We start from the raw sequence: 112,071 nt of genomic DNA on the forward strand, positions 1-112,071 counted from the left end.
GCGTTAGGCTTGATTGAAACAAAAGGCCTGGTCGGTGCAATTGAAGCCGCAGATGCCATGGTGAAAGCTGCCAATGTGGAAATCTGCGGGTACGAAAAGGTAGGATTCGGTCTGGTGACCGTCATGGTAAGAGGGGACGTTGGTGCGGTAAAGGCGGCTACAGAGGCGGGGGCAAGTGCTGCGAGCCGTGTGGGAGAATTGGTATCTGTACATGTCATTCCACGCCCCCACAGTGAAATTGAAAGAGCGCTGCTGTCTAAAGGAGAATAAGAGTGTATGGCGCCAGGCAGAGTACGGTCGTAAAAAATACCCTGCTTGAACTGCTTTTTTCGGAGAATAAGGAAGTTCCGCGTGTCCTTTCACTCTTAACCTATCACTTCACAGGGATGGAGCAAGGTTGGACACTGCTCAGGGAAGCGGGGAAAAAGAGAATCCGGATGGAAATCGTTGCAGAAGGAACGCTGCTGCAGCATATTACGATTGCCAGTCTGGCCGCAGAGTGCCGTCACGACGCCCTGTATCCGGAATCCTTTTTAACAGGGGATGTTCTTCGGAGAACCGACTATGTCCTCATACCGGTTCTATCATTTTCTTTAGTTTCCGACCTTTTGCGGTTTAATGACCAAAGAACCTTGGTACGCTTTATTTTGCAGGCATTGCTTAACGGTAAAAAAGTAGTTGCACTGTCGTGCGGTGCAAATCCTTTTCATCCGGTGTTTGCCAATAAAAATTTGAACCTCGGAACAGATCACTTAAACGATAAGCTTTACAGCCAAATGACTCAGCTTAAAAAGATGGGCATCAAAGTAGAGGGCTCAGATAACAGCGTGCTGTCCTGGCTGGAAGAAAAGAAAAAAAACGCCTTGATTACAGAAGCGGATGTGCTGCAGGCTTTAAAAAAGGGCCGGAAATTCATTACTGCAGAGAAGCATGAAATCATTACACCGTTGGCAAGGGATGCGGCAAAACAACACAAAATTTCGATTGCCAGAAAGTAAGGGGAAGCGAATATGTACATGGGCGTGGTGATTGGAAGAGTAACAGCTACACGAAAGGATGATAAATTGATAGGCACAAAACTGCTGATTACACAGCCGATCGGCATGGGTGAATCCCAAAGCGGCATGCCGATCATTGCTGTAGATACGGTAGGTGCGGGTGTAGGAGAGAAGGTTCTTTATGTTACGGGAAGCATGGCGTCCCGGGCGGCGGCCAATAAGGATGCACCCATTGATGCAGCCATTGTGGGCATCATTGACAGTCTCGATTGGGAAAGGCAGGGAGGTTAGGAATATGGACACAAAAGGTATTAAAGAAGCCATTCAATGGAGGAAACTCATTGATGTGCTGCTTGATGCCAACCAGTATGCAGACACCATTTTAAAGGGCGGCCAGTTTATTAATGTCATCACACGTGAAATTTATCCAGCCGATGTGGCCATAAAAGGAGAATATATTTTATTGGTTGGGGATTGCACAGACCTGGAAGGACCTTCAACCAAAGTGGAAGATGTGGAAGGTAAGTATATCTGCCCTGGTTTTATTGATTCTCATATGCATTTTGAAAGCGCAATGCTTACAGTTACTGAATTTTCCAGGCTGTCTATCCCCACCGGAACGACCACGATTGTTGCTGATCCACATGAAATTGGTAATGTGCTCGGAGTGCATGGCATACAGGAAATGATTAAAGAGGCAAGGAGACTGCCCAACACGGTCTATTTTACCGTTCCCTGTTTAACGCCGGATGCTCCCGGACTGGAGACAGCAGGAAGGGACATTGGATCAGGGGACATGGCAGAACTGCTAAATGATCCTCTCGTACAGGGGATTGGTGAGATTCAGGGTTTCAGCAATGTCAGACCGGTCTACCAGCATGCTCCTGAACTCATTGATGATCTTATAGCGTCTGTTTCCTACGCAAAAAGCATCAACAAGACGGTGGAGGGAAATGCACCAGCTTTGTTCGGAAAAGAGCTCGCGGCCCATATTATTAGCGGAGGAAACCACATTTCCTGCCATGAGACGACGACCAAAGAAGAAATGATGGAAAAGCTGCGCAACGGTGTCAGTGTGTTCATGAGAGAAGGATCATCCCAGCGGAATATGGCAGAATGCATCCGGGCAATCACGGAAGAAGGAATGGATTCCCGGCGTGCGATCCTCGTTTCAGATGATGTGGTACCGGAAGACCTTATGGAGATGGGCCATATGAATGACATTGTCAAAAGAACCATTGCACAGGGAATCGATCCGGTCGAGGCGATCCAGATGGTGACCATCAATGCCGCTGCCCATTTTGGGTTTAAAGAAAGTGGTGTGCTTACTCCAGGAAAAAAGGCCGATATTGCTGTCATAAATGATCTGATGAACATGACGATTGATTCAGTCTATCTTAAAGGGAAAAAAGCTGCACAGCAAAAGGAACTAATCATCGATCTTCCTGCTTACAAATACCCTGAAATTGTCAAATGCTCTGTCAAACGCAAATCGGTAAAAATAGATGATTTGGCCATTGAAGCTTCTGGATCCAGGGCACATGTCCGGGCCATTAAGGTGATCCCGGATCAAAATCTAACTGGTTCGGCACAATTCCAGTTATCGGTTCGTGATGGAAAGATCCAGCCTTGCCTCCAGCAGGATGTATTGCCCCTATTGGTTCTCGAACGGCACGGCCGATCAGGTCGTATCGGAAAAACCTTTCTTCACGGGTTTCAGTTGAAACGAGGCGCGATTGCCGAAAGCGTGGCGCATGACACGCACAATATCATCGTTTGCGGCACCAATTACGAAGATATGGTAACAGCGGTGAACAGGGTAATTGCGATGAATGGCGGAATTGCACTGATTCATAACGGACGAGTCGTCGGCGATCTGCCACTGAACATCGGAGGATTGATGACCGACGAGATGACAGGGCAGGAAGTCAGTACACGAATTGCTGAACTTCACCGGCTGGCAGAGGAGGAATTAGGGTGCGCAATCCATGTTCCTTTTATGCATCTCTCTTTCTTGTCGCTGGTAACCAGCCCGGAATGGAAAATAACTGATATGGGATTGATCGACGTGGATTCCTTTACGGTTATTCCTACTGTATTGAAGGAGGAAGGCTGATGGGGGTGAAACTTGTTGATTTGTCGCAGGAGATTTACCAGGGCATGCCCGTCTTTCCTCTTCATCAAAAAACAATGATTTTTCCCAATCTTTCTCATGAGGAAAGCATTAAAAAGATCGGTTTCCCCTTTGCCACAAACAACCTTCTCATCAATGAGCACGGACCGACACACAGCGACGCCACTTACGAGTATGATCCCGGCGGGAAGTATATTGACGAAATGCCGCTTGACTATTTTTACGGACCAGCCGTTTGTCTTGATCTCTCCCACATTCAGCCGGAAGACTATATCACACCAGTTGAACTGGAAAATGCTCTGGACCGTTCGGGACAGCTCCTCCAAAAGGGAGATATATGCCTTCTGTATACAGGGCATTATAACCGTGCCTATGGAACAGAGGAATGGCTGAACAGGTATTCCGGCCTGGATTATGAAGGTGCCCGATGGCTTGCTGAAAAAGGGGTGGTAAACATCGGAATTGATGCGCCTGCTATTGACAATCCGCTGGATTTGGACTACTCGGGACACCTGATCTGCAAGGAATACGGCATCACCAATACGGAAAACCTCTGTAATCTTGATCAGGTCGCAAATATGCGGTTCCTCTATTTTGGCCTCCCACTAAGAATCCGGAATGGAACGGGGTCGCCAGTGCGGGCTGTAGCTGTTTTTATTGAATAGGAGGAGTAGCCATGTCCATTCACGATACCTACCGAATTAAGGAGGAAATCTTGATTCCGGCTTATGAGGGCAGAAGCACCCTCATAAAAGCAGGGGAGGAGCTTATCATTATTGATGTGGATGGAAAGCAGGTTGGGGACTTTGTCTGCTTTTCACTGCAAGATCCGGATGAATATGTTTCGCCTGTTCATATGAGGGCCAGCTTAGGCAGTATTTCACTGAAGGCAGGCGATCTGCTGTACAGCAACCGCCGGCGGCCGCTCATGCAGCTGGTTCAGGATACGGTGGGCAAGCATGATTTTTTCTTTCCAGCCTGCGACTATTACCGGTACAAAGTAGACTTTGGACTCGAAGACCATCCGAACTGCCATGATAATTTAAACAAAGCGCTAGCCTATTATTCACTCGGTCATCTTCCGGTACCTGATCCGATCAACTGGTTTATGAATAATATTCTTGATGAAAATGGAGATTACGTTATCAGTGAACCGCTTTCCAAGCCAGGAGATTTTGTACGGTTAAAAGCACTGGATGATGTCATCGTTGCCTGCTCCACTTGTTCCCAGGATCTTGCACCGGTGAACGGCTTTAAAGTAACGGAACTAAAACTTCAGATTTTAAATAAAGCACGTATTTAACATTAGGGTTTTTAGAAGTAAACCCATATCGATTTCATATAGTTTCGATAATACGGATCGAAAGTATCTACTGGAGTACCTTAAATATTCCATGCTATGAAATCATTCTTTTCTTTTTGCCCCGATAAGGAGGAAAAGCATGTCTTCATTGATCATAAAAAACGCTGAAATCATCACAATGAACGAAAAGGAAGAAATCGTACATGGCGACCTTTACGTTGAGGACAACCGAATTAAAGAGATCGGGCCGGGGCTCGACCGCCATGCGGATGTCATCATTAATGCGAAACATAAAACGGTTATTCCCGGTTTTGTCCAAACGCATATTCACCTGTGCCAGACCTTATTCAGGGGACAGGCAGATGATCTCGAATTGATGGACTGGCTCCGGCAAAAAATATGGCCGCTTGAAGCTTCCCATGATGAAGAATCGATCTATTATTCGGCATTGCTGGGAACGGGTGAACTGATACAGAGCGGCACAACCACCATCGTGGATATGGAAACCGTCAATCATACGGACGCTGCATTTCAAGCGATCGCACAAAGCGGCATACGGGCTCTGTCGGGAAAAGTAATGATGGATAAGGGAACGGATGTTCCAAGCCCCTTGAGGGAAAGTACGTCAAAGTCGCTGCAGCAGAGCGCTGACCTGCTGGAAAAGTGGCATGGGAGGGAAAATGGCCGTATTCAATATGCTTTTTGCCCACGTTTTGTTGTTTCCTGCAGTGAGGAGCTGCTCACCGAAGTGCGTAATCTTTCAAAGCAGCATGGCGTGTTTGTACATACCCATGCGGCAGAAAACAAGGGTGAGATCGCCATTGTCGAACAGGAAACGGGAATGCGAAATGTGATGTATCTCGATCATATCGGACTTGCAAACGAAAAATTAATTCTCGCTCATTGTGTGTGGCTCAATGAGGAGGAAAAAAGCATCATCAAAAAACGCAAAGTGAAGGTAAGCCATTGTCCGGGCTCCAACTTGAAACTTTCTTCCGGCATTGCAGAGGTGCCGCAAATGCTGAGGGAGGATATTTTCATCAGCCTGGGTGCAGATGGAGCCCCGTGTAACAACAATCTGGACATGCTAAATGAAATGAGGCTTGCTGCTCTCATCCAAAAACCGATTCACGGTCCAACCTCGATGAATGCAAAAACCGTGTTTAAAATGGCCACCATCGGCGGAGCAAGAGCAGTCGGCATGGAACATGAGATTGGAAGTCTTGAAGTGGGAAAAAAAGCGGACATGGCCATTCTGAATCTTAATGATTTTCATATGTATCCATCCTATGGAACGGACCCCATTTCCCGTATCGTTTATTCAGCTACGCGGGCGGATGTCGAGACGGTGATTATTGATGGAAACATCGCGATGGAAAATCGCATGATGAAAAGGATGGATAAACATACGGTTCTCCATGAATCGAACAAATGTATCCGGCGGCTGCTGAAACGAAGTGAAGGAGTTTATTGATAAGGACTAGTCGATTACACCTGTGCGAAGCAGTTTAAAATCCACATCGACATTCACTTTTATGCTGGAAACGTCTTTGTGCCATTGATCTCTTGTCAAATTTGAGTTTCTGACAGAGCTTCGGTAGCTTTCACCAAACCCAAACGGATCTGTTTCTTTGGAAAGGGCATATTTAATCACATCGTCTGCTTGTTTTTTTATTTTATTTTGTATCACGTTCTGAACAAAGACCATGTTTTTCGGAACATCCAGATTTACCGGGACACGGATCTCGAGCAACCGGGCCCTGATCTTTAATGATACGTTAAATTTCTTTTCCTTTGCATTGATTAAGTCTATTTTGCTGCTGCTTTGCAAGGTATCGATGGCAACAGGAATCCCCTTATTCTCTTTTTTGGGCAAAATGGGATCCAATGACCCCTTAGGAAGAAGAAATTCCATATTGCCGCCTTTATATCTCCCATTGATCAGCTTTATATAGTAGCCTTCCTTGGTGTTTAATTTTCCGACCATTTTATCATTTTTCATAAGAGCAATGCCGTTGATTTTTACACTCTCTCCTTTTCTCTTCAGAATGGGAGCGACCGGATCAAAGCCGGCTGCATAGTGGCCCTTCATAAATTCATGAATGGTAGGTGAAGGAATTTCCTCGTTCTTGATATTTTGGTCCAGGAGCCTGTACAGGTATTCTCCAATATCGGGGATATTTTCATACTGGTGATTAAGAATGTCAGCCGAAGTCGGTTCAGTAATGCACATGTAAACGATTTCACTGATTGAGGGATCTCGAGCGAGTGAGTCAGCAAAATTAATCAGTCCTTTTTTGGCAAGTCTGTCACTGAACAGTGCGACCCGCAGCTGGCCGGATCGGATTTTCCTTGATGACCGTAAATTTTCCAGGTTGACGATGCCTTTGCTCGTGTATCCTTCGTCCGTCATTATATCAACGTTTTGCAGCGCATCAGGATCAACCTGAAGGACCGCCGTTGTTCCTTTTATTTTCCCGCTTCCATCTTCCGCATCATCATAGCCAACAGCAGTGATCAAGCCGACACGTTCAAGGATTTTTGGTTCCGTGCACCCGGAAAGAATCAATGAAAATATCAGTAATACAATAAGGGGAAACGTCTTCATATGGATTTCCTCCTTTTCCTCTCTTTATATGTTTTCTTGATCCATGTAACAGCAAACAACAGGAATGGGTAGCAGAAGACTACCCCAAAAGCAATTTTTGCAAAAAAGCCATTGAGCGTATTTACATCATTTCTGGTTTTCACAAAACAGACTGGAATAATGATCAGCAAGGAAAACCAATAGATGTAGCTCTTCTCATTGCGATGGAATACACGGCTCATGCCCCGGACTGCACACCACAAGTACATCCCCAAGTTCGGAAGAATGATAAGCATCCAGAAGGTAATCGCCAGATATTCGAACCGTTCAACAAAGGGAAAATGAATGATTTTAAAAAGAGTCAGGGTCGCCCAGATTGTGTTTTCCAATTGAGCCCCGCTAAAATAAACGAGTGAAACAATCATCACCGATAAGTAAACAAAAAGCGTATACGCCAGACCGAGCGCAGAAAACTTCAGTGTCTTTTCTTTTTCTTTGATATACGGGTTGATAAAGTACAATACTTCAAATCCAATGATGGTAAAGGTCATATCATAAGCACCCCTCATCAAATGAGTTATGTTCGCTTCCATGACAGGGAGCAAGGAACGCCAATCCGCATATTCAATGGGAAAGATTAAAAGCAGGATCATCCATGCACTGAACAACACACTGAAAAAACAAAGCCCGACCAATACCCTGATACCGCCTGACACCGTATAGATGGCCATCACCACAAGGGTAAGAGCCACAAACCAGGCATCAAGCTGCGGAAACAGCCAGGCCTGGATGACTTCAACATAATTGCGAATGATGATGAAAAAGGCAAACAGGCAATAAAGCATATAAAGAGCACTGAACAGACCCCCAATCCATTTACCGAACACATCAAAATGGATGCCATAAAGATCTGTATTTTCATAAAAGGATAGGGTTTTCACCATAATCAAAAGAACAATAACTGACCAGATACCAGAAATTAAAACCGAAATCCAGGCATCATGGCCCGCACTTTTGAAAACGATTCTTTGAAATCCCTGCAGACCCACTCCTACCTGCACGGAGTGAAGAATAAAAAATAAAAGGAGTGCACTAATCGAATGCTGGGGGCGTTCTGCCAGGTTAATTTTCATGGCCGTCACCTAACCTTCTCCATCTGATGGAGGAAATTTGTATGAGTCTTGGGGACGGGTAGCATCGGGACGTTTATATAAAAATTGTGCGGGAAAGCGAATGATACTGTCTTTCCAGTCTTTGTACCGTGGAGGATAAAAGGGTGCAAGGTATGGAACACCAAGGGTGGACTGGCGAAGCAGATGAATCAAAATAAAACAGAATCCCAGCATGATACCGTAAAACCCCCAAAGGCCTGCCAGAATGATGATTGGAAAGCGAAGCAGGCGAATAACGTTTCCCAGCATGTAGCTTGGGCTTGTAAATGAAGCAAGGGCACTGAGCGCAATGATAATGATGAGGATATTGCTTGTAAATCCGGCTTCAACAGCTGCAGTGCCGATGACGATACCTCCAACGATACCCATGGTCTGCCCTACCTTGGTAGGCAGTCTTGCTCCAGCTTCCCTCAAAAGTTCAATCACGATTTCCAGCAGCAACGTTTCAAAAACAGGCGGAAAAGGAACTCTGGACCGGGATTCCCCCAGTGGAACAAGCAGGGGTTGGGGTAGCACCTCATAATGATAAGTCAACGCTGCAACATAAAAAGAAGTTGCAAATATAGAAAAGACCATAGAACCAATACGAAGCAGTCGTAAAAAAGTAGCAATCTGCCATCGGATATTCTGGTCTTCTTTGCTTTGAAAGAATTCAATCAGCGGATTTGGAAGAAGAAGAGCATGGGAACTCCCATCAATCAAAATCGCTATTTTTCCATTCGTCAGCTGAGAGGCTACCCTGTCCGGCCGCTCGGTCAGAATGCTTTGTGGAAAGATGGACAGCGAATTATCCTCGATGAGTTCTGCAAGCACTGGAGTATCTATGAGCGCGTCAATGGACAGCTTTTGGATTCGTTCCTTAACGGTAGTTACCAGCTCCTCCGATGCAATTTCTTTCAGATAAACAATAGAAGCTCGTGATTTGCTTTGATGACCGATCACAAGCTGATCATGACAAAATGAAGTACTTGAGATAAGTTTGCGAAGCAGGCCAATATTAGTGGAAAGACATTCATTAAATGCCACCTGCATGCCGATGACCTGAGACTCAAGCTCTGGTGTGCTTAATGACCGTGTAATGGATTGCGGGGTGGACGCGAGAAGTACTCTTGGCGTACCATCTAAATGAAGCAATGTACTGCCATTAAGAAGAGATTCTACGGCTTTCTCGGGGTCTTTCTCATTGTTCACATCGCCAACAGAAAGAATTGAATACAATTCTTCTAAAGAATGGATCTTTTTATTTTGAACGGGCTGCAGGATTTGTTCACGAAGGATTTGGCCATCTATCAGCGGTTCCAAATAAAGCACAGTCAGATGAGGACAGACTTCTTTAATGACAAGATCGGCGGCCGAATGAAACTGCTGGCGGAAAAAAGAGATCACCTCTTCTTTGGAAGCAGGGAAACTCTCAATGGTCTTCTCTTTCTCGGAAGGCCCCTGTTTTTTTATTCCTTTTTTAAAAAACATGGACAAAGCCTCCTTTGGTTTCTCTTAACAGAGTGGGCTAAACAGGAGGTAATTATACGGTCAATTTTTGTGCAAAGAAAAAACACGGGCCTTTTCACAAAAGGAAAAGGCTCGTGCTTCGATTCGTTTAATTTTCTGGAAGATAGCGTCTTGCTCCCGCATATTCTTGAGCATAGATTCCTTCAATTTTATCGATTCTTACAGTGGTACTGGAGTTTGGTGAATGAATCATCATGCCATTTCCTGCATACATGCCGACATGGTGGACACTGCCCGTTCCGTTGTTATAGGCAAAGAATAGCAGGTCTCCAGGCTGCAGGTCTTCTTTTGCAACAGGTGTGCCTGAGCGGGACTGAGGTCCTGAGTCCCTTGGGATCGTAATGCCTGCGGCTTTATAAAGCGTATGAGTAAATCCGGAACAGTCAAATCCGAATCCGGAGGTTCCCGCCCAAAGATACGGCAGTCCGAGGAATTTCTTGCCTTCATTCACCAGGTCCTCGCCTGTAGGGGTGGGAATGGATTCATCCGTCAGGTAAACTCGTACGTCCTTGCGGTCAAGGTAACGCGTTTTTCCTTCTGGTGTCACTACCCCAATTGATGTGCTTTTTACTTTAGAGACCGGAAGTCTCGTATTATAGCTGATTTCAATTTGTTTTGTTTTTAAAGAAGCGTTCTTATACAGCCAGGTGGTAGGGCTTTTAACGAGCGCGAAAGGCTTTGTTGCTTCTTTCATTTTAGCGAACTTTTTGTTGTACACGAGCTGTGATTTCGGCATCCAGCCGGGATAGCCGGCTTCCAGTCTTGGTGTTGGCTGCCCGTCGACTGCTACTTTTACCCAATCTCCCTGCTGATCGGTAATGGTGACTTTGTTCCCGTACAAAGCCTGCGTTTCGAGTGGACCCACAAGCCATAGTTTATCCTCGTACGTCATGCTCGTTGTCCATTTTCTCAGATCAACGGGATTGCTCAGTGAAGGTGCGTCCAGTGGCCTGGTTTGTGCAGGCTTTGTCCAAAGCGTTGCTGCAGCTACATCCACATAAGCCGTCGTAGGAGATAGGTCCTTTGTCTGCGGGGTATCTGCACCTTTTGCTGTTCCCGTAAACATTGAGAAAATTAATCCTGCTGCAAAAAGTGTTCCTGTCCATTTTTTTATGTACTTCATGTTGAGCCTCCTTTTTCTGTAGATAATAAAAAATTCCGTTAAAGGAGAACCGTTTCCTTTTTATCAGAAATTTTTCGTTCGAAAGTCATGGATCGGAAGAAGGGGATAGTAAAAAAGTAAGTGCTTTCCTTCAACGAAAAATCCTTGCAGGATCTTTTCAGACAGCAAGGATTATTTTTGATATGAAAGTTGGATGTTCAGGGAATGTGCGAGATTTTTAAATGTATAGGGACCAAAAAAAAGTGTTTCATTGGTTGATTTATTTACACTTAGTATGGTTTCTCCTACAACGGAAGTGGCCGTACGGTAGGCCAATATATCATCGAAATATTCTATTTTTACCGCTAACCCTGCCTCTGACGCGGAGTGCAGCAGATTAAGGACGGCAGGAAGATCATCGGGGTGGACATAGGTTTTTCCTGCTTTATTAAGCAGGGATATTTTAAGATGAAAATTTTCTTTCTTCATACATTTTCCTTTCATGGAATCTGTTCTATACTAAGTATACTGGTACATTGGAAATTTAAATAGTATGTACTTTTTTGATAGGTAGTTACTTTTTGGATACCATGGATCACTAAATAATCAGGGGGATTGGATTCATGAAGGAAAGAAAAAAGCAGTATTTTCACCCAATAGAAGTGACATTGGATGTGGTCTGTGGGAAGTGGAAGGGAGTCATCCTTTGTTTACTGCAGGAAAAGGATTATCGCTTTGGGGAGTTGAAGGATCAGCTCTTTTCTGTTACTCCAAAGGTTTTGACGCAACAGCTGCGGGAACTTGAGGAAGACGGCCTCATTACCCGGACCGTATATCCTCAAGTGCCTCCCAAAGTGGTCTATTCACTTACACCATACGGAAAGGATCTTGAAGATACACTGCGGATGATGGAGAAATGGGGACAGTCGCACCAGCAAAAAGTAGGGGACAACTTCAACGAGGAAGTAAGCGAAGCAGAGCTGTCTTAAAGAAGCAGATTAACTCCTAAGAGCAAAAAGGTTACAAGACTAGCCTTTATAAAGATGGGAGGTACCTGAGTGAAGATAAAAGAAGTGATCCTCCGCACCTGTTGTATGGAAGATCAAAAAAACTTTTACCATGATGTGCTGGGTTTGCCTCTGCTGAAGAGCCGTTTACCCGGTTCTTTAAGAATCGCCGCAGGTGATTCGGTGCTCACTTTTCTTGAAGGGACAGAGGAATCGTATTACCATTTTGCGTTTACCGTTCCTGATAACCAATTTTCGCAGGCGAAGAAATGGGCAAGTGCCCTTGTCCCTTTAAATACGGTTGATGATAAGGATGAAATATATTTTACCAATTGGGATGCGCATGCCTGTTATTTTTACGACCCTGCAGGCAACATTGTCGAGCTGATTGCCCGGCATACGCTGAACAATGGCACTGAGCATCCATTTACTAGCCGGGATATCTTGAATATCAGCGAGATCGGCATGCCGGTGGATAATGTAAAACAAGCAGCAGATCATTTGAAAAAGGAATTAAACCTGAATATATACCATAATGACAGTGCATCGTTTGCCCCGCTTGGGGACGCAGACGGCTTGCTGATCCTGTCCGATAAAAAAAGAAATTGGCTCGGTTCAGGCAAGAAAGCAAACATTTATCCGGCAGAAATCATTTTGGAAGAGGGCCGGATGAAAACAAGCCTGAATGGGTATCCATATACTTTGATGAGTTAAAAAGAGCCGGCACATGTAAAATGATGTGCCGGCTTTTCTTTATTCCACAATACCGCCCTGTGTCACTTCTATATTGGCTTTCACATGAACAGGGATGTTCGGGTACTTCTGATTCCATTCTTTAAAATTAAAACGCCTTGCGCTGCTTCTGGCTCTATCGCCCAGGCCAAGGGGATCGATTCCCTTTTTTTGAAAACGGTCCACCATCTTTTCCGCGTCATGTTCTGTTTGTTTTTTGATGGTTTTTTCAATCATTTCAATCGTTTTCCCTTGATACAGCGGGGTTCCAGCCGCATCATTAACCTTACCTCTCACATGGATGGTGATATTAATTTTTGGGTTGGTATTAGCATTGTAAATATCATAATTGACGTGTGATGACAAATTTTCAAGCGTCAGGTAATTGTCTTTTCCGAGCTTAAATTCATGAGATCCCTGCCGGAAGCTTTGGTACATCAGTTTAAAAATAAAAGAATCTTCAAAGCTGATATGGTCAACGTATTTGGAATGGTCAAAGAGGGCTACACCGACAATGCGGATATGGCCATGCTTTGTATCAAGGAGCGGCATAAATGAATCGCTTCCTTTTCCATAATAGCTGTAATTGAAATGATGGAAATTGGCTCTTGGAAAGGTAAGCTTCATGTTTTGCTCAATCATCTGTTTCAGGTAGGCAGGAACTATCTCACCTACTGGATAATCTTTTGATAACATGTCCTTTGTCGACCCTTTGGCCACTGCGAGGTAGATGTTTCTTCCGACAGATGGGTCCCGTTGCAGGGAATCGATGATCTTGGTGATTCCGCGGCTCGCAAGTTCTTCGTTAAATATGATCACAGAAACCCTACCGGACGCAAAAGGCTTGGGCGACTCCGCCTGCAGGACCTGCCGGATATTTTTGCTTGTATGGGATCGGGCCGAATAAGTGGTGCTCGATAAGACCGCCTGATCGCTCCCGCCTTCGGTTGTCGGTACGGAAACAGTGGCTTGAATTTTATTTCCGTCGACATAATCGTAGCCAACCACACCGATAAGCTGAATATCTTCTAGTACTTGCTTTTGCGGAGTGCACCCAGCAAGGAAAAGTAAAATGGCGGCCGTCATCAGATTTGATTTAGGCATTTTGTTTCCTCCTGACTTTCAGAACGAGCCAATGCAGTACAAATAAAAGAGGAATATAAAAAAAGATAATATAATAGCCTGCTTTAGAAACCAGGCTGTTTAGAAGGTCAATTTCCTGCCGGTCTTTGAAAAAGAGGGTCCCCGCAAATATCAGAATCAGCACGGGAATGAGCGTATGTTTTTGTTTGATCGAATAGACGCGTTTAAATCCTCTCGTGACACACCAGACGGCGATACAGATATTGGGAAGCACGACAAACAGCCATATGGAGATCCCAATGTATTCAAATCGTTCAACAAAAGGCAACTCAACAATTTTCCAGAGCGTAAGTGTCGCCCAGATGGTATGCTTCAACTGGCCCTGGCTGTAATAGGCAAACGATTCAACCGCTGTGATGAGATACAGTAAAATGCTGAAAAACACACCCCATTGCGACCATTTCTCCGACTTTTCGGGATGTTTGATAAATGGATAGTACAGCAAAAGCATTTCGAAGCCAAGGTAGTTCAAGGTCATCGTTTTTGTTGCAACAAAATAATCGGTTACGGAATGGTCGAATAAAGGCAGGATGTTATAAATATGAGAATCTTTGACGGCAAAGTATTTTAAAAAGATAAGCGGTGTCCCAAGAATAAAGCTAAAAAACCCAATTGCAGTAACAATACGGAAGCCGCCGCTGACAAAATAATAGACAACGCCCAATAGAATCAGGGAAATTCCCCATGTATTGATGTGCGGAAACATCCATACCTGGATGACTTCAATGTATGTTCTTAGAACGGTAAGGGCCAAGAAGCCCGAATACACAGTGAATAAGGTGCTTAATACACCGCCGATGGCTTTGCCGGCAATGTCCTCATGTACGGCCACAAGGTCACCATCACTGTTTTTCAACATGCGGTAGCTCATCCATACAAGCAGGTGAATAAGAATTCCACCGGTGATGACTGCCATCCATGCATCATGTCCGGCCGATTTGGCAATATATCGTTGAAATCCCAGTACGCCTACCCCAACCTGCATCGTATGAATCAGGTAAAATGCAAAATAAGGGGAAACTAATCTATTTTCTTTTGGCTGCAGATTCATGGTCCCACCCTCTTTTGTATGTTTCGTGAAGCGGATTACTCTTCAATGTCATTTTTCTGTTTGCCGCGTTGGGAATTAAAACGTACCGGATCCGCTGGCCGCATCTGCATCGGACGGAGACTTTGGCGGTTAAATGGGAGCCGGAATAACGCATCCTTTAAATCGGTGATCCTTAAAGGGAACAGCGGAGCGAGATATGGCCGTCCAAGGGATGTAAGACGTAACATATGCCCTAAAATAAAGGCAGAACAAATGGCCACACCAAGCATTCCCCAAAATTGGGCAAAAATTAAAAAAGGAAAACGGATCAAACGAATGGTATTACTCATCTGGTAAACGGGTGTCGTAAAGGATGCCAGAGCAGCGAGTGCTACGATGATCAGCAGGACGTTGCTCGTTAACCCTGCCTGTACGGCGGCTGTTCCGATAACGATACCTCCAACAATCCCGATCGTTTGTCCGACCTTTGATGGCAGACGAGCACCAGCTTCCCTTAAAAGCTCAATCGACAATTCGAGAATAATGGCTTCCACGATCGGGGGAAAGGGGATGCCAGAACGTGAGGCGATCAAGGTGCCCAGAAGGTCGGTCGGTATCATCTCATAATGAAAGGTTAGAACAGCAACATAAAGTGGTGTGGACAGAACGGAAAAGAGAACGCCAAAAAGGCGGATCATCCTGAAAACAGAGGCAATATGCCAGGATAAAAAATAGTCTTCAAATGCGGAAAAGAATTCAACTAGCGTTGTTGGCCCAGTCAGGGCGCTTGGGGAACCATCGACGAGAACGGCTACTTTCCCTTCTGACAAAACGGCAGCTACCCGGTCCGGGCGTTCCGTATTGATAAGCTGTGGAAACGGGGAGTATTGGTCGTCCGATATCATTTGAAGAATGTAAGTACTATCCAGAATATGGTCGTATTCAATGTCTGAAATCCGCTGTTTCAGTGTATTGACGTTTTCCATATTCACAATCCCGTCAATATAAAGAATGACCACGCGCGTTTTTGACAGCTTGCCAACTGTTACTTCCTTTACGTGAAGTTCAGGTATCGGCAATCTTTTACGAACCATATTGATGTTGACTTCGAGAGTTTCGATAAACGCCTCTTTTGGTCCCACAACGCTGAATTCTGTTTCGGGTACAGAGATCTGCCGTTTTTCAGCGGTAGCAGCCGGGATTAGCAGGCAATCTTTTTTTCCTGGACGAGACTGAACAATGACTGAGCCAGTCAGCACGCTGTCCATTATAGTCTGGACATCGCTTGTATGTTCAATGTTTTCCACAGGAATTTCCTGAGAGAGCTCTTTCAACGATAAGGAAGAACAACTGGTTAAATAAGGGATGAGATCCTTATGAACCAGTTCAGGATTTACCATACTTTTATAATAAGAAATCGTAAATGGATGCTTATCGCTTTTTGTAAATGAAACAAAATCCTTTGAGGCCCTGCATTTTTCCATCAGCTGTTCGAAGGTAAGCTGGGTTTTAGCTTGCCCGGAAGACTGGTTTTGTGAACGATCCTGTTTTTTTTGCCGTCGTTTCCCGAACATAAAAAGACTCATTCCCTCGTTTTAAGTATGTCTATTTGTATATCATTCCAATTGTGCAGCTCTCTATTCAACCAAAAAAACAAGGGCAAATCCATTGATCTTTTATTATACTTGTAATAAGAAGTAAGCGCTTGGGGGTTATGAGAATGGAATGGAAAAAAGAGAATTATGCGATTTCTACCGATAAAACATTGCTGGATCTTCCCATGATTCATGAGTTTTTGTCACAACAGTCATATTGGGCAAAGGGGATTACGAAGGAAAGGGTAGAGAAGGCCATCAAAAATACACTTTGTTTTGGGGTGTACGAGATGAAAGATGGGAAGCTTGTTCAAGCCGGTTTCGCGCGGATTTTAACAGACTACGTTACAACTGCCTATTTATGTGATGTGTTTATTGACAGAAGGCATCGGGGGAAAGGGCTTTCCAAATGGCTGGTCCAAACAATCATTTCTTTTGATGAACTGAAGGAAGTAAGAGGGATGCTGCTGGCCACAGAGGATGCGCATGGACTCTACAGCCAATATGGATTTGAAGTGGTGGATCCTGGACGATACATGAAAAAGAAAATAAAAGAAGAACAGCAGAACTGATATCTGCTGTTCTTTTTTACGAGAGCTTTAATATATACAGCATGAGTATAAAATGAGAAGCACTGCCGGCAAGGACAAACAGATGCCAAACTGCATGGTTATAGGGAAACTTGCGCCAAACGTAGAAAAAGGCACCCACGGTATACAAAATTCCTCCGGCAAACAGCCAGGCAAGAGCTTCTTGTGAAAGGTTGAGGATCACACGGTTAAAGGCAAATACAATCAGCCACCCCATCAGTACGTAACCAATGGTGGAAAGAATCACAAACCGTTTGGTAAAAAAGATTTTAAAGGCGACTCCGGCAAGGGCGATTCCCCAGACCGTTCCAAACAATGACCAGCCCAAGGCTCCTTTAACGACAAGCAGAAGGATAGGGGTGTAGGAACCCGCTATAAACAGATAGATGGCGGAATGGTCCATGATCTCAAAAATATCTTTGACTTTGCCTTCAGGAAAGCTGTGGACAAGGGTGGACGCTGTATATAAAAGCAGCATCGTTACCCCGAAAATGGCAAAACAGGTGATAGCAAGCGGTGTTCCCTGTGCACTGGCAAATACAATAAGAAGAATCAGCGCGATGATGCTAAAAACCGCTCCGATTCCATGGGTGATGGCATTGATGATTTCTTCACGCTTCGTATAGGTGAAAGCCTCCATTTTTTCACTTCCTTTATTCCGGACTAAAATGATGTTTCAATCATTCTAACACAGAAAAAGAGCTCAAGTGAATTTGAGCTCTTGTCTTTACATCATTTCTCCGGTCTGCTGTTTGGCAGGCAATACTTTCCCTGTCGATTTCCGGTTGGTGCGCTCTTTCATTTCAAGGCGTCTTGCAACCAAAGACAAGGAATAGTTAACAAGAAAATACATCACGGCGATCAGAAGAAAAATGGGGATAACATAATTAACATTCTTTCCATTTACAATCTGAGCATTGTGAAGCAGCTCTGGCAAGGAGATTACAACTGCCAGTGATGTATCCTTCAACAAGGAAATAAACTGGCTGACAATCGGGGGAACCATACGGCGCAGAGCTTGTGGGAGAATAATATGCTGCATGGTCTGCATATACGTGAGACCCGACGACCGTGCGGCTTCAATCTGCCCTTTTTCAATGGAATTCAGTCCGCTTCGAACAATCTCGGAAAGCATGGCGGATTCAAAAATGATAAGAGCTGTGATGGCAGCCATTGTTACGCTTAATTTAATTCCGACCTCAGGAAGGGCGAAAAACGTGAAGAAAATGATCAGCAAGAGAGGAAGGTTTCTGATCACTTCCACGCAGACCGCAACAATTCTTGATAGAACAGGAATCTTGGCATAACGCAGGATGCCAAGGATGCTTCCAATGAGAAAGCTGAAAATAATAGCGATAAAAGCGACGAGCAGCGTTGTACCCAGACCTTTCAACAAAAAGAGCAGATTCCCTGAGGAATAAGCACCGATAAAATCCATAGAGCTCCTCCCCCTTATCCGCTTACAGCCAGGCGCCGTTCAAGGTATCCGACGAACAAGCTGAGCGGAATCGTTAAAATGAGATAGAATACGGCGACAAAGATATACACGTCGAACACGACATAGGTGGCTGATGAGATGGAATCGCCAAAATACATAAGATCCAATCCGGCCACAACTCCCAGAATCGATGAATTCTTTACAAGATTAATAAACTGATTGCCCAGGGGCGGAATAACTATCTTAATTGCCTGCGGCAAAATGATGTATCTCATCGTCTGAATATAGGTGAGGCCCGACGACCGGCCGGCTTCCATCTGGCCCTTGTCCACCGAAAGGATGCCAGCGCGAATGGCTTCGGCAATAAATGCCGCTGTATAGATGGAAAGGGCAATGGTCCCAGCCTGAAATCCGGAAAGTTCCATCCCCAGGGTCGGCAATCCATAGTAAAAAATAAACAGAATAAGAATAAGGGGAATATTACGGACAAATTCAACATATGCAGTTCCAGCACCCTGTAGCACTTTCATGGGGGAAATTCGCATTACCGCAATGATAACACCGAGAATAAAACTGAAAATTAAAGCGAGGAGGCTTGCTTTCAGTGTATTTCCGAACCCTTGCAAATACGTGTCAAGGTTATTTGTGAGAATTGTAAAATCAAGCATGTTTTCCCTCCTTTATGAAAGAAGAAGAGATGGACACAGGGGTCCATCCATCTTCACCGGACTTTATTGTTCTTTAATCCATTTGCTTTTGATTTTGTCATATTCTCCGCTGTCCTGAATTTCCTTAATAAAGTCATTTACATATTTAGTGAATTTGTCATCGCCTTTATTCAGGGCGATTCCATATGGTTCATCGGTAAATGGCTCACCTACCAGTGTATAGCTGGGATCCTGGTCTGCCATGCCGTACAGGATAGAGTTGTCGGTGGTCAATGCATCACCTTTGCCGGCTTTCAGAGCGGTGAATGCTTCCGCGTAGTTTTCAAATTCCAAAACCTGTGCTTCAGGAGCCTTGTCTTTAATGTTCTGAACAGAAGTGGAGCCTTTTACTGCAAGGACTTTTGTACCTTTTTTAATATCGTCGATGCCTTTGATCTTACTTCCTTTTTTCACGAGAAGGGACTGGCCGGCTTTAAAATAAACGTCAGAGAAATTCACTTCTTTTTTACGTTCAGGGGTGATGGTCATGGTTGCAATGATAGCATCGATATCACCGTTTTTAAGCATTTGCACACGTGTTTTTGAAGTGACTTCCTTGAGCTCCAGTTTTTTCTCATCACCAAAGATCTTTTTTGCAAGTGCTTTGGCGATATCAATATCAAAGCCTTCCACTTTGCCGCTAGACGGATCTTTGTAGCCGAACAGGTTGGTATCATATTTGACCCCGACGACCAGTTTTCCACGTTTCTTTATTGCGGAAAGCGTATCCTTGGATTCTTTTCCTCCTGTTTTATCAGAACTGCCGCATGCGGAAAGCATGCTGATGATCAGTACAAGAATAAGTGCAATCAGCCAGTTTTTTTTTGTTTTCAAATGGTTCAGCTCCTTTAATGGTTTAATACTCTGCTTAAGAATAAGCGGGCCCGGTCTTCTCTGGGATTGGAAAAGAAGGCAGCAGGCTCGCTGTCTTCAAGAATCCGGCCATGGTCCATAAATACGACACGGTTCGCTACTTCTCGGGCAAAACCCATCTCATGCGTAACCACGACCATCGTCATGCCGTCTTTCGCAAGTGTTTTCATCACATCGAGTACCTCGCCGATCATTTCGGGATCAAGAGCAGAGGTTGGTTCATCAAAAAGCATGATATGAGGTTTTAAGGCAAGACCTCTGGCAATGGCCACGCGTTGCTGCTGCCCCCCGGAAAGCTGGGATGGGAAGGAATCTGCCTTGTCCGGAATTCCCACTTTATTCAAGTAGAACATTGCGGTTTCATTTGCTTTTGCTGTGGAAATACCTAGAGCTTTTCTTGGAGCGAGGGTAATGTTTTCAAGCACAGTCATATGAGGATACAAATTAAAATGCTGAAAAACCATGCCGATTTCTTTACGAAGGTCGTTAATGTTTGTATCTTTGCTTTTTAACACTTTTTTGTTAACAATGAGTTCACCGTCCGTAATGGTCTCAAGACGGTTGATGCAGCGAAGCAGGGTGCTTTTCCCTGACCCCGACGGGCCAACGACAACAACAACTTCTCCTTCTTTAATCTCCAGGTTAATATCAGTGAGAACCTGAAAATCGCCGAAATGTTTATTCACATGCTTAAATGAAATCAATCCAATCCCCCTTTTTATGTATTAAAACTCAGGTAGTTGTATTCCTGAAGTTTTTCTCAGGTTTTTATTTCAAGAATCTTTTGAATATATTTCGACCATCAGTTACAAAATTCCTTTTTTTTCTTCTTATTATTTTTGGAAGGGATTTTTTTGGAAGGAATTTTTACATAGGAAAAAAGGGGGGAAAGAAGCACAAAAAAACTGGTCCCCTTTACGGGAACCAGTGTTGAATGATTAAACTGCCTTTATTTCAACGTCGATATTTCCGCGTGTTGCCTTGGAATATGGACAAACCTGATGGGCTTCATCGGCCAGCTTTTGTACATTGGCTTGTTCCTGTCCCGGTATGGCGACTTCTAAAACTACCGCAAGTTTGAATCCGCCATTCGGCTGGTCTTTGCCAATCGTTACATTGGCTGTCACCTTACTGTCGGAAACATCCACTTTCTGCTTTTTGGCTACCAGCTGAAGTGCACTTTGGTAACAAGCCGCATATCCGCAGGCGAAAAGCTGTTCTGGATTGGTTCCTTCTCCTCCTGAGCCCTGCAGCTCTTTTGGCATGCTGAGTTTAAGATCCAGTTTGCCGTCCTCGCTGGAAACATTTCCTTCACGTCCGCCCTGTGCTGTTGCTCTGGCTGTATATAAACCTTGATCCATGCTTCATCACTCCTTGTATTCGGTGGCAGCAAACTGCCCCAATTTGTTCTACACACCTAAACATTATCTTTTTTCTATCTTTTTAAACCTCTAATTTGAAACCGCATCTTAGCTGCAGTGGGAGTTTATGAATTCATAATTTGGGAAAATATGAACTAAAGAACTGTTGGAGGGAAAGGCATGGAAATTAATGAACATATACGCAGCTTAATGGAAAATCCGGAAAAAGAATTTGAGTTTCTTCAGGAAACCAACCTGCCTGGAGCAAAAAACGATCTTGTGCGAATAAGGTATGTCCCACAGGGAGACAATGGCTTTTTTCAGGCCACCTTTTATGATGATGAGAGAGAAATTGTGGGATCAAGGGTTTTTGACGAAGTGGAGGATGCGATCGTTTTTATCGAGAAAAATAAAATCTAACTTCTAATACTCTTGGTTCAAGCACACCAAAAACAAATTTAAGAGGCTCCCCAGCAAAGGGAGCCGCTTAAAATAGTTGTTTATAGCATACAGGTTTAAAGGGCTGCCGCTAACGGGAATTACATCTAAAAGAAGCCAAGGAGGGAGCCTTTGCGATGGATGAAAGGAAATTAACATTCTATGTTAACCCTAAAGGGGATATAAACACTGTTCCTGCCGATGAAAGCATTCACCTTTTTGAGGTTCATGCAAATGAAGGGGAAATTGAACAGCTGCGCGGCCTCTTTCAAAAATTGCATGAACACAACAAAAAAGAAGGGAAAGATCTCTTTTCTTCGAGTACACATTTTAATGAATTTTACGGCGATCTCGACCGAAGAGAAGATAATGAGCTCATGTTTGAAATTTACCGCCAGATCTATATGCTTGGTACCGAAAAGACGAAGGCAGAAGTGGAAGAAATGGGTGTTATTCCAAAGCTGAATGAATTGCGATAGACGTTCATCTTACGGAGATGGACGTTTTTTATACAAAATTTACTATTTTTTTTATAAGATACCCCTTATAATATAAGAATGATTCGAAGACTATGAGAAAAATATCTTTTTATGTGTTTAAAGCAGTTTTTCATGGGGTATTTTCATACATTTATCCATCACTATACACAAAATGGGGTAAGGGAAGAGTAAAATGAAAACGGTTAAACAAGAAGATATTCAACAATGGGTCGAAAACCATCTTGAAGATTATAAAAATTTTACTCCTTATTTATTTACACAGGAGTATATTCACTTTTTTTGTGAATCCAGGCAAAATGAAAAAGAATTTGAAATAAAGTATGATAAGAGCGGCCAGAAACTGTATATGCGTTATCTGGAGCCTTCTGAAATTGAAGATGACTGGGTATGTGTAGGAAATGTTTGCATATAAAATAAAGGGGTTAACAGCATGAAAATCAATGGCATTCAAAGGGTGGATCAGCCGTATAAAGCCACCGAAGTAATGAAACCTCAAAAAGTTTCAAAGCCATCTTTACAAGATTCCGTGGAAATCTCGCGGGAAGGGCTGCTATTAAATCAAACAACGGCCGGAATGCCAAGTGAACGGCTGGCAAAGGTAGAGGAACTTAAACAAAAAATCAATGCAGGGGAATATCAAATCGATCCGGAGAAAATTGCGGCTAAGATTGCTTCTTATTATCAGAAATAAAACCAGATTCATACCGAAAAACAGATTGGCAGAGAGCTAGTCTGTTTTTTTTTCTTTCTCCTCTTCCTTTTGTTTTAAAACCAGGAACGCTTTTCTGATCACAGGGGGCAGGGGAATGTTTGTCCGGCCCGCATTTTCAATGATGGACAGCAATTCATTGGATAAATAAAAAAATATCGTGGCATCACGAATGTAATGACCGCCAAAAAGAGTATCGAGTGAGTGGGCAACAGCTACAATGCAAAAAATAGCGATTTTCTTTAAAATTCCTTTGAATCCGGACGAACTGGAAAGTTTTCCTTCATAGGCAGAAGCAATAATACCTGTCAGATAATCAAGTATAGCTAAAATTACAAGAGCATTGATCAATGGCGACATCGGACCAAAAAAATAACCTGCATAAGCGCCTGCCAGTGCAGAGCAGGATTTAAACAGCATTTGAACTCTACTCATGTAGATCCACCTCATAGTTTCCAAAATAAAAATCTAGTATTGACTATTAGAATATGATAGAACGTAATAATTGGTTCCTTTGCTGAAAATTTGTGCCTGATAGTAACTTTTTTGTCGTTTATGTAACAACATTTGAGGGTAGGTAAAGTTTATTGAAAAGTAAATATAATATTTAAAAAATTTTAAAAAATCAAAGAAAAGACACGCGCATTTCTGTTACAATGAAGAAAATCTTTAAATGAGAAAATCTTTATAGGAGGTTTTTAATGTGAACAAAATTACCCTTGGTCTTCCTCCACATTGTCACAAAGTTTCTTTTGACGGAAAGGTTTTTAAAATTAAAGGATTTAACAATGAAAAAATGGTCGTTCCGGTGTCAGGTACGGAAAGTGCAGAAGTGAGACAGGTCAATGAGGAAACCGGAATGTTAAATATAGTTGGAAAAGACAGGATATTAATTTCGATGGAAATGCCTTTACGCTTTTGCGAAATCGGCAAAGGCTGGCTCCTTGATAAATTGCCGAAACGCAAAAAGAAAAAATAGGAAAAGGGCACGTGAGTCGTCTCTCAGGCGGCGAATCACGTGTCCTTTTTGTTTGGCTTGCTGATCCCCGCTTTGCTTTGCCCGATGTCCTTCTAAATTCCCGGTACAGGCCATACATATTAACGAAGAGGACGTGCGGAGCTGGAGGAGATTATGCAAAAAAGAAAAAAACAGGTTATTCAAATCGGTGCAACCTATATCGGCACTATCGTAGGGGCAGGTTTCGCGACGGGAAGAGAGATTGTTGAATTCTTTACCATACATGGTTCGGCGGGCTTTGCCGGCATTTTGATCAGCGGTTTTTTATTTATCTTCCTTGGTACAAAAATCATGCTCCTTGCCCGAAAGATCGGAGCGGAAACGTATGAGTCGTTAAACACGTATCTTTTTGGAGAAAGATTTGCCGCAGGGATTAATTTGCTTATGTTTGTGATGTTGTTTGGTGTAACAGCTGTCATGCTGTCTGGTACTGGAGCATTATTTACTGAACAGCTTCATTTGCCGTTTCATGCCGGAATACTGCTCACCGTTTTATTATGCTTCATCGTTATGCAACGGGGGATGGAAGGTATTTTATGGACTAATTCGGTCATTGTCCCCATTATGATTCTTTTTTCCATTATTATATCGGTGTCCATGCTTTTTTCACCGATTGAGGCACCTCTGATCCGGACCGAGGATTTTACCGGGAATTGGAGATGGCTGTTCAGCCCGTTTACTTATGCTGCGTTTAATTTGACTTTGGCACAAGCGGTTCTTGTGCCACTTAGCCGGGAAGCTGAGGATGAATCAATCATCCGGTGGGGTGGTTTCTTAGGAGGGCTTGGATTGACCTTCATCCTGTTAAACAGCCACTTTGCCCTTTATCTGGTGCCGCAATCCGTTCAATATGAAATCCCTGTTGCCGAGATTATCAGCCGGCTCGGAATCTTTGTGCATTTGTTGTTTTTGCTCGTCGTATATGGTGAAATCTTCACTACGCTGATTGGAAACCTGTTCGGGCTTGTCGCTCCTTTGAAAAAATCATTCAAGCTTTCATCCAATTTCATTTTGCTGTTGTTAATGAGTGGGGGGTACTTAATCAGTTTGTTTGGCTATTCTTCACTTCTTCACTATCTTTATCCGTTGTTTGGATTGGTTGGGCTCGCTTATATGCTGGTGATCACGTTAAAAAAGGATTTTAAATAAAGAGATTTTTTTGAATAGAATTACTATTTTTGGTTATAGTGACAGGACTTAAACGCTGTGATAAAGTTTTAAAAAAGAAAGTCCTTCTAGAGTAGACAAAAATAGTTTGGGAGTGGACAGCAGCGTGAATACAGAAGCAGATCTGAAAAAAGATATCGGCCTTTCCGTAGCGATGTCTATTGTTATTGGTACAGTAATCGGTTCCGGGATCTTCATGAAACCGGGAAAAGTCATTGAATATGCAGGAGGATCAAGCATGGCACTCCTGGCCTGGCTGCTCGGTGGACTTATCACTCTGGCAGGAGGCCTGACCATTGCTGAAGTAGCCACGCAGATTCCAAAGACAGGCGGACTGTATGTTTATTTGGAAGAGGTGTATGGAAAGATTTGGGGCTATCTGAGCGGCTGGATGCAAACGGTGATTTACGGTCCCGCCATCATAGGAGGTCTCGGTCTATATTTTGGCTCTTTGCTTGCCCACTTGTTTGGATGGAACGATAAAACAGGACCGTGGATTGGTATTATTACGGTTGTTTTTCTAGCTGTGGTCAACAGCTTTGGCACTAAGTATGGTGGCATTGTACAAAACATAGCAACGATCGGAAAATTGCTCCCGATCGTGTTAATCGTTGTGTTTGGCATTTGGAAGGGAAATGAACAGGTTTTGAATGCAGGAAGCGGCTTTACAGGAGAAATCAGCATGGGAGCGGCCATTCTGGCAACATTGTTTGCTTATGATGGGTGGCTGATGGTCGGGTTTGTGGCTGGGGAAATGAAAAATCCTGCTAAAATACTACCTAAAGCGATCATTGGCGGGATTCTTTTTGTAACAGTCGCTTATCTGCTGGTAAATGTGGCCATGCTTCATGTACTACCAGCAAGCCGTATTGTTGAATTGGGAGAGAATTCAGCCGGAACTGCCGCTTCCCTATTGTTCGGTGAGATGGGCGGAAAATTGATTGCTGTGGGTATTGCTGTTTCCATTTTCGGTTGTTTGAACGGAAAGATCTTAACGTTTCCGCGTGTAACCTACGCAATGGCACTTCGCAAGCAGCTGCCGGCATCCCGCCTCTTTGCTTCTGTTTCTGAAAAATTTGGAACACCGATTCCGGCTACCGGGCTGCAGGTGGTTTTAGCTGTTGGCCTCATGCTGGTATCGAATCCGGATTACCTGTCCGCCATGGCGATATTTGCCATTTATATTTTTTATATATTTGCGTTTTATGCTTTGTTTGTTTTGAGAAAACGAAACAAAGGGAAGAAAAGGTCATACAGTGTACCTCTGTTTCCAATCGTTCCGGCGTTTGCCATCATCGGCGCCAGTTATATTGTGATAGCTACGATAATTGATAATCCTGCTGACAGCCTAACGGCAATTGCTGTCACACTGGCAGGATTGCCCTTGTACTGGTACCTTAACAAAAGAAACCAGACGGAACACGAACCGCAACTGCAAAAGAAAGCGTAATATATTCCCGTAAAAAGCTCTGCTGATTTTCAGCAGAGCTTTTTCATTAGGTGCAAAAATTGAAACAGTCAACCAGCAAAAAAACCGAAAATATTAAGACCCTTTTTTGGCTAATCTCTCTGTAATATACGTTCAACGACTTGCGAAAGAAAAACAAACCAGCAGAAAGTTAAAAGAACCTGCCATTGGCAGGTTCTCTTATTGAATGATATTTTTCAGCTGCCGATATTTGGCGGATAGACTGGAGGCTGAAATATCATAATAGGCAGCTGTTTCAGCCTGTGATGTGCCTTCTTCCAAAAGATGCTTGCTGACAAAATAATGCAGTGCTGCAGCGAAAAGCTGTTCTTTTCGAACGGTCAGCTTTTGGCTGTTGTTCCATTGATCCCAAAGGGGAATGGCCTTTTCATAAATTTCGGAAGAAGCTGTGTTTTTCAGTATAGCTAAAACCGAATCATTGACCGGAACAGCAGACTTTTTGGACAAAAGAATGTGAAGAACATTTGGAAAATCGTCCTTCATTGTTAATTGTTCAGACTGAATGGTTTGCAGTTTCTTTGATAGATCCGAAGCGGAAACCGGAATTTTTGCATAATCAATGTAAAATTCTTGATGTTCCCCTGTAGCGATCAGCGAACCTGCAACAAGTAATTCCACTTCAGGAAGGGATTCTGAATGGATTTCAACCGTATGTTCCTGATGAGTGAAATAATCTCTCAGCTTATAAACGTTCCGGGTTAGCTGTTCCTGAACGGTATACAGTGAAGGGGTGGTGTTCTTCCATTCTTTCACTACTTCGTAGACCTGACGCTCTTCTTTTTCTTTTTGTTCCATAAGGTACAGTTCTACGGGTGTTTTACCGTCCTGAACCGCTGAATGAAAAATGAGCCAGCATACCATCAAGTTTGCGTATGTTTCCACCTGCTCATTATCAACATTAAATTGTTGGATAAAATTCCGTGTTTTTTTTCCCATGTCTTCATGAAAGTTGTCAAAAGCAAACTTTGCCAGCCCTTCCAGGTGACGGCTGATTTCAACCATTTGTTTCATCTTTGTTGTTGTCAGCGACCGTTGACAGCAATGTTTATATTTTTTCCCGCTTCCGCAAGGACAAGGATCGTTTCGTCTTACTTTACTCATGTTACCCTCCGTACATACTGCTCATGTTGTAAATAATCACCTTGTAAATACTAGCATAAACGCATGATAATGCAACTTTTTGCACTGCCGCACAACTGGGTGAGGGCAAAAAAAAGAAATCAAACCAAAAAGGTTTGATTTCTTACCCCAGGAAGCGAAGGTATTCATCAGTCAATTTCATGAAACTTGCTTCATCTCGTTTCTCAAGGGCTTCATCTATTTTTTCTTTATAACGTTTAATTTGATGGGCGTGCAAGGACTCATCAAGGATCATCTGAGCAACCATATTAAAAGCGAACGGTTCATTTTTCTTCTGAAGTTTGTATTTCACAAGATCGTTCATATCTTTATTATACGACGTATTATCTTTCATGCTCTATTCCTCCTTGAATATTTTTGCAAAAGCTTGGGTGATTAAAGCTAATGCTTTTAGTGGGTTTTTACTAGTATACTTATCCTATGAAATAATAGCAACTATTTAATTCTGAAAATTTAGATTTATTTTATTCATTTTCCAGATTTAAATCAGCCAGCACCTCGTCAACAGAGTGGAAAGTTTTACTTTCCAGCTGCTCACCGCCTTCCATGTCAAAAACTCGCAATTCATAAACTTCTTCTGTAGGGTTATATTTGACTTCGACTGGATTGGTGTAATTTCTTGAGAAGGTTTCTTCTGACTGAGCGTGACTATAAACATCTTCTGGGTTGTTTTTTAAATTTTGCAGTTTCTCTCTTATATTCATAATTTCTCTCCCTCCAGAGTTTCTATCGGGTGTTGTATAAAATATGCCCGTAACTCGCTCTTTTTAAACGCTGTTAACTAACTTTTCGACATATTTCATATTTCCAATTTGACGCTTTTAAATTTGTCCGATACGATAGAGGGTAAATAATATTTATAGTACTAACCACTAGGGGAGCTTATGGAAGCTGAGAAAAGAGTGAACTTTGACCCTTTGAACCTGATACGGATCATACCGTCGTAGGGAAGTGGCTTAAACCGACGACCAGCTGAATGATGATGTTTAAGCCGCCTTCTTTTTGAGGGCGGCTTTTTATATGAAGTAAAGAAAAAAGGAGTTTTTCTAATGTCCAATACACCAAAAGCATTAACGATAGCAGGATCGGATTCTGGGGGAGGAGCAGGTATACAGGCCGACTTGAAAACTTTTCAAGAATTAGGCGCATATGGCATGTCAGTTATTACCGCTGTCACCGCACAAAATACCAAGGGTGTCCAAAATATCCATGCTATACCGGTTGAAATGGTGGTAGACCAACTGAAAAGTATTGCAGACGACCTCAGGCCAGAAGCGCTGAAGACAGGCATGCTTTTCAGTGCCGAAATTATTGAGGCGGTATCCTCACTTATTCAGGAATATAAATGGGCCAACGTGGTAGTTGATCCGGTGATGATCGCGAAGGGAGGGGCAGAACTGCTTAAGAAGGATGCAATTGAAGCTCTAAAGAAACACCTTCTTCCCCTCGCAGATATACTGACTCCAAACATTCCAGAAGCCGAGCAACTGACCGGAAGAAAGATTGAGGACAAACAGGGCAGAGAAGACGCAGCCAAGTTTCTGCATGGTTTGGGAGCAAAGCAAATCGTCATCAAGGGCGGTCACCTTCCCTATGAAAATGAACCAGTGGATCTGTATTATGATGGGGAACAATTGATTGAATTTGAAGGGAAACGCATTGAAACATCACAAACCCATGGAACAGGCTGTACATTTGCTGCTGCAATAACAGCCGAACTGGCTGTTGGAAAATCTCCGATTGAAGCCGTTGAAACCGCCAAAGCCTTTATACAGGAAGCCATCAGCGTACCCCTTCATCTGGGAAGCGGCCATGGACCGACCAACCACTGGGCCTACAGGAGGAAATACCAATGACAAAATTACCAAATCTTTTAAAAGATATTCGCTTGAAAAAACCGCTGATTCATCATATGACCAATCAAGTAACAATGAATTTCCTGGCTAATGGAATTCTCGCTGCAGGAGGAAGCCCAATGATGGCCCACCATTATGAAGAAGCTGAAGAAGCTGTAATGGCTGCCGATGCTCTTATATTGAATATCGGAACGGTTGAGCCGGATTTGGTGAAAGGGATGATCCTAGCCGGGAAAAAAGCCAAATCCAGTGAAATTCCGGTTGTACTTGATCCGGTCGGTGCGGGATTATCATCGTTAAGAAAAACGGCTGTTTCAGAAATTATTGATGAAGTCTCTCCAAATGTGATCTGCGGCAATGCGGCAGAGATCGCCTTTTTAAGTGGAGAACAATGGAGTGGAAAAGGCGTAGACGGGAGCCTGGCAGAGGACAGTTCGGAACTGGCCCGCTTTGCGGCCAATCAGTTGAATTGCTTGGTCTCCATTACAGGCAAAGAGGATATCTTGAGTGATGGGACAGAAACCATGGTAATAAGAGGAGGGCATGAGATGCTTTCCTATGTGACGGGGACGGGCTGCCTCTCCACCTCTTTGATAGGGTTGTTTCTAGCCAAATCGGTAACGACTGATTTGACTTCATTCGAACGGATGGCCGGAGCGCTTACTTACCTGGGTCTTTGTGCTGAACGTGCGGTTTCCGCTGCGCGCGGGCCTGGGAGTTTTCAAACGGCTTTTTTGGATGAGCTATATCTATTAAGTGCTGAAGAACTTGACGAGACAGGAAGATGGGAAACGGTTCACGGAGGGAAGAGCAATGAACAAAGCTGAGCTTCAAGATCGTATGAAGGTATATTTTATTATGGGAAGCACTAATTGTTCAGCAGATGCCGAAGAAGTTCTGGAGAAGGCGCTCATTGGTGGAGCAACAATTTTCCAATTCCGTGAAAAAGGGGAGGGTTGTCTGGAAGGAAACGACCGGATAGAACTTGCCATGGCCCTTCAACAAATATGCGGCCGATTTAACGTTCCATTTATCATTAACGATGATATTCATTTAATGAAGAAGTTGAATGCAGACGGACTGCATGTCGGACAGGAAGACGGAGATCTCAAGGAAATCCGTAACGCCGTTCCGGGAAAACTATTGGGTGTTTCGGTCCACAATCTGAATGAAGCGTGGCTTGCGCTTGAAATTGGTGCCGATTACCTCGGAGTCGGTCCGGTTTATCCGACCGGAACAAAAACGGATACAAGGCCGGTGATGGGGTATTCGGTGATTCGTGAGCTTCGGGACAATGGAATAGATGCCCCTATCGTCGGAATTGGCGGTATCAATAAGGACAACGCATCAGGAGTCGTTCAGGCAGGCGCAGATGGGGTAGCTGTAATAACGGCCATCAGTAACCATCTAAAACCTGCGGAAGCTGCTGGGGAACTTCTAAAAGCGGTAGAGAATGCCAAACAGAATAACTCTTTAAACAAAATTATCAAATAGGAAGGGCACTGTTTTCACGCGTGTTCCGTACAATAAATGGACGATGCATGAAAGAGGTGTCTCTATGAAAAAACGGAGCAAAGCCTGGTCATATGCGGAGATGGTGCTTTTACTGTTGAGCTTTTTAAGTGCACTCTGGAATGGCATTTATGTAAACAGCCCTTCCGTCCTTTTTGCCATCCTCGCTGTTGTTTTTTTGTTCAGGGCAGTGGAACGTTATTATTTTAAACTGAAAATAGAATTCTATTTTAATTCAGGCATGGTGCTGGTTTTTATTATTCTGGCGGCTCTGCCGTTCATCAATTGACAGAAGCCTTTCGCTTCTGTTTTTTTTTGTTTAAAACTTGAAAGGTTTGACAAAAATAAGCCTAACGTAATAAAATAATTTTACGTAATACATTTATTTTAAGTGAGGTGAAGCTGTGAACCAGAAGGCCCGAATAGAAGAAACGTATTTGGTCACATTGCCGGAGCAAGCTGCAGCCCTTTTGCATCCCATTCGTTCGGAGATTGTAGCTGCCTTGAAAGTCCCCGCTTCAGCCACCGAAATTGCCAAAATGCTAAACGAAACACCGCAAAAAATAAATTATCACTTGAAAGCACTTGAAAAAGTAGGGCTGGTGCAAAAGGTGGGCACAAGGAATGTCAGAAATTTGGTAGAAGTACTATATCAGGCAGTGGCAAAAACCCTGATTTTGTCTGAATCACTTGGCTTGTCACCGGAGACTTCACAAAAGTTGCAGGATCAGCATGCCCTGGCTCATGTATTATCATTGACTGAAGCAATAAAAAAAGATGCCCTGCAGCTCATGGAACAGGCAGAAATAGCACAAATTCCAAGTGCCGTTCTTCAGGCTTCCGTCAGTTTATGCGGAGAAAAACAGCGGAATGAATTCATGAACGAATATTTCTCACTGCTTCATCAGTTAATTGAAAAATATCAATCAGGAGAAAAGGAAAACGGCGAGGAGTACCAGGTGTCTATTGCTATTTATCCAAAACCTGAAGGAGGAAAACAGGGATGAGCGACGTGAAGAAGCAGACTTCTCTTGTATGGGAAAAGAACCGGAAACAAAAACTGCGGGATGAAAAAGTGATCAACCTTCATGAAAGAAAAAATGAGCAAGAAGAGAAGAACAGGGAAGAGCTGCGAACGGAGATCATGATTGAAACAGAGGGAAAAATGCCATCAAAGGTTGTCTACATTACATCCGGATTTGGAAAAATCGCTGCTGGCAGCACGGGATCTTCGCCGTACTGCATGGCAGCGTAAGAAACGTACAGGAGGAAAAAGATCATGAACTTAGTGCCAATGGTTGTTGAAACCACGAACAGAGGCGAACGCTCGTATGATATTTATTCAAGGCTTTTAAAAGACCGAATTGTCATTATTGGCAGCCCAATTGATGACAATGTTGCCAATTCTGTAGTCGCTCAGCTGCTATTTCTGGCAGCAGAAGATCCCGAAAAAGATATATCCATCTATATTAACTCTCCTGGGGGATCTGTTACTGCTGGTTTGGCGATTTATGACACGATGCAATTTATTAAACCAGACGTGTCAACGATATGTATCGGGATGGCGGCATCCATGGGCGCTATCCTGCTGATCGCCGGAGCAGAAGGAAAACGGTATGCGTTGCCGAATGCAGAAGTCATGATTCACCAGCCGATGGGCGGGACAGAAGGTCAGGCGGCAGACATGATTATCCACGCCAAACGAATTATTCAAACGCGGGAGATTTTAAATAAAATTATCTCCGACCGCTCAGGTCAGCCGATGGAACGGGTGGAAAAGGATACAGACAGAGACTTCTTTATGACAGCGCAGCAAGCACTGGACTACGGCATTATTAACAAAGTGATTGAAAAACTATAGGTGTAACAGAAAGAGCTTATGAGCTCTTTCTTTTTTATTTCACCCTGGCAGGTATTGCCCTATCCAAAGAGAAAAGAATAGAGCTGTCCATTAATTAATGACAAGGAGAAAGAATGTATGGTAAATCAACAAAGAAGCAAAAAGTTTGTGGTCGCGGGCCTTTTGCTGGGAATTTTGATGTCAGCTATGGATAATACCATTGTGGCTACGGCGATTGGAACGATTGTTGCGGAATTAGGGGATTTTGAGAAATTTATCTGGGTAACGTCCGCATACATGATTGCTTCTGTGGCAAGCATGCTGATTTTTGGAAAGCTGTCTGATATGTATGGCAGGAAAAAGTTTTATATTACCGGACTGGCTCTTTTTATTCTCGGATCGGTTCTTTGCGGAATGGCAGACACCATGACACAGCTGAGTCTTTACCGGGCGATTCAGGGAGTTGGAGGCGGTGCGCTGATGCCGATTGCCTTCACCATTATTTTTGATATTTTTCCTGTTGAACAGCGTGGAAAGATGACCGGGCTGTTTGGAGCGGTCTTTGGCATGTCCAGTGTTTTTGGTCCGCTTCTTGGTGCGTATTTGACAGATTATCTGGACTGGCGCTGGATTTTCTATGTGAATTTACCGCTTGGACTTCTATCCCTCTTTTTCATTATCAAGTTCTATTTTGAATCTCTGGAACACCGTGAACAGAAAATTGATTATCTTGGTGCGGTTTTGCTCGTTGCTTCGCTTGTCAGTCTGATGTTTGCCTTGGAATTTGGCGGAAAGGAGTATGCCTGGGATTCGGCGCTAATTTTTTCCCTGCTGGCCGGGTTTGTCGTTCTTTTCGTTCTGTTTATTCTGGCTGAACGCCGGGCGGCTGATCCAATTGTTTCCCTGGCCCTTTTTAAAAAGAGGCTCTTTCTCTCCAGCCAGGCGATCGCTTTCTTCTATGGTTCTGTGTTTATTTTGGCAACGATGTATATTCCCATTTATATTCAAGGTGTTTTTGGCGGGTCAGCGACGAATGCGGGTCTGATATTGATGCCAATGATGATCGGGGTGGTAGTGGGAAGCCAGACCGGAGGACGAACGGTGATCCGCTCTTCCTATCGCAAGGTCATGATGTTCTCGGGTGTTATTTTTCTGATTGGCGTTTATTTGCTCAGTACGATGGATGCGGGCACTTCAAGAATGCTGGTTACGCTGTATATGGTGCTTGCCGGAATCGGAGTAGGCTTTTCCTTTCCTGTGCTCAGCATGGCTTCGGTTCATAAGCTGGACGCCAGACAGAGAGGCTCCGCCAATTCCCAGAATGCATTTTTCCGCCTCATCGGCATGACGCTGGGCATCACGATTTTTGGAACCATTCAAAACAATCTGTTAAGTGATCGGCTGAAGGATGCCCTGCCTCAATTTGGTCAGTTTCAAAAGTCAGTGGACTCAAGGGCGTTATTGCAGCCGGAAGTGCGGAAACAAATCCCGCCTGAGGTTTTGGACAAGATGACGGATGTTTTGGCAAACTCTATTGCCGACACGTTTAGCTATTCGCTGATTTGTGTTGTTGCTGCGCTGCTGTTTATCTTTTTTATGGGGCAGGCCCGCGTCAAGGAATCGGATGAATCAATGAGTAACGGAAGAGTATCAGAGGGGTAACCTCTGATGCTTTTTTACTGTTAAAAAGGAGTAAACCATGCTAATCTTTTACAATATAAATAGTTTACAGAAAGAAGGAAGAAAGAATGGCAATGGCTTCCGTTAAAAAAGAAGCTTCCGCAACGGAAACGATTTACAAGGTTTTATTTGCGATTAGTTTTGTCCATTTACTGAATGATGCGATGCAATCGGTGATTCCAGCCATTTTTCCGATACTGGAACAGTCTATGAATCTGTCGTTTGCACAGCTCGGATGGATCGCGTTTACACTAAATATGACCTCATCCATTATGCAGCCCGTTGTCGGGTGGTACACCGATAAAAAAACATCACCTTTTTTGCTTCCACTGGGCATGGCTTGCAGTCTGGCTGGGATGGTGGGGATTGTTTTTTCCAGCCATTTTTCATACATACTGCTCTCCGTTGTTTTTATCGGACTTGGTTCTGCAGTATTTCACCCGGAGGGGTCACGAGTGGCCTATATGGCAGCAGGAAAACGGAGAGGGCTTGCCCAATCCATTTATCAGGTGGGAGGGAATACCGGTCAATCGCTGGCACCGGTTATGACCGCGCTGGTTTTTGTACCGTTTGGCCAATTTGGCGCCATCTGGTTTACGCTGGTCGCTGCTTTGGCGATCGCAGTGCTCATTTTTGTGTCTGGCTGGTACCGTTCAAGGCTGGTTGCTTTTCCGCGTATTGGCAACAAAAACAGAAAGAAGGCGGCGAACCCCAAACGAAAGAATCAAATTACGTTTGCTGTGTGCCTTCTTGTTTTTCTTGTCTTCGCACGTTCCTGGTATGTATCGGGTATTTCTAATTTTTACCAGTTCTATTTGATTAAAAACTATCATCTGTCCATTTCTCATGCTCAGTATTACATCTTCGTCTTTTTGGCTGCAGGTGTGGCGGGTACTTTTTTTGGAGGTCCCCTTGCCGACCGTTTCGGAAAGCGAAACATGATTTTCTGGTCCATGCTCGGTTCCGCACCTCTTGCCATGCTGCTTCCGCATGTCCGTCTGTTCTGGGTTTATCCGATCTTTTTGCTGCTTGGTTTTATCATCATGTCCAGTTTTTCAGTGACCGTCGTTTACGCCCAAGAGCTCCTTCCTGGCCGTATCGGAATGGTCTCTGGTCTGATTGTTGGGCTGGCTTTTGGGATGGGAGCGTTGGGCTCTGTGATTTTGGGGAATTTAGCGGATTTGTACAGCGTACGTTTTATTATGCTGCTGGTGAGTTTCTTGCCATTTGCAGGAGTATTGACCTTTCTTTTGCCGAACGATCAAACGGTCAAGGCATGGGAGATGGAACAAACCAGGTAACACCAGAAGAGCCGACGCCATAGGCGCCGGCTCTTCACGTTTATCGTTTTCCTTCTGGAGGATTAAGGTTCTTTTCGGAAGAAGAGGTACTTTTCGTTTCTTCCTTGTTCCGTTCTTCTATGCTTTCATCTTTTATGTCTTCAAGAGGGAGATCGTCGGTTGGCATGACGAGCTGATCACGTTCCAGCTGTTTCTTCTGGCTTTTTTCAAAAGCTTCATTTCTATCATTCCGGTCCAGTAATTTATCTTGCTTTTTATCATTATCCATATGAAATCTCTCCTTTTTTTGTATGTACTGTAGTAATAGCCTTTCCGTGATTTTTAAAACCTTTTTTATTTTAGTAATTGACAAAAACGCAATGTCCATTAAAATATAGGTAAACGTTTACATCAGTTGTTCTTAGGAAATTACGTAAACGTTTACCCTTTTGAAAGAACAGGATTTCTACATAAATCAAAGGAGTGTAACCAATGAAGGTAACCATTTGGAACGAGAACCGCCATGAAAAAAAGAATCCGGCAGTACGCGAGGTGTACCCGGATGGAATTCATGGAGCTATTCAGCAATTTTTAGAAAATGAAGGAATTCAGACAGGAACCGCTACATTGGATGAAGAAGAGCATGGCTTGAGCCAGGAAGTGCTGGACAATACCGATGTTCTTATCTGGTGGGGCCATATCGCCCATGATGAAGTATCGGATGAAGTAGTGGAGCGGGTCCGGCAAAGGGTGCTGAATGGCATGGGACTGGTTGTCCTTCACTCAGGGCATTTCTCTAAAATTTTCAAAAAATTAATGGGCACGTCATGTGACCTCAAATGGCGCGAAGCAGATGAAAAGGAACGCCTTTGGGTCGTTGATCCATCTCATCCGATTGCAGCCAATATCGGACAATATATCGAACTGCCAAAAGAAGAGATGTACGGAGAACATTTTGACATTCCAACTCCGGATGAACTCGTATTTGTCAGCTGGTTTGAAGGTGGGGAAGTATTCCGCAGCGGCTGCACATACAAGCGCGGCCAAGGTAAAATCTTTTATTTCCGCCCGGGGCATGAAACCTATCCGACCTATCATAAAAAAGAAATTCAGCAGGTTATTGTCAATGCCGTTCAGTGGGCAAAGCCTGCAGCGAGTGAAAAGCCAGTCTACGGAAATGCCAAGCCGCTTGAAGCTATTGGCTCAAAGTAATTTAAACAAGGAGTGAACCAAGAAATGATTAAAGTAGGAATTATTGGATGTGGCAGTATTGCCCAGCACCGACACTTGCCAGAGTACCAGCAAAACCAAGAGACAGAAATTGCCGCTGTATGCGATATCAATCAGCTCCGCGCCGATCAAATCGCTAAAGAATATGGAGCAAAAGCCTATTATTCCTATGAGGAACTCTTAAAGGACCCGGAAATTGAAGCGGTCAGCGTATGCACTCCCAATTACCTGCATGCACCAATTACCATTGCTGCCCTGAACAGCGGCAAGCATGTATTATGTGAAAAGCCGATGGCCACCTCTCTTGAAGAAGCAGAACAGATGATTATGGCCAGTGAAAAAAACGGCAAGAAATTAATGATTGCCCACAACCAGCGCTTTGTTCGCTCACATGAAAAGGCGCGTGAAATTCTTGAAAAAGGAGAGCTTGGTAAGATATACAGCTTCAGAACCGCGTTCGGCCATCCGGGACCAGAAACATGGAGTGCCGATGGGACAAACAGCTGGTTCTTTAAAAAAGAACAAGCCTTTATTGGAGCGATGGGGGATCTTGGCGTTCATAAAACGGATTTGCTTCGCTTCCTTTTAGGAGAAGAAATCGAGGAAGTCGCTGCTTTTGTGGAAACGTCTTCAAAAGAAAACGCTACGGTGGATGATACGGCCGTTTGTGTATTAAAAACGGAAAGCGGAATCATTGGCACACTTGCCGCAAGCTGGTCCTATGTTGCCAAAGAAGATAATTCTACAATCATTTACGGTGAAAAAGGGATTCTACGCATGGAAGAAAGTCCTGAATATTCATTGGTTGCACAGTACAAGGATGGTTCTGTAGTTAATTACTCACTGGGTCAAATTCAGACGAACGACTCCGGAGGACAAATTGATTCCAGGGTCATCGCTAAATTTGCAGAATGTATTTTAAATGATGAGGAGCCAGCTGTTTCCGGAGAAGAAGGTAAACGCTCACTTGCGGTAATTATTGCCGCATTAAAAGCCAGCGAAACGAAAAAGAATGTGAGCCTTGCCAACGGAGTACTTGCATGAATATGCTGAAAATCGGTTTTATCGGAGTCGGCGGGATTGCAGAATCGAGGCATATCCCAGCTGTGCGCAAATTGGCCGAGAAAGCAGTCATAACGGGTGTAAGTGATGTTAATCATCACCGTGCCCAACAGATCGCAGAAACGTATAATATTCCGGGAGTTTATGAGAATTATCATGATCTTCTGGAAAACGTGGATGCTGTATTTATTTCAACGCCGAATAAATTTCACGCAGAAATCTCGGTGGCAGCGCTAAAAGCAGGAGTGCATGTTTTTTGTGAAAAGCCGATGGCACTCTCCACCAAGGAATGTGATGAGATGATAAAAGCTGCCAAGGAGTCCGGTAAAGTGCTGTCTATTGGCTATCATTACCGCTTCATGAAAAATGCCCAGGCAGCGAAGAAAGTTATGTTGGAAGGCGAAATTGGCGAGCCGCTCGTCATCAGGGCACAGGGCTTGAGGCGTCGAAAAGTTCCCGGCTGGGGTGTTTTTACCAACAAAGAACTGCAGGGCGGCGGCAGCTTAATCGATTATGGGTGCCATCTTCTGGATTTGGCACTCTGGCTGATGGGGGATTCAGTGCCGGTGGAAGTGATGGGTTCCCAATACAATCTGCTGAGCCGTACTCCTGACCAAGTGAACTTGTGGGGAGATTTCGACCATAGCACCTTCGAGGTGGATGATCATGTAACAGGCTATGTCCGGTTTGAAAATGGAGCTTCTCTGTTATTGGAAACCTCCTGGTCGGCCAACATCAAAGAGGACCTGGAGAATGTGAGCATTTCCGGTGAAAAAGGCGGTCTTGATGTTTTTCCTTTTCACTTGAATCAGGCCAAACATGGGCTATTGCTGAATTCGGAAGCCGCTTTTATCCCGGGAGATGATAATCCTGGAAATCCGCAGGCGGAAAACTTTGTGGAATGCTGCCTCGGGCTGGCAGAGCAGGTAGTAAAGCCAGAAGAAGCAAGAAGAGTGTCAATGCTGATTGAAGCCATTTATGAAAGTAGTTTAATTGGAAGCAGTGTGAAATTAAATGAGCGAAAGGAAGTGGAGAGTCGATGAAGTTAGGTGTATTTACGGTATTGTTTTCTGAAATGTCCCTTGAACAAATGCTCGATCATGTGAAAAAAGAGGGAGTAAAAGCGGTTGAAATCGGAACGGGGAATTACCCGGGAAACGCTCACTGCAATTTGGACGAACTGTTAGACAGTGAAGAAAAAAGAAAAGGTTTCCTTCACCAGATAGAGTCAAGGGATTTGATGATCAGCGCATTGAGCTGCCATGGAAATCCTCTTTCTCCAGATCAGGAGTTTGCCCGTGTTTCTCATGAGACTTTTGTTAAAACAGTAGATTTGGCCAGTATGCTCGGAATTCCGGTTGTCAACTGCTTTTCTGGTGTGCCTGGGGACCATGAAGAAGCTAAGTACCCTAACTGGCCGGTTACCCCTTGGCCAAACGAATATGGTGATGTCCTGAAATGGCAGTGGGAAGAAAAATTAATTCCTTATTGGCGGGAATGGGGACAATATGCGAAAGACAAGAACGTGAAAATTGGACTGGAATTGCATGGCGGATTTCTGGTACATACCCCGTATACCCTATTGAAATTGCGTGAAGAAACCTGTGATGCCATTGGTGCCAATCTTGACCCAAGCCATTTATGGTGGCAGGGAATTGATCCTGTGGCAGCGATTAAAATTCTTGGCAAAGCAGATGCGATCCACCACTTCCATGCCAAGGATACGTATATTGATCAGGATAACGTGAACATGTATGGATTGACGGATATGCAGCCATATGGGGAAGTCAGATCCCGGGCCTGGAGCTTCCGTTCTGTTGGCTGCGGCCATAGCGTCCAGGAATGGTCCGACATGATCAGCGCATTACGAACCTATGGCTACGATTATGTGGTCAGCATTGAGCATGAGGACCCGCTTATGAGCATCAATGAAGGGTTTGCCCGTGCCGTGAAGAATCTGAATGATGTAATGATTGAAGAGACTCCTGCAGAAATGTGGTGGGTGTAAAATAAAAGAAACGAGCCTTAGGGGCTCGTTTCTTTTATTCGCCAAGAGTGGGTTTGGATGCTTCAGGAGAAGGGGGAAGCCCAGGCTCTGATTCAACAGTAGGCGTATTATCATTTTTCTTGTTTTTCATGGAGCTTACTTTTTCTTTTGCCTGTGATGTTACCTGGTTTGCTTTATCCTTTACTGATTCCATCATATTTGATGCTTTCTCTTTGCCGGCCATTGTTCCCAATTGCGTTTGAAGTTTGGCTTCATCTTTCATTTGCATGGTTTTTTCTTTCAGATTCGAAGCTTGGCTGGATATGCCGACTCGCATCTCTTTGCCGGATTTTGGTGTTAATAAAAGAGCAGTTGCGGCTCCGACCAAGCCCCCAACAAGAACACCTGTGGTAAATCCGGATTTTTCTTTGCTGTTATTAGTTGTAGTTGTGTATTCTTTGTTCATTGTCGAACTCCTCCTTTTCATAGTTTTTCTATACCCTGCCTGAAATAATGATAAACCTTTAGCCTGACAAGAAAAAGGACCATATGCCTCTCGCTTATTGCGGGGCATATGGTCCTCATCTCTTTATTTCAGCTCAGGGAGCATGCGGATTTCCAGAGTCATTTTTGACTTGCAAATCGGGCAATCAGGTGTTTCTTTCAGCGAGTAATCAGCTCTCATCCAGCATGTGCACTCTTCATTTTCACATGCCCAAACTTTAGTTTCTACATCAGGAACTGGTTCGATCGGGTTCTTGGAAAAAAAGGCCATGGGTATCCCCCTTAAATGTAATACTTACATTATACTCCTTTTTGGCGAATTTTATGAGTAAAATAACTTTCAAACTTTCGGAGCTGCTGTTATCGTTTCATAGATTTGGGCCATTTCGTCTGTTTTTGCACGTAAATAATCCACTAATTCAGAAGGGCTGACCACATAGGCATCAGCTCCGAACGCCCATATCCACTCTGCATAAAGGGGGAGAGCCTCCCGTGGAATAATGGTTTGAATTTGTCCTGAGCGTTTGGAGGATAATTTGGTGTTTCTGCATAAAACAGGGTGATTCAACGCTTTGTTTGTTCCGTTATTATTAAGCGTCACATGCAGGTTGAGATTCTTTTCAGGAGAAACAAGCACATTCCATTGACTGACGGGGAGAGCTGAATATTCGTTTACATGGTGGCATTCATTTTCGATTACTGCAGTCTTTATGTTTTTTAGATTCAACAGTTGAACCGTTTTTTCAGCAGGGTTATAACAGGGAGAATACCAGTTGTGCCCATTCTCAATAACTCCAATCGGTTGAAGGATGCTAATTCTGAGATCTCCTAACCATTCGTACTCAACATTGATTATGCGCTGTTCCATGGCCGCCTGGAAGAACAACGGCAAATGAACAGGAACCTGGTCAGAAAGTGGCCTATTGCCTTGCCACTTTTTTTCAATGTTGCTCAATTGTTTTATGCCGTCATCTGACAAATAATTCATCAGCTTTTCTCTAGCGGAATGGGCATCCTTGGCATAAGGGAAAGAATCACTCTCTCCAAGCCATTGAAGGGCAAATAAAAAAGACAGGGCTTCCGATTCGGAGAATCCGATTGGGGGAAGTATTTTCTCTCGCATCAGCGTGTAGCCGCCATGCGGACCATATTCAGATAGGATGGGGAGGCCCCGATCCATTAAATGCAGCAGGTCGCGTTGGATGGTCCTTGCAGAGACCTTAAATTCATCAGCCAGTTCCTTCAATGTAAACTGCTTTTTTTGGTTAATAAATAATAATAGCTGTTCTAGCCTTTTTGCCTTTGCCATTGCTTCGTCCTTTATTCTGAAAGTAGTTGTTCTAGTATTTATATCGTTCAGGACTTCAATTGTTTTACATTACTTTTATATTACTTTCCAGCTATGTGTACAAAAAAAGCACGGAAGTATACGTGTGATACACCGTGCATAAATTTCCTTTGAATTAACGTTTCGTATTGCTTTTTTTTGCCCGGTTTTCAAGTTCGGTTTTCGGGTCTTGAGCGAATTCAGCATCCTCACTTGTTCCTTGTGGCGTTACTCCTGTTGCTGCCCGCCCTTTTCCGCTGCTTTTCTTTGTCATACGATCACCTCCCTTTCTTAGCGTGGCCAACCACAAAGGAATCATTCGTTAAATTCTTCAGGTTAAAGGTTATCCTTTTGTGGAATAACTAGTGGAATAGGAAAGCCAAAGAATACAGAGGAAGTGATGTAAATGGAAATCGGTCTAGTTGGTTTGGGAAAAATGGGTTTTAATATTGCCCAAAATATGCTTGATCACGATTTTAAAGTGATCGCTTATGATACGAATAAGGAAACCGTTGATAAAATATCTTCTCATGGTGCTACCGGAGCCCATTCTCTTGAAGATTTGACTAAAAGCTTCACCGGCCGCAGAGCCATCATTCTGCTTGTTCCTGCGGGACCTGTTGTTGACAGTGTTCTCGGAGAGATTGTTCCTTATCTTGATTCAGGAGATATCATTGTTGATGCAGGTAATTCAAAATACAAGGATACACTGAGAAGGTATGAGGAATTGAAGGAAAAAGGAATTCACCTGGTGGATTGCGGAACGAGCGGCGGTACGGAAGGTGCACGTCACGGAGTTTGTGTTATGGTTGGTGGAGATGACGAAGCCGTGGAGTATATCGCCCCCCTTTACGAAAAAATTTCCATCGAAAACGGATTTATGAAAACCGGGAAAGCGGGAAGCGGTCACTTTTTGAAAATGGTCCATAACGGAATTGAATATGGCATGATGCAGGCGATTGCTGAAGGGTTTGAAATCCTGGATAAAAGTGACTTTGACTATGATTATGAAGCAGTTGCGAAAGTATGGAATAATGGCTCGGTTATTCGTTCCTGGCTCATGGAGCTTATGGAGAATGCATTTTCCAAGCAGCCGAAGCTGGAAGATATCCGGGGTGTCATGCATTCGTCAGGGGAAGGCATATGGACCATTGAAGCTGCGCTTGATTTTCAGGCAACAGCTCCTGTTATTGCATTATCCCAATTTATGAGGTTCCGATCACTTGAGGACGATACATTCCATGGGAAAGTAGTAGCAGCACTTCGTAATGAATTTGGCGGGCATGCTGTCGTGAAAAAGTAAATCATTGAAAACCTTTGCTTTATTGCAAAGGTTTTTTTTATATAATGTTATATAGGAGTGTGATATATAAGCATGATAGCAGAGAAATTTGTAAGAGAATCGAGAACGGTCAAATCAAGTGTGGTGCTGCCCCCGGACACCAATAATCATGGCACATTATTCGGGGGCAAATTAATGGCCTATATTGACGATGTGGCCGCAATATCTGCCATCCGGCATGCAAGATGCAATGTGGTTACCGCATCAACGGATTCTGTGGATTTTCTACTTCCCATCAGGGTAGGGAATTCCGTATGTCTGGAATCCTTTGTCACGTGGACACATAAAACCTCAATGGAAGTATTTGTGAAGATTATTTCTGAAAACCTGTTTACAGGAGAACGAAAAGTGTGTGCCGTTTCTTTTTTAACCTTTGTAGCGCTTGGGGAAGACGGTAAACCGGCGCCTGTTCCACGGGCTGTGCCGGAATCCGCAGAAGAAAAATGGCTTCATCAGGGAGCCGGCGAACGAGCGGTTAACCGAAGGAAGAGAAGAGAGAACAGTAAAAGGCTTGCCGAGGAATTTGGCACTCAAAAACCATGGGAGCAATAAAAATATTTTTTCGAAGAAAGTCTTTTCTTTTTTAATTGGAGTTCATCGTGTTATAATGAAATTACCTTTTTCCAGCCAGGGATACAAGAACCCTGGCTATTTTTGTGCAGAAAAAAGAGCGGGAGCTTGTCCCACTCTTACTTAGGAGAGTAAAGATTAACGACGGAATCCGCCACCAAGTTGTTGTTCAGCCATTTGTACAAGACGCTTAGTGATCTCACCACCAACAGATCCGTTAGCGCGAGAAGTAGTGTCTGCACCTAGTTGTACACCAAATTCAGAAGCGATTTCATACTTCATTTGGTCAAGAGCTTGTTGAGCTCCATTCACCAATAATTCGTTAGAGTTGTTGTTTCGTGCCATATGTATCACCTCCTTGTACTACTAGTTTGTATTACTACTTTGAAAATATGCATGGAACTTTAAAAATTTTTCAGTCACATTTTATAAAGATTTTCGTATAGTATGTTATCCCCCTATACTTTATCAGGCGCCGTGATGACCTCCCACACGGCGCTTTATTTCTGTTGATTCTTGTGAACTCGCTCCAGGTGCTATCTTTTTAGTCTTTAAGGAGTTATACTTGTATCAAAAGGGGGTGAGTCCGATCGAACCGATTCTTGAACTAATGTGTGAAATGGATGTTGTGCTGATCTCATTGGGCCTGACGCTGGCGCTGCTGGGTATCAGCAGGCACCTGATCATGCAGTGTCCTGATACTATAAAGCGAAGCAGCCAGTTAAGAATTTCAGAGACAGCCTGCACGCACAAACTTCAAAATACACCAAGCACTGTTCAAAACTTTTGTTTCATGAGAAACCGGATTGCTCTTCGGAAATACCGAAAAGAAGCACCGGATGATAATGACAGCCATTCCTTCTTGTTCTTTTTCATAGATGGACAAACAACAAGGAGGAAATGGAATGAAACAAAAGAAACAACGATCAGGACTCTCACACGGATTAAAATTTTTAATTGCTATTTTGGGAATATGGGTGCTTGCCGGCTGTAGCCGAGCACCGGTTAATGCACAAAGTCACGGCGTTTGGAGCCATTATTTTGTCTATCCGTTCTCTGAAGTGATACAGTTTGTAGCTACTTTTTTTAACGGGAATTATGGACTGGCTATCATTTTCTTGACCATTATCATTCGCTGTCTGTTATTGCCATTCACCATTTCGCAGACAAAAAATCAGCAAAAAATGAAAGAGCTTCAGCCGGAAATGAAGCGCATCCGGGAAAAATACAAGGGAAAAGACAAAGAAACCCAAGTGAAAATGCAGCAGGAAGTTATGGCATTGTATCAAAAGCATGGCGTAAACCCCGTTTCAATGGGATGTATGCCGCTGTTAATCCAGATGCCGATCCTTTTAGCTTTTTACTATGCGATCATTCGTACAAAAGAGATTGCCGCACATAATTTCCTTTGGTTTAATCTTGGGACACCTGATCCCACACACATCCTGCCAATTATTGCAGCCATTACAACTTTTATTCAATACAAAATCATCAACAGGCAGCTCGAGCAGGTCAATCCGCAAATACAGATGATGGGCTATATTATGCCGATGATCATCGTATTCTCGGCATGGAAGTTATCTGCTGTATTGCCGCTGTACTGGATTGTGGGTAACATTTTCATGACAGTCCAGAGCATTGTGTTGAACCGTAAACGCAAAAATATGCAGACTGCAGCGAATCCAAATTCCTAATATGTATGAACCCTTCGAGGATCGGAGGGTTTTTCTTTTTGGATTCAAGGAGTTGACAGACGGCGTGTAAAAATTCATCATATAGGAAGAGAAATAAGGAGTGGTAGAGATGAGAGATAAAATGGTGTTCTTTGATATTGACGGAACATTGATTGACGAAACTACCGGAAAGATTCCGGATTCTACAAAAGAAGCTCTTCATAAATTAAGGCAAAATGGCGTTCACACAGGAATTGCAACGGGAAGGGCTCCTTTTATGTTTGAACATCTGTTGAAAGAATTGGAAATGGATTCGTTTATCAGTTTTAATGGTTCGTATGTTGTTTTTGAAGGTGAAGTGATTTATAAAACTAACCTGGATGTTGAACGGTTGAAGCAGCTTGAGAAGCTTGCTGTGGAAGCAGGGCATCCTCTCGTTTTCCTCGATCATACCAGTGCGACAACGAATCTTGAGTATGCAGAAGTCGTTTATGAAAGTACGAAACATCTTCTGCCGGAGTATCCTCAGTTTGATCAAACCTACTATCATAGCAATGATGTTTATCAGGCTCTGTTGTTCTGTGATGAAGATTTTGAGCAGCCTTATCGCACCGGATACAAAGGGACGTTTGATTTTATCCGCTGGCATCAGCATGCAATTGATGTAATGCCATATGGAGGATCTAAAGCGAAAGGAATTGAAGAACTCCTGAAGCGCACCACCATTCATAGAGAAAACACCTTTTCCTTTGGTGATGCGTTAAATGACATCGAAATGCTTCAATCATCCGGAATGGGAATTGCCATGGGCAACGGAAGATCGGAAGCCAAACGTGCAGCGAACTATGTAACTAAACCGGTTGGGGAAGACGGAATCTGGCATGGCTTAAAATATGCTGGTTTAATCTAAGGTAAGGAGCGGGTGTGCTTTTTGAGTATATCCGCTTTTCAAATATAAACTGGGGGCCAAAGCATAACATTGGCTTTTTTCTTTTTTATTACATATAGTGTACTATTATATAGAAAAGAGGGATTTAGGATGAATGGAACAGGTCTTGTCCTCGAAGGCGGAGGAATGAGAGGCGTTTATACGGCGGGAGTCCTGGATTTTTTTATGGACAAGGAACTTTATTTCCCTTATATCATTGGTGTTTCTGCCGGTGCTTGCAATGCCACTTCCTATCTCTCCAGGCAAAGGGGAAGAAACCGGGTAGTGAACATTGATTTTGTTCGCCATCCGCAATATATTTCCTATAAAAACTGGTTGCTCAGGGGCAAAGGTCTTTTTGGGATGGATCTCATTTTTGATGAAATTCCGAATATCCATGTACCGTTTGATTTTAAAAGATTTAAAGAGGCGAAAGAACGTTTTGTGATCGGAACAACAGACAGTGAAACAGGAGAGCCAGTATATTTTGAAAAGGCCGACCATGAAAAGGAAATACTTACGGTCCTGCGGGCTTCGGCTTCTCTGCCTTTTATGGCTCCTGTTATTGAATATCAGGGAAATAAATTGTTTGATGGCGGTGTAGCTGATCCGGTTCCCATTCTGAAAGCGAGAAAAGATGGAAACCGTAGCAATGTCATTGTGTTGACCCAAAACGAAGGATACCGAAAAAGTAAAACCAGGATGGAATGGCTGGCTAAGAGAATCTACAGCAGGCATCCTGGAATGGCTGAGGTACTGCTGAAACGTTATGAACATTATAATGAGACGATGGAATATATTGATGATCTTGAGAAGAAAAATGAGGTATTTGTCATTCGGCCAAAAGAAAAAATGGAGGTTGGCAGAGCCGAGCGGAATCCGGTAAAATTAAATGCCCTTTATGAGCGTGGAGTTGAGGATGCCATGAACATGTACGATCAGCTTGAAGAATGGCTCTCTGAAAAAACAATCTCTAAATTATCATAAAAAGAAAGAAAGCACCGCTTGCCCGAGCGGTGCTTTTTTTAATAAAAGTATTGTATAACTTCTTCAATTTCGGGCTCTTTCATCTGAATGTCCTTTGGGGTACCCCATTGGGAGATCTCCTGCAACAGAGCCGGAGATGTGATTTTTGAACGATCATACAGAATGGTTAATTCGGAGTCGATCTGCTCTATTTTTTCAACTCCGATTATGTTCTTCGGGTTTACGCGCTCATCAAAAAGGACTTTTAGAATGCTTGGCAGTCCAATATGGTTTTTCAGCTGTTCCAAAGAACCATCCAGTACGGTTTTTCCCTGATTAATCACTATCACTCGGCTGCATAACTGTTCAATATCATCCATATCATGTGTGGTCAGAATAATGGTTTTTTGATGAGACCTGTTCATTTCTTTCAGGAATTCCCGGATGTTTTTCTTGGCTACTACATCCAGGCCAATGGTCGGTTCATCCAAAAAGAGGACGGATGGATTGTGAATCATGGCTGCTGCGAGATCAGCGCGCATCCGCTGGCCAAGAGACAGCTTTCTGACAGGAGTTTCAAGAAACCTGCCGATTTCAAGGATGTCATCATACTTCTTCAAAAAGAGCCGGTAATCTTGTTCACTAATCCTGTACATCGCTTTCAGGATTTCAAACGAATCTTTAACGGGGAGATCCCACCATAGCTGAGTTCGCTGTCCAAAAACGATTCCGATGTTCCGGGCAAGCTGTTTCCGTTCCTTTTGTGGGTTGATGCCTAGAACAGTAGCTGTTCCTGAACTGGGATGAAGAATTCCTGACAGCATCTTGATCGTTGTGGATTTGCCTGCACCGTTAGGACCGATGTAGCCTACAAATTCCCCCTCATTTATTTTAAATGAAATGGCATCCACCGCATGTTTGATCTCATACTTTGCGGAAAATAAAGAACGCATACTGTTCAGGATTCCGCGTTTTGACGGGTACATCTTGAAGCTTTTTGTAAGCTGGTTAGCTTCAATCATTTAAGATCTCCTCCTTTTATGTTCCGGTACTATGATAAAAACGGATTCCAAAGTTCCAAAAAGCCAATGCCAAATAAAAAAATAATAATGCCACAAGAACGGGCAGGAGCAGATAATAGATGTTTCCACTTTTGTTCAGTAAAAACAGCATAGGAACATAATTGATAAAAGCCACAGGGATGACAGTGAAAAAAATAAATTTCAGCCAACCGGGATAAATGTTCATCGGATAATTAGCGGCATAAAAGGGGGCGTACAAGGTGAACGTTTGAAAATCCTTAATCCGCTGGGTCCAAAATGCAATGGTTGCCGTCACTAAAGCGAGCGAAAACGAGATCACCCAACCGCATACCAGGATGACGGGAAGATAAATGAGCAGTAGCGTGATGGAATGTGTGTGGCTGACATGATACAGCGAAAGAGCGATGATGATCATTCCTTGGAGGGCCCCTCCAATTCTTGAAAGGTCGAGGTTTTTTGAAAGCAACAGCACAAGAGGGGATACCGGCCGGATCAACAAACTATCAAATTCCCCTTCAATCATATACTTTTCAAACTCATGAATTTCAGGAGCGACGGTTCGGTACAGGGAAAGCGAGACAGAAGAAATGCCGTAAAGAATGCCGACTTCATACAGATTCCAGCCCTTGACTTCATTGAAACGGTTTAATATAGCAGCGAGCATCAAAAAATCAATCATCATAACGATTCCGTAGGAGACCATGGAAAAAACAAAGTTCATCTTGTACTGCATCCGGGAGCGGATGCTCGCACTCACAAGTTTTATGTATAGCTTCAATTTCATCCCCCCTGGATTTCGACTTTTTGCCGTGCGGCAGCGGTTATCCAATGATTTGCGAAAAAAAGAACAAGCAGCCATCCCGCTTGCAAAAGCAGTACCGAATGATCCGCTTTTTCCAGGAAAATAAGAACCGGGTAATATACGACACCGGCAAAAGGGAGCCACTTTGCCAGCTGGGACAGAAATTCAGGCAGAAACGTAAGCGGAACCATTTGTCCTCCAAGAGAGAACATTAAGGTGAGAATAATAAAATGAGCCCATGATATTTCTGTGGTCCAGCAAGAGCTGATGCCAATCAAATAAAAGATATTCAGTGAAATGCCGATGGCGAGAAGAAGGGAAAGCAGGCTGTAACCAAACGTGGTCCAGTGGGAGGGTACATAAAAACCAACTGTCATTGAGAAAATCAGTCCAATGGGGAGGCTTCTGAATAAGGCATTGTAGGCGATTCTTCCAGCCTCCTGGGATACAACATAAAAATAATAGCTGACCGGCCGTGCAAGTTCAATTGATATGGCGCCGTTCCGGACACCGAGCTGGATTCCCAGTCCTGCAGTCAGAAAGACAGTCATCCACAAGATGCATTGACTGGCACCCATATAATATGTCATGTCCAATATGCTGTACGGGCTTTTTTGCTCTTTGCCCGTCAGGACACCGGTCCAAATGGCAATATACACGAAGCCAAAGATCGCCGATGCAGCATTGTTGATCAAGTGTGAAAGACGATATTGCATATTGCAGGCAAAACTTTTTCGAAAAAGATGCCAATAAACCATCCGCTGCCTCCTTTATCATGTTTTTTGCGAACAGGGTTATTAATATAGCAAATTATATGAATCGAAGCAATAGGCTGAATATTACGTTGTACGGATATTTTTTAGAAAGAAATTCCTATGAAAAACTTGGAATTCCTATTAATATTTAGTAATCTATGAGTGGAAGGTTCTGTAATATTATTGTAAAAATATCCTGGGAGGACAGATCGATGGAGACACAAACCAAAAAGAAAAAGAATCATCTCCCTTTTCGGCTTAATATCTTATTCATTGCAGTTTTTTTACTTTTTTCCATCTTGATTCTTCGTCTCGGCGTACTTCAAATTGTTAATGGTGAGGAAAAGAGGCAGGAATCCGAAGCCATTAAAAAGGAGGAAGCAAAGAAAGAGGCGCCCCGCGGGAAAATATTGGACAGGTATCAGCGTGTTGTTGTGGATAACAAGCCCTATTTCACACTGACTTATACCAAAACGAGCAGCACGAAGCCCGAGGATACTTATTGGGTAGCGAAATGGCTCTCACAGCACATAAAGGTCGACAGCAAAAAAATTCCGGAACGGGATAAAAAGGACTTTTTTATCGTAAAGAATGGGGTTGCAGAACTGCTGAAGGAAAGGCTCACTGTGGCTGAAATCAAAAAATTAAACAATGAAAAAGAGTACAAGCTGCTGGTTGAGCGGATCACCAAGGAGGATTTACATACACTTACCAAAAAAGATCTGGAAATACTTGCGATCAAACGGGAAATGGATGCCGGGTATGCCTATTCTGCTTCTCCGGTAAAGAAGAACCTGACCGATCGGGAAATTTCCATCATTTCCGAGAATTTGAATCAGCTGCCGGGCATTGATATCATGCCGGATGCCGACAGGACCTATCCGTTTGGCGATTCGCTGAAAACGATTTTTGGACGCGTGAAACAAATGCCCAAAGAGCAGCAGGAATATTTCGGTGCCATGAATTATGACCTGACAGACCAGGTTGGTGTCAGCGGTCTTGAAGCACAGTATCAGGAGACCCTGAGGGGAACGAAAGAAAGAAGTATCTTTCTTACCAACCCCAAAACAGGAAAAACGCTGGGTGAACCCAAAGTCATCCCAGGCAAACGCGGAAAAGATCTGGTGCTGACCATCGATATGGATCTGCAGGAAAAGATGGAAAAAATTCTGGAAGAAGAAATAAGGAAAGGCAGGGCTGACCGCGGAAATGAAATGATGAGGTCTGCCTACATCGTTATGATGAACCCGAAAACGGGAGAAGTCTATTCCATTGCCGGGAAAAAGATGGACAAGAATGGATCATTTGTGAATGATTCTTATGGTGCTTTGTTCGATGCCTATGAAATGGGTTCAGCTGTCAAGGGTGCAACCGTGTTGACGGGACTTCACAAAGGGGTGATTCATCCTGGGGAATACATCTATGACGCTCCTTTGAAATTTGGATCATTGACGAAAAAGTCGCATGCGAATATGGGCAGCATCAATGATTTGACCGCTTTGAAGCGATCATCCAATGTCTATATGTACAATATTGTCATGCGCCTCGGTAAATTCAGTTACAGTTCAAAAAGCTTTTATGGAGACAACCGTTATCTTGGGTTTGATGTGATGCGCTATTATTTTAGCCAGTTCGGTCTGGGAGTCAAAACGGGTATTGACTTTCCAAACGAATCTACAGGATATAACGGCGGCTACACTGACCAGCTCGGTAATATGATAGATATGGGAATTGGTCAGTTTGATACGTATACCCCCATCCAGATGGTGCAATATGTGTCCACGATTGCGAATGGCGGATACCGCGTACAGCCAAGACTTGTTAAGGAGATTCGTGAGCCTCAAACGGAAAATCATCTGGAAGGTAAGCTTGTCAAACGCTTTGAACCGAACGTCCTGAATGAATTGGATATGGATAAAAGCTATATCGAACGGGTGCAGGAAGGATTCTGGGAGGTTTACCATTCGCCCGGCGGGACTGCGACAACGTACTTTGGTAATAATCCGAAGTACCATAATCCTGCGGGTAAAACAGGTACGGCACAGGTGAAGAAATATGACAGCAACGGGAATTTTATCGCTGATAAGGATAATTTGACGCTCGTCGGCTATGCGCCTTTCGATGATCCGGAAATTGCCTATGCAATCATTGTTCCTGACGCCTCTCCCTATAGCGGTACACAGGCAGTCAATAAGCACATTGGCCAGCGCGCCCTCGAAACCTACTGGGGGCTCAAAGAAAAAACAAAGAACACGGAAGAAAATAACGATTAACAACAAAAAGAAGCACTGGGCAATCGCTCAGTGCTTTAAAAATGGGTTTTGGGTTATTGGAAAAAGATTTGCGTTAATCGTAGTTCATCAATGCACAAGGAAAAGATATGCATCTTTTCCTTGTTCGTTTGTTAGCAGAACGCACATGCACATCCAATGATGATAAGAAGTACGAACAGTACCACGATCAAGGCGAAACCACTGCCACCTGCAACGAATCCCATAGTATTTACCTCCTTTTTTATAAACTCCAACATTTCCCTTACAGTATATGGAGTCTTGTCATTTATGTATGGACAAATGCGGATAAGCATCAAAAAAGGGCGCTAAAAACAGATCAGGAATTCCATGGATTTGTTTTTAAAAAATAGACTCTTGTACTGTTTCACATAGCCCGGCCGCATCATATGTTATGGATGTAGATCATTAAATAAATATCTCGAAAGAGGAGGTAACAAAATGTCATTTGGACACGGATGTGGAAATGGATTCGCTCTTCTTGTGGTGTTGTTCATTTTGTTAATAATCATAGGTTGTGCATGCTCGTTTTGCTAAGCCCTAATCAGGCATAAGTCCGATAAGACCACTCAGATTACTGGATCTGAGTGGTCTTTTTTTTGGATTTACTGTACAGTATATAAGGTATGATAAGCACACAAAAGGAGAGTTCACATGCAAAAATACATATGGCTGCTGGCAGCAATTTTCTTTTTCTCAACTGCTTCCAGTGTCTCTGCACACACCGGTCTGGAATCCTCTGATCCGAAAGAGGGCGATGTAGTCCAAGAAGATCTCAATAAGATCACTTTAACGTTTGAAACTAAAATCGAAAATTTAAGCACCATGAAAGTAACTAGAGATGGTAAACCGGTAGATATTAAAACAGCTGTAAACGACAGGGTTTTGACGGGCACTTCACCGGATCCGTTTGAAAACGGAAAATATAACGTGGATTATAAAATCATTGGTGCCGATGGACATGTGATTGAAAAGGGATTTACTTTTACCGTAGATCAACCGGAAGAAAAGAAAGAAGCGAAAAAAGAACCAGAAAAAAACACTGAAAAAGCGCCAGCAACCAAACAAAAGGAAAAATCAGAACAAAAAGCAGAGAAAGCAGAAAGCAAAACCAATTCATCTGCCCCGTTATTTATCGTTATTGTCGTCATCGTCATTGCCATTGCGGTATGGCTGATTAAAAGAAAAAAGAAGTAGAATGGCGGAAAGGGGATATGAAATGAGTGTTGAAGAACATAAAAAAGAATCACCTTCATCAGTAAGCTGCAAAGTGATTACAGTGAGTGACACAAGGACTGAGGAAACCGATAAAAGCGGCATCTTAATAAAAGATCAACTCGTTCAAAATGGACACAGCGTTTCGCAGTATGCGATTGTAAAAGACGAAGTAGATGAAATTCGGTCCGCTGTTCTTGAAGGCTGCCAGGCAGAAGACGTAGAGGTTATTCTGATCAACGGGGGAACTGGAATTGCCAAACGGGACGTAACCATCGAAACGCTGGAGCCCCTGTTTACGAAGGAAATACCGGGATATGGAGAGTTATTTCGCATGCTGAGTTATACAGAAGACATTGGTTCTGCGGCAATTATGAGCAGAGCCGTTGCAGGCGTCATTGATTCCACCGCTGTTTTTGCAATGCCTGGATCATCCGGCGCGGTATCTTTGGCCATGAAGAAACTCATCCTTCCTGAAATCGGACATGTTCGAAGAGAAATCAATAAAGATTTGCCTAAGTAACAGATCATTTCCTTGTTCTGCCTATCTCATGTCATAAAAGGGTACAGCTGCCAATAAATTTAGTTAAGCGTGACAGACGCTGAAACTTTTTATTCGGCAGCTACGTATACTAGATTATGAAAACGCTTTATCGGGAGGTTTCAGATGGGCGGGATATTGCGGAAAGCGATTGAAGAAAGAAAAAAATTTTTGATTCAGATGCTTAAAAAGGCCGGGATCAGCAAGGAGCTGGAATCGCCATTATCCGAACTTGAAGAAGAGTATAAAAGCTGGCTCTATCAACAGGATGCTGTCATAGAACCGGGTAAAAAAGTTTAACACCTTCTTAGTGTGGGAATAAAAATAAAGCATAAGAGTCCTTCTCAGGGCTTTTTTTGTGTGAAAGAAGACCATCCTTTTTGCTATAGTATATAATGAACAGCTGCAATTAAGGGTTAAAGGAGATCACAGCATGAACATCGCTTTTTATCTATTGCCTAAAGATGAGGTAAAATATTTGAATCCTGAATCGACCATTAGGCAGGCTTTGGAAAAGCTTTCGTATCACAAATATACGTCTGTTCCCCTCGTTTCTGAGGAGGGACAATATGTCGGGACTTTGACAGAGGGGGATTTGCTGTGGAAACTGAAAGAGGCTTTTGATCTTGGTTTCCATGACGTAGTGAAAACAAAGTTAAAGGATGTACCGCAGCGGGTGAATAATATTTCGGTTTCCATTAATTCAAATATGGAAGATTTAATCACGCTTGCAACCGACCAAAATTTTATACCTGTAACGGATGATGACGGCCATTTCATCGGCATTATCCGGCGAAGGGATATTATAAAATATTGTGCACGTACCATCTGGGATAACAATAAATAAAGAAAAGGTATTGACAATTACTATATTTAGTGTGAAAGTAGGATTTAAGGAACTAAATATAGTATTATGAAACAATAGGTGTCTGTTAAAGACTTAATAGGGAATCCGGTGCAAGTCCGGAGCTGTCCCCGCAACTGTCATGTGGACGAAACGGAGATCCACTGTGTAAAGAACGCGCACAAAGCTGTGGCTTTTACATGGGAAGGTCCGGAGTAGGATGAAGCAGTAGCCAGTAGACCTGCCATTTGTTTCACGGTTTTGATTCTTCGGGGAGTGAGAAACAAAAGCGGCACCAATCTGCTTTTTGTTTTTTACATACTACGTGTCGTTTTTGGGCTCATCCAATGGATGGGCCTTTTATTTTTGTTTGAAAAGAGAGGAGAGCTATAAATGGCTACAGATATTTCAAGAGTCCAGCAGATAATTGGTGAACTCCAGGAGATTTTAGAGGAATTTCCCCAGCTGAGGCACAGAAATGAATACATAGAAAAAGTCACCTATTTTGCCCATCAGGAGGAATCCACACAAAAGATGCTGAACATGGGGGTTCTTTATGCCCTTGAGAATATTTCCATGGAAGAGCCAGACTGGACCTATGTAGCAGCAAGAATCCACCTGAAAAAGCTGTACCGGGAGGCAGCAAAGAACAGAAACAATGAATCCGGACAACCTTATGGGTCACTGTATGAACTAATTGAGCAGTTGACCGGAATGGGGATTTACGACAGCAGCCTCCTGCGAATGTATTCCAGCGCCGAAATCAACGAGCTTGAGAGCGTAATTAATCCGGATCAGGATCATAAGTTTACCTATATCGGCATTCGGACCCTGGCAGACCGTTATTTGGCTCATTCACATGAAGGCGGCGTGTACGAGCTTCCACAGGAGCGGTTTATGATCGTTGCGATGACACTGCTCTCCAGGGAGCCTGAAGAAAAGCGTCTCGGCCTGGTGAAAGAAGCATACTGGGCGATGTCGAACCTTTACATGACCGTTGCCACACCGACATTGGCGAACGCAGGAAAAAGCTATGGACAGCTGTCCAGCTGCTTCATTGATACGATGGAGGACAGCTTGCGTGGAATCTATGATTCTACAACCGATGCAGCCACTCTTTCCAAAGGGGGCGGGGGGATTGCCGTATATCTCGGTAAAATCAGAAGTCTCGGCTCCGAGATCAAAGGATTCAAAGGAAATTCCTCCGGAATCATTCCATGGGCGAAATTGCTGAACCAGACCGCCGTCAGTGTAGACCAGCTGGGCCAGCGAAAGGGAGCAATTGCCATTTACTATAATGTGTTTGGCAAGGATTTGTTTTCATTCCTTGATGCCAAGCTGAACAATGGGGACGAACGGCAAAGGGTGCATGATTTGTTTCTCGGCCTTTGCATCCCGGATTTGTTTATGGAAAAAACAGAAGCCCGGGATGACTGGTATCTGTTTGATCCCTACATGGTCAAAAAGATAATGGGCTATGAACTGGATGACTATTATGATGAAGTGCCTGGAGAAGGAAGCTTCCGTCAAAAGTACCAGGAATGTGTCCGCGCTGCAGATCAGGGATATTTTGGTGAAAAGGGGTCCGGCGGCTATGATGTTTTGCCGGCAATCGAGATTTTCAAACGCATTATGAGAAGCCAGCTCGAAACAGGTGTGCCTTACATGTTCTACCGGGACACGGTGAATCGTGCCAATCCAAATAAGCACGAAGGGATGATTTACTGCAGCAATCTGTGTACCGAAATTGCGCAAAACGGGTCAGCCACAACCGTGGAAGAAGAGATTACCGAGGATGGAAAGATAATTATCACCAAACGGCCCGGTGATTATGTAACTTGTAACTTAAGCTCCATTTCTCTTGCCAGGGCTGTAAAGGCGGATGTACTTGAACGCCTTATTCCGATTCAAGTCCGGATGCTGGATAATGTGATTGATCTGAACGAAAACCGTATTGAAGTCAAGCAGGCCGTGCTCACTAATCAAAAGTACCGGGCAATCGGACTTGGCACGTTTGGCCTTCATCATCTTCTGGCTCTTGAAGGTATCCGCTGGGAATCGGAAGAAGCGGTTCAATATAATGATGAATTGTATGAAAAAGTCAATTACCTGACCATCAAAGCCAGCAATGAATTGGCAAAAGAAAAAGGCTCCTACCCGGCTTTTGAAGAGTCTGACTGGGAGACCGGGATTTATTTTGAGCAAAGAGGCTACCAATCTGAAAAATGGCTGAAGCTCAAGGAAGAGGTTCAGGCTTCGGGTATCCGAAACGCCTGGCTGCTGGCGGTTGCACCGAATGCGACAACAAGCCTGATCGCGAATTCAACTGCTTCTGTGGATCCCATTTTCAAAAAAGAGTACTCAGAAGAGAAAAAGGATTTTAAAATTCCGGTTACCGCTCCCGACCTGACACCCCTGACGAACTGGTATTATAAATCGGCGTATGAAGTGGATCAGCATTTCAGCATTAAACAAAATGCGGCAAGGCAAAAGCATGTGGACCAATCGATTTCCTTTAACTTTTATGTGAAGAGTACGATCAAGGCAAAAGAGCTGCTGGATCTTCATATGACCGCCTGGAAATCAGGGCTGAAGACCACGTACTATACGCGGTCAACATCTGTTTCGGAACTTGAAGACTGTGAAAGCTGTTCGAGCTAGGAGGATAAGGATGAAAACATTAAGCAAACGAGAATTATACGATGTAACAGCCCCGAATGCATCAACGGGAATTCTGAATGGCAGAAGTTCAAACGTACTGAACTGGGATGATGTCCGGTACAGTTGGGCTTATCCGATGTACAAGAATATGCTGGCTAATTTTTGGACTCCGTTTGAGATCAATATGTCCGGCGACGTAAAGCAATATCAGCAGCTTTCCGGCGAGGAGAAGGATACGTTTAACAAAATTATCGGGCTTTTGGCTTTTCTGGACAGCATTCAAACCGACTATTCTTCCAGGGCTGCCGGGTATCTCACCGATTCAAGCCTTTCAGCGCTGATGACTGTGCTTTCCTTCCAGGAGGTCGTCCATAACCAGTCCTATTCCTATGTGCTTTCAAGCCTTGTAAACAAGCAGAAGCAGGATGAAATCTTTGAGTACTGGAAGCATGATAAAGTACTGCGGGAACGAAATGATTTTATAGCAGAGGGATATACGCGGTTTACGGAAAATCCGACATCGAGAACATTTATGGAATCGATTGTCTATGATGTGGTCCTTGAAGGCTTGAATTTCTATACGGGCTTTGCCTTTTTCTACAACCTGGCGCGAAACCAAAAAATGATGAGTACGAGCACGATGATTAATTATATTAATCGTGATGAACAGCTTCACGTCCGGCTGTTTTGCCAAATCTTTAAAGAATTGCAGAAAGAAGTACCGGAATTGGACAATGAAGAAACGGAGCGTTTCGTACAGGAAACCTTTAAAAAGGGGGCAGAGCTGGAAATACAGTGGGCCCGCTACATCATCGGTGACCGATTTGCCGGACTGAACATGCCGGAGCTTGAAGCGTATATTAAATTTATGGCCAACAAAAGAGTGAATGAACTCGGGGTAGAACGGCCGTTCCAGGGATTCAGGGAAAATCCGATGAAATGGATCAGGGCGTACGAGCATGTGGACAGCGGCAAGAGTGATTTTTTCGAACAAAAGCCCCGGCAATATACAAAGGTATCGGATGCAAATGGATTTGACGATCTTTAAACATGATTGATTATTGTTCTCCTGAAAGTAAACATGATAAACTGAATAACGGAGATATTGAACTCCTGCAGGACTTCCTGCAGGAGTCTGTTTTGTTTAATGAGCGCGCATAAAGAAAGGATTGAAAGCTTGTGCTTTTGTATATATGGGTTGGGATTGCAGGTATGGCCGGAGCGCTTCTGCGCTATGGACTGGGCCTTGCGGTGAGTGATATTTCGGGAGGCGGATTTCCGCTTGCTACCTTCCTGACCAACATGGCCGGATCATTTGCGCTTGGTTATCTTACGTTCCGGCTCGGGAGACGCTCATCCGCAAATCCGTATACATCCCTGGTCGTTGGTACGGGTCTGATCGGTTCGTTTACCACGTTTTCCACCTTTAGTGTAGAAAACATTCAGCTCTTCCAAACCGGACAGACCGCTACGGCTCTTCTTTACATCTTGCTCAGTTTAATCGGCGGACTTTTCATGTGCTGGGCAGGTTTTCGTTTAGGAAGCAGAGTCGCCAAAGGAGGGACCGCATTGTGACTCACATGTTGCTTGTGGCTGCGGGGGGATTTTTTGGCGCTGTGTTCCGTTTCGGAATTGGCCAATGGGTGAAAAAACATATTGTTACTGCATTTCCCCTGGCAACGTTGTTTGTGAACATTACAGGCTCCTTTTTGCTTGGATGGCTTACTGGAATGGAACCTTCTGATTCTATCAGACTGTTTTTTGGAATAGGATTTATGGGGGCATTCACAACGTTCTCCACACTTAAGCTGGAGAACATTCAATTATATCGAAAAAAGCAATGGGACGTGCTGATTCTATATTTGGCACTGAGTTACATCGTCGGCATACTGGCTGCGTTGGCTGGGTTCGTGCTGGGCAGCCGGTAATACCGGACAAGCTATTACTATACAGAGAGTAGGTAAATACAATGAAAGAAATGGTACTGTCACTTTTGGAGTGGATTGTGGGGCTTGGATATCTCGGAATTGCGCTTGGTCTTATGGTAGAAGTTATTCCAAGCGAGTTGGTTTTGTCGTATGCGGGCTATCTCATTTCGCAGGGACATCTGAGTTTTGCCGGTTCAGTTATTGCCGGAACAATCGGAGGAACCATCGCCCAGTTGTTTTTATATTGGATGGGATATTATGGCGGAAGACCCTTTTTGGAAAAGTACGGAAGGTATATCCTGATCAGTCAGAAACAGATCGATTTATCAGAAAGCTGGTTTGAGAAATACGGCAATGGTGTCATTTTCTTTGCCCGTTTCATTCCTGTTGTCCGGCATGCCATTTCAATTCCCGCAGGCATTGCAAAAATGTCATTTTCTAAATTCACGATCTATACGTTGCTGGCTATCATTCCCTGGTCGATTTTATTTATCTATCTGGGAAGCCAGCTGGGAAGCAATTGGGAAGACATTAAAACGATTGCCGCTCCATTTACGAGGGGGATTGCCATTGGCGCCATTGTCATCCTTTTCATTGTGATCGTCCTTAAAGTAAGAAAAGGAAAAAAATAAATCATACTGCTCGTAGAAAGGCCCTGTCTCAAGGGTCTTTTTCTATGTTTATGGTCATACATTTATCAAAAAAAAGCGGGCGGGTGAGGAGAATGGATGAGCTGGCGAGAAACAAAAAAATCAATGAGGTGCTTATGAGAATGAGAAGGGAACAAGAAAAAGAGGAGGTGGCCGACTGTATTTCCAGAGCCATGAGGGAATGCGGATACAAACAGGAGAATATCCAGCGGGTGATTGAGCAGGTCTATCGTCAGTTCAACCGAATGAAAACGTAAACATGCGGACAGTATGCATGTTTTTTTGTTACACTTGTTGGAGAAGTACATATCAAAAAAATAAGGATGGAGCGGTGTAGCTATGAATCAATCTTTTACTTCACTGTGCGGCATTCGATATCCTATTGTGCAGGCTGGAATGGCCGGTGGCCCGGCAACGCCGGAGTTGGCAGCGGCAGTTTCCAATGCCGGCGGATTAGGTACGTTGGGAGCGGGTTATATGGCGCCCAACGACGTAAAAGCCGCAATCAAGAGCATCAAGGAAATGACGGCCAAGCCCTTTGCAGTGAACCTTTTTCTGCCGGAGGAATTTACGTTTGACAGAGATCAGACTGAAAAAATGGAAGCAACACTCGAAGGATTTAAAGAAAGGCTGGGAATGGAGAAGTCGTCCAGGTTTACCGGATGGACGTCTCATTTTGAGGACCAGCTGGATGTGGTAATGGAAGAGAAAGTACCAGTCATCAGTTTTACATTCAATGCGCCCACCAAAGAAATAATCGACAGGCTGAAACAAGAAGGCGTGGTTACGATTGCCACTGCCACCACCGTAGAAGAGGCGGTCCGTCTCGAAGCAGTAGGCATCGATGCCATCTCGGCCCAGGGAAGTGAAGCAGGAGGCCATAGAGGGACATTTCTTGGAAGCGAAGAGCAGGCACTGATTGGCTCAATGACCTTGATTCCCTTAATTGCTGATGCGGTTTCTATTCCAGTATTAGCCGCCGGCGGGATCATGGATGCCAGGGGAATGGCTGCCGCCTTGGCGCTTGGGGCTAGCGCTGTCCAGTTGGGTACCGCTTTTTTAACAGCAGAAGAAAGCGGAGCTCATCATTTGCATAAAGAAGCCGTGCTGGAATCGAAGGAAACGGATATGAGGCTGACCAAAGCGTTTTCTGGCAAAATGGCAAGAGGCATTACAAATATTTTTATGGAAGAGATGACAGCGGTTGACAACCTTCCTCCATATCCCATTCAAAATGCATTGACTTCCGGCCTTAGGAAAGCTGCTGCCAGCCGGGGAGAAAAAGGGTATATGTCCCTATGGGCAGGGCAGGGTGCCCCGCTGGCCAAAAGAAGGCCGGCAAAGCAGGTGGTCCAAAGCCTCATCGAAGATTATAACCGGATTGCAGACGGTCTTGTAAAACTTTAAACATGAAAAAAGCCGCAGCCCCTGGACTGGGCTTGCGGCCATTATCGTTTTACGGTTTTAAACAACTCCGTCGCGTTCTCTTTTAATTCCTTTGCAGATTCTCCTACACTTTTGATGCTTTGTGTTTTATTGTAGACGTCGTATTTCAAATACTCGGTTTTTTGATTGAGCAGTGCGGTCTGGTTCGTGACGTCATTTACTTCCGCCTGCATCAGCTGAGTGGTACGGTTTAAGTTTTCGATGGTTGACTTGCTTGATTTCATTAGTTTAACAGCATAGACTCCAAGGAAGACCAATGCTGCGACAACAATTGCAATGCTAATCCAGATGATGACCAAAATAATGCCCTCCTTCAATCTCTTTATTCTTGTGATACCCATTATACTTATCATACAAACAAAAGCCGGCTGATATTCAGAAGATCAGTCGGCTTTTTTTAATGGGCATGTATTGCAGCAAGTGCCACCGTCTGTCCGGTAGTACAGGCAGCATGTTTTTCGCTGCTGAAATTGATGGTCTTCATATCTGGCAGCCAATTCGATGAAAGGATTGGAGGCTGTTCCAAAGTGAAAGCCTTGCGCCTGCTCCATAAGAAATTGGTAGTCGTCTATCAACCTTTCATGAATTTCAGAAGGATGGTTTTCGCCTTTCCACGTGTTATATAGCCAGGCGATATAAAGTAACGCATTCTCCCAAAGCATCGCTTTCGATGCTTTTGTGCTTGCAGCCAAGTAATCCAGCATCACCGATATGTTTTTGGCGAAAAGTGTTTCAACAACCGATGATCTCCAATTTTCCCGGTTTCCGGCCATAGGCATCCCATCACTGTTTTGCAGAGAAAAAGACGGCAGCCAGCTGTGTTCTTTTTCGCTATCTTCCTCTTCAATGATCACCACATTTTCCAGACGAATATCAAACTGCTTATTCAGCATTGACAAGGCATAAAGGGAAGAGGTGAGAATGCAGAAAACATAGCGCTTAAAGAACATAGACGCGATGACTCTTTTCTCTTTGGAACCGATTTTATCACCCACGGTTTCCATATAGGAAAGCATGCGTTCTTTATTTAATAGGAGAGAGGCCGGAAAGGCAGCCTTTTCATTTGAAAAATGGAATTTAAAGCTGGAGCGTTTTTCAATATCAGTCCTTTCCAAAAGGGACCAGCCGTTAAGGTTAGGCATATTGTGCTGTGGGTAAGCCATTTTTCGCGATTCTCCCCTTTCCGTATGGAATGCACATTGGTGTACCGAATAAAGGATCTTCAATAATTTTGCATGGCATATGAAAAACATCAGCAACCAGTTTTTCATTCATGATATCTTCAGGACAGCCTTGAGCGGCTACAGAATGATTCTGGATGGCCACAAGATGGTGGGCATACCGGCATGCCAGGTTAAGATCGTGAAGGACCATTACAATGGTGCGTTTTTCCCTTGCATTCAGCTCAAAGAGCAGATCAAGTATTTCAATCTGGTGTGTCATGTCCAAATAGGTAGTCGGTTCGTCGAGAAGGATGGTTTCCGTTCCCTGGGCAAGGGTCATAGCAATCCACGCACGCTGTCTTTGTCCTCCTGAGAGAGAGTCAACACTTCTTTCTGCAAATTCAAGCATATTAGTTGCCTTCAAAGCCTGTGTAACCGCCTGTTCGTCTTTCCTGGACCATTGTTTCAACCATGATTGGTATGGGTACCTTCCTTGTTTAACCAGCTGGAGAACAGTCAGGCCCTCCGGTGCTACTGGTCCTTGTGGTAAAATAGCCAGCTCTTTTGCCACGTCCTTTGTTGAACGTTTGGCGATGTCCTTCCCATTTAAAAGAATTGCTCCTTCTTCTGGTGCCAAAAGGCGCGCCATGGAACGCAAAAGTGTCGATTTTCCACACCCGTTACTGCCGATTAAAACGGTGATTTCCCCTTTTGGTATCGAAAGATTCAGGTCTTGAATCACAGGTTTTTTTCCATAAGATAATGTTAGAGATTCCGTTTCAAGAATGGACATGAGATCGCTCCTTAACCATGATTTTTAAATAGCAGGTAAATAAAATAGGGAGCACCGATGGCAGCGGTGAAAACTCCTGCTGGAACTTCCAGCGGTGAGAAAATTGTTCTACCGGCCAAATCAGCGAGCAATACGATAATGGCCCCAAGAAAGCCGGATACAGGAAGCAGTGCGCCGAAGGAAGAGCCAACCAGCCTTCTGGCAATATGCGGCCCGACCAGGCCAACAAATCCGATGGCTCCTGTAAAAGCGACGGCCGAGCCAGCAAGGGCCGTACTAATCAGCAGTAATAAAAAACGGTTCTTGTTCACGGAATGCCCAAGACTTGCGGACACGTCATCACCGAGCTCCTGAACGTTCAGTTTTCTTGCGAATGCAAGCAAAAGAGGTGTCAGGATAAGAAACCACGGCAATAGACTATATACATCTTTCCAGTTTGTCGCATAAACCGTACCAGTCAGCCAGATCGTTGCCTGCGGAGCAGCATAAATGGGTCCGAGTACGATCATGAGTGTTGTCAGGGCCTGGGCTGCGGTCATCAGGCCCACACCAATTAAGATCAGCCTTACCGGTGAAATTCCGCGTTTCCAGGCAAGCAGGTAAATCAAGGCTCCCATAAGAAATGCCCCGGTTACAGCAGCAACAGGCAAATAACCGATGCTCACTGTCAAATTGTTGCTTTGGCTGCTGAAGACCGTTATAAAGGTAACGGCGGCAAAGCCAGCGCCTGATGTAATGCCAAGCATATCTGGCGAAGCGAGTGGGTTTCGGATGATCCCCTGCAAAATGGCACCTGCCAGAGAGAGGGAAGCCCCTGCAATCACCGCAATCAGTATTCTGGGAAGCCTGAATTCATGTATAACAACATTGTTAATGCCAGCACCAGTCCCAGTTAATGACTTTATGACGTCCAGAGGAGATATATACAGCTCCCCAACCCCGATGCTTACCGACATGATGGCCATTGTTATAAAAATGAGAATCAGTGAAGTGAACAGGGTTTTTTTTTCTATCAGAAACGAAAATCTTTTGGACCTTGCTGTAATATACTTGCTCATTTAAACGATCCTTTTCGGGCGATATGAATAAAAAACGGCGTACCGATCAAGGCGGTCATCACACCAACCGGAACTTCTTCCGGAAGTACGATGTATCGGGCGCCAATGTCGGCAGTGATCAGCAGTATCCCGCCAAATACAGCGGAAAAGGGAATAACCCAGCGATGGTCATTTCCGACAAGATAACGGGCGAAATGAGGAACAACAATACCGATAAAACTGATTGGGCCCGCCACTGCGACGGATCCACCCGCAAGTAGCACAATCAAGACACCGGCCAGGACCTTAAAGAGCAGTGTCCGCTGGCCGAGGCTTTTGGCAACATCTTCACCAAGTAAAAAGGTATTAAGCTGGCGGAACATCAGCAAGGAACCGATCCAGGCAATCAGAAGATAAGGAAGCACCGGATATAGAAATTCCAGTTTTCTGCCCTGTATCGATCCTGCCAGCCAGAATAGTACTTCTTCCAGCGCTTTTTGATTGGCCACAAGCATTCCTTGTGTAAGAGAGGCAAACATTGCAGCAATAACTGCACCAGCCAGTGTCATTTTTATTGGCGTTAAACCGCTGCGCCCGGCAGAACCCAATATGTATACGGCCAAAGCCGAGACAGTTGCACCAAGAAACGCAATCCAGGTGAATTGCTGAAGAGAACTGATTTGAAAGAATGAGACAGCCATTACAATAAAAAAACCAGCTCCCGCGTTCAATCCGAAAATATCAGTGGATGCAATTGGATTCCGTGTCACCGCCTGCAGCAGCACACCGGCCAATGCCAGTGAAATTCCAACTGCCGCACCGATCAAAGCGCGGGGAAGACGGGCATTTCGTATAATAAGATGCTGATTGGATCCATTAAAATCAGTGAATGCTGCAACAGCTGTTTTCCAGCTTGTGTCGGTGTATCCAAATACAACACTAAGTGCCATACAGACAGCCAACAAAAGAACTGCCAAAGCGAGAATGGCAATCTTCGCTTTTGATGATTGAATTACTCCGTTCATAAGGACCTCATTATTAGAAATTTACAATTATAGTTTAAAAAAGATAAAGCAGCATGTCAATGAATTTGAAAATCATTATCAATTACTGTTGACTTTTATTTTTACTTTCAGGTATGATTTGTCTGTAAATGAAATTCATTATCAATTGGGGGAGAAGAAATTTGAATACCGCAAAATCTACATATTCAAAATGGGGAATGATTATAGCCATTCTTTCGCTGATGCTTTTGGCAGCTTGCGGAGGGAATGATGGAAAGGAATCATCCGGGGAAGATTCTAAAGGATACAGTGTTAAGCATGCGATGGGGACAACCGAGGTAAAGAGCGCAAAACGCGTTGTTGTTTTGACGAATGAAGGAACAGAAGCGGCGCTGGCAATGGGGGTAAAACCTGCTGGAGCCGTTAAATCCTGGCTCGGCGATCCATGGTATGATCACATAAAAGATGATATGAAAGGTGTAGAGGTGGTTGGTGACGAAAGCCAGGTTAATCTGGAAAAGATCGCTTCCCTTAAACCGGATCTTATTATTGGAAATAAAATGAGACAAGAAAAAATTTACGATCAATTAAATAAAATTGCACCTACTGTTTTTGCAGAAGATTTGCGCGGCAACTGGAAAAAGAATTTCAAATTGTATTCCAAAGCATTAAATAAAGAAAAAGAAGGAAACAAGGTAATCAGTGATTACGATCAGCGCGTAAATAAGATCAGTGAAAAAGCGGGAGATAACCTGAACAAGGAGATATCTGTTGTCCGTTTCATGCCAGGGGTTTCCCGCATCTACTTATCCAACTCGTTTTCCGGTGTGATCCTTGACCAGCTTGGCTTTAAACGTCCGAAGGTGGAAAGCAAGGATAATTTTGCAGCAGAAGTATCGAAAGAACAAATTCCGCAAATGGATGGTGATGAACTGTTTTACTTTACTTATGAAGCAGGGGACGGAGGAGCGACCAAACAGGAAAAAGAATGGACCAATGATCCGCTCTGGAAAAACCTAAAGGCAGTGAAACAGGGCAACGTCCACAAGGTTTCTGATGCCATCTGGAATACAGCAGGAGGCGTGAAGGCAGCGAACCTGATGCTTGATGACATTGAAAAATATTTGGTGAAATAAGAAGAACAAATGAAGCTCGTGATGCCGTATCACGGGCTTTTTTTAATGTTCTGATAGCGTTCTGTGTAATAATTCACACGATGTTCTTCTTCAATCAGGAGGATTGATATAATGGAACGCGTCAATTTCCGGCATGAAACATATGGACGACTTGTCCATATTGCCGTATAGTAACTGCAGTAGTTTATCATCCAGGAGGCAAACTATGCTCTATTTATCATTGCCGCAATCTTTTTTGCAGATGAATACCATTTTTATATCCATATTAATAGAAGCACTGCCCTTTGTAGTGCTCGGGGTTTTTATTGCAGGTATCATCCAAATCTTTGTATCAGAGGAACTGGTGGCTAGAATTATGCCGAAAAACCCGGTTCTTGCCGTATTGTTCGCCTCTTTTCTTGGCGCCCTTTTCCCTGCATGTGAATGCGGAATTGTGCCTATTGTAAGGCGCCTTGTTCAAAAAGGGGTGCCTATCTACGCCGGGGTTGCTTTTATGCTGACGGGTCCGATCATCAATCCAGTTGTTCTCTTTTCGACCTACGTCGCTTTTGGAAGCAACTGGTCCATGCCTTTATATCGGGCCGGAGGAGCTGTTGTCGTTTCTGTTGTTGTTGGTTTGATTCTCGCTTTCTTTTATAAGGGAGATGGCCTGAAAATCACACCAGAACATCATCATCACACGCATGAAAAGCTTTCCGTTAAACAAAAACTTGGTGAAACGCTAAATCATGCGGTTGAAGAATTCTTTTCCATGGGAAAATACCTGGTGATCGGTTCACTGATTGCTGCAGCGGTCCAAACGTATGTGAAAACCTCAACTCTTCTTGCCATCGGTCAGGGACAGGCTTCCTCGTCACTTGTCATGATGGGACTTGCGTTTGTTTTATCTCTGTGTTCAGAAGCTGATGCGTTCATCGCGTCTTCCTTCAGAAGTACCTTTTCCACAGGGTCGATCGTTGCTTTTCTAGTATTCGGTCCGATGCTTGATATGAAAAATTTATTGATGATGCTCTCGGCATTTAAAACAAAGCTGGTGCTCGTTACCGTTGTTTCATTGTCTGTTGTAGTGTTTTTATATTCGATGCTGTTCTAGGGAGGTGTAGCATTATGATGCGGGGATGCCTGTTAATGGGATTCACTTTTTTGATTATGCAGCTTCATGCGACCGGAAATATAAGTAAGTATATTAATATGAAATATTCGTACCTGTCATTCAGCGTTATGTTCGCACTGGCTCTTTTGACCATCGTGCAATTTCGGAATGCCGTGAAGGAAGATGAAGGCGGCCATAGCTGCGATCATTGCGACCATGATCATTCCGTTGAGGATACTTGGTATAAAAAATTGTTTGTATATACCGTTTTTGCTTTTCCGGTCATTACCGGTATCTTTCTCCCGGTTGCCACCATGGATTCAAATATTGTAAAAGCAAAAGGGTTTCACTTCCCTGTCAATCAGGAGTCCAAAGGGGATCCTTATGCACAGAATCAGTTTCTGCGTCCGGACACCAGTGTATATTATGGCCAGGATGCTTATGACAAGCTGATGAGGAAGGAAAAAAAGAAATATACGAAATATGATACCCTTGCTTTGAATGATACGAACTTTCTTAAAGGAATGGAAACGATCTATAATTATACGGGGGATTTTCAAGATAAAACCATCTCGTTTAAGGGTTTTGTGTACAATGATCCGGATACGAAAAAGAACCAGCTCTTTATCTTTCGGTTTGGCATTATCCATTGTGTCGCTGATTCGGGCGTATATGGAATGATGGTGGAAATGCCGGATGGCGTGAAGCTTAAAGATGATGACTGGATTACGGTAAAAGGCAAGATATCAGAGATCTATTATCAGCCGTTTAAAACGAATATTCCGTATGTTAAGGTCCAATCCTGGAAACAAACATCCGCTCCAAAAGAGCAATATGTATACCGGGGGAATAATTAAAGCAGATCCAACAGGATCTGCTTTTTTTGTTTTGCAGGGACTGATGGCAATGCATGTTTTTACAGGAAGTGAAACATGATAAAAGAAAAAAGCGGGAGTGATGATTCTGGAAAAGCAGCCGTATTATGTGAACGTGGAAACAGGAGAAGTTCATTCAGACAAAACGGTTTCCAGTTTTGAGTTTGAAATCGAAGCAACGAATGAAGAGGTTAACCGTCTTACTAAGTTATTCAGGGCATGTGATGAAGCTGCCAGGGATACGTTTTGGCGATCTCACGTTCCTTATGTCCCTTATCATAACGATCCTGACAATCACCGTTATGACGAGGCGTTAAAAGACATTTACCAATTTATCCATGATCATGGTCAGCCCCTAACACGCGAACACATAGAATCCATGGGGATTCTTGACTAAAATGAAGCAAAAAAAAGCTGCTCTGCGGTATGGTTCTACAGAGCAATAGTCAGCTCCTCGTTTTATTGTTAGTACCAGTCTTTTTTAAGAAGGAGCTGATTATTCATTGTTCCAATTAAACGGCTACCGGTTCAAGAGAGAGGAGTTTTTCCTTAACCTGACTGAGGACCTTCTCGGCATCCTGTGGATCATGCAAGTCGTATTTCGTGCTGTCTATGATCAAAACCGGCGTTTTTGTATAGTGTTTGATCCATTCCTGATACTTTGCGTGCAACGTCTTATAATAGTCGAAAAGCTCAGGGTGGTTTTCAACCTGTTCATAATCACGTCCGCGGTTTTTGATGCGGGATAAAGCGGTCGGAAGGTCACTGTCCAGATAAATCAAAAGATCAGGGCGCGTGTCAGGTGATGGAGCACATTCCCGCATAAGCGTTTCAAGCAAGTCTTTATACGTTTCGAATTCCAGCTTGCTCATATTTCCGGCTTCATGATTCAATTCGGCAAATATCAGGTCTTCATACAGACTACGGTCAAGCACATTGTCCTGTGCTTTTGATGCCTGCCGAATCGTTTTAAAACGGGTATTTAAAAAATAGATCTGCAGAGGGAATGCCCACCGCTTTGGATTCACATAATAATCAGGCAAAATGGGGTTGTCTCCCACACTTTCATAATATATCTCACTTCCCAGCCTTGAGCTGATCAGCTCGGCAAAGGTAGTTTTGCCTGTTCCTATCATTCCTGCCATTAAAATCACTAAACTTTTCCCCCTGTTTGATACTGTGTATATATGTATGTATTTATCTTTATCTATATATAGTGCTATATGGGCAAAGACCTTCTAAATATATCACTTTTGCCTTAAGCTGAATAGTACATTTCTGTAGATAGCTCTGTTATTATATGAATAAGGACAGGGTAACCCCTTTCCGATTATCGCGAGGAAGGTGTGTCATATGACTGTGAAACTTAAAGTGTACTCTGATTTTACATGCCCTTACTGCTATCTTGCGGAATCTGTGATTCAGAGGGCCGCGGAAGGCAAGGATGTTGAATTAGAGTGGGTTCCATTGGAACTGCACCCATTTCCTTCGCCAACAAAAGAATGGAACGATGTGAAAGAAAGCTGGAAGTCTTCCGTTCTCCCCTATGCGAAAGAATTGGGGATCACAATCAAGCATCCTGAAGAAACGTCCTTACCGTATACACATTTAGCCCTTCAAGGGTACATTTATGCAAAAGAACAAGGCAGAGCCCAAGATTATGTAAAACGTGTTTTTTCTGCTCTCTTTGAAGAGGGACGGGATATCGGCTCTAAACAAATCCTGACAGAGATTGCAGAACAATCAGGACTTGACCAAGATTCATTTCGTGCAGTTTTGGACTCTGAAGAGTATGATCGAAAATTGAACCAAATACGGGAAGAAGCTAAAACTGAAAACATTACAGCCGCTCCAACTATGGTCATTGGTGACCGAAAGTTAAAAGGGCTTTATCCTCAAAAAGCGATCGAAAAAGCCATTCGGTGCGGAATCAGAGACGAAAAGATGCAATTTTGTGAAGGCGATGAGTGCTACTAAACGTAAAAAGAGCTTTGCAGGTATGGCCTGCAAAGCTCTTTTTTTCATTCTACGATGAAAAAGGGGGTTGATAGGGATGAGTACAATATATCAAACCTGAAATAGAGAGAGTTGAATATGTGATTTTTTTGATAAGCATCAAAGCCCTTTTTGCTGTTTTTGAAGAACATAAAAAAACCCTGTGCTTTTTTTCACAAACATAAAAAAAGCCTAATGTTTTTTTTTTGAGAAATCATAAAAAAAACCCTGGTCAGGGGCTTTTTTTATGTTCTATTTGAAAAAGGGGGTTACATTCTATTAGACGTGGGATACGTAAAAAAGGTTTCACTCTTTATAAGAGAAAATAAAAAGATAGGTAAGGAATGGAAGTCATGATAAATTAAAAAGAGAGAGCAGTTAACAAATAGGGACATGGGGTATGGAAAATGAAGAATAAGTTTTTTCGCCATTGGCATCCTGTAGTAACAACGATAATAATGGGGACCTTTTTTTCAAGGGCAGCTTTTTTTATGACGATGCCTTTTTTGGCTATTTTCCTTCACAAGGAGAAAGGAATGGAGCCGGAGACTATCGGCCTGATTATTGGGATCAGCGCGTTGACCGGGACGTTTGGCGGCTTTATCGGTGGCTATTTGTCCGACCGGATTGGACGCTTTCCGGTCATGATTATCGCCATCTTTACATGGAGTGCGGTCTTCGCTGGTTTCGCAGTGGCCGATACGGTGTGGAGTTTTTTCGTTTTGAATTCATTAAACGGATTGTGCCGGTCATGGTTTGAGCCGATTTCCCGGGCATTGCTGGCGGATGTGACCACAAAGGAAAACCGGTTGAGTGTGTTCAATGCCCGTTACTTTGCGATTAATGCAGGAGCGGCTCTAGGGCCTGTTACGGGAACCTATCTTGGCAGCTCAAGTTCCATGACGACTTTTTTTATTACCGCAGCTGTCTATTTTCTATATGCCCTAGTGGTAATGTTTCTAATGAAAAAATATAAAAACAGTCTTCAGCCACAGCAGGAAAAGAAGCTAACCTTAAAAATGGCGGCTCATGTGATCAGCCGCGACAAAGTACTGCTGTATTTCTTGCTCGGGAATATTGTGGTGCTCATGGCACAGGCACAAATGGATTCCACGCTTGCACAATATATGGGAAGTTCACCGTTATTCCACCATGGAGTAACCCTGTTTTCCTACCTTATTGTAACCAATGCCGTTACCGTTTTAGTGCTTCAGTATCCCGTTACGAATTATGTAAAGAGATTTGATCCAATGTTTGCCCTGCGTATTGGAAGTGGCGCCTTCAGTCTTGCCCTTGTAGGGTTTGGCCTTTCGTCGAATTGGATATTCCTTGTTGTTTCAATGATAGTCTTAACGCTTGGAGAGATTATCGTATTTGTGGTCAGCGATGTCCTTCTGGATGATTTGGCTCCCGATCATATGCGCGGGTCCTATTTTGGGGCCATGTCGTTTCGCTCCATCGGTTTCAGTGCGGGGCCCTGGATTGGGGGATTGCTGCTTAAGTCGTTTGGTTTTACGCATGGATTCTATGTGTTTGGATGCCTGAGCCTTCTTTCTCTTCTGGCACTGCCCCTTTTTCAGATTGGACAGAAAGTGAAAAACAAAGCTGTGGGCAGCGACAACCATTCTACGTTTGGGACTACATAAAAAGAAGTGACCCTCTTTGGGTCACTTCACCTGTGTCGGTTTTTAATTTTTTTTATGACGTAAGGAAGGACTTTTCTTTTTCCTTCTCTGATTAAAAAGGCAACAACTGCACCTTTTATTCCGCTTTTTATACGAGACATGCGATCCCTCCTTTTGTTTACTTCTTTACCCCTTATTGAAGTGTGAACAAACCTCCGAAACCTCCGGCCAACTTTCTTATAAACGTAGCCCGTTGCCTATACACAATGGACAGGAGGACATAGGATGTAAGGTAGTACACATAAGGGAGATGAGACTTTGAATAACAGACAGTTTCAATTTCCAGGGAGCCAGGGAAGCCGGCAATTCCCGGGAGGTTTTCCACCAGGACCACCTCCTGGTCAGCAGCAGGGTCAGGGTGGCTTCCCGCCTGGACCGCCACCAACTTTTGTACCGCAAGCATCACCGGCATCACTGTCCGGGCAAGCGGGGACATTCGCTGTAGACCCTGGTGCCATACGGCCATGTTTGTTCCGGTATGTATACATCTGGCTAAACAATGGACAGGGATTTTGGGCATGGCTGACATTTGCTGGTTTTCGCTCGATCGCAGGCTTCCGGTGGAACGGCTTTAGATGGAATTACTTTGGCATGGATACAAACCGAATTTCATCCTTTGTCTGTACCTGAAAAAAAGCCGTGGAAACGGCTTTTTTTTGTTGTTATAAAAAGGAATAATTGCTCATTCATTACTGGCCAGCGGCCTGTGTCATTTCCAGGCTCATAATTGCCGTCCGATGACAAAGACCAGAAAGCAGCTGATTGGATAAATGGGTTTCACAAGGCAGATTTACAACAAATAGTCCAATTAGTTGTTGGGTTTCGTAATGATAAAAAGGGATGACACAATGACTGGCAAGCTCGGAGAGAAATAAGTGATCGCAGAATTCTTTGCTGATCGACAAGATGGTATGGATGGGAGGGGGAAGTCTTTTTTTTTCGTGTTGATTGACTGTGAGTGTTATTCCATTTAAGGATTGAATGTACCGGTCCGATTGGGAAGGTGAAGCTCCTACATAAAAACATTGCTTCTGCGGGTTGAACAGCATGATGGTACAACTGGTTTCACTGTACAGCTGTTCAATTTCCAAACACAATTGGTTCATCAATGACTGAACAGACGTTAAGCGACTTTGAAAGAGTGTCAGCCACCTCGTTCGTTCAAACGTATTACTTTGACAGGAATACAGCGCGATTGTTTTGGATTGAAACGGCTTCCTGTTGTACCCTTCCAGTTCAAAGAATTGATAAGGTCTCACAGGCAAAAGCTCCTTTAATTGTATTCTCGATGCTGTTTTTTTTTAGGATACTAGTAACCGATTCCACAATTTTCGACATTTCAAACTTTAATATTCGACTAATAAAATATTTTAATAGAGAAATAGTGTGTCCACGTTTCCTTCCTCTGCATATGATGTTTATTATAATAAAAAAAGTTTCCCTGAGGAAAGAAAGGTCAAAGATAATGAATTGGAGCCAATTTAACCCGTTAAAAAGAGTGGAGAACTATACCATTTTTCTTCACCATCTGGGCTTGTTCAGTGAACAGGATAAGAATGAGATATTAAAAAAAATCATGCATTTTAATCAAAGACAATCTGATAAATAAAAGACAAACACAGGAATAGAGTGGAAGAATAAACTGTTAAAAAATGATGTGGGGGAGAGGCTTTATGCTGAAGTCCTGGTTATTCGACTTGTTGGCGTTGATGGCCATTATTTGTTTTCTTGGCTTCTATTTTATTCCTGGAGCCAGTTTTGGCTTTTACTTAATTTCTGTAGTGAGCGGTCTTCTGCTTATGATTCTTTGCTACAATGAAGTAAGGAAGGATTCCGATGAATATGCAAAGTTTGTCAAAAAAGAGAAGGGAAATGGAGAAACCTGAAGAAATAACTAAATAGGACTGGAGGGAGGAATATATAGATGATAGAACATTTGATCATAAATTTATTGGTCATCCTCGTTCCGCTTATTGCTTTGCAGTTTGTATTGTTTGCAAAAAACTCCAATGTCAAACGGCCAAAATCTTTATTTATGTTTAATATCATCAATGCAGGTGTCCTTCTTGTATGCATGAGTTTCCCAATTCCCTTTGCAAACGGTATATTTTTCGATTTGCGCTATGTCCCGCTGACCATTAGTTTTTTATATGGTGGAATTGTACCGGGGTGCCTGACGGCAGGATTGCTCATCATTTACCGGATCTATCTTGGCGGGGACGGCTTGGTGACTGCCGTCTTTTTTGCGTTGATGACCGGGTGGGTGTTTTTCGCTCAGTATAAAACGTATCATAGGCTTCCAATCCGGAAAAAACTTGTAAGAGTATCATTCATCTTATTCGGACTTACGCTTTCAAACCTTATTCTTCTTTATATTTATCTTTATTTCGCCGGAGGAGTGAAATGGGATGCAGTGAAAACAGCCGTTTATACCTTTTACCCGGTGTTGCAGGCAGGTGCGGTTATTGCTGTTGTCTCCCTGATTGAACGAATCAGACACACATTGAACCTACAGTTGCAGCAGTCAGAAATGCTTCATTCCGTCGGGCAGCTTGCCGCTTCAGTAACACATGAAGTTAGAAATCCGCTGGCGGTGGCAAGGGGCTTCATGCAAATTTTTCAAAAAGAAAAATACATACCCGAAGACAAAAAGATATTTTTAACAATGATGATCGAGGAAATCGACAGGGCACAAACGATTATTTCCGATTATTTATCACTGGTTAAAACAAATACGTCAAAGATTGAGCGGTTGAATATAACCGAATTACTGTCCTCTTTAAAGGGAGTGATGTATCCTTTTGCGTTATTAAAAGGTGTGGAGCTGGTGCAAAATGGACAAGAAGAGGTTCATGTTATCGGAGATCAGGGGAAATTAAAACAGATCTTGATGAATATCATAAAAAATGCCATCGAAGCTACACCTGAAGGCGGGGTGGTTACCTTGTCAGCAGAGAAAGGGAACCGGGAGATTATTATACATATATCGGACACAGGGATCGGCATGGGCAGAGAACAGCTGCGGATGCTGGGAAACCCGTTCTTTTCGACAAAATCAACAGGTACTGGTTTAGGATTAATGGCCAGCTATCGTATGGCAGCAGAAATGAACGGACGGATTGAAGCGACCAGCGAAGTGGGCAAAGGTACTCATTTTAAAATTATTTTCCCCGAATAATTCTATACATAAATAAAAAAGGACCGGCGTTACGCAGGTCCTTTTATTTATGGGTTTATCTTTTTACAACATTAGCAGCTTGCGGTCCGCGAGCGCCATCCACAATTTCAAATTCAACTTCCTGGCCTTCTTCTAATGTCTTGAAGCCCTCAGATTGAATTGCAGAAAAGTGTACAAATACGTCATCTCCGCCTTCAACTTCAATAAAACCAAATCCTTTTTCTGCGTTGAACCATTTTACCTTACCTGTTTGCATTCCTAGCCTCCTAAAACTTTGCACCCTGTGCCTTTTTATTACCATAGAACCTTTCAAACATTTACTACAAAGATACTGAATATGTAATCAAAGTCTAAATGGTTGGAATTACTATATCATAGAAAAGTTTTAGGAGCAAGAAATTTTGTCAGAAAAATTAAAATCTTTATTCAGACAGTTATTCAGTACAAATTTTGATTTCAAATCATATAGGATTTAGCGAAAAATAGGTTGAAATCATATATGATTCTGAATTATCATATTATTATGAAAAACAATTCCAAAATCAGTAAACAACAATATGCGTACAAAGTCATAAAATCAAGGATCCTCGATGGGCGTTATCAACCCGGATACAAAATTGTCATTGATCAGCTGGCGAGGGAGCTTCAAACAAGCGCTATCCCCGTAAGGGAAGCCATTCGAAATCTTGAGGCAGATGGTCTGATTCATTTTAGACCCTACAGTGGAGCGATTGTTACTCCATTTAACGAAAAAGAATACCTGGAGACACTTTCCGTGCTAGCCGTGCTCGAAGGTTATGCAACCGCCATCTCAGCACAGCATTTTCCTGCGGGCAGGATCAAGGAGCTTACAGCAATTAACGACCGAATGAAAGATGCTCTCGATGATTTTGATTTTCTAATGTTTGGCAATTGCAACAGGGAATTCCATAGCTTAACGTATCAATATTGCAATAATCACTTTTTGACCGAAAATATTAAATCCACCTGGAACCGCTTGGACCGGGTGAGGAAGATGGGAGCAGCGACGAAACCGGTCCGTGCAAAAAAGTCGATTGAGGAACATGAAGTAATAATTGATATGCTGAGAGGCGCCAGACCATTTGCAGAAATTGAAGCTTATGTTCGAACTCATAAGCTGAACACCGTACAGGCATTTCTGGAAGAAAAGAACGACAGGGAGCTAAGAAATTACACATAAAAGGACAATAGTTAAAGGAGAGATGAAGTTGAGTGAAATTCACTTTGAAGAAACAAAGCAAAGACTAAAGGGATCGATTGCCCCTGTGATTACTCCTTTTACGGAGGATGACAGCCTGGATCTCGAAACGTTGAGAGAGTTGGTCAATTGGCACATTGACAGTGGAAGCCATGGCATTTCAGTTACGGGGACCACGGGGGAGCCAAGTTCTTTAACGCTTGAAGAAAGAGAGCAGGTTATGGAAACGGCAATCTCTGCGGTTGCCGGAAGAGTGCCTTTTGTACCAGGTACTGGATCAACCAACCACCTTGAGACACTTCATTTAACGAAAGCTGCCCAAGAGATGGGAGCTGACGCAGCCATGGTCATCGTCCCTTATTACAATAAACCGTCCCAGCACGCCTTGTTCAAGCATTTTAAAGCGGTGGCCCAGGCCGTGGACATTCCGCTTATCGTGTACAACATCCCGGGAAGAACAGGTGTTAATCTGGAAGCAAAAACACTGGCCCGGCTGAATGAAGATTGCCCGAATATCATCGGGGTAAAGGAATCCAATAAAGATTTTGAACATGTGAATCGTGTGCTATTAAACTGTGGAAGAGATTTTCTTCTTTTCTCCGGAATTGAGCTGCTGTGCTATCCGATGCTGGCCATTGGCGGCAAAGGCTATATCAGCGCAACTGCCAATGTTCTTCCGGGGAAAGTCGCCGAGGTCTATAATGCCTGGGAAGCCGGGAACGTGGAAGAAGCCATGCAGCTGCATTATGAATTGATGCCACTGAATGATGTTCTGTTCAGAGATACTAATCCGGCGCCAGTGAAAGCTGCCCTTGGCATGATGGGGAAAATCAAGCCAAGGCTAAGGCTGCCGATGGATGTGCCAGCCAAGAGCATACAGGAAGAGATACGCACTGTATTAAACAGTTACGGACTGTTAAACCAAGTAAGGAGTGAATCGTAATGAAGCATGCACGCATTATTTTTGAAGGGCGTGAACGAACGGCAATGGTTCAGGACGATCGACTGTTGCTGAACTGTGGCCGCGTGATTGCCATGGACGAAGCAGAGGCATGGCTGCCTCCATTTATACCGAATAAAATGATCGGGTTGGCACTGAACTATGCCGATCACGCCGATGAACTCGGTTTGGAAAGACCTGCAGAGCCGGTCCTTTTTATCAAGCCGAACAGTTCTTTGGTCGGCCACAAAGCACCTGTTTACTATCCTGATGGAGCAACCTACATGCATTACGAAAATGAGCTGGCAGTGGTAATCGGCAAAGAAGGAAGAAACATTAAAGCGAATGATGCGCTTACATTTGTAAGCGGTTACACAATTGCGAATGATGTAACCGTGCGTGACTTTGTCAATAACATGTACCGGCCGCCGGTCCGTGCCAAAGGGCATGACACGTTTGGACCGCTCGGACCGTATTTTGTGGATGCCGAAGATATTCCTGATGTGAATAACCTTGAGCTGCGCACGTACGTCAACGGTGAATTGCGGCAGCAGGGAAACACCAGGGACTTAATTTACGGTATAGCCGAGCTTATTGAATTTATTTCTTCTTTTATGACGCTTGAAAAAAATGATGTGATCTGGACGGGGACACCGAAAGGTATCTCTCATGTTCATCCGGGGGACACGGTACGTCTGGAGATTGATTACCTAGGCAGTCTGGAAAATAAGATTCTTGATGGACGAAGCAGGAACACGCCGTCAGGAGGTGCGGTTCATGAGCAGCAATCTTAAGAATCCGGTTCCGCATTATATTAATGGAGAGTTTGTTATGTCGTTATCCGGTGAGACATTTGCCAATATCAGTCCTTATTCCAATGAGGAATTAAATCAGGTCTCACAAGGGAGGAAGGAAGATATCGATGCAGCCGTTTCTGCAGCGAAAACAGCCTTTAAGAAGGGAAAATGGGGCACATTCAAACTTAATGAGAGACTGAAGTACATCTATAAGATTGCGGATTTGATTGACCGGGATATTGCCCAAGTCGCCCAACTTGAATCGCTGGATACAGGATTGCCCATCTCTCAAACAAAAAAAATGGTGGGAAGGGCTGCGGATAATTTCAGATTTTATGCGGAAATGGTTAAAAACCGGATGACGGGCGAGGCATATCATGTTGACGATGAGTTCATTAACTACACCATGCAAAAACCAGTGGGGGTTGCCGGCCTGATCACCCCATGGAATGCGCCTTTTATGCTGGAAACGTGGAAAGTTGCTCCTGCCCTGGCAACGGGAAATACTGTAGTGCTCAAGCCGGCGGAATGGTCGCCGCTTACCGCCCATAAATTGGGTGAAATCATCCATGAGGCTGGTCTTCCACAAGGGGTCTTCAATATTGTGCATGGTTTTGGGGAAGAGGCCGGAGCCGAATTGGTGGCTCATCCGGATGTGCAGCTCATCTCATTTACCGGCGAGACGAAAACAGGATCAGAGATTATGCGGAATGGAGCAGACTCATTAAAGCGGTACTCGATGGAGCTTGGCGGCAAATCACCGATTATTGTTTTTGAAGATTGCGAGTTTGACCGCGCACTGGATGCTTGTGTATGGGGAATCTTTTCATTTAACGGGGAGAGGTGTACGGCCAATTCTCGGCTGTTTGTCCAGGAATCCATAAGTGAGAGATTTATAGCGGCTCTTAAGGAACGGGTGCGAAATATTATTGTGGGTGATCCGTCTCGCGCGGATACTGAGGTCGGCCCGCTCATTCACAGAGACCATTTTGAAAACGTTAAACGATACTTAACCATCGCTTCTCAGGAAGGGTGTGAAGTTTACAGCGGACAGATTCCAGAGCATCTCTCCAATGGCAATTTTGTTCCACCCACCTTGTTATTGAATGTGAAAAACGATATGAAGGTGGCACAGGAAGAGATATTCGGCCCAGTTCTGACTGTTATGACATTCCAAACGGAAGAACAAGTCATTGAGCTTGCCAACGATGTTCAATATGGACTTGCGGGCTACGTGTGGACCAGTGACCTGAAAAGGGGGCACCGCGTAGCAGGAGCGGTGGAAGCGGGCATGTTGTGGGTGAATTCCCAAAATGTTCGTGATCTCCGTATTCCATTTGGCGGTTCCAAAGCGTCCGGGATCGGGAGAGAGGGCGGCCATTATGCGTTTGAATTTTATACGGAAATGAAGGTCGTCCATGTGGCTGTGGGAGACCATCACATTCAGCAGTTTGGCAAAAAGAACAAAACGGCTTCAACCCATACAAAGGCCTGAAAACGAGAAAGAGGAGGGAACGACATTGCCTGCACGCACGGGAGAACAATATATAAATGGTTTGAAAGCGGCAAACAACAATGTGTGGATTCATGGAAAACGGGTGAGCGACGTAACTGAACACCCTGCTTTGCGAAATGTTGTACGATCCATCGCAAACCTGTTCGATCTCCAGTATAAAAAAGAAGATAAAATGCTCTATACCTCGGATACCACAGGGGAAAAGGTGGGCCTGTCTTTCATTGCACCAAAATCAAAGGATGATTTAATCGCACGGCGTGAGATGTTCACAGAGTGGGCCCGCTATACCGGCGGAATGATGGGAAGAACACCCGATTACCTCAATACGAGTGTCATGGCGTTTGGAACCGCAGACTCTTTCTTCGCCCAGGGAGATCCTATGTTTGCCGAAAACGCCCGAAACTATTACCATTATTGCCGTGAAAATGATGTAAGTCTTACTCATACACTCATTCATCCACAAACCAACCGCTCGAAAAAGCAGTCCGAGCAAAAGGATCCCTACCTTTCTGCGAGAATCGTAGAAAAGAACAAGGATGGCATTGTCGTAAAAGGTGCCCGTCTGTTGGCCACGCTTGGCGGTGTGACGGATGAGATCGTAGTATTTCCTTCTACTCTCAATAAAGCGGCTTCAGAAGATGATCCTTATGCAATGGCATTTGCTATTCCGAACAATACGGAAGGGTTGAAATTTCTGTGCCGTGAATCCTTTGATCAGGGCCGGAACCAATGGGATCATCCATTAAGCTCGCGGTTCGAAGAGAGCGATGCCATCGTCGTTTTTGATAATGTTCTTGTTCCCTGGGAGCGCGTTTTTGTTGGAGGAAGTTCCGATATTTGCAACCGGACCTATGTGGAAACGAACGCAATCGTGCATATGGCCCACCAGGTGGTGGCAAAGAATACGGTTAAAACAGAATTTGTTCTCGGAATCATTCTCAATATTATGGACGCGATTGGTATAGATGTTTTCCCTCATGTAAAGGAAAAAGCTTCCGAGGTAATGCTGATCCTTGAAACGATGAGATCCCATTTGTTCCGGGCCGAGCAAAATGCTTCTCTTGATGCCTATGGGAACATGACGCCGGACTTTGCACCGCTTAATGCGGCAAGAAACTGGTTCCCGAAGATGTATCAGCGTATGGTGGAGATCGTCCGTATCCTCGGAGCATCGGGGTTGATGGGAATTCCGACGGAAGCAGATTTTCAGGCAGATGATATCGGAGAACTTGTGCATCGTTATACGCAGGGGGCAAATATCAATGGCTACGAGCGTGTCCAGCTTTTCCGCCTCGCCTGGGATGTATGCATGAGCTCATTCGGCGGCAGGCAGGCCCTTTATGAATACTATTTCTTTGGTGACCCGGCGCGAATGTCTAACATTTATTATGATGGGTTCAATAAGGAACCTTACAAAGAAATGGTTCAGGAGTTTTTGAATCGAGTGAAAACGTCTGACCACAATTATGCCGGTATTTAAGGAGGCGTGTCATGGATTTTAATATTCTTCGTGTGGCCCGGGTCGTCATGAATGTTACAGATTTGAATAACTCGCGTGACTTTTACGTTAATGCTCTTGGCTTTATTGAAACAGAAAGTGATGACCAGCACATTTATTTAAGAGGACTTGAAGAACATTGTCATCATTGTCTCGTGTTAAAAAAAGCGGTGAAACCAGGTGTTCATTCCATTGGATACAAGGTTTGGCATGAAGATGACCTGGAGAAAATTGAAAGCCTTTTCAAAAAGAAGACACTTCATACGGAATGGGAAGAAGCGGGTGCTCAGAAAGCTCTTGGCCGTACGCTCAAAGCGACTGACCCGGACGGAATACCATTGGAGTTTTTTGCGAGAATGGAAACGGTGGAACGGTGTCTGCAGAAATACGATTTATATAAAGGTGCCCGGATGCAAAGGATCGATCATGTAAACTGCATGGTGCCTGATGTAGGGAAAACAGTGGCCTTTTACAATGATGAACTGGGCTTCCGCTGTTCGGAATACACTGCGACTGCAGATGACAGCATTTGGGGTGCCTGGCTGCACAGAAAACCCTCCGTCCATGATGTTGCCTTTATGAATGGGGAAGGACCGCGTTTGCATCACATTGGCTTTTGGCTGTCTGATCCGTTGAGCCTGATTCATGCTTGCGATGTTCTGGCGAGTATGGGGCATGCGGATTGCATTGAAAGAGGGCCGGGCCGCCATGGGATTTCCAATGCTTTCTTTCTGTACATCCGGGATCCGGACGGAAATCGCATAGAGCTGTATAACGGTGATTATCTGACATGTGACCCTGATTTTGAGCCGGTGAAATGGGATATTAACGATCCGAGGCGCCAGACATTTTGGGGCCATAAAGCGCCAGACAGCTGGTTTTCGGAAGCCACTGAATTTATTGATTCGGCTTCCGGGCAGCCAGTTATCCAATCTAAAGCGGTACTGGCACAGCAAAAGCCTGATTTTGTCACATGATAAGGAGCAAATAACATGGCGAAAATGGACGTACCTGCCCAACTCTCAAGTGAGCTTTTTGAGTTTTTACAAGGAGACAAACTGGTTCTGCTGGGAACGGTGGAAGCCAATTCAAAGGCTCCTGGTGTTTCGGCCATCTCCTGGGTAAAAAGCTGTGACGAAAAAAGAATCCGGTTTTCGGTGACAACCAATTCAAGAATCATTGCCAACATCAAGGCCAACCCCCAGGTTGTTTTAACGGTTGTAGGGCTTGAAACCGTCTATTCCATCAATGGGAATGCGGCCGTACTGGAAGAGGAGATGAAAGGTGTACCTCTTAAACTGGCAAAGATTGAAGTGGAAATCCAGCATGTGTATGAAAGTATGTTTTGGGGAGCGAAGATTGTTCAGGAACCCCGATACGAGAAGACCTATAACGCTGAAAAGGCAAAGGAACTCGACCTGAAAGTTTATAAGGCATTAATGGATGAATGAAAAAATCCCCATTTTGGGGATTTTTTTTGTAAGGATGACTCGGCTCTGCAGGTACGTGTTACTAGGACGAATGGCGTAAATATGGTAAACTATTTAAAAATCTGTCTAATTTTGGCGACATATAAAGAGATCCGCCATGGGATTAAAATAAGCTGAAATGGAAATTATGATGCTATAAAGAAGGGAGACCGGGCTATGAATTGGAGTGAGTGGAAATCGTATTTAACGCAAGAAAACATTCTGCATTTTTTAGAGCAATACCGGGATTTAGGTTTTTTGCCCGGCGTGCTTCTCCCCTTGCTGGAGGCGATCATACCCGTATTGCCGCTTTTCATTATCGTAGCTGGTAATGCAGCCGCCTATGGGTTTTGGCTGGGGGCGCTTTTATCGTGGCTGGGAGCAGTGCTCGGGTCACTGGTCGTCTTTTTTCTTGTACGGAAATTCGGACAAAAGCGATTCCTTCACTTTGTCACGAGGCATCATAAGATTGCGAAGCTGCTGAGTTGGATGGAACGCCATGGATTTGGAACTCTTTTTCTCATCTATTGTTTTCCGTTTACCCCTTCTGCCTTAATTAATGTGATTGCAGGGCTGTCAAGAGTCAACCAAAAGACATTCATGCTTGCGGTGACCCTTGGAAAACTGGTGATGATCGCGATTATATCTTTTATCGGCTATGACTTTTTGGATGTAATAAAAAATCCATTAAAACTGGGACTTGCGGTATTCGGCATCCTTGTTCTCTGGCTTGGAGGCAAGGTGGTGGAATCAAGAATGAAACAAAGCCACCAGGCGTAAATCAATCATTGATTTGCGCCTGGCGCTGTTTTTAAGCATCCGATCAGGGGAACAAATGCAGAAACCAAGAATATAGTAAGTTAACCTACTTATCATGCAGGATGGAAAGGAAAACACATGATTATTTATAAGTCAAAACGTGAAATTGAAAAAATGAACGAGGCAGGAACTCTTTTGGCAGAGTGCCACAAGGAGATCAAAAAAATCATTAAACCGGGGATTTCAACGCTGGAAATCGATGCGTTTGTGGAGCATTTTTTAAAGAAGAATGGAGCCACTCCCGAGCAAAAGGGCTATCAGGGATATCCGTTCGCGACATGTGCATCTGTAAATGATGTCATTTGCCACGGTTTTCCGAATAAGAAAAAGCTAAAATCGGGAGATATCGTAACGATTGATATGGTTGTAAACCTAAATGGATGGCTTGCAGACTCGGCATGGTCCTACACAGTGGGTGAGGTTTCGGAAAAAGCACAGCATCTGTTGGAAGTCACAGAGAGATCCTTATACCTCGGCATTGAGCAGGCAGTGATCGGAAACCGGATCGGCGATATTTCACATGCAATCCAGCAATATGCGGAAAGCGAGGGGTTATCGGTAGTGCGTGAATTTATCGGCCACGGTATTGGCCGTTCGATGCACGAAGACCCGCAAGTCCCTCATGCTGGCCCGAAGGGAACTGGTCCGTTGCTAAAAGAGGGTATGGTGCTGACGATTGAACCGATGTTAAACACCGGTAAACGCTATGTGAAAATTGATGATGACGGCTGGACAGCAAGGACGTTTGACGGTTCCCTGTCCACACAATATGAGCATACCCTGGCGATCACGAAGGATGGCCCGCTTATTTTGACAGCACAGTAAATGAGCTCTTGCAAAAAACTTCAGGACCGGTCTTTACTTAATACCCGCCATTTTAATTTTCAGATACCCGCGGAAATTCGTCATTTACGGCCAAAACACTTGTTATGTAAACTAAAAACGGATATCAGACACAAAAAAAGAGCCATGCGCAAGGGTGCATGGCTCTTTTTTATTCTTATTGCTGATTCAGTTTCTTTTCGGCCGCATCAACGGTGTGCTTCAGCAGCATGGAGATGGTCACAGGGCCGACTCCGCCAGGAACAGGGGTGATGGCACCTGCGTTCTTTTCACATTCTTCATAATCCGCGTCACCAATGTTGCCAGGATTGTAGCCGGCATCCATGACAACGGCTCCTGGTTTGATCCAGTCACCTTTAATAAATTTTGGCTTTCCAACGGCAGCGACAACAATATCTGCCTGCTTAACGATTTCCGGCAGGTTTTGTGTGCGGGAATGGCAGGTTGTTACGGTAGCGTTGCGGTTCAGCAGAAGCATGGAAACCGGTTTTCCAAGGATAGGGCTTCTGCCGACGATAACCGCGTGTTTTCCTTCGATAGGGACATCATAGTAATTCAAGATTGCCATAATGGCCGCAGGGGTGCAGGACGGATAGCTTCCAAAGCCGAATGACGTTTGTCCGAATCCCCAGCTTGTTACACCATCCACGTCTTTTTCAATGTCAATGGCTTCAAAGGCTGCCCTCTCATCAATGTGTGAAGGTACCGGATGCTGCAGCAGAATTCCGTGTACCGCCTCATCCTCATTAAGTTCATGAATGGTTTTTAACAGGTCTTCTGTAGTGATTTCGGCAGGAAGGTGAATTCTTTTGGACAGGATGCCCAATTTTTCACACGCGTTGCCTTTCATTTTGACGTAAGTGGCCGAAGACGGATCATCGCCGACAAGAACTGTAGCCAGACAAGGGGTTACGCCCCGGCTTGTCAGCTCTTCCACTCTTCCTTTCAATTGTTCCTTGATATCGGTTGCGACACGGGTGCCATTGAGTAATAGCTTGTTTTCCACTCTGATTACCTCCTGAGAATAGAAAAGAGGCAAGGAATAGATACACGGATCCCTTACCCCTGCCCAGACGAACGGCTTTTTAGGTGATTCTTGCAGCTTCCTTGTGGTCAATTCCACACGCTCTCGTCAGTTGCTGCTTTTATTTATTCTGTTTAGATTATACCCTAAGCTTTCAAAAAGATTCAACCCTGCAAATCTTGATAAATATTATGTTGCATTCGCAGTTTCTTGGAGATTCTTATATAATAGGAACATTAATAAAGGGGGTGACATTCGTGTTCAAGGAAATGACGGAAAATCAGATTCTGCTTTTTGTGATTAAAAGCTTGAAAGAACTGAGGAAAAAAGAGTTTCAGGGATTAATGGATGAACTGCATCCATATGATATGGCGGAAGTCTATAAAACGCTGCCGGAGAAGCACCGGCATAAATTTCTCACCTTCCTGACCACCAGGCAGCTTGCCTCTCTTATTCAGGAGCTTGACAGCGATCTCCAAATAGAGATTTTGCACAAATTGGGCATTGAGCGATCATCTCATATCATGAACGAAATGGAAAATGACGATCTGGCTGACCTTCTGAGCAATTTTTCATTTGATGAAATTCAGGATTTTCTCGCATCCATGAGGGCGGATGAGTCCCGGACGGTTCAATCTCTCATGCAGTATCCCGCCGATAGCGCCGGCGGGATTATGACCAACCGCTTTGTTTGGATTCCGCAAATGTTTACTGTACGGGATGCGGTTGACAAATTGAAGACATTTGCTGGCTTTGCGGAGAACATTTATTATTTGTATGTCATTAACGAAGAAAAGCAGCTTGCAGGAGTTGTATCCTATCGGGACCTTCTCCTTGCGGATATCAATGACAAAATTGAAGAGGTGATGTTCACCCGTGTCATTTCGGTTCCAGCCGAAATGGATCAGGAGGAAGTGGCAAGGACCATCGAACGCTATGATTTTATCGCAGTCCCTGTTGTTGACGAAAATGATGTGCTCTTAGGGATCGTAACAGTGGATGACGTACTCGACGTTTTAATCGAAGAGGCAAACGAAGACATAGAAAAGCTCTCTGCTTCTGGTAAATCAATCGATTTTAATACAAGTGCCTTTGTTGCGTCCTACCGGCGGCTGCCATGGCTGATTCTGTTACTGTTTATTGGTATTATTTCAGGAAGCATCATTTCTGCCTTTGAGAGTACTCTTTCTAAAGTTGTTTCGCTCGCCTTTTTCATGCCAATGATTGCGGGGATGACAGGGAACACTGGCACACAGTCGCTGGCCGTCGTTGTTCGCGGACTGGTTTCGAATGATGTTGATAAAAAAGTGGTGCTGCGTCTCATCCTGAGGGAACTTGGTGTGGGACTCATCATTGGCACCACCTGTGGTATTCTCATTGCACTTGTCGCCTATTTTTGGCAAGGGAATGCCATACTGGGCTTGGTGGTTGGAAGTTCATTGTTTTTGACCTTAATTATCGGAACGTTGTCAGGGACGTTGATCCCGCTCCTGTTGTTCCGTTTCAATGTGGATCCGGCAGTGGCTTCCGGTCCGCTCATCACCACGCTTAATGATATCTTTTCGTTGCTCGTGTATTTTGGTACCGCATCAATTTTTATTTCACACTTAATCTGAAAACAACAAGCAGCCGTCCAGTCTTTTATGCACTGGACGGCTGTTTGTGTTACCGGGTTTCTAAAAGCCTGTATACAAAATCCCCTGATATTGGTAATCAAATATCTTTTTTTACTAGTGAAAAGGATTTTAAAAGGACGGTGTCGTATAGGAGTTGGGAAGGAGGCGAGACATGATGAATCATCTTTTACTGTACTGTCATCTGTCGAATCACAGCTTCAATCATGCCTTGCTCGAGGTATATTCGAAAGAACTGGAGAAAAAGGGCCATCCGGTCATTGTAAGGAATCTGTATGACCTGGCCTTTGATTCGGTTCTGACTGAATGGGAATACGAGAATTCGCTGGAGGGTCAGTATGAGGTGGATGTGCTCAACGAACAAAAGCATATCGCCTGGTGTGACTGCATTACATTGATCTATCCTGTTTGGTGGGGTGGCATGCCCGCGTTGCTGAAGGGTTATATAGACCGCGTATTCAGCTATGGCTTTGCATATGAGCTGGACGGGGAAGATCCCATTCCACGGCTAAAAGGCAAAACGGCGATTACGATTTGCACGACCGGAACCCCTTCTGAAATATACGAGGAGAACGGGATGCATGACGCCATGAACGTGGCGCGCAACCTTAGTATTTTTGAGTTCTGCGGCATACAGCCCATCCAGTCACTTTATTTTGGCAACGTGATATTGGCCGGTGATGAAAAAAGGCGGAGCATGCTTGAGGAAGTACGGTACCTTGCACAAACGCAGTAATAAAGAGAAAAGATACATTTGAAAACGATGAAGGTGAAGAAGCAACATGATTGTTAAAGCAGACGATACTTTGAATGAACAGATTTTGGATTATCTCGATGAGGAAAAGGCAATGAATCTATTCATCATCGGTGATATTGAGAACTTTGGTTACGATACGGATTTTCAGGATATCTGGGTGGATCTTGGGAAGCAGGGAGAGATACGGGGGATTTTGCTACGGTACTTTGGAAACTATCTTCCAAGAGCGGGATCCATCTATAAACGAATCGGTTTTAAGGATATCGGCATGTGGAGCATGTATTCCTAATAACCATCACGTTCTTAAAAAAGGCAAAAACACTAGCGTATGTGTTTTTGCCTTTTTGTGTGCTACGACATGCGGTTTAAGTAGTCAATCATATTTTCCATCTCTTGATCTGAAAGGCCCGAAAATTTCTCTTTATAATAATCACGGCGGATCGCTGACAGCTTTTCAGCAACTGCCTGGCCTTTTTCTGTGATTTTTACATAAACGATTCTTCGGTCGGTCAAGGATCGTTCTCTGGTTATTAAATCTTTCTTTATTAAACGGTCGGTTACACCTGTAATATGACTTGATGAAACCTTCATTTCACCCGCTAGCTCAGAGGCTGTAAGATATTCTTTATCCTTTAATAGATTAAGGACGCCAAACTCGTTGGCAGGCACATCATCAGAGAAAAGGTCGTTAATGTCTTTTCTGAAGGTCCGAAAAACAGTCAGGAAGCTGTTCTCAAGTTCTGCGATCCTATTTGTGCGGTTATCATTCATAGCAATCACCTATTCTACATTTTAATAAGTATTAGTTATCGACACTCCTACTTACATAGTATACTTTGCACGCCAATTACTCAAACATTTATGGGGTTTGGACACAAAATCTCCTGATTTTTCGCTTTTTTTCTCTTTTTTTGTATGGTACCCTCGAAGTGGAAATGAACAGGGATGGGGTTGGACGATGAAAAACAGCACACTATGGTTTTTATTGCTTGGTTTAGGTTTCCTGGCAGGCGTTATTTACTGGATCGTGGTCTTTGCTACAAATTGAGAATAGACACATAGAGAACTGTGGGGACAATAATTTGTATCTACAGCTCTTTTTTTGCCTCTTTTATGGATTTTATTTCTACTTATGGATAAAAAGTGAAAGAGGGATAATTATGGGAGCCAACTATAAAATAACCACTATGCTGCTTGATCAGAGATGGAATCAGCGACCGGGAGGAAACCGGATTCCAAGATATGCAGTCGCTCATGATACAGGAAACGAAGGGTCCACCGCTAAGCAAAATTACAAGTACTTCAACAGCAGGAATTTGGAAGCTTCCGCTCATGTGTTCATTGATGACCAAGAAATTCTATTGATCATCCCTCTGAGTGAAAAAGCATGGCATGTCAGGAGTCAGGTTTCAGATGCCAATGACTGGGCATTAGGTGTAGAACTGTGCCATGGAGGCAACATCATTTGGAAAGAAGCCTATAAACGGTATGTTTGGTTTTTTGCATGGCTGTGCCGGCACTATAGATGGATTCCTGAACATTCGATTAAAGGCCATTTTCAGCTGGATCCTGCCAGGCGAACAGATCCAGTAAACGCCTTTAAGAAATATGGAGTAACATATCAGCACTTTCTTCAAGCAGTTGAAGCTGAGTTGACCAAGATGGGCCCAGTAGATGATGAGAAAGAACAGGGAACGCTATACCGGGTGCAAATTGGAAGCTACAGACAACCGGAAAATGCAGTGGAAATGGTAAAGCTGGCGAAAAAAGCGGGTTTTGATGCCGTCATTATCAAAACAAAATGACAGATTTGATTTATTTTTCTGTAAATGGTTATTGATAAGGTTCTTTATACGGTGATATACTATTTGTATCTAATAAGGAAAGGAGGGGTTGGAATGCTGAATGGTGTACGTTGTATGGTTGATTGGCTGACAGTTGAAGTCCGTTCGATAACACATGAAATGACTGATCACGGGAGAAGTCTGTCCAATTTTCATACGCTAAGCGTACATCAGTAAGTTTTTCCATACCCATCCTTTTATTACGGACAAACCATGGGCAGGAGTACTTGCTCATGGTTTTTTTGTTTGCAAAAAAACTTGGTTTTTTTGTATTGCAAAAGGTTATGCAGCAGCTGTCCCAGCCAGTGTTTGACCCTTTGGGATGGGTAACCACCAAATTTAAGGAGTGTTACCTATGATGCTATGTTCTGCATACAGCCTAGCAAAAAGTTTTGGCGGCCATGCTGTTTTTAATAACTTATCACTGGAGATTCACGAAGGAGACCGTATCGGCCTGGTGGGCCGTAATGGAACCGGGAAGAGTACCTTGTTTAAACTGCTGACAGGGGACGAGCAGCCGGATGGAGGAGAGATACATCTAAAAAAGGGAGCGACTGCAGGTTATCTGGAACAAATCCCGGTTCAATCCGATCAGGCTGCTGTATATGATGTGTTTATGCAGTCGTTTTCCGAACAGCGTGAGATACAGGAAAAAATCCATGCTTTAACTGAAAAAATGAAGAGTGATTGTGATGAAAAGCAACTGGGTAAGTGGCTCAACCAGCTTTACAGCTTGCAGGAAGCCTACGAGGCCATGGGTGGCTATTCCATTGAGTCCAAAATTAACGGCATTCTAAAAGGGCTCGGACTGGAAGAGATTCAAGACCAACCGTTTTCCTCCATCAGTGGAGGTGAAAAGACCAAAGTGGGACTCGGCTGCCTTCTCCTGCAGGAGCCTGACCTGCTTTTGCTTGATGAACCAACCAACCATTTGGATTTGCGGACAATGGAATGGCTTGAGGATTATTTATTAAAATACAAGGGGGCAGTGGTTTGCATTTCCCATGACCGTTATTTCTTGGATCGTACAGTGAACAAGGTCTATGATCTCGAGGATGGTCAACTGACTCTCTATCACGGCAACTATACCGCTTTTTCAGAGGAAAAAGAAAAGCGCCTCCTCGCCGAGTTTGCTCAGTATCAGGAGCAGCAGAAGCGAATAAAAAAAATGCAGGAAGCGATTAAACGGCTGCGTGAATGGGCCATTCGGGGCGACAATGGTGATCTCCACCGCCGGGCACGCAGTATGGAGCGCGCCGTCGAGCGAATGGACAAGATCAAACGCCCCATTCTGCAGCGCCGAAAAGCAGAGATGGCCTTTCAAATGAAAGACCGCAGCGGTAAGGATGCTCTGTCTTTGATCGAAGTGGGAACGATCATTGGAGGAAGAGAGGTTTTAAAGCAGGTAGACCTTTTTATACGATTCGGGGAGAAAGTCGCTATCGTGGGCAATAATGGTACAGGAAAGTCCACGATGCTAAAAGCCATCATGGGGTGGCACAAGACAACAGGATCAATAGAAGTCGGAACCTCTGTTAAGTTCGGCTACCTCTCGCAAAGCGGGATAAGTCATCAGCCGGAAGATACGGTTCTCTCAGCCTTCCGTGATGCGGTAGCTGTTGATGAAGGAATGGCGAGGCATCTCCTGTCGAAGTTTTTATTTTACGGACAGGATGTGTTTAAAAAGGTAAAAGACCTCAGTGGGGGAGAAAACACCAGGCTCCGGTTCGCACAGCTGGTTCATCAGGATGTGAACTTTCTTCTCCTGGATGAACCGACCAACCATCTGGATATCGATTCAAGAGAAGCTCTGGAAGATGCGATTGAGGAATTTACCGGAACGGTAGTGGCCGTTTCTCATGATCGGTACTTTTTAAATAAGCTGTTTAACCGGATTGCGTGGCTGAATGAGGGCTATATCGATGAATATCTTGGATCGTATGATCAGGCGAGGCAGCAGCGTTAATCGGTTTTCCCTGTTTTGTTTCATTGGATGGCGGGGATAGTGTATGTGATAGATACAATCATACTGCAAGACATGAGGGGTTAGTTACTTATGGACAAAGAGTTAAAGGAACTTGGACGTTTCATCATACAGCATAAAGAGGAACTTGCGGCCATTGTCACTAAAAACAGAATCCAAAATGGCATCAACCCATCGGACGATGGACAAAAGCAGCTTTTGATCGATTGGAGGATCGAACTGTTTCAATATTTAGGTGAAGCATTGTTTTCAGACCTTGCCCAATCTGAAAAAAAGTTTTTGGACTGGGGTAAAAAAAGTGGAGAAGTTGCGGTGAAGATTCAATTGTCGCTGGATACTGCTCTTGATACTACCCGCTATTACAGATCGACCATATTGGATTTCATCAGCACGGAAGTGGCAAAGCACGGATATACTGGCCAAACGGTGATGAAAGCTGTTCAAATCATTGATCCTCTACTGGACAAAGTGGTGTATTCCTTTAGCGTCGCCTACGTAGACTATAACAATCATTTGCTTGGCCTGGCCCGGGAAGCACTGGAAGAGCTTTCTGTTCCTGTGGTGCGCCTCACGGATTCAGTCGGTATCTTGCCTCTTGTCGGATCTATTGATACTCACCGTTCGAAGCTGATCATGGAAATCGTATTGAACGAATGCGTAGAAATGAAAATCGATCACCTGTTTATTGATCTTTCCGGTGTTCCGGTGATTGATACTATGGTTGCGCATAATCTGTTTCAGGTCATTACTTCACTGAAGCTCCTGGGTGTGGCCGTTACATTGACCGGTATGCGCCCTGAACTCGCACAGACGGTGGTTTCCTTAGGGATAAGTTTTGAAGGGTTTTCCATAGCGGGAAGCCTGCATCAGGCGCTCCAGCAAAAGAAGTTGCTTCAAAACGTATGATCACTATGGAAATATGCCTATCCTTATGAAGGATAGGCATATTTTTCTAGTTGCATAAAGAACGTTTGTTCGCATATACTGTAAATAAATAACGAACAAGGCGGTGGCTGTTATGAATTCATTGCTGGCGCGTTATGTTTCTGAACGAAATCCTTTTATGATTATTTATCAATCTGGCCGCGGTCAGTTTACTCAGCGTATGGTTTATCCCATTTCCTGTGACAAAGAAACATTAACCGCTTTTTGCTGTCTGCGCAGGCAAATACGAACGTTTAAAGTATCGAATATATTGTCTGTGGCAAAAAATACGGCTTAATACAGATGGTGGAGGAAGCGGAAGATGTTATATGGTGATGAAACGGACCGAGTATTGGTGGATAAGTATATTATGTACCCCATGCTCCTGACCATTTTTAATCGGGATTTAAAAGTGATCGCACAGTCCCCCTTTAAATTAAGGCAGCCCTATATTACCTTGGTAGAGAATGTAATGAATGCCATCAGTTTTGAGCTGAGGGACGTGAAAAAAGAGATGTTGCAGCGGAAGATCAAAGTAGCGGATGGGAGGCCGGTTGATGATATGACCGAATATCAGATTTTTATCAGAGGCTATCAGGAAGTTATGAGGTTTCCCAATGTACATCTCCGGAATAAGGCAGAATTGCTGATGAAACACTTTCTTTTTGGTACGCTGGTAGAGCGAAAATAGCAAATCAGGCTTGACGCCGGAGACTGAATGATCGGCAAGGTGAACCATGAAAACGTACATGAAGTTGGCAGAGGAATTAACGAAAAACACAAAAATAGTCAGCCGGGATCCGGGCGACCCTGTAGAAGTGCTCACTCATCCCGAACCATGGAAAGTGGTAGGATGCGGAAATTATGCTGCTGTTTTTCTTCATCCCGAATTTCCGGACCTCGTTGTTAAAATTTACGGCAGAAATCCTGAAGGGCTGCTGTGTACGAGACCCTTGGTGAACACCCTGCCTATTCCCAATGCTATGGCTATGGTGAACGCCATTTGATTCTCAAAAGGATCAAAGGAGTAACTCTCTATGATTGTCTTCATAAAGGAATAAAAATTCCGCAAACGGTGATACGTGACGTGGATAACGCCCTGTCTTACGCACGGGGCCTTGGTCTTTTTCCCCGGGATGTGCATGGCAAGAACGTTATGCTGCTGGATGGGCGGGGCATCATTGTGGATGTTTCCGATTTTTGCAAACGAGAAAAATGCTCGAAATGGAACGATTTAAGAAAAGCTTACTATAGAGTGTATCTTCCTGTTTTTTATAACTATCCTGTTAAACTGCCTTACCCTGTTCTAAATGCAGTCAGGATCGGCTACAGGTGGTACAAAAAATGGAAACGAAGCAATTAATGCCTGCTTTATTACGCAAAACCGGAGCAGGCTTTTTAGAGTGTACCTATCGTTCTTTTACAGGCCGTTTTATGAGATAATAACTATAAGATTAACAGTTTGACAGAGGTGAGTTTATGAGTTTGCGGTTTATTCTGGGAAGGGCTGGAAGCGGAAAGACGGAACGCAGTCTGGGAGAGATCCGAGACTCTCTTTTTGAACAGCCACAAGGCCGGCCGATTATCTATTTGGTACCAGAACAGATGACGTTTCAGTCTGAATATGAATTGGCAAAAACACCTGGTCTCGATGGTATGATGCGTGCCCAGGTGTTCAGTTTTTCCCGTCTGGCATGGAAGATCCTTGGCGATGTCGGCGGGATGACGCGGCTTCATATTACAAGTGTCGGCATGAACATGATGCTCAGAAAGATTATCGAAAATAAAAAGCAGGAACTGAAAGTATTTAAGAAGGCTTCGGAACAGAATGGCTTTTATTCGCTGATGGAAACCATGATTACGGAATTCAAGCGGTACTGTGTGAACCCGGAGCAATTGGAATGGAATGCACAAACTCTTTTGAGTTTCTCGGGCACTGATGAAGGTAGTGTGCTCAGGGATAAACTTTCAGATCTGGCCCTTATATATGGAGAGATGGAAAAGGCGTTAATTTACAAGTACATGGATAATGAGGATTATTTGAGGCTGCTTGCTGAAAAAATCCCTCACTCGGAATACATTCAACAGGCGGATTTTTACATAGACGGCTTTCACCAATTTACACCTCAGGAACTGGAAGTGCTGAGCATGCTTCTAAAGCATGCCCGCCGTGTCACCGTGGCACTGACCCTTGATGCAGGGAAAAGTACTGAAAATCCGCATGAGCTGGATCTTTTTTATACCCCGAAAAAGACCTCCTCGGTTATCCGCAAGATTGCCAAAGAAGAAGGTGTGATGGAAGAGGAGCCGGTTGTCCTTGAGGAGTGTCCGAGGTTTAATGGCAGCCCCTCGCTCGCCCATCTTGAAAGCCAGTTTGAGCAGCGGCCTGCGCTGGAATTTGGTTTTTCCAATGATATATCCATTTCTTCAGCGGTCAACAGGCGTGCGGAGGTAGAGGGAACTGCACGGGAAATCCTTACCCTGGTACGTGACAAGGGATACAGATTTAAAGATATCGCTATTTCAATCCGAAACATGAATGAGTACCAGGATCTGATTGAAACAGTTTTTGAAGAGTATGAGATTCCTGTCTTTCTGGATCAAAAGAAACCGATGCTTCACCATCCGCTTATTGAACTGATCCGTTCTTCTCTTGAAACGGTTACGGCCAATTGGCGTTACGAATCCGTATTCCGTGCGGTTAAGACGGACTTGCTCTATCCGGAAAACAGCGAGTATACCTCCTCGGAGCTTAGGCATGAAATGGATGGGCTTGAAAATTATGTTCTGGCTTATGGCATACAGGGCACACGTTGGATGGATAAAAAGCCCTGGAAGGTGCAGCGTTTTCAGGCGCTTGAAGAACATCAATTCGTTCAGACCGACGAAGAGGTCCAAAAACAGGAAGTTTTGAATGAAGTTCGGCATATGATCGTGTCACCGTTGGACAAGCTATCCCGGGATCTGAAAAAGGCGGAAACGGTAAGGGATTATTGTGAAGTGCTGTTTGTTTACCTGGAACGTCTTCATATTCCGGCCAAGCTGGAGCGTCTCAGCCGCAAAGCCCAGGAAGAGGGAAGGCTTCGCATGGCGCGCGAACATGATCAGGTTTGGGATGCGGTCGTTGAGCTTTTGGATGAAATGGTTGAAATTACAGGAAGTGAAGCGATAAAGCTTGAACTGTGGATCAAAATGCTCGATACAGGCCTGGAAAGCCTGAAGTTCGCACTTGTTCCTCCGGCGATCGACCAAGTGTTGGCCGGTACCATGGACAGGTCCCGTTATTCGGGTGTGAAATGCCATTTTGTACTTGGTGTGAATGACGGTATACTACCCGCCAAACCAAAGGACGATGGCATCTTGTCAGAAGATGACCGCGATCTGCTCGAAAAGAACGGGGTGGCGCTTGCGCCAGGTGCGAGACGGCAGCTCCTTGATGAGCAGTTTCTGATCTATCTGTCGCTGTCGAACGCAACGGACAAGCTGTATATTTATTATCCGCTTGCTGACGAAGAAGGAAAAAATCTTCTTCCTTCCATGGTGATTAACAGGGTCAAATCTCTCTTTCCCGGAATTACGGAAACCTTTATCCAAAATGATCCGGAGTATGGCAATGATCTTTCCTACATCCATCATCCGCAAAAGGCAATTTCCCACTTGAACACCCAGCTGCGGGAGTGGAAGAAGGGGTACCCGATTTCAGGACTGTGGTGGGATGTATACAATTGGACGACAGGACAAGACCAATGGAAGTGGCTTGGACAAACGGTGCTAGGCAGTCTTTTCTATTACAACCAGGAGAAAAAACTGTCTTCTTCCGTCACGAAAGAATTATATGGCGATGCAATAACGGCGAGCGTATCACGAATGGAGCTTCAGAAGTCGTGTGCATTTTCGCACTTTCTTTCATATGGGCTGAAACTTCAGGAACGAAGGCTGTACCGGCTTGAAGCTCCCGATATCGGCCAGCTTTTTCATGCGGCATTAAAAAACATGGACGACTATTTGGGAACCCATCAAATGACCTGGCGTGATCTGTCCATGAAAGACTGCTACAGGCTTGCGGGAGAAGTGGTGGACAGCCTTGCATTAAAACTGCAAAGCCAGATTCTGCTATCAACCAACCGCCATCTGTATATCAAAAACAAACTGAGTGACATCGTGGGCAGAGCATCTCATATGCTGAGCGAGCATGCGCGGGTGAGCGGGTTTTCACCGGTGGGTCTTGAACTAGGATTTGGAAAACAGCAGCCGCTTCCGCCTCTTAAATATACACTTCCAAACGGAACTTCCATGGAGATAATCGGAAGGATCGACCGTGTGGATTCAGCGGAAGGGTCCCAGGGGTTAATGCTTCGAATCATCGACTACAAATCAAGTTCAACCGGTTTGAACCTTTCCGAGGTGTATTACGGGATTGCCCTGCAGATGCTGACATACCTTGATGTTGTGATCAGCCATTCCGTGGAGTGGCTTGGAAAAGAAGCGCATCCCGCAGGAGTGCTGTATTTTCATATTCATAATCCGTTATTGTCACAAAAGAAATTGCTCACTCTTGAAGAGGTACAGCAGGAGCTTTTCAAACGGTTTAAGATGAAAGGCCTGGTACTGGCCGATACGGAAACGGTCCAGCTGATGGATACCGTCTTTGAAAAAAAATCGGACATTATTCCTGTTTCCTTGACGTCAAAAGGATTTCACCCGACGCATTCTTCGGTCGCGACCGAAGAAGATTTCACCACCATGACCCAATATGTCCGCAAGGTGATCAAAGAGGTGGGCACAGACATTACCGAAGGTGTCATCGATATTGCGCCATATCAAATGAAAAACAAAATGCCTTGCACATATTGTTCCTACAGATCTGTGTGCCAGTTTGATCAGTCACTGGAAGAAAATCAGTATCGTCTGTTAAAGCAGGAAAACGATGATGAGATCCTGGCCAAAATGCGTGAGGAAGGAGGAGAAGGCGAATGATTAAAATTGCGGAAAAACCAAAAGACAGCCTGTGGACGGATGATCAGTGGCAGGCCATTCAGGCGAGAGGGCAGGATATTCTTGTGGCCGCAGCCGCCGGTTCCGGTAAAACAGCGGTGCTGGTTGAACGGATTATCACCATGATCAAACAAGAAATTGCTGATGTAGACCGTCTGCTGATTGTAACGTTTACCAATGCTGCAGCAGCTGAAATGAGGAAAAGGATTGGGGATGCGATTGAAAAGGAGCTTTCCCTTCATCCTGCTTCGCTTCATCTGCGAAGACAGCTGGGACTGTTGAACAAAGCCTCGATTTCAACGCTGCATTCCTTTTGCATTGAAGTCCTGAGAAAGTATTACTACCAAATTGATCTTGATCCGGGATTTCGTATTGCCGATGACACAGAAGCAGAGCTGATCAGGCAGGAAGTCCTGGAAGATCTGTTTGAAGAGGAGTACAGCAAAGAAAATAACCAGGTGTTCTTTAATGTAGTGGATGCCTACAGTTCAGACCGTAACGATGCAGAGCTGCAGCGCCTCATCTTAAAACTGTATGATTTTTCGAGAAGCCATCCAGACCCGGACCTCTGGCTCAATCAAATGGCTGCTCAGTATGACGTGAAAGCAGAGAACATTGATGATCTGCCCTGGACAAAAGAGCTGCTTGAGGATGTGGCGATGCAGCTAAGAGGTTTGGGAAATGTTCTGGACCGTGCGTTAAAAGCAGCCCGTTCACCGGAAGGTCCTGCGCCATATGGCGAAACCCTCGAAAATGACCTCGCCTATTTAAAACGCCTGGAAGAAGCGGCGGGGCAATCCTGGCAGGACTTGTATGATGTATTCAGTGACGGCTCGTTCGCAACCATGAAGCAGGTTCGAGGAAAAGAAGTCGATCCCGTTATTAAAGAAAATGTCAAAAAAATGCGGGATCAGGTGAAGAAAAGGGTCAATGCCATAAAAGACGATCTATTCAGCAGGCCGCCGGAGTCCTATGTGATTCATCTGGAGGAAATGGCGCCTGTCGTCAAATGTCTTGTAGAGCTTGTACAGGAATTTGGCATCCGTTTTTTAAGAGAAAAGCAGGAAAAGGGGTTGCTGGATTTCAGTGATCTTGAACATTTTTGTCTGGAAATCCTGAAGCAGCCATCTTCAACGATCGAGAATCCTGTACCCACCCCGGCAGCGCAGGAATACCGGAATCGCTTTGTGGAAGTACTGGTGGATGAATATCAGGATACCAACCTGGTACAGGAAACGATTGTCCGGCTTGTGAGCAAAGGAAACACGGCACAAGGCAATTTGTTCATGGTAGGCGATGTGAAACAGAGCATCTACAGGTTCCGCCTGGCGGAGCCTGGTCTTTTTCTTTCAAAATACAAGCAATTTGGCAAAATCCCGGGTGAAGGTGCGGGCTTGCGGATCGATCTGGCAAAAAACTTTCGAAGCCGAAACGAAGTGCTTGACGCCTCCAACTATATCTTCAAACAAATCATGAACGAATCCGTGGGCGAAATTGAATACAGCAGTGAAGCTGCCTTGTCTTTCGGTGCGGAGTATTATCCGGAAGCTGAGAGTGCAGAAGCAGAACTTCTCTTGATCAATAAAAGCTCTCCTGTAAGGGATGAAGATGGAGAGGCAACCGGCGAAAGCGAAAAATCAGACAGCGAAACCGTCATCCTGGAAGCGAGGGTGATGGCGGAAAAAATCAAACAACTCATCGGGACTGAAGGAGAATTGCCGTACCAGGTGCTCGATAAAAACACCGGTGGAATGCGGCCGGTAAAATATAAAGATATTGTCATCCTTCTTCGCGCCACAAGCACGTGGGCCCCTATTATCCTGGAGGAATTTAAACGGCAGGGAATTCCGGCCTATGCGGAGCTCTCGACCGGATATTTTGAAGCCATTGAGGTCAATATTATGCTGTCTTTGTTGAAGGTGATTGACAACCCGCTGCAGGACATTCCGATTGCCTCGGTACTGCGGTCGCCCATTGTCGGTTTGACAGGAGACGAGATGGCGTCTGTGCGACTTGCTGACCGCAAGGGAACTTATTTTGATGCCCTTACTGAGTATCTAAACAGCGGTGAAGATGAAAATATCCGCAGTCGAGTGGCTCATTTTACGAAAAACCTGAGCCAATGGAGAGAAGCTGCGCGGCAGGGGTCTCTGGCCGATCTCATTTGGCGGATCTACAGGGAAACGGGATATTTTGACTTTGTCGGCGGCCTTCCGGGAGGCAAACAGCGCCAGGCCAACTTGCGGGCGTTGTACGATCGTGCCAGACAGTATGAAAAAACGTCGTTCCGCGGGCTTTTCCGCTTTCTTCGATTTATTGAGCGAATGCAGGACCGCGGAAGAGACCTCGGAGCTGCCCGTGCGCTTGGTGAACAGGAAGATGTTGTCCGGGTGATGACCATTCATAAAAGTAAAGGCCTGGAGTTCCCCGTTGTTTTTGCTGCAGGACTAAATAAGCAGTTTAATACGATGGATCTCAAGGAAACTGTTTTGCTGCATAAAGAACTTGGACTGGGAACCCGGTATATCAATCCAAGGTATAGAGTAGCCTATCCGACACTGCCCCAGCTTGCCATATTGCGCAGAAAAAAAATGGAGCTGCTCGCTGAAGAAATGAGGGTGCTCTATGTGGCTCTGACGCGGGCAAAAGAAAAACTGTATCTTCTCGGTACGCTTAATGACCTGGAAAAGTCCGTTGGACAATGGGCAGATGTACTGGAAAGCGGAGACTGGGTGCTGCCGGACTATGAGCGCTCGCAGGCGAAAACATACCTTGACTGGATTGGCCGTTCTGTCATTCGGCACAAGGATGGCGGAGAACTCAGGAAGCTGCTCCCGGCTGCTCAGACAGGAAGGGGAGAAGTATACACAGATCCCGCCAAATGGAAGGTCAAGACCTTTGATGCCGCTCATTATGAAGAAGAAAGTGAAGGAAGAAAAGCTCTTCAGGAAGAGATTCTTTCTACGATCCGGGAGTACGATCCGGTGGCGATCACTTCTAAAGAACAAGAGGAAGTGGACCGGCGTTTGAATTGGAAGTACGAGCATCAGGCCTCCACTGCCATCTTGTCAAAACAGTCCGTGACAGAACTGAAGCGTCAGTATCAATACATGGATGATGAATACAACGGCAGTAAATTAACAGGGGGATTTTCCTCCACCCAGGCGAGCCGTCCACGGTTCATGCAAGAAAAAACGCTGACGGCTGCCGAACGGGGAACCGCCATGCATGCGGTCATGCAGCACATCAATTTATCCCGTCCGGTAACTCCGGACCATGTGAACGAGCTATTGGAAGAGATGGTGGCCATGGAGCTGCTGACAAGGGAACAGGCAAATCATGTTGATGCCTCTGCAATTTCGGCCTTTTTTGAAACCGAGATCGGCAAAAAAGTAACACAAGCAACGGAGGTTATTCGCGAGATGCCGTTTAACATGGCTCTTCCTGTAGAGGAAGCGGCCTTGAGCTGGAATGAAACAACAAATGAAAGAATTCTTGTACAAGGGGTCATTGACTGTCTTGTTCCTGAAGAAGACGGCTTTCTTTTAATAGATTATAAAACCGATGCTATTACGAACCGTTTTTCAGGAGGGTTTGAAGGGGCAAAGCCCGTTTTGCTTGAAAGGTACAGAGTGCAGCTTGAACTGTATGGCAAAGCCATTGAACGTATTTTGAAAAAACCGGTCAAGGCAAGCCATTTGTATTTCTTTGATGGGGCACATTTATTAGAAGTTAAATAGAGTTTTTACGAGAAAAGGAGGAAGCGCAATGAGGCTGCTTCATACGGCTGACTGGCATCTGGGAAGAACGCTGGAAGGCCGCAGCAGGCTGGAAGAACAACAGCAGTTCCTTGATGAGCTGGTACAGATTGCAGAGGAGGAAAGGGTGGATGCCATCATCATGGCAGGCGATGTATTTGATACGGTCAATCCGCCGGCGGCGGCGGAGCAAATGTTTTATGACGGCATGGCCAGGCTTAGTGACCGCGGCAGACGCCCTGTGATTGCCATTGCTGGAAACCACGATCATCCCGACCGGCTGGCGGCTTCTTCCCCGTTGTCGGGGAATCTGGGAATTACACTGGTGGGCCTTCCAACAACACAGCTTTATTCATATGGAATTGAAAGGACACAGGAAAAGCTCAATATCTGTGCGCTTCCCTATCCGTCCGAATCTCGTTTGAAGGAAGTTCTGTCAGATACAGGAGAGGAGCTGCATTTAAGAAATCAATATGACAACTGGGTCGGACAGTATTTTAATAGGATGACAGAATGGTTTGACCCCCAGGCTGTGAATATTGCGATGAGTCATTTGTATGTTGCAGGCAGCAACGAAAGTGACTCGGAGCGGCCTGTACATATTGGCGGAGCCTACACCGTTGCTGCAGAAACGCTTCCCCAAAAGGCGCAGTATGTTGCGCTCGGTCATCTTCACCGGCCTCAAAACGTCAAACGGGCCAAAACAGCCGCCCGCTATTCGGGATCGCCGTTAAGTTACAGTTTCTCTGAAGCGGGACATACAAAGTCTGTAACCATAGTGGATCTGGCACCTGGCAAGGAAGCGTCCATCAGGGAAATACCGCTCACATGCGGACACCCTTTGATGGTTTATCATGCGAACGGTGTGGCAGACGTCCATCAATGGCTGGATGAAGTCTGTCCGAGCAAGGCATGGGTAGATCTGTCGATTACTGTAAAGGACAGTATTGCAATGGAGGACATTCAAGCCATCCGGAAAGCGCATAAAGGAATTATTCATATTAAACCTGCATTTGAAGGAACAAGGGAGCCGGAGACGTCTGTACAAAAGAATCTGCCAATCGATGAGCTGTTCAAAACGTTTTACAAACGGCAAACCGGAGGCGGTGTGCCTGACGAGAACGTCCTGTCCTTGTTTCTAGAACTCATCTCGGATGAGGATGAGGAAAGGAGTGCAGCAGAATGAGACCGGTAGGATTGCAGGTTGCAGGACTTCAAAGTTTTCGGGAAAAACAGACGATAGAGTTTGATCAGCTGTGCGGCGGTGGGGTCTTTGGGATTTTCGGTCCGACCGGAAGCGGCAAGTCGAGCATACTTGATGCCATCACACTCGCGCTCTACGGCAAAGTAGAGCGGGCCGCAGGCGGAACTCAAGGGATTTTGAACCACGCAGAAAATGAGCTGTCGGTGTCCTTTGCCTTCGAACTGGGTGCCGGAGAAAACTTATCACGGTATAGGATTGAGCGGAATTATAAGCGAAGCGGAGATCATACGATCCGGACAAGCACCTGCCGGCTCCTTTTTTTGGAAAATGGGGAGTGGACGGTGCAGGCAGATAAGGAACGGGATGTTACACAGCAGGTTCAGGAGCTCCTGGGATTGACGATTGAGGATTTTACCCGGGCAGTTGTCCTTCCTCAAGGCAAGTTTGCTGAATTTTTATCTCTGAAGGGTGCAGAGCGGAGACAGATGCTTCAGCGGCTTTTTCAGCTCGAAAAGTACGGAGACCAATTAAATCAAAAGCTGAAAAAACGGGTGGAAAAGTCCAGGACGGAAATGGAACATCTGGCCGCTGAACAGGCGGGTCTTGGCGACGCATCCAAGGAAGCGCTGCAAGAAGCTGAGAAGCTCTGGAAAGAGGCAAAGGAAGAAGTAGAACACAAAAGAAGCCATGCTGAGGAAGAAGAACGAAGATATGAAAAGAACAAGCAAGTATGGCAGGCTCAAGAGCACTTAAAAGAGGTTGAAGATGAGGAAAAAAATCTTCAGCAAAATGCAAGCCTAATCCAGGGTCTTGAACAAAAGCTGGAGAGGGCAAGGCTTGCCGACTTGTTGAACCCATATGGTGATGAAGCTGAAAAAGCTCAAAAGGAAGCGGAAGACTGCAATAAAAAAGAGCAGGATTTAAGACAGGCAACAGCAGAGGCTAAAAGCATTGCGGATAAAGTTCAGAAAACGTATGAAGCTGCAAAAAAAGAAAAAGATGATCAAGAGCCTTCACTGATTTCCAGGCGGGAGCAGCTGCTTTCTGCCATGGAAATGGAAAAGGAAGCGGAAAAGAAAGAACAAGCGGCAGGGGAGAAGGAACAACAGCTCAACGACCAGCTGCAGAAGCTGGAAGCGGCAGCGTCCAAACAAAAGGCTGCCGAGGGTCTGCTGCATCGAGCGGTCGATAGACAGAACGAACTGCAGAGACAATTAAAGGAAACGATCATTTCTTCAACAGAACGGGACAAAATCAACCGGGCACAAGAAGCGGCATTGAACTTGGAGTATGAAGCAAAGCAGGTATCAGAAGCGCAGAAAGCGGTGGATCAAGCCGGATTGCTGCATCAAAGCTCCATCGACGAGTTTCACAGGTTCAAAGGCAGGAAAGAGCAGCTTGAAACAAAAATTCACCAGTCCAGCTCGAAGGTTCTTGCTGTTTTTCATGAGGTGTCGGAGGTTCAATACGTCCAGGAACAAATGTCTTACCATGCTGCTCAATATGAAGAACAGTTGGCAGAACGAAGAGAAAAGGATCAGGTAAGGGAGCTTGCATCCCGTCTGTCTCAGCAGCTAGCCGCCGGGCAGCCATGCGCGGTGTGCGGTTCAACCGATCATCCAGATCCCATCCGGCACTATGAACCCGATCAGGAGCCAGAACAACAGATCCGTAAGGTGAGGGAAATCCAAAACCAGGCGGGCTCATTAGAAAAAGAAATCTATATGATGAAAAGCACGCTGGAACGATTGTCAGAGAGCCTTCAGCAATACATGGAAGAGCCGGAAGCCGCTGCAAGCAGCCTTCCTTCTCATTCTCCATCCGTACCTCCGCAATCACTCTCACAACTGGAAGAGTGGCTGACCCAAACGTTAACTCAAGTGAAAGGATTACGTCAGGATGTGCTTGAGGCCGATGAAGCGGTAAAAAAAGTTGGAGCAGAATATAGAGAGCTTTCTTCCCTTGAAGCCACGGTGAAAGCCCAGATGTCTTCTGCTCAAAAAGAAGACCAGGAACGCCGGCAAAAACTGAAAAAAACAGAGAAAGCCTTGGAAGCACTGCAAAACAAGTGGCAAAAAGAATTTCCCGATTTTCCCGTTAATCAAGTAGAAAAAGAAAAAGAGCGCATTCGTACACTGGATGCCCAACGCGAAAAGATTGAGGAAGGATTGGTTAAATCCGTTCCCTTTATTGAAGAAAAAGAAAAAATCATCGAAACGTGCAGACAGCATGTTGCAGAGATTGAAAAAGATATCGCTAAGCTGGAATCAGGGCTTGCGAGTTTACGCGAAGACAGCCGTGGTTTACGAGCAAAAGTGAACCGGATCGCAGGAGATCAAACATGTAAGGCAAGGCTTGCTGACACAGAGAACAGCATCAAACGTTTGACAGAACAGGTGAACCAGCTGGAAACCAGCCGTCAGAAGGCGATCGATGCTTACCATGCTCTAGACAAAGAATGGCGTTCGGCGCAGGATGCAAAAGAAAGAAGCGGTCAACGGAAAACAGAAGCTTTGGCGATTTGGGAGGAAAAAAGAAGTTCTTCTCCGTTCACAGATATGCCAGACTTAAGGAGAAGTCTGGCAAACCGTTTGAAACAGCAAGAATGGCAGACAGAAATCGAAAGGCACTTTGACAGTTTCAAGCGAAATGCTTCCGAAAAAGAAAAACTGCTGAGACAGCTGAACGGGCAAACCTTAACAGAGCAACAATGGAACGGACTGACATCATCTCTAAAGGCTATGAAAGAAGACTTGCAGAATGCTGTCCAAAAATTGGGTGAAACGGGACAATACTACAAGACACTTGAAACCAAGCATGAGCGTTATCAAGTGCTGGAAAAGGAAAGAAAGAAAACGGAAGACCAACTGAAAACGCTTGGAAAGCTTCAAGCCGTGTTCAGGGGCAATAGCTTTGTCGAGTTCGTGGCAGAGGAGCAATTGATTCAGGTGTCAAGAGATGCTTCCAATCGTCTTGGACGGCTCACCAGGGGCAGATATGCAATCGAGGTTGATTCATCCAATGGCTTCGTCATCAGGGACGATGCCAATGGAGGGGTGAAACGGCCGGTATCTACACTATCCGGCGGTGAAACATTCCTGACCTCCCTGGCACTGGCTCTTTCGCTTTCCACCCAGATTCAACTGAGAGGTAAATACCCGCTGGAGTTTTTCTTTTTGGATGAAGGCTTTGGAACACTGGATCAGGAACTGCTTGATACGGTCGTTACCGCGCTGGAGAAACTTCATATGAATGCCTTGTCGGTCGGCATTATTTCACATGTTCCGGAATTAAAAGCAAGACTGACGAAAAAGCTGATTGTCACTCCGGCCAACGGCGAAGGCAACGGCAGCAGAGTCGCTATAGAACAAACATAGAAAAAACGCACTTGGTCGTCATCCAAGTGCGTTTTTAATTGATGCTTCCGTGATCGACGATGTTGACGGTCACTTTGTCGACCACTTTTTCCTCGAATTCATGATGATGCACTCCTAGTTGAAATATGGTTTATTGCTAGTTTGTGATGATTGTTTAAAATCATTCAAACAGTTACCGTTTGTAACAATAAAATTACGTTATTTGGCAAATCAGGACAAAATATTGGATTAAATTGTGCTATGATGGAGAAAAAAGAAGAAGTAGAGGGGGACCATGCGTTGCCGGGTGAAGTGCATCTTATAAAAAGTCTGGTTAGGCCCAGGGAGCAATTTGGGTATTTCCGCCGTTTCAACCAAACGGAAGGTTTTTTTCTGCGTTTTTTAATGATTTGTATTGTGAGTGCTCTCATTACCGCAATAAGTTACTTTCTTTCCTCAGATCATCTTCTCGACATGCCTATCGTCAAGGACGTTCATCTGACGGAAAACAAGCTTGAGGCAAGCAAATACCTGCTTTTTATAGCCGGATTGATTATCGGTTTGGTAAAGCCAGTAATTGCGGTTGCTTTTATGGCAATTGTGTTTCTTCCCTTTTTCAGGGATGTGGGCTTTAAAAAGCTCTTTATCCTTCAATCTGTCGTGTATTGTGTATTTATGATCTCTGCTGTTTTCAAGCTTCCTTTTCAAGGATTTCTGAATACGGATGAAGTATGGAGCCCGTTCAGCCTGGGTGTGGCAGCGAACTATTTCTCCAATAATGCCTTTTTAATCTCGGTGCTTGCTTTTTTGTCGGTGTTTACAGTTTGGGCCTTTTATCTGACGTATTCGGGACTGAAACAGGCAAGCTATAAGTCCAAAACTTATATTTTTGCTGCTGTATCGCTTTTATACATAGGGTTTATGCTGTTGTCCTCATTAACCCATGCACTGCAGTATGGCCAGCTGACATTATAATGGAGGCAATCAACATGAGAAAAAGAATTCTGATGACAGGTCTTGCTGCATTTTCATTATTGTTGCTTGCATTCAATATCTGGATTTTTTCCAAGGACGAGGGTGCCTTTGCCCGTGCGCAGAATGTTCACCTTGCTCCTGCGAGAGTAATGGATATTAAACGAGCCATTGTAGCCGAGGGAGCGGTTGTACCTTCGGAAAATGAAAAATTTTACGTGCAAGAAAAACTTGGCTATGTAAAAGAAATTGCGGTGAAAGAGGGAGACGAGGTTACACCGGGCACTGTGCTGTTTGTGTATGGAAATGCCGGGCTTGACGATAAAATCGCGGACTTGCAGCAAAAAAAAGAGGAATATACCGTTAAAGAAAAACACTATCAGGAAATGCAAACCGAGCTACAAAGCCAGGCCGATGCATTGCCGGTTGATGAACACGATTCGGTGAAAAAGAAAGCAGATTTGGAAAAAGAACAATCAGAAGCGGCAATGAAAAGCGAGCTGGCAACAACTCGTGCCGCAGCTGTCGATACCCAGCTGATCCAGCTGAATGAAGAAAAGGAAAATCTCTCCATCAAGAGTAATACAACCGGAGTAGTCAAGTCGGTTAACCAGGGGTCATCCGATACAGGCTTACCGGTCGTAGAGGTGGTTTCAACCGATGATGTTCAAATAAATGGAGAGCTGGATGAAAAAGATTCTATGCTTGTCCAATCTGGTGAGAAAGCCACGATTGTTTCCCCTGCATTACCAGGAAAGAAATGGGAGGGGACGCTTGCAGAATTTCGCGAGGCAACAAAAGTAAAAGGAAAAGCCATCTTCCCTTTTACCGTCAAATTCGACCAGGAGCATCCATTTAAAACAGGACAGGCCGTAAAGATTGAGCTGAAGCCAGTGATCAAGGAAGATGCTGTTGTTATTCCGGAAACTGCCCTGATGAAGGAAAAACAAAAAACCTCCGTCTATATGGTGGAAAAGGGCTATTTGAAAAAAGTTCCTGTAAAAACCGGCTTGGAATATGGCTCATGGATCGAAATCACATCAGGCATCAAATATAACAACAGCGTTGTTTCCAACCCGACACCTTATCTGACCGAAAATACCGAAGTATTTACCTCCGAAACGAAGAGAGACGATACCAAAAGAAAAGAACCCGTAAAAGACACAAAAAAGGCTGCCAAACAATAGGGGCAGCCTTTTTTGTTTAACTTAAAGCAGAACGTTCTTCCAGCTGAATTTGATTCAAAGAAATACTGTAGTGCTCGGGTTCGTGTGTTTTGGGATGATAGTAGACCAGGGACAGAACCTGGTCTTTTTTTACTTCCCCGGTTGTTAAATAATGGTTCAGATCAAATGGTAAAAGGTCCAGTACCGTGTGCTTCATTAGATCCTTTTCACTCAGACTGTATGATTTGAATGCGTCAGAAAGACGTTCTGGATGGTGCTTCAGCCAGCGGTGATAGTGTTCGAGATCACTTTTTGCAAGTGTTTCCTCCCACCATGAACGGTGAGGACGGTGTTTTTTTCGTGAGAAGTAATCGTACTTCATAAGAGCTTCTATGACTTCATTATGGGTGCCGCGCTGCGTTAAAAACTCCTTCAGGCGGGCGAACAGATCCTCCAGCTGATGGCCAATTCTGGACCAGCCTTTGCTCTCCCAGTAATCTCCAAACTCCTGGAAGAAATCAAATGGAGAGTGGAACACATGGTAGATTAAGTAGTTCAGTGTGGCGTCCATCCGGTGGTCATTCCAGTACTTTTCAAGCACATCTTCCACCCGCTTAATTTTGATAATATCGTCAAAGCTTAGCACATTGTTGCCCAGAATCTCATAAGGCGAGTGATTCATATATACATAGTCATGCCGATCAGCTGTCAGGCGCAGGCCGGTACCGCGCAGCATTTTTAAGAATCCGAGCTGGACTTCTTCCACGCCAAACGCGAATACATCATTAAAGGTTTTTCGGAAGGACTGGTAGTCCTCATCCGGCAAACCGGCGATCAGGTCCAGATGCTGGGCAATTTTTCCGCCCTCTTTTACGGTCATGACCGTTCGCGTCAGTTTCTCAAAATTCTGCCGGCGCTGAACAAGCTCGTTGACATGATCGTTTGTTGATTGCACGCCGATCTCAAACCGGAACAACCCGGCGGGGGCGTGTTCATTTAAAAAGGCAATAACTTCCGGACGCATGATATCCGCGGTAATTTCAAACTGAAAAACAACACCCGGTCGTCTGTTATCAATTAGAAATTGAAACATCTCCAAGGCATAATCGCGTTTGATGTTAAACGTACGGTCCACAAATTTAATCGTTTTCGCGCCATTGTCCATCAGAAAAATAAGATCGTCTTTTACTTTCTGGATGTCAAAGTACCGCACACCGACTTCAATGGAAGAAAGGCAAAAGGCACAGGAGTAAGGACAACCGCGGCTCGTTTCAAAGTAGGTTACCCGTTTGGAGAGCTGATCCAGGTCCTCTTCAAACCGGTAGGGAGTTGCGACCGTCTTAAGATCCAATTTTTCCCTTGGCGGGTTGATTGTTGGTTTCCCATTTTTTCTCCAGGCAAGCCCGGCCACTTTTTCATAGCGCTTTTCCCCTGAATGTTCGGCAAGAAAATGCTTAAAGGAAATCTCGCCTTCATTGACGATGATGAAATCGGCATCCGGAATCCGGTCCAGCCAGTGAGGAACATCATAGGAAACCTCCGGGCCTCCGAGAACGATGGCTGTTTCTGGGCTGATTTTTTTGACCATCTCAATTACTTTTATGGTTTCTTCGATGTTCCATATATAACAGCTGAAGCCAAGTACATCAGGCCTTTTCATATACAAGTCACTTACGATGTTAATGGCAGGGTCCTTGATCGTATACTCGGCCATTTCTACGTGAAAATCCGGTTCACTGTACGCTTTTAAATACCTGAGGGCCAGACAGGTATGAATATATTTTGCATTGAGTGTGCTCACTACAATGTTCATGGCAATCCCTCATATCTGCTAGATTTAATCAACATATAATTTTAGCATAGTTGATCATGGAAATAAAACGCTCTTGTTAACCGAATATTTTGACGTCTCAATTATTCGCGAGGTATAGTTTTACTATAGGCTAGGAAAGGAAGAACAGAAATGGCTGAACTGCTTACCCTTCAGGAAATCGACCGTTTTGCCAACAGATATCCCGAATGGAAACTGATTCCGGGGAAATGGATGGTGAAAAAGTACAAGTTTGATAACTATTTAGACGGAATTGAATTTGTTAGTGAAGTAGGACAGCTGGCCGAAAGCTTTCAGCATCATCCGCATATTACCATCAATTACAAACTGGTTACCCTGAAATTAAGCACATGGAGTGTAAACGGGCTGACCCAGGCGGATCTTAAGATGGCTGTTTTATTTGACGAAGCGTTCAGTAAACTTTAAGTATTAAGGAGAGGTTTGAGATGAAATTAGTAACTGCCAAGTATCAGGGCGACATCTTTTTAGGTAAGCTGATTGAGGAGGAAAATGTAGTATTTAATCTGTCGCTCGCTGCCCAGGAGAAAGAAATGGAATTTCCGGTTTCCTTGTTGGAAGGACTTCAGCTTGAAGAGAAGTTTTTGGAAAAGATTCATGAATTATCGGAATCCTATCATGAGAATTTATTGTTTACATATGGTTTAACCGACCCAGATCTGGAGTGGATGGCTCCCATTCCAAGACCGGCGAAAAACATATTTTGTGTAGGAAAGAACTACAGAGATCATGCGGTTGAAATGGGTAGTGAAGCAGATATCCCCGAGCATGTGATGATTTTTTCGAAAGCGCCTACAACGGTTATCGGCCATCAAGCGGATGTTTTGCGTCATAAAAAGGTAACCGATGAATTGGATTATGAAGGCGAACTGGCCGTTATTATTGGTAAAAAAGGCAAGGGGATTACCCAGGATACAGCGATGGACCATGTATTTGGCTATACGATCATCAACGATGTTACTGCCAGGGATCTTCAGAAAAAGCATAAACAATTTCTAATCGGAAAAAGTCTTGATACTTCCTGTCCAATGGGACCTTGGATTGTGTCGAAAGAGGACCTTCCAAATCCGCATGAACTGACGATTACCACCAAAGTAAATGGAGAAGTCAGACAGGACGGCACTACAAAGGATTTTATCTTTACCATTCCAGAAATTATTGAAGCGCTGTCAAAAGGAATGACCCTTGAACCGGGAGATGTAATCGCGACCGGTACACCTGCAGGGGTAGGCAAAGGATTCAAGCCGCCAAGGCTGCTGAATAGTGGGGATACCATTGAAATTACAGTCGAAGGCATTGGAACGCTCGTCAATAATGTGGTTTGATATGTTTTAAGTCACTCGGTAAAAGGAAAAGTAGATAGGTATTCTTTGTTCAAGGGAGGCCATAAAACATGGACAAGTTGTTATATATCAATGGAGAATGGACAGGTAATAACCTGGAGAAGATCAAGGTGCTGAATCCAGCGGATGGTGATCTCGTTGGTACGGTAGCTTCTGCAGGAAAGGAAGAAACGAGAGCAGCTATTGAAAGTGCGCATGAGGCATTTGGTCCGTGGGCCAAATTAACGGCTTACGACAGAGCCGCCTATCTGGATAAACTATATGATTTGATGATTGAGCAAAAAGAGGAAATTGCGGAACTCATGACAAGGGAAATGGGTAAACCAATGAAGGAATCTCTTGGTGAAGTCCAGTATGCCGCATCTTTTATTAAATGGTTCGCAGAGGAAGGAAAGCGGGTATACGGCAGAACCATCCCGGCGTCTGCGGAAAATAAACGGATGCAGGTTTTGAAACAGCCGGTTGGCGTTGTTGCTGCGATCACACCTTGGAACTTTCCCGCTGCGATGATCACCCGCAAACTCGG

Annotated in this window: 124 protein-coding genes, 1 pseudogene and 4 riboswitches (2 of these 129 cut by a window edge); of the genes and pseudogenes, 86 read left to right on the forward strand and 39 right to left on the reverse strand. The window is 44.2% G+C overall.

The features are described 5' to 3' along the window. The 7 genes from AS030_RS03900 to AS030_RS03930 all read left to right on the forward strand — a co-directional run. Positions 1 to 270, forward strand: partial view of a BMC domain-containing protein gene (locus AS030_RS03900; protein WP_061968615.1) — the 3' portion only. It extends 9 nt beyond the left edge of the window; the window shows 270 of its 279 coding nt (coding positions 10–279); its start codon lies off the left edge, out of view; the stop codon is at positions 268 to 270. 2 nt (positions 271 to 272) lie between these two features. Continuing rightward, positions 273 to 998: a hypothetical protein gene (locus AS030_RS03905; protein ID WP_061968617.1), complete on the forward strand. Its 726-nt coding sequence runs from the start codon at positions 273 to 275 to the stop codon at positions 996 to 998. Positions 999 to 1,010: 12 nt separating this feature from the next. Then, positions 1,011 to 1,289, forward strand: a complete 279-nt coding sequence (locus AS030_RS03910) for a EutN/CcmL family microcompartment protein (RefSeq protein WP_061968619.1) — start codon at positions 1,011 to 1,013, stop codon at positions 1,287 to 1,289. A 4-nt stretch (positions 1,290 to 1,293) separates the two neighbouring features. Beyond that, positions 1,294 to 3,114 carry an adenine deaminase gene (ade, locus tag AS030_RS03915; RefSeq protein ID WP_061968621.1) on the forward strand — a complete coding sequence of 607 codons (1,821 nt, stop codon included), beginning with the start codon at positions 1,294 to 1,296 and terminating at the stop codon, positions 3,112 to 3,114. Next, positions 3,114 to 3,797 (forward strand): cyclase family protein, encoded by a 684-nt coding sequence (locus AS030_RS03920; RefSeq protein WP_061968624.1) that lies wholly within the window; start codon positions 3,114 to 3,116, stop codon positions 3,795 to 3,797. The genes ade and AS030_RS03920 overlap by 1 nt, the downstream gene beginning before the upstream one ends. An 11-nt stretch (positions 3,798 to 3,808) precedes the next feature. After that, on the forward strand, positions 3,809 to 4,435 hold the full coding sequence (locus AS030_RS03925; protein WP_061968627.1) for a DUF1989 domain-containing protein: 627 nt from the start codon (positions 3,809 to 3,811) through the stop codon (positions 4,433 to 4,435). A gap of 14 nt (positions 4,436 to 4,449) precedes the next feature. After that, positions 4,450 to 4,552, forward strand: a riboswitch (purine riboswitch). Between the two features lie 22 nt (positions 4,553 to 4,574). Then, the gene (locus AS030_RS03930; protein ID WP_061968630.1) at positions 4,575 to 5,909 is read left to right on the forward strand and encodes a 5'-deoxyadenosine deaminase; all 1,335 of its coding nucleotides are present in this window, start codon (positions 4,575 to 4,577) and stop codon (positions 5,907 to 5,909) included. A 6-nt stretch (positions 5,910 to 5,915) separates the two neighbouring features. Here the strand turns inward: AS030_RS03930 and AS030_RS03935 are convergent, their stop codons facing one another. The 5 genes from AS030_RS03935 to AS030_RS03955 form a co-directional block, all read right to left on the reverse strand. Further along, positions 5,916 to 7,043 (reverse strand): Ger(x)C family spore germination protein, encoded by a 1,128-nt coding sequence (locus AS030_RS03935; RefSeq protein ID WP_061968633.1) that lies wholly within the window; start codon positions 7,041 to 7,043, stop codon positions 5,916 to 5,918. After that, entirely contained in the window at positions 7,040 to 8,155 is a 1,116-nt protein-coding gene (locus AS030_RS03940; RefSeq protein ID WP_061971517.1) for a GerAB/ArcD/ProY family transporter, read from the reverse strand. Before AS030_RS03940 ends, AS030_RS03935 begins: the two co-directional genes overlap by 4 nt. A 9-nt stretch (positions 8,156 to 8,164) precedes the next feature. Beyond that, on the reverse strand, positions 8,165 to 9,664 hold the full coding sequence (locus AS030_RS03945; RefSeq protein WP_061968635.1) for a spore germination protein: 1,500 nt from the start codon (positions 9,662 to 9,664) through the stop codon (positions 8,165 to 8,167). 127 nt (positions 9,665 to 9,791) lie between these two features. Further along, positions 9,792 to 10,826, reverse strand: coding sequence for a C40 family peptidase (locus AS030_RS03950; RefSeq protein ID WP_061968637.1), 1,035 nt, complete (start codon positions 10,824 to 10,826; stop codon positions 9,792 to 9,794). 171 nt (positions 10,827 to 10,997) lie between these two features. Next, positions 10,998 to 11,294, reverse strand: a complete 297-nt coding sequence (locus tag AS030_RS03955) for a hypothetical protein (protein ID WP_061968639.1) — start codon at positions 11,292 to 11,294, stop codon at positions 10,998 to 11,000. 134 nt (positions 11,295 to 11,428) lie between these two features. On the opposite strand from AS030_RS03955, the gene AS030_RS03960 reads away from it, so the two are divergent. Then, on the forward strand, positions 11,429 to 11,794 hold the full coding sequence (locus AS030_RS03960) for a winged helix-turn-helix transcriptional regulator (protein WP_061968641.1): 366 nt from the start codon (positions 11,429 to 11,431) through the stop codon (positions 11,792 to 11,794). Positions 11,795 to 11,863: 69 nt separating this feature from the next. After that, positions 11,864 to 12,526 carry a VOC family protein gene (locus tag AS030_RS03965; protein ID WP_061968644.1) on the forward strand — a complete coding sequence of 221 codons (663 nt, stop codon included), beginning with the start codon at positions 11,864 to 11,866 and terminating at the stop codon, positions 12,524 to 12,526. 39 nt (positions 12,527 to 12,565) lie between these two features. On the opposite strand, the gene AS030_RS03970 is transcribed toward AS030_RS03965, so the two are convergent. Genes AS030_RS03970 through AS030_RS03980 form a run of 3 tightly spaced genes read right to left on the reverse strand, consistent with a single transcriptional unit; the run spans position 12,566 to position 16,291 of the window. Beyond that, a complete protein-coding gene (locus tag AS030_RS03970) occupies positions 12,566 to 13,648 on the reverse strand; it encodes a Ger(x)C family spore germination protein (RefSeq protein ID WP_061968646.1) in 1,083 nt (360 codons plus the stop codon). Then, positions 13,641 to 14,738: a GerAB/ArcD/ProY family transporter gene (locus tag AS030_RS03975; protein ID WP_061968649.1), complete on the reverse strand. Its 1,098-nt coding sequence runs from the start codon at positions 14,736 to 14,738 to the stop codon at positions 13,641 to 13,643. Before AS030_RS03975 ends, AS030_RS03970 begins: the two co-directional genes overlap by 8 nt. Positions 14,739 to 14,773: 35 nt before the next feature. Then, complete coding sequence (locus AS030_RS03980; protein ID WP_061968651.1) at positions 14,774 to 16,291, reverse strand: spore germination protein; 1,518 nt, start codon at positions 16,289 to 16,291, stop codon at positions 14,774 to 14,776. A 146-nt stretch (positions 16,292 to 16,437) separates the two neighbouring features. Between AS030_RS03980 and AS030_RS03985 the strand changes: the two genes are divergently transcribed. Continuing rightward, positions 16,438 to 16,884 carry a GNAT family N-acetyltransferase gene (locus AS030_RS03985; protein WP_240482202.1) on the forward strand — a complete coding sequence of 149 codons (447 nt, stop codon included), beginning with the start codon at positions 16,438 to 16,440 and terminating at the stop codon, positions 16,882 to 16,884. Positions 16,885 to 16,900: 16 nt separating this feature from the next. Here AS030_RS03985 and trhA read toward each other — a convergent pair whose 3' ends face one another. From trhA to AS030_RS04015, 6 genes are all read right to left on the reverse strand, one after another. Then, a complete protein-coding gene (gene trhA, locus AS030_RS03990; RefSeq protein ID WP_061968656.1) occupies positions 16,901 to 17,542 on the reverse strand; it encodes a PAQR family membrane homeostasis protein TrhA in 642 nt (213 codons plus the stop codon). A gap of 87 nt (positions 17,543 to 17,629) precedes the next feature. Continuing rightward, positions 17,630 to 18,340 carry an amino acid ABC transporter permease gene (locus AS030_RS03995; protein ID WP_061968659.1) on the reverse strand — a complete coding sequence of 237 codons (711 nt, stop codon included), beginning with the start codon at positions 18,338 to 18,340 and terminating at the stop codon, positions 17,630 to 17,632. Positions 18,341 to 18,354: 14 nt separating this feature from the next. Beyond that, complete coding sequence (locus tag AS030_RS04000; protein ID WP_061968662.1) at positions 18,355 to 19,008, reverse strand: amino acid ABC transporter permease; 654 nt, start codon at positions 19,006 to 19,008, stop codon at positions 18,355 to 18,357. 63 nt (positions 19,009 to 19,071) lie between these two features. Then, entirely contained in the window at positions 19,072 to 19,827 is a 756-nt protein-coding gene (locus AS030_RS04005) for a glutamate ABC transporter substrate-binding protein (RefSeq protein ID WP_061971519.1), read from the reverse strand. A 68-nt stretch (positions 19,828 to 19,895) separates the two neighbouring features. Continuing rightward, positions 19,896 to 20,624, reverse strand: a complete 729-nt coding sequence (locus tag AS030_RS04010) for an amino acid ABC transporter ATP-binding protein (protein WP_061968664.1) — start codon at positions 20,622 to 20,624, stop codon at positions 19,896 to 19,898. A 234-nt stretch (positions 20,625 to 20,858) separates the two neighbouring features. Then, complete coding sequence (locus AS030_RS04015) at positions 20,859 to 21,281, reverse strand: organic hydroperoxide resistance protein (RefSeq protein ID WP_061968666.1); 423 nt, start codon at positions 21,279 to 21,281, stop codon at positions 20,859 to 20,861. A 180-nt stretch (positions 21,282 to 21,461) separates the two neighbouring features. Here AS030_RS04015 and AS030_RS04020 point away from each other — a divergent pair, with 180 nt between their 5' ends. From AS030_RS04020 to flgM, 4 genes are all read left to right on the forward strand, one after another. Continuing rightward, the gene (locus AS030_RS04020) at positions 21,462 to 21,701 is read left to right on the forward strand and encodes a hypothetical protein (RefSeq protein WP_061968669.1); all 240 of its coding nucleotides are present in this window, start codon (positions 21,462 to 21,464) and stop codon (positions 21,699 to 21,701) included. Positions 21,702 to 21,856: 155 nt separating this feature from the next. After that, positions 21,857 to 22,198, forward strand: a complete 342-nt coding sequence (locus tag AS030_RS04025; protein ID WP_061968671.1) for a hypothetical protein — start codon at positions 21,857 to 21,859, stop codon at positions 22,196 to 22,198. Positions 22,199 to 22,391: 193 nt separating this feature from the next. Further along, positions 22,392 to 22,631, forward strand: a complete 240-nt coding sequence (locus AS030_RS04030; protein ID WP_061968674.1) for a hypothetical protein — start codon at positions 22,392 to 22,394, stop codon at positions 22,629 to 22,631. An 18-nt stretch (positions 22,632 to 22,649) separates the two neighbouring features. Beyond that, the gene (gene flgM / locus AS030_RS04035) at positions 22,650 to 22,910 is read left to right on the forward strand and encodes a flagellar biosynthesis anti-sigma factor FlgM (RefSeq protein WP_061968677.1); all 261 of its coding nucleotides are present in this window, start codon (positions 22,650 to 22,652) and stop codon (positions 22,908 to 22,910) included. 36 nt (positions 22,911 to 22,946) lie between these two features. Here the strand turns inward: flgM and AS030_RS04040 are convergent, their stop codons facing one another. After that, positions 22,947 to 23,363, reverse strand: a complete 417-nt coding sequence (locus tag AS030_RS04040) for a phage holin family protein (RefSeq protein WP_061968680.1) — start codon at positions 23,361 to 23,363, stop codon at positions 22,947 to 22,949. Between the two features lie 268 nt (positions 23,364 to 23,631). On the opposite strand from AS030_RS04040, the gene AS030_RS04045 reads away from it, so the two are divergent. The 3 genes from AS030_RS04045 (at position 23,632) to AS030_RS04055 (ending at position 26,563) form a co-directional block, all read left to right on the forward strand. Beyond that, positions 23,632 to 23,907: a hypothetical protein gene (locus AS030_RS04045; RefSeq protein ID WP_061968683.1), complete on the forward strand. Its 276-nt coding sequence runs from the start codon at positions 23,632 to 23,634 to the stop codon at positions 23,905 to 23,907. Between the two features lie 153 nt (positions 23,908 to 24,060). Then, positions 24,061 to 25,095 (forward strand): YkvI family membrane protein, encoded by a 1,035-nt coding sequence (locus AS030_RS04050; protein ID WP_061968685.1) that lies wholly within the window; start codon positions 24,061 to 24,063, stop codon positions 25,093 to 25,095. A 124-nt stretch (positions 25,096 to 25,219) separates the two neighbouring features. Continuing rightward, a complete protein-coding gene (locus AS030_RS04055) occupies positions 25,220 to 26,563 on the forward strand; it encodes an APC family permease (RefSeq protein ID WP_061968688.1) in 1,344 nt (447 codons plus the stop codon). Positions 26,564 to 26,761: 198 nt separating this feature from the next. On the opposite strand, the gene AS030_RS04060 is transcribed toward AS030_RS04055, so the two are convergent. The 3 genes from AS030_RS04060 to AS030_RS04070 all read right to left on the reverse strand — a co-directional run bounded on the left by AS030_RS04060 (position 26,762) and on the right by AS030_RS04070 (position 28,446). After that, positions 26,762 to 27,703, reverse strand: a complete 942-nt coding sequence (locus tag AS030_RS04060; RefSeq protein ID WP_074440455.1) for a YecA family protein — start codon at positions 27,701 to 27,703, stop codon at positions 26,762 to 26,764. Between the two features lie 142 nt (positions 27,704 to 27,845). Continuing rightward, complete coding sequence (locus AS030_RS04065; protein ID WP_061968693.1) at positions 27,846 to 28,076, reverse strand: IDEAL domain-containing protein; 231 nt, start codon at positions 28,074 to 28,076, stop codon at positions 27,846 to 27,848. A gap of 130 nt (positions 28,077 to 28,206) precedes the next feature. Then, positions 28,207 to 28,446: a hypothetical protein gene (locus AS030_RS04070; RefSeq protein WP_061968695.1), complete on the reverse strand. Its 240-nt coding sequence runs from the start codon at positions 28,444 to 28,446 to the stop codon at positions 28,207 to 28,209. Positions 28,447 to 28,606: 160 nt separating this feature from the next. Next, positions 28,607 to 28,709: riboswitch (TPP riboswitch) on the forward strand. 82 nt (positions 28,710 to 28,791) lie between these two features. On the opposite strand from AS030_RS04070, the gene thiD reads away from it, so the two are divergent. The 9 genes from thiD (at position 28,792) to AS030_RS04115 (ending at position 35,931) form a co-directional block, all read left to right on the forward strand. After that, entirely contained in the window at positions 28,792 to 29,598 is an 807-nt protein-coding gene (gene thiD, locus AS030_RS04075) for a bifunctional hydroxymethylpyrimidine kinase/phosphomethylpyrimidine kinase (protein ID WP_061968698.1), read from the forward strand. Beyond that, complete coding sequence (gene thiM, locus AS030_RS04080) at positions 29,595 to 30,425, forward strand: hydroxyethylthiazole kinase (protein ID WP_061968700.1); 831 nt, start codon at positions 29,595 to 29,597, stop codon at positions 30,423 to 30,425. Before thiD ends, thiM begins: the two co-directional genes overlap by 4 nt. After that, positions 30,412 to 31,092, forward strand: coding sequence for a thiamine phosphate synthase (gene thiE, locus AS030_RS04085; protein WP_061968703.1), 681 nt, complete (start codon positions 30,412 to 30,414; stop codon positions 31,090 to 31,092). The genes thiM and thiE overlap by 14 nt, the downstream gene beginning before the upstream one ends. Positions 31,093 to 31,156: 64 nt before the next feature. Further along, entirely contained in the window at positions 31,157 to 31,399 is a 243-nt protein-coding gene (locus AS030_RS04090; RefSeq protein WP_061968706.1) for a hypothetical protein, read from the forward strand. 115 nt (positions 31,400 to 31,514) lie between these two features. Further along, positions 31,515 to 32,117, forward strand: coding sequence for an ArsR/SmtB family transcription factor (locus AS030_RS04095; protein ID WP_240482203.1), 603 nt, complete (start codon positions 31,515 to 31,517; stop codon positions 32,115 to 32,117). After that, the gene (locus tag AS030_RS04100; RefSeq protein WP_061968708.1) at positions 32,114 to 32,365 is read left to right on the forward strand and encodes a hypothetical protein; all 252 of its coding nucleotides are present in this window, start codon (positions 32,114 to 32,116) and stop codon (positions 32,363 to 32,365) included. The genes AS030_RS04095 and AS030_RS04100 overlap by 4 nt, the downstream gene beginning before the upstream one ends. A 24-nt stretch (positions 32,366 to 32,389) precedes the next feature. After that, positions 32,390 to 32,971 (forward strand): ATP-dependent Clp endopeptidase proteolytic subunit ClpP, encoded by a 582-nt coding sequence (clpP, locus tag AS030_RS04105; RefSeq protein ID WP_061968710.1) that lies wholly within the window; start codon positions 32,390 to 32,392, stop codon positions 32,969 to 32,971. 117 nt (positions 32,972 to 33,088) lie between these two features. After that, a complete protein-coding gene (locus AS030_RS04110) occupies positions 33,089 to 34,612 on the forward strand; it encodes an MDR family MFS transporter (RefSeq protein WP_061968712.1) in 1,524 nt (507 codons plus the stop codon). Between the two features lie 92 nt (positions 34,613 to 34,704). Next, positions 34,705 to 35,931, forward strand: a complete 1,227-nt coding sequence (locus AS030_RS04115) for an MFS transporter (RefSeq protein ID WP_061971524.1) — start codon at positions 34,705 to 34,707, stop codon at positions 35,929 to 35,931. 40 nt (positions 35,932 to 35,971) lie between these two features. On the opposite strand, the gene AS030_RS04120 is transcribed toward AS030_RS04115, so the two are convergent. Then, complete coding sequence (locus AS030_RS04120; protein ID WP_061968715.1) at positions 35,972 to 36,199, reverse strand: hypothetical protein; 228 nt, start codon at positions 36,197 to 36,199, stop codon at positions 35,972 to 35,974. Between the two features lie 203 nt (positions 36,200 to 36,402). Between AS030_RS04120 and AS030_RS04125 the strand changes: the two genes are divergently transcribed. The 4 genes from AS030_RS04125 to AS030_RS04140 are packed head-to-tail and all read left to right on the forward strand — an operon-like array spanning position 36,403 to position 40,210. Next, entirely contained in the window at positions 36,403 to 37,122 is a 720-nt protein-coding gene (locus AS030_RS04125; protein ID WP_061968718.1) for a ThuA domain-containing protein, read from the forward strand. Between the two features lie 24 nt (positions 37,123 to 37,146). Then, positions 37,147 to 38,184 (forward strand): Gfo/Idh/MocA family protein, encoded by a 1,038-nt coding sequence (locus AS030_RS04130; RefSeq protein ID WP_061968720.1) that lies wholly within the window; start codon positions 37,147 to 37,149, stop codon positions 38,182 to 38,184. Further along, positions 38,181 to 39,245 (forward strand): Gfo/Idh/MocA family protein, encoded by a 1,065-nt coding sequence (locus tag AS030_RS04135; RefSeq protein ID WP_061968722.1) that lies wholly within the window; start codon positions 38,181 to 38,183, stop codon positions 39,243 to 39,245. Before AS030_RS04130 ends, AS030_RS04135 begins: the two co-directional genes overlap by 4 nt. After that, positions 39,242 to 40,210 carry a sugar phosphate isomerase/epimerase family protein gene (locus tag AS030_RS04140; protein ID WP_061968725.1) on the forward strand — a complete coding sequence of 323 codons (969 nt, stop codon included), beginning with the start codon at positions 39,242 to 39,244 and terminating at the stop codon, positions 40,208 to 40,210. The genes AS030_RS04135 and AS030_RS04140 overlap by 4 nt, the downstream gene beginning before the upstream one ends. A gap of 34 nt (positions 40,211 to 40,244) precedes the next feature. On the opposite strand, the gene AS030_RS04145 is transcribed toward AS030_RS04140, so the two are convergent. The 4 genes from AS030_RS04145 to sspL form a co-directional block, all read right to left on the reverse strand. Beyond that, positions 40,245 to 40,763, reverse strand: a complete 519-nt coding sequence (locus AS030_RS04145) for a YtxH domain-containing protein (RefSeq protein ID WP_082635692.1) — start codon at positions 40,761 to 40,763, stop codon at positions 40,245 to 40,247. Between the two features lie 15 nt (positions 40,764 to 40,778). After that, complete coding sequence (locus AS030_RS04150; protein WP_061968729.1) at positions 40,779 to 40,964, reverse strand: cold-inducible protein YdjO-related protein; 186 nt, start codon at positions 40,962 to 40,964, stop codon at positions 40,779 to 40,781. Between the two features lie 69 nt (positions 40,965 to 41,033). Continuing rightward, a complete protein-coding gene (locus AS030_RS04155) occupies positions 41,034 to 42,002 on the reverse strand; it encodes a helix-turn-helix transcriptional regulator (protein WP_061968731.1) in 969 nt (322 codons plus the stop codon). 154 nt (positions 42,003 to 42,156) lie between these two features. Further along, positions 42,157 to 42,294 carry a small, acid-soluble spore protein L gene (gene sspL, locus AS030_RS04160; RefSeq protein ID WP_061968733.1) on the reverse strand — a complete coding sequence of 46 codons (138 nt, stop codon included), beginning with the start codon at positions 42,292 to 42,294 and terminating at the stop codon, positions 42,157 to 42,159. A 132-nt stretch (positions 42,295 to 42,426) separates the two neighbouring features. Between sspL and gnd the strand changes: the two genes are divergently transcribed. Next, positions 42,427 to 43,323, forward strand: a complete 897-nt coding sequence (gene gnd, locus AS030_RS04165) for a phosphogluconate dehydrogenase (NAD(+)-dependent, decarboxylating) (RefSeq protein WP_061968736.1) — start codon at positions 42,427 to 42,429, stop codon at positions 43,321 to 43,323. 72 nt (positions 43,324 to 43,395) lie between these two features. Continuing rightward, entirely contained in the window at positions 43,396 to 43,914 is a 519-nt protein-coding gene (locus tag AS030_RS04170) for an acyl-CoA thioesterase (protein ID WP_061968738.1), read from the forward strand. Positions 43,915 to 44,070: 156 nt separating this feature from the next. On the opposite strand, the gene AS030_RS04175 is transcribed toward AS030_RS04170, so the two are convergent. Next, complete coding sequence (locus AS030_RS04175; protein ID WP_061968741.1) at positions 44,071 to 44,277, reverse strand: alpha/beta-type small acid-soluble spore protein; 207 nt, start codon at positions 44,275 to 44,277, stop codon at positions 44,071 to 44,073. A gap of 220 nt (positions 44,278 to 44,497) precedes the next feature. Between AS030_RS04175 and AS030_RS23435 the strand changes: the two genes are divergently transcribed. From AS030_RS23435 to AS030_RS04190, 4 genes are all read left to right on the forward strand, one after another. Beyond that, positions 44,498 to 44,926, forward strand: a complete 429-nt coding sequence (locus AS030_RS23435; RefSeq protein WP_141687017.1) for a hypothetical protein — start codon at positions 44,498 to 44,500, stop codon at positions 44,924 to 44,926. Continuing rightward, a complete protein-coding gene (gene yidC, locus AS030_RS04180) occupies positions 44,838 to 45,626 on the forward strand; it encodes a membrane protein insertase YidC (RefSeq protein WP_061968743.1) in 789 nt (262 codons plus the stop codon). The genes AS030_RS23435 and yidC overlap by 89 nt, the downstream gene beginning before the upstream one ends. Before the next feature lie 109 nt (positions 45,627 to 45,735). Next, a complete protein-coding gene (locus AS030_RS04185) occupies positions 45,736 to 46,515 on the forward strand; it encodes a Cof-type HAD-IIB family hydrolase (protein ID WP_061968746.1) in 780 nt (259 codons plus the stop codon). A 129-nt stretch (positions 46,516 to 46,644) separates the two neighbouring features. Next, positions 46,645 to 47,520 carry a patatin-like phospholipase family protein gene (locus tag AS030_RS04190; protein ID WP_061968748.1) on the forward strand — a complete coding sequence of 292 codons (876 nt, stop codon included), beginning with the start codon at positions 46,645 to 46,647 and terminating at the stop codon, positions 47,518 to 47,520. 38 nt (positions 47,521 to 47,558) lie between these two features. On the opposite strand, the gene AS030_RS04195 is transcribed toward AS030_RS04190, so the two are convergent. From AS030_RS04195 to AS030_RS04205, 3 genes are read right to left on the reverse strand one after another with little or no spacing between them, the layout of a single operon-like run. After that, positions 47,559 to 48,521, reverse strand: coding sequence for an ABC transporter ATP-binding protein (locus tag AS030_RS04195; RefSeq protein ID WP_061968751.1), 963 nt, complete (start codon positions 48,519 to 48,521; stop codon positions 47,559 to 47,561). Positions 48,522 to 48,537: 16 nt separating this feature from the next. After that, a complete protein-coding gene (locus AS030_RS04200) occupies positions 48,538 to 49,320 on the reverse strand; it encodes an ABC transporter permease (protein WP_240482204.1) in 783 nt (260 codons plus the stop codon). Positions 49,321 to 49,322: 2 nt separating this feature from the next. Next, positions 49,323 to 50,102: an ABC transporter permease gene (locus tag AS030_RS04205; RefSeq protein WP_061968755.1), complete on the reverse strand. Its 780-nt coding sequence runs from the start codon at positions 50,100 to 50,102 to the stop codon at positions 49,323 to 49,325. A 209-nt stretch (positions 50,103 to 50,311) separates the two neighbouring features. On the opposite strand from AS030_RS04205, the gene AS030_RS04210 reads away from it, so the two are divergent. Next, positions 50,312 to 52,372 (forward strand): peptidoglycan D,D-transpeptidase FtsI family protein, encoded by a 2,061-nt coding sequence (locus AS030_RS04210; RefSeq protein WP_061968758.1) that lies wholly within the window; start codon positions 50,312 to 50,314, stop codon positions 52,370 to 52,372. A gap of 131 nt (positions 52,373 to 52,503) precedes the next feature. Here the strand turns inward: AS030_RS04210 and AS030_RS23440 are convergent, their stop codons facing one another. Beyond that, the gene (locus AS030_RS23440) at positions 52,504 to 52,596 is read right to left on the reverse strand and encodes a YjcZ family sporulation protein (protein ID WP_074440456.1); all 93 of its coding nucleotides are present in this window, start codon (positions 52,594 to 52,596) and stop codon (positions 52,504 to 52,506) included. Between the two features lie 235 nt (positions 52,597 to 52,831). On the opposite strand from AS030_RS23440, the gene AS030_RS22870 reads away from it, so the two are divergent. The 12 genes from AS030_RS22870 to AS030_RS04265 all read left to right on the forward strand — a co-directional run bounded on the left by AS030_RS22870 (position 52,832) and on the right by AS030_RS04265 (position 61,636). Continuing rightward, positions 52,832 to 52,927, forward strand: coding sequence for a YjcZ family sporulation protein (locus AS030_RS22870; RefSeq protein WP_074440457.1), 96 nt, complete (start codon positions 52,832 to 52,834; stop codon positions 52,925 to 52,927). Positions 52,928 to 53,044: 117 nt separating this feature from the next. Next, entirely contained in the window at positions 53,045 to 53,587 is a 543-nt protein-coding gene (locus AS030_RS04220) for a copper resistance CopC family protein (RefSeq protein ID WP_061968763.1), read from the forward strand. A 22-nt stretch (positions 53,588 to 53,609) separates the two neighbouring features. Continuing rightward, a complete protein-coding gene (locus AS030_RS04225) occupies positions 53,610 to 54,128 on the forward strand; it encodes a MogA/MoaB family molybdenum cofactor biosynthesis protein (RefSeq protein ID WP_061968765.1) in 519 nt (172 codons plus the stop codon). Positions 54,129 to 54,272: 144 nt separating this feature from the next. Next, complete coding sequence (locus AS030_RS23445; RefSeq protein ID WP_156412554.1) at positions 54,273 to 54,446, forward strand: hypothetical protein; 174 nt, start codon at positions 54,273 to 54,275, stop codon at positions 54,444 to 54,446. 133 nt (positions 54,447 to 54,579) lie between these two features. Continuing rightward, positions 54,580 to 54,993, forward strand: coding sequence for a CBS domain-containing protein (locus AS030_RS04230; RefSeq protein WP_061968768.1), 414 nt, complete (start codon positions 54,580 to 54,582; stop codon positions 54,991 to 54,993). Positions 54,994 to 55,052: 59 nt separating this feature from the next. After that, positions 55,053 to 55,253: riboswitch (cobalamin riboswitch) on the forward strand. 130 nt (positions 55,254 to 55,383) lie between these two features. Beyond that, positions 55,384 to 57,651: a ribonucleoside-diphosphate reductase subunit alpha gene (locus tag AS030_RS04235; RefSeq protein ID WP_061968770.1), complete on the forward strand. Its 2,268-nt coding sequence runs from the start codon at positions 55,384 to 55,386 to the stop codon at positions 57,649 to 57,651. A 10-nt stretch (positions 57,652 to 57,661) separates the two neighbouring features. Continuing rightward, on the forward strand, positions 57,662 to 58,699 hold the full coding sequence (locus tag AS030_RS04240) for a ribonucleotide-diphosphate reductase subunit beta (protein WP_061968772.1): 1,038 nt from the start codon (positions 57,662 to 57,664) through the stop codon (positions 58,697 to 58,699). Positions 58,700 to 58,830: 131 nt separating this feature from the next. Further along, the gene (gene crcB, locus AS030_RS04245) at positions 58,831 to 59,226 is read left to right on the forward strand and encodes a fluoride efflux transporter CrcB (RefSeq protein WP_061968775.1); all 396 of its coding nucleotides are present in this window, start codon (positions 58,831 to 58,833) and stop codon (positions 59,224 to 59,226) included. Between the two features lie 5 nt (positions 59,227 to 59,231). Further along, a complete protein-coding gene (gene crcB / locus AS030_RS04250; protein WP_061971526.1) occupies positions 59,232 to 59,579 on the forward strand; it encodes a fluoride efflux transporter CrcB in 348 nt (115 codons plus the stop codon). 41 nt (positions 59,580 to 59,620) lie between these two features. Further along, positions 59,621 to 60,211, forward strand: a complete 591-nt coding sequence (uptA, locus tag AS030_RS04255) for an undecaprenyl phosphate transporter UptA (protein ID WP_061968777.1) — start codon at positions 59,621 to 59,623, stop codon at positions 60,209 to 60,211. A gap of 92 nt (positions 60,212 to 60,303) precedes the next feature. Then, positions 60,304 to 60,486 carry a hypothetical protein gene (locus AS030_RS04260; protein WP_061968779.1) on the forward strand — a complete coding sequence of 61 codons (183 nt, stop codon included), beginning with the start codon at positions 60,304 to 60,306 and terminating at the stop codon, positions 60,484 to 60,486. An 82-nt stretch (positions 60,487 to 60,568) separates the two neighbouring features. Continuing rightward, a complete protein-coding gene (locus AS030_RS04265) occupies positions 60,569 to 61,636 on the forward strand; it encodes an NAD(P)H-dependent flavin oxidoreductase (protein ID WP_061968781.1) in 1,068 nt (355 codons plus the stop codon). Positions 61,637 to 61,677: 41 nt separating this feature from the next. Here the strand turns inward: AS030_RS04265 and AS030_RS04270 are convergent, their stop codons facing one another. The 5 genes from AS030_RS04270 to AS030_RS04290 all read right to left on the reverse strand — a co-directional run bounded on the left by AS030_RS04270 (position 61,678) and on the right by AS030_RS04290 (position 65,693). Next, positions 61,678 to 61,974, reverse strand: coding sequence for a DUF948 domain-containing protein (locus AS030_RS04270; protein WP_061968783.1), 297 nt, complete (start codon positions 61,972 to 61,974; stop codon positions 61,678 to 61,680). Positions 61,975 to 62,058: 84 nt separating this feature from the next. Beyond that, entirely contained in the window at positions 62,059 to 62,838 is a 780-nt protein-coding gene (locus AS030_RS04275) for an IucA/IucC family C-terminal-domain containing protein (RefSeq protein ID WP_061968786.1), read from the reverse strand. After that, the gene (locus tag AS030_RS04280; RefSeq protein WP_061968788.1) at positions 62,810 to 63,631 is read right to left on the reverse strand and encodes an ABC transporter ATP-binding protein; all 822 of its coding nucleotides are present in this window, start codon (positions 63,629 to 63,631) and stop codon (positions 62,810 to 62,812) included. The genes AS030_RS04275 and AS030_RS04280 overlap by 29 nt, the downstream gene beginning before the upstream one ends. 11 nt (positions 63,632 to 63,642) lie before the next feature. Continuing rightward, on the reverse strand, positions 63,643 to 64,689 hold the full coding sequence (locus AS030_RS04285; protein ID WP_061968790.1) for a FecCD family ABC transporter permease: 1,047 nt from the start codon (positions 64,687 to 64,689) through the stop codon (positions 63,643 to 63,645). Continuing rightward, positions 64,686 to 65,693: a FecCD family ABC transporter permease gene (locus AS030_RS04290; protein ID WP_061968792.1), complete on the reverse strand. Its 1,008-nt coding sequence runs from the start codon at positions 65,691 to 65,693 to the stop codon at positions 64,686 to 64,688. Before AS030_RS04290 ends, AS030_RS04285 begins: the two co-directional genes overlap by 4 nt. A gap of 197 nt (positions 65,694 to 65,890) precedes the next feature. Between AS030_RS04290 and AS030_RS04295 the strand changes: the two genes are divergently transcribed. The 4 genes from AS030_RS04295 (at position 65,891) to AS030_RS04310 (ending at position 69,173) form a co-directional block, all read left to right on the forward strand. Continuing rightward, complete coding sequence (locus AS030_RS04295) at positions 65,891 to 66,808, forward strand: ABC transporter substrate-binding protein (RefSeq protein ID WP_061971529.1); 918 nt, start codon at positions 65,891 to 65,893, stop codon at positions 66,806 to 66,808. Between the two features lie 205 nt (positions 66,809 to 67,013). Further along, positions 67,014 to 67,901, forward strand: coding sequence for a permease (locus AS030_RS04300; protein WP_061968794.1), 888 nt, complete (start codon positions 67,014 to 67,016; stop codon positions 67,899 to 67,901). Positions 67,902 to 67,915: 14 nt separating this feature from the next. Continuing rightward, positions 67,916 to 68,758, forward strand: a complete 843-nt coding sequence (locus AS030_RS04305; protein ID WP_061968796.1) for a TIGR03943 family putative permease subunit — start codon at positions 67,916 to 67,918, stop codon at positions 68,756 to 68,758. A 100-nt stretch (positions 68,759 to 68,858) separates the two neighbouring features. After that, entirely contained in the window at positions 68,859 to 69,173 is a 315-nt protein-coding gene (locus AS030_RS04310) for a hypothetical protein (protein WP_061968798.1), read from the forward strand. Between the two features lie 115 nt (positions 69,174 to 69,288). Here the strand turns inward: AS030_RS04310 and AS030_RS04315 are convergent, their stop codons facing one another. Further along, positions 69,289 to 69,921 carry a deoxynucleoside kinase gene (locus tag AS030_RS04315; RefSeq protein ID WP_061971532.1) on the reverse strand — a complete coding sequence of 211 codons (633 nt, stop codon included), beginning with the start codon at positions 69,919 to 69,921 and terminating at the stop codon, positions 69,289 to 69,291. Between the two features lie 208 nt (positions 69,922 to 70,129). Between AS030_RS04315 and AS030_RS04320 the strand changes: the two genes are divergently transcribed. The 3 genes from AS030_RS04320 (at position 70,130) to AS030_RS24125 (ending at position 73,086) form a co-directional block, all read left to right on the forward strand. Then, the gene (locus AS030_RS04320; protein ID WP_061968800.1) at positions 70,130 to 70,753 is read left to right on the forward strand and encodes a DsbA family oxidoreductase; all 624 of its coding nucleotides are present in this window, start codon (positions 70,130 to 70,132) and stop codon (positions 70,751 to 70,753) included. A gap of 476 nt (positions 70,754 to 71,229) precedes the next feature. Then, positions 71,230 to 72,417 (forward strand): MDR family MFS transporter, encoded by a 1,188-nt coding sequence (locus tag AS030_RS04325; RefSeq protein ID WP_420889643.1) that lies wholly within the window; start codon positions 71,230 to 71,232, stop codon positions 72,415 to 72,417. Between the two features lie 297 nt (positions 72,418 to 72,714). Next, positions 72,715 to 73,086 carry a hypothetical protein gene (locus AS030_RS24125; protein WP_074440459.1) on the forward strand — a complete coding sequence of 124 codons (372 nt, stop codon included), beginning with the start codon at positions 72,715 to 72,717 and terminating at the stop codon, positions 73,084 to 73,086. Between the two features lie 59 nt (positions 73,087 to 73,145). Here AS030_RS24125 and AS030_RS04335 read toward each other — a convergent pair whose 3' ends face one another. Beyond that, entirely contained in the window at positions 73,146 to 73,715 is a 570-nt protein-coding gene (locus AS030_RS04335; RefSeq protein WP_061968806.1) for a hypothetical protein, read from the reverse strand. A 414-nt stretch (positions 73,716 to 74,129) separates the two neighbouring features. Here AS030_RS04335 and AS030_RS04340 point away from each other — a divergent pair, with 414 nt between their 5' ends. Further along, on the forward strand, positions 74,130 to 74,342 hold the full coding sequence (locus tag AS030_RS04340) for a hypothetical protein (protein ID WP_061968808.1): 213 nt from the start codon (positions 74,130 to 74,132) through the stop codon (positions 74,340 to 74,342). Positions 74,343 to 74,380: 38 nt separating this feature from the next. Next, positions 74,381 to 75,634 carry an ATP-binding protein gene (locus AS030_RS04345; RefSeq protein ID WP_061968809.1) on the forward strand — a complete coding sequence of 418 codons (1,254 nt, stop codon included), beginning with the start codon at positions 74,381 to 74,383 and terminating at the stop codon, positions 75,632 to 75,634. A 55-nt stretch (positions 75,635 to 75,689) separates the two neighbouring features. Here the strand turns inward: AS030_RS04345 and cspD are convergent, their stop codons facing one another. Next, positions 75,690 to 75,890 carry a cold-shock protein CspD gene (gene cspD / locus AS030_RS04350; protein ID WP_061968810.1) on the reverse strand — a complete coding sequence of 67 codons (201 nt, stop codon included), beginning with the start codon at positions 75,888 to 75,890 and terminating at the stop codon, positions 75,690 to 75,692. A 243-nt stretch (positions 75,891 to 76,133) separates the two neighbouring features. On the opposite strand from cspD, the gene AS030_RS04355 reads away from it, so the two are divergent. The 9 genes from AS030_RS04355 (at position 76,134) to map (ending at position 84,717) form a co-directional block, all read left to right on the forward strand. Then, entirely contained in the window at positions 76,134 to 76,835 is a 702-nt protein-coding gene (locus tag AS030_RS04355) for a GntR family transcriptional regulator (RefSeq protein WP_420889633.1), read from the forward strand. Positions 76,836 to 76,872: 37 nt separating this feature from the next. Then, complete coding sequence (gene hpaI / locus AS030_RS04360; protein WP_240482275.1) at positions 76,873 to 77,796, forward strand: 2,4-dihydroxyhept-2-ene-1,7-dioic acid aldolase; 924 nt, start codon at positions 76,873 to 76,875, stop codon at positions 77,794 to 77,796. Then, entirely contained in the window at positions 77,796 to 78,587 is a 792-nt protein-coding gene (locus tag AS030_RS04365) for a fumarylacetoacetate hydrolase family protein (RefSeq protein WP_061968812.1), read from the forward strand. The genes hpaI and AS030_RS04365 overlap by 1 nt, the downstream gene beginning before the upstream one ends. Next, entirely contained in the window at positions 78,571 to 80,085 is a 1,515-nt protein-coding gene (gene hpaE, locus AS030_RS04370; protein WP_061968815.1) for a 5-carboxymethyl-2-hydroxymuconate semialdehyde dehydrogenase, read from the forward strand. Before AS030_RS04365 ends, hpaE begins: the two co-directional genes overlap by 17 nt. 25 nt (positions 80,086 to 80,110) lie before the next feature. After that, on the forward strand, positions 80,111 to 81,586 hold the full coding sequence (gene hpaB, locus AS030_RS04375; RefSeq protein WP_061968818.1) for a 4-hydroxyphenylacetate 3-monooxygenase, oxygenase component: 1,476 nt from the start codon (positions 80,111 to 80,113) through the stop codon (positions 81,584 to 81,586). A gap of 11 nt (positions 81,587 to 81,597) precedes the next feature. Further along, positions 81,598 to 82,581: a 3,4-dihydroxyphenylacetate 2,3-dioxygenase gene (hpaD, locus tag AS030_RS04380; RefSeq protein WP_061968820.1), complete on the forward strand. Its 984-nt coding sequence runs from the start codon at positions 81,598 to 81,600 to the stop codon at positions 82,579 to 82,581. A gap of 15 nt (positions 82,582 to 82,596) precedes the next feature. Next, positions 82,597 to 83,055 (forward strand): pyridoxamine 5'-phosphate oxidase family protein, encoded by a 459-nt coding sequence (locus AS030_RS04385; protein ID WP_061968824.1) that lies wholly within the window; start codon positions 82,597 to 82,599, stop codon positions 83,053 to 83,055. Positions 83,056 to 83,250: 195 nt separating this feature from the next. Continuing rightward, complete coding sequence (locus tag AS030_RS04390; RefSeq protein ID WP_061968826.1) at positions 83,251 to 83,853, forward strand: TVP38/TMEM64 family protein; 603 nt, start codon at positions 83,251 to 83,253, stop codon at positions 83,851 to 83,853. Between the two features lie 117 nt (positions 83,854 to 83,970). Further along, positions 83,971 to 84,717 (forward strand): type I methionyl aminopeptidase, encoded by a 747-nt coding sequence (gene map, locus AS030_RS04395; protein ID WP_061968828.1) that lies wholly within the window; start codon positions 83,971 to 83,973, stop codon positions 84,715 to 84,717. Positions 84,718 to 84,892: 175 nt separating this feature from the next. On the opposite strand, the gene AS030_RS04400 is transcribed toward map, so the two are convergent. Beyond that, entirely contained in the window at positions 84,893 to 85,741 is an 849-nt protein-coding gene (locus tag AS030_RS04400; protein ID WP_061968831.1) for a bifunctional 5,10-methylenetetrahydrofolate dehydrogenase/5,10-methenyltetrahydrofolate cyclohydrolase, read from the reverse strand. Positions 85,742 to 85,795: 54 nt separating this feature from the next. After that, positions 85,796 to 85,885: riboswitch (ZMP/ZTP riboswitch) on the reverse strand. Positions 85,886 to 86,016: 131 nt separating this feature from the next. On the opposite strand from AS030_RS04400, the gene mgtE reads away from it, so the two are divergent. The 3 genes from mgtE to AS030_RS04415 all read left to right on the forward strand — a co-directional run bounded on the left by mgtE (position 86,017) and on the right by AS030_RS04415 (position 88,439). Then, a complete protein-coding gene (gene mgtE, locus AS030_RS04405; RefSeq protein ID WP_240482205.1) occupies positions 86,017 to 87,375 on the forward strand; it encodes a magnesium transporter in 1,359 nt (452 codons plus the stop codon). A gap of 172 nt (positions 87,376 to 87,547) precedes the next feature. After that, entirely contained in the window at positions 87,548 to 88,129 is a 582-nt protein-coding gene (locus tag AS030_RS04410) for an NAD(P)H-dependent oxidoreductase (RefSeq protein ID WP_061968833.1), read from the forward strand. Positions 88,130 to 88,175: 46 nt separating this feature from the next. After that, positions 88,176 to 88,439 carry a GNAT family N-acetyltransferase gene (locus AS030_RS04415; RefSeq protein WP_061968836.1) on the forward strand — a complete coding sequence of 88 codons (264 nt, stop codon included), beginning with the start codon at positions 88,176 to 88,178 and terminating at the stop codon, positions 88,437 to 88,439. Positions 88,440 to 88,501: 62 nt separating this feature from the next. Here AS030_RS04415 and AS030_RS04420 read toward each other — a convergent pair whose 3' ends face one another. Next, positions 88,502 to 88,921 carry a MarR family winged helix-turn-helix transcriptional regulator gene (locus tag AS030_RS04420; RefSeq protein ID WP_061968838.1) on the reverse strand — a complete coding sequence of 140 codons (420 nt, stop codon included), beginning with the start codon at positions 88,919 to 88,921 and terminating at the stop codon, positions 88,502 to 88,504. A 389-nt stretch (positions 88,922 to 89,310) separates the two neighbouring features. Here AS030_RS04420 and AS030_RS04425 point away from each other — a divergent pair, with 389 nt between their 5' ends. The 13 genes and pseudogenes from AS030_RS04425 (at position 89,311) to AS030_RS04475 (ending at position 108,374) form a co-directional block, all read left to right on the forward strand. Further along, entirely contained in the window at positions 89,311 to 89,955 is a 645-nt protein-coding gene (locus AS030_RS04425; RefSeq protein WP_061968841.1) for an N-acetylmuramoyl-L-alanine amidase, read from the forward strand. A gap of 93 nt (positions 89,956 to 90,048) precedes the next feature. Then, positions 90,049 to 90,171: a hypothetical protein gene (locus AS030_RS24515; protein WP_276203840.1), complete on the forward strand. Its 123-nt coding sequence runs from the start codon at positions 90,049 to 90,051 to the stop codon at positions 90,169 to 90,171. 178 nt (positions 90,172 to 90,349) lie between these two features. Then, positions 90,350 to 91,960, forward strand: a complete 1,611-nt coding sequence (abc-f, locus tag AS030_RS04430) for a ribosomal protection-like ABC-F family protein (protein ID WP_240482206.1) — start codon at positions 90,350 to 90,352, stop codon at positions 91,958 to 91,960. A 90-nt stretch (positions 91,961 to 92,050) separates the two neighbouring features. Then, positions 92,051 to 92,884, forward strand: a complete 834-nt coding sequence (locus AS030_RS04435; protein ID WP_061968843.1) for an STAS domain-containing protein — start codon at positions 92,051 to 92,053, stop codon at positions 92,882 to 92,884. 112 nt (positions 92,885 to 92,996) lie between these two features. Further along, entirely contained in the window at positions 92,997 to 93,200 is a 204-nt protein-coding gene (locus tag AS030_RS23450; RefSeq protein ID WP_074440460.1) for a WYL domain-containing protein, read from the forward strand. 24 nt (positions 93,201 to 93,224) lie between these two features. After that, positions 93,225 to 93,593, forward strand: coding sequence for a YhjD family protein (locus tag AS030_RS04440; RefSeq protein ID WP_061968846.1), 369 nt, complete (start codon positions 93,225 to 93,227; stop codon positions 93,591 to 93,593). A gap of 46 nt (positions 93,594 to 93,639) precedes the next feature. Continuing rightward, positions 93,640 to 94,265: pseudogene (locus tag AS030_RS24130) on the forward strand (serine/threonine protein kinase). Positions 94,266 to 94,381: 116 nt separating this feature from the next. After that, a complete protein-coding gene (gene addB / locus AS030_RS04450) occupies positions 94,382 to 97,879 on the forward strand; it encodes a helicase-exonuclease AddAB subunit AddB (RefSeq protein WP_061968849.1) in 3,498 nt (1,165 codons plus the stop codon). Beyond that, entirely contained in the window at positions 97,876 to 101,637 is a 3,762-nt protein-coding gene (gene addA / locus AS030_RS04455) for a helicase-exonuclease AddAB subunit AddA (protein WP_061968851.1), read from the forward strand. Before addB ends, addA begins: the two co-directional genes overlap by 4 nt. A 28-nt stretch (positions 101,638 to 101,665) precedes the next feature. After that, positions 101,666 to 102,841 carry a metallophosphoesterase family protein gene (locus AS030_RS04460; RefSeq protein WP_061968854.1) on the forward strand — a complete coding sequence of 392 codons (1,176 nt, stop codon included), beginning with the start codon at positions 101,666 to 101,668 and terminating at the stop codon, positions 102,839 to 102,841. Next, entirely contained in the window at positions 102,838 to 106,236 is a 3,399-nt protein-coding gene (locus AS030_RS04465) for an AAA family ATPase (protein ID WP_061968856.1), read from the forward strand. The genes AS030_RS04460 and AS030_RS04465 overlap by 4 nt, the downstream gene beginning before the upstream one ends. A 240-nt stretch (positions 106,237 to 106,476) precedes the next feature. Beyond that, positions 106,477 to 107,190: a YIP1 family protein gene (locus AS030_RS04470; RefSeq protein WP_061968859.1), complete on the forward strand. Its 714-nt coding sequence runs from the start codon at positions 106,477 to 106,479 to the stop codon at positions 107,188 to 107,190. 14 nt (positions 107,191 to 107,204) lie between these two features. After that, on the forward strand, positions 107,205 to 108,374 hold the full coding sequence (locus AS030_RS04475) for an efflux RND transporter periplasmic adaptor subunit (protein WP_061968861.1): 1,170 nt from the start codon (positions 107,205 to 107,207) through the stop codon (positions 108,372 to 108,374). A 16-nt stretch (positions 108,375 to 108,390) separates the two neighbouring features. Here the strand turns inward: AS030_RS04475 and AS030_RS04480 are convergent, their stop codons facing one another. After that, entirely contained in the window at positions 108,391 to 110,160 is a 1,770-nt protein-coding gene (locus AS030_RS04480; protein ID WP_420889644.1) for a B12-binding domain-containing radical SAM protein, read from the reverse strand. A 156-nt stretch (positions 110,161 to 110,316) separates the two neighbouring features. On the opposite strand from AS030_RS04480, the gene AS030_RS04485 reads away from it, so the two are divergent. The 3 genes from AS030_RS04485 to AS030_RS04495 form a co-directional block, all read left to right on the forward strand. Continuing rightward, positions 110,317 to 110,610: a 4a-hydroxytetrahydrobiopterin dehydratase gene (locus AS030_RS04485; RefSeq protein WP_061968866.1), complete on the forward strand. Its 294-nt coding sequence runs from the start codon at positions 110,317 to 110,319 to the stop codon at positions 110,608 to 110,610. Positions 110,611 to 110,630: 20 nt separating this feature from the next. Then, positions 110,631 to 111,527 (forward strand): fumarylacetoacetate hydrolase family protein, encoded by an 897-nt coding sequence (locus AS030_RS04490; protein ID WP_061968869.1) that lies wholly within the window; start codon positions 110,631 to 110,633, stop codon positions 111,525 to 111,527. A 68-nt stretch (positions 111,528 to 111,595) separates the two neighbouring features. Continuing rightward, a protein-coding gene (locus AS030_RS04495; protein ID WP_061968872.1) for an NAD-dependent succinate-semialdehyde dehydrogenase crosses the window boundary here: on the forward strand, positions 111,596 to 112,071 show its beginning. Its footprint extends 949 nt past the window's final position; 476 of the gene's 1,425 nt are visible here — the first part of the coding sequence; the start codon lies at positions 111,596 to 111,598; its stop codon lies beyond the right edge, outside the window.

Origin of the sequence: Fictibacillus enclensis, assembly GCF_001457035.1 — a bacterium.
GTDB lineage: Bacteria > Bacillota > Bacilli > Bacillales > Fictibacillaceae > Fictibacillus_C > Fictibacillus_C enclensis.

What these genes read in the sequence shown, in the direction of transcription:
- AS030_RS24515 (WP_276203840.1), top strand. Translation starts at nt 90,049, where the DNA reads ATGCTGAATGGTGTACGTTGTATGGTTGATTGGCTGACAGTTGAAGTC.
- AS030_RS04260 (WP_061968779.1), top strand. Translation starts at nt 60,304, where the DNA reads ATGGATGAGCTGGCGAGAAACAAAAAAATCAATGAGGTGCTTATGAGA.
- hpaE (WP_061968815.1), top strand. Translation starts at nt 78,571, where the DNA reads ATGAGCAGCAATCTTAAGAATCCGGTTCCGCATTATATTAATGGAGAG.
- AS030_RS04065 (WP_061968693.1), bottom strand. Translation starts at nt 28,076, where the DNA reads ATGAAAGATAATACGTCGTATAATAAAGATATGAACGATCTTGTGAAA.
- AS030_RS23450 (WP_074440460.1), top strand. Translation starts at nt 92,997, where the DNA reads ATGAATTCATTGCTGGCGCGTTATGTTTCTGAACGAAATCCTTTTATG.
- AS030_RS04120 (WP_061968715.1), bottom strand. Translation starts at nt 36,199, where the DNA reads ATGGATAATGATAAAAAGCAAGATAAATTACTGGACCGGAATGATAGA.
- AS030_RS04485 (WP_061968866.1), top strand. Translation starts at nt 110,317, where the DNA reads ATGGCTGAACTGCTTACCCTTCAGGAAATCGACCGTTTTGCCAACAGA.
- AS030_RS03945 (WP_061968635.1), bottom strand. Translation starts at nt 9,664, where the DNA reads ATGTTTTTTAAAAAAGGAATAAAAAAACAGGGGCCTTCCGAGAAAGAG.
- AS030_RS04265 (WP_061968781.1), top strand. Translation starts at nt 60,569, where the DNA reads ATGAATCAATCTTTTACTTCACTGTGCGGCATTCGATATCCTATTGTG.
- AS030_RS04280 (WP_061968788.1), bottom strand. Translation starts at nt 63,631, where the DNA reads ATGTCCATTCTTGAAACGGAATCTCTAACATTATCTTATGGAAAAAAA.
- AS030_RS04150 (WP_061968729.1), bottom strand. Translation starts at nt 40,964, where the DNA reads ATGGCCTTTTTTTCCAAGAACCCGATCGAACCAGTTCCTGATGTAGAA.
- AS030_RS04420 (WP_061968838.1), bottom strand. Translation starts at nt 88,921, where the DNA reads ATGAATGATAACCGCACAAATAGGATCGCAGAACTTGAGAACAGCTTC.
- AS030_RS03960 (WP_061968641.1), top strand. Translation starts at nt 11,429, where the DNA reads ATGAAGGAAAGAAAAAAGCAGTATTTTCACCCAATAGAAGTGACATTG.
- AS030_RS04185 (WP_061968746.1), top strand. Translation starts at nt 45,736, where the DNA reads ATGAGAGATAAAATGGTGTTCTTTGATATTGACGGAACATTGATTGAC.
- AS030_RS04475 (WP_061968861.1), top strand. Translation starts at nt 107,205, where the DNA reads ATGAGAAAAAGAATTCTGATGACAGGTCTTGCTGCATTTTCATTATTG.
- AS030_RS04195 (WP_061968751.1), bottom strand. Translation starts at nt 48,521, where the DNA reads ATGATTGAAGCTAACCAGCTTACAAAAAGCTTCAAGATGTACCCGTCA.
- AS030_RS03975 (WP_061968649.1), bottom strand. Translation starts at nt 14,738, where the DNA reads ATGAATCTGCAGCCAAAAGAAAATAGATTAGTTTCCCCTTATTTTGCA.
- AS030_RS04090 (WP_061968706.1), top strand. Translation starts at nt 31,157, where the DNA reads ATGAAAAAACGGAGCAAAGCCTGGTCATATGCGGAGATGGTGCTTTTA.
- AS030_RS04135 (WP_061968722.1), top strand. Translation starts at nt 38,181, where the DNA reads ATGAATATGCTGAAAATCGGTTTTATCGGAGTCGGCGGGATTGCAGAA.
- AS030_RS04140 (WP_061968725.1), top strand. Translation starts at nt 39,242, where the DNA reads ATGAAGTTAGGTGTATTTACGGTATTGTTTTCTGAAATGTCCCTTGAA.
- AS030_RS04170 (WP_061968738.1), top strand. Translation starts at nt 43,396, where the DNA reads ATGATAGCAGAGAAATTTGTAAGAGAATCGAGAACGGTCAAATCAAGT.
- AS030_RS04365 (WP_061968812.1), top strand. Translation starts at nt 77,796, where the DNA reads ATGAAGCATGCACGCATTATTTTTGAAGGGCGTGAACGAACGGCAATG.
- AS030_RS04320 (WP_061968800.1), top strand. Translation starts at nt 70,130, where the DNA reads ATGACTGTGAAACTTAAAGTGTACTCTGATTTTACATGCCCTTACTGC.
- sspL (WP_061968733.1), bottom strand. Translation starts at nt 42,294, where the DNA reads ATGACAAAGAAAAGCAGCGGAAAAGGGCGGGCAGCAACAGGAGTAACG.
- AS030_RS04025 (WP_061968671.1), top strand. Translation starts at nt 21,857, where the DNA reads ATGGATGAAAGGAAATTAACATTCTATGTTAACCCTAAAGGGGATATA.
- AS030_RS04125 (WP_061968718.1), top strand. Translation starts at nt 36,403, where the DNA reads ATGAAGGTAACCATTTGGAACGAGAACCGCCATGAAAAAAAGAATCCG.
- AS030_RS04325 (WP_420889643.1), top strand. Translation starts at nt 71,230, where the DNA reads ATGGGGACCTTTTTTTCAAGGGCAGCTTTTTTTATGACGATGCCTTTT.
- AS030_RS04110 (WP_061968712.1), top strand. Translation starts at nt 33,089, where the DNA reads ATGGTAAATCAACAAAGAAGCAAAAAGTTTGTGGTCGCGGGCCTTTTG.
- AS030_RS03910 (WP_061968619.1), top strand. Translation starts at nt 1,011, where the DNA reads ATGTACATGGGCGTGGTGATTGGAAGAGTAACAGCTACACGAAAGGAT.
- AS030_RS04205 (WP_061968755.1), bottom strand. Translation starts at nt 50,102, where the DNA reads ATGGTTTATTGGCATCTTTTTCGAAAAAGTTTTGCCTGCAATATGCAA.
- AS030_RS04000 (WP_061968662.1), bottom strand. Translation starts at nt 19,008, where the DNA reads ATGCTTGATTTTACAATTCTCACAAATAACCTTGACACGTATTTGCAA.
- AS030_RS03930 (WP_061968630.1), top strand. Translation starts at nt 4,575, where the DNA reads ATGTCTTCATTGATCATAAAAAACGCTGAAATCATCACAATGAACGAA.
- addB (WP_061968849.1), top strand. Translation starts at nt 94,382, where the DNA reads ATGAGTTTGCGGTTTATTCTGGGAAGGGCTGGAAGCGGAAAGACGGAA.
- flgM (WP_061968677.1), top strand. Translation starts at nt 22,650, where the DNA reads ATGAAAATCAATGGCATTCAAAGGGTGGATCAGCCGTATAAAGCCACC.
- ade (WP_061968621.1), top strand. Translation starts at nt 1,294, where the DNA reads ATGGACACAAAAGGTATTAAAGAAGCCATTCAATGGAGGAAACTCATT.
- AS030_RS04425 (WP_061968841.1), top strand. Translation starts at nt 89,311, where the DNA reads ATGGGAGCCAACTATAAAATAACCACTATGCTGCTTGATCAGAGATGG.
- AS030_RS04355 (WP_420889633.1), top strand. Translation starts at nt 76,134, where the DNA reads ATGATTCTGAATTATCATATTATTATGAAAAACAATTCCAAAATCAGT.
- AS030_RS04050 (WP_061968685.1), top strand. Translation starts at nt 24,061, where the DNA reads ATGCAAAAAAGAAAAAAACAGGTTATTCAAATCGGTGCAACCTATATC.
- AS030_RS23440 (WP_074440456.1), bottom strand. Translation starts at nt 52,596, where the DNA reads ATGGGATTCGTTGCAGGTGGCAGTGGTTTCGCCTTGATCGTGGTACTG.
- AS030_RS04015 (WP_061968666.1), bottom strand. Translation starts at nt 21,281, where the DNA reads ATGGATCAAGGTTTATATACAGCCAGAGCAACAGCACAGGGCGGACGT.
- AS030_RS03985 (WP_240482202.1), top strand. Translation starts at nt 16,438, where the DNA reads ATGGAATGGAAAAAAGAGAATTATGCGATTTCTACCGATAAAACATTG.
- AS030_RS04390 (WP_061968826.1), top strand. Translation starts at nt 83,251, where the DNA reads ATGAATTGGAGTGAGTGGAAATCGTATTTAACGCAAGAAAACATTCTG.
- AS030_RS04435 (WP_061968843.1), top strand. Translation starts at nt 92,051, where the DNA reads ATGGACAAAGAGTTAAAGGAACTTGGACGTTTCATCATACAGCATAAA.
- AS030_RS04145 (WP_082635692.1), bottom strand. Translation starts at nt 40,763, where the DNA reads ATGCCCCGCAATAAGCGAGAGGCATATGGTCCTTTTTCTTGTCAGGCT.
- uptA (WP_061968777.1), top strand. Translation starts at nt 59,621, where the DNA reads ATGAAAGAAATGGTACTGTCACTTTTGGAGTGGATTGTGGGGCTTGGA.
- thiE (WP_061968703.1), top strand. Translation starts at nt 30,412, where the DNA reads ATGAACAAAGCTGAGCTTCAAGATCGTATGAAGGTATATTTTATTATG.
- AS030_RS04100 (WP_061968708.1), top strand. Translation starts at nt 32,114, where the DNA reads ATGAGCGACGTGAAGAAGCAGACTTCTCTTGTATGGGAAAAGAACCGG.
- AS030_RS04225 (WP_061968765.1), top strand. Translation starts at nt 53,610, where the DNA reads ATGAGTGTTGAAGAACATAAAAAAGAATCACCTTCATCAGTAAGCTGC.
- AS030_RS04240 (WP_061968772.1), top strand. Translation starts at nt 57,662, where the DNA reads ATGAAAACATTAAGCAAACGAGAATTATACGATGTAACAGCCCCGAAT.
- AS030_RS04310 (WP_061968798.1), top strand. Translation starts at nt 68,859, where the DNA reads ATGATTCTGGAAAAGCAGCCGTATTATGTGAACGTGGAAACAGGAGAA.
- AS030_RS03935 (WP_061968633.1), bottom strand. Translation starts at nt 7,043, where the DNA reads ATGAAGACGTTTCCCCTTATTGTATTACTGATATTTTCATTGATTCTT.
- AS030_RS03925 (WP_061968627.1), top strand. Translation starts at nt 3,809, where the DNA reads ATGTCCATTCACGATACCTACCGAATTAAGGAGGAAATCTTGATTCCG.
- AS030_RS04470 (WP_061968859.1), top strand. Translation starts at nt 106,477, where the DNA reads ATGATGGAGAAAAAAGAAGAAGTAGAGGGGGACCATGCGTTGCCGGGT.
- AS030_RS03980 (WP_061968651.1), bottom strand. Translation starts at nt 16,291, where the DNA reads ATGTTCGGGAAACGACGGCAAAAAAAACAGGATCGTTCACAAAACCAG.
- AS030_RS03950 (WP_061968637.1), bottom strand. Translation starts at nt 10,826, where the DNA reads ATGAAGTACATAAAAAAATGGACAGGAACACTTTTTGCAGCAGGATTA.
- AS030_RS22870 (WP_074440457.1), top strand. Translation starts at nt 52,832, where the DNA reads ATGTCATTTGGACACGGATGTGGAAATGGATTCGCTCTTCTTGTGGTG.
- AS030_RS04115 (WP_061971524.1), top strand. Translation starts at nt 34,705, where the DNA reads ATGGCTTCCGTTAAAAAAGAAGCTTCCGCAACGGAAACGATTTACAAG.
- hpaD (WP_061968820.1), top strand. Translation starts at nt 81,598, where the DNA reads ATGGATTTTAATATTCTTCGTGTGGCCCGGGTCGTCATGAATGTTACA.
- abc-f (WP_240482206.1), top strand. Translation starts at nt 90,350, where the DNA reads ATGATGCTATGTTCTGCATACAGCCTAGCAAAAAGTTTTGGCGGCCAT.
- AS030_RS04020 (WP_061968669.1), top strand. Translation starts at nt 21,462, where the DNA reads ATGGAAATTAATGAACATATACGCAGCTTAATGGAAAATCCGGAAAAA.
- AS030_RS04290 (WP_061968792.1), bottom strand. Translation starts at nt 65,693, where the DNA reads ATGAACGGAGTAATTCAATCATCAAAAGCGAAGATTGCCATTCTCGCT.
- AS030_RS04030 (WP_061968674.1), top strand. Translation starts at nt 22,392, where the DNA reads ATGAAAACGGTTAAACAAGAAGATATTCAACAATGGGTCGAAAACCAT.
- AS030_RS04190 (WP_061968748.1), top strand. Translation starts at nt 46,645, where the DNA reads ATGAATGGAACAGGTCTTGTCCTCGAAGGCGGAGGAATGAGAGGCGTT.
- AS030_RS04275 (WP_061968786.1), bottom strand. Translation starts at nt 62,838, where the DNA reads ATGGCTTACCCACAGCACAATATGCCTAACCTTAACGGCTGGTCCCTT.
- addA (WP_061968851.1), top strand. Translation starts at nt 97,876, where the DNA reads ATGATTAAAATTGCGGAAAAACCAAAAGACAGCCTGTGGACGGATGAT.
- crcB (WP_061971526.1), top strand. Translation starts at nt 59,232, where the DNA reads ATGTTGCTTGTGGCTGCGGGGGGATTTTTTGGCGCTGTGTTCCGTTTC.
- AS030_RS04210 (WP_061968758.1), top strand. Translation starts at nt 50,312, where the DNA reads ATGGAGACACAAACCAAAAAGAAAAAGAATCATCTCCCTTTTCGGCTT.
- trhA (WP_061968656.1), bottom strand. Translation starts at nt 17,542, where the DNA reads ATGGAGGCTTTCACCTATACGAAGCGTGAAGAAATCATCAATGCCATC.
- AS030_RS04315 (WP_061971532.1), bottom strand. Translation starts at nt 69,921, where the DNA reads ATGGCAGGAATGATAGGAACAGGCAAAACTACCTTTGCCGAGCTGATC.
- AS030_RS04410 (WP_061968833.1), top strand. Translation starts at nt 87,548, where the DNA reads ATGATGAATCATCTTTTACTGTACTGTCATCTGTCGAATCACAGCTTC.
- AS030_RS03970 (WP_061968646.1), bottom strand. Translation starts at nt 13,648, where the DNA reads ATGCCTAAATCAAATCTGATGACGGCCGCCATTTTACTTTTCCTTGCT.
- AS030_RS03920 (WP_061968624.1), top strand. Translation starts at nt 3,114, where the DNA reads ATGGGGGTGAAACTTGTTGATTTGTCGCAGGAGATTTACCAGGGCATG.
- AS030_RS04070 (WP_061968695.1), bottom strand. Translation starts at nt 28,446, where the DNA reads ATGAATATAAGAGAGAAACTGCAAAATTTAAAAAACAACCCAGAAGAT.
- AS030_RS04340 (WP_061968808.1), top strand. Translation starts at nt 74,130, where the DNA reads ATGCTGAAGTCCTGGTTATTCGACTTGTTGGCGTTGATGGCCATTATT.
- AS030_RS03995 (WP_061968659.1), bottom strand. Translation starts at nt 18,340, where the DNA reads ATGGATTTTATCGGTGCTTATTCCTCAGGGAATCTGCTCTTTTTGTTG.
- AS030_RS04005 (WP_061971519.1), bottom strand. Translation starts at nt 19,827, where the DNA reads ATGCTTTCCGCATGCGGCAGTTCTGATAAAACAGGAGGAAAAGAATCC.
- AS030_RS04465 (WP_061968856.1), top strand. Translation starts at nt 102,838, where the DNA reads ATGAGACCGGTAGGATTGCAGGTTGCAGGACTTCAAAGTTTTCGGGAA.
- AS030_RS04285 (WP_061968790.1), bottom strand. Translation starts at nt 64,689, where the DNA reads ATGAGCAAGTATATTACAGCAAGGTCCAAAAGATTTTCGTTTCTGATA.
- AS030_RS04295 (WP_061971529.1), top strand. Translation starts at nt 65,891, where the DNA reads ATGATTATAGCCATTCTTTCGCTGATGCTTTTGGCAGCTTGCGGAGGG.
- AS030_RS03940 (WP_061971517.1), bottom strand. Translation starts at nt 8,155, where the DNA reads ATGAAAATTAACCTGGCAGAACGCCCCCAGCATTCGATTAGTGCACTC.
- AS030_RS04460 (WP_061968854.1), top strand. Translation starts at nt 101,666, where the DNA reads ATGAGGCTGCTTCATACGGCTGACTGGCATCTGGGAAGAACGCTGGAA.
- AS030_RS04060 (WP_074440455.1), bottom strand. Translation starts at nt 27,703, where the DNA reads ATGAGTAAAGTAAGACGAAACGATCCTTGTCCTTGCGGAAGCGGGAAA.
- AS030_RS04490 (WP_061968869.1), top strand. Translation starts at nt 110,631, where the DNA reads ATGAAATTAGTAACTGCCAAGTATCAGGGCGACATCTTTTTAGGTAAG.
- gnd (WP_061968736.1), top strand. Translation starts at nt 42,427, where the DNA reads ATGGAAATCGGTCTAGTTGGTTTGGGAAAAATGGGTTTTAATATTGCC.
- AS030_RS04345 (WP_061968809.1), top strand. Translation starts at nt 74,381, where the DNA reads ATGATAGAACATTTGATCATAAATTTATTGGTCATCCTCGTTCCGCTT.
- AS030_RS04385 (WP_061968824.1), top strand. Translation starts at nt 82,597, where the DNA reads ATGGCGAAAATGGACGTACCTGCCCAACTCTCAAGTGAGCTTTTTGAG.
- thiD (WP_061968698.1), top strand. Translation starts at nt 28,792, where the DNA reads ATGTCCAATACACCAAAAGCATTAACGATAGCAGGATCGGATTCTGGG.
- AS030_RS23445 (WP_156412554.1), top strand. Translation starts at nt 54,273, where the DNA reads ATGGGCGGGATATTGCGGAAAGCGATTGAAGAAAGAAAAAAATTTTTG.
- thiM (WP_061968700.1), top strand. Translation starts at nt 29,595, where the DNA reads ATGACAAAATTACCAAATCTTTTAAAAGATATTCGCTTGAAAAAACCG.
- AS030_RS04305 (WP_061968796.1), top strand. Translation starts at nt 67,916, where the DNA reads ATGATGCGGGGATGCCTGTTAATGGGATTCACTTTTTTGATTATGCAG.
- cspD (WP_061968810.1), bottom strand. Translation starts at nt 75,890, where the DNA reads ATGCAAACAGGTAAGGTAAAATGGTTCAACGCAGAAAAAGGATTTGGT.
- AS030_RS04155 (WP_061968731.1), bottom strand. Translation starts at nt 42,002, where the DNA reads ATGGCAAAGGCAAAAAGGCTAGAACAGCTATTATTATTTATTAACCAA.
- map (WP_061968828.1), top strand. Translation starts at nt 83,971, where the DNA reads ATGATTATTTATAAGTCAAAACGTGAAATTGAAAAAATGAACGAGGCA.
- AS030_RS04415 (WP_061968836.1), top strand. Translation starts at nt 88,176, where the DNA reads ATGATTGTTAAAGCAGACGATACTTTGAATGAACAGATTTTGGATTAT.
- AS030_RS03955 (WP_061968639.1), bottom strand. Translation starts at nt 11,294, where the DNA reads ATGAAGAAAGAAAATTTTCATCTTAAAATATCCCTGCTTAATAAAGCA.
- AS030_RS04300 (WP_061968794.1), top strand. Translation starts at nt 67,014, where the DNA reads ATGCTCTATTTATCATTGCCGCAATCTTTTTTGCAGATGAATACCATT.
- AS030_RS04130 (WP_061968720.1), top strand. Translation starts at nt 37,147, where the DNA reads ATGATTAAAGTAGGAATTATTGGATGTGGCAGTATTGCCCAGCACCGA.
- AS030_RS04440 (WP_061968846.1), top strand. Translation starts at nt 93,225, where the DNA reads ATGTTATATGGTGATGAAACGGACCGAGTATTGGTGGATAAGTATATT.
- clpP (WP_061968710.1), top strand. Translation starts at nt 32,390, where the DNA reads ATGAACTTAGTGCCAATGGTTGTTGAAACCACGAACAGAGGCGAACGC.
- yidC (WP_061968743.1), top strand. Translation starts at nt 44,838, where the DNA reads ATGAAACAAAAGAAACAACGATCAGGACTCTCACACGGATTAAAATTT.
- AS030_RS04175 (WP_061968741.1), bottom strand. Translation starts at nt 44,277, where the DNA reads ATGGCACGAAACAACAACTCTAACGAATTATTGGTGAATGGAGCTCAA.
- AS030_RS04235 (WP_061968770.1), top strand. Translation starts at nt 55,384, where the DNA reads ATGGCTACAGATATTTCAAGAGTCCAGCAGATAATTGGTGAACTCCAG.
- AS030_RS04040 (WP_061968680.1), bottom strand. Translation starts at nt 23,363, where the DNA reads ATGAGTAGAGTTCAAATGCTGTTTAAATCCTGCTCTGCACTGGCAGGC.
- AS030_RS04220 (WP_061968763.1), top strand. Translation starts at nt 53,045, where the DNA reads ATGCAAAAATACATATGGCTGCTGGCAGCAATTTTCTTTTTCTCAACT.
- AS030_RS04230 (WP_061968768.1), top strand. Translation starts at nt 54,580, where the DNA reads ATGAACATCGCTTTTTATCTATTGCCTAAAGATGAGGTAAAATATTTG.